Source organism: Pantoea sp. RG18 (assembly GCF_025910075.1).
Taxonomy (GTDB): domain Bacteria; phylum Pseudomonadota; class Gammaproteobacteria; order Enterobacterales; family Enterobacteriaceae; genus Pantoea; species Pantoea agglomerans.
This window is the reverse complement of record NZ_JAPCIL010000006.1, coordinates 171539-286881: the sequence shown is the minus strand read 5'-3', so window position 1 is coordinate 286881 and position 115343 is coordinate 171539. Positions and strand designations below refer to the sequence as shown.

Sequence of the window (115343 nt, the reverse complement as noted above, 5' to 3'; positions counted from 1 at the left end):
GAACTGCGGATATTCGCCTTCAATATCGAAGTCGATGGCCAGACCATCTTCGTCACGAATTGGTTTCACTTTGGCATATTTAATGGCAGAAAGTGAATCCGCAGCGACGGAGAGACCCGCGATACCACAGGCCATAGTGCGGTAGACATCCCGATCATGTAAGGCCATCAGCGCCGCTTCGTAGCTGTATTTATCATGCATGTAGTGAATGATGTTCAGCGAAGTCACATACTGTTTTGCCAGCCAGTCCATGAAGTGATCCATACGCTCCATGACGGTGTCGAAATCCAGTACGTCGTCGCTGATTTTGTCGCCTTTCGGTCCAACCTGCATTTTCAGCTTTTCATCCACGCCGCCGTTGATTGCGTAGAGCAGCGTTTTCGCCAGGTTGGCACGTGCGCCAAAGAACTGCATTTGTTTGCCGACAATCATCGGGCTCACGCAGCAGGCGATTGCGTAGTCATCATTGTCGAAATCAGCACGCATCAGGTCATCGTTCTCATACTGCAAAGATGAGGTATCGATAGAGACTTTAGCGGCATATTTTTTGAAATTAATCGGCAGTTTTTCTGACCACAGGATGGTCATGTTCGGCTCAGGTGAAGGACCCATGGTGTAGAGGGTATTCAGGAAGCGAAACGTACTTTTTGAGACCAGGGTACGGCCATCAACGCCCATACCTGCCAGGGATTCCGTTGCCCAGATTGGGTCACCTGAGAACAGCTCATCATATTCAGGTGTGCGCAGGAAGCGAACCATACGCAGTTTCATCACCAGATGGTCAATCAGTTCCTGTGCCTGCTCTTCAGTCAGTTTACCGGCTTTAAGGTCACGTTCGATGTAAACATCAAGGAAGGTTGAGACGCGGCCAAATGACATGGCAGCACCGTTTTGTGATTTAACTGCAGCCAGGTAGCCATAGTAAGTCCACTGTACTGCTTCAACCGCATTGGTAGCCGGACCGGAGATGTCATGGCCATATTTTGCTGCCATCTCTTTGATCTGGGCCAGCGCATGATGCTGGTCAGAAATCTCTTCACGCAGACGAATAGTCGCTTCCAGATTAACGCCATTCTCTAAATCTTCCTGCAGTGAGGCAAACTGAGCGAATTTATCCGCCATCAGGAAATCGATGCCGTACAGCGCCACACGACGATAGTCACCGATAATACGGCCACGGCCATAAGCATCAGGAAGGCCGGTCAGGATACCTGATTTACGGCAGCGCAAAATGTCCGGTGTATAAACATCGAACACGCCCTGGTTGTGCGTTTTGCGATATTCGGTGAAGATTTTTTTCAGTGAAGGGTCGAGTTCACGGCCATACACTTTGCATGACCCTTCGACCATTTTGATGCCGCCATAAGGAATGATGGCGCGTTTTAATGGCGCTTCGGTCTGCAGACCAACAATTTTTTCCAGTGGCTTAATGATGTAACCCGCGTCGTGCGAGGTAATGGTTGAGGCGAGATCGGTGTCGAAGTCGACTGGCGCGTGGGTGCGGTTCTCAATTTTGATGCCTTCCAGCACGCTTTCCCACAGTTTGGTGGTCGCTTCGGTGGCACCCGCCAGGAATGACTCGTCACCTTCATATGGGGTGTAGTTTTTCTGAATGAAGTCGCGCACATTGACGCTATTCTGCCATTCGCCTTCAGCAAATCCTTCCCATGCTGAAGCCAGTTTTGCATTAAGTTCGGTCATAATATACCTGCCTTATATGAGGAGACTTTACGGTCGGGCACAGCCAACTTCCTGTGCCGTCAAAAATGCGTTTAATGAACCTGGTCACCTTTACGGAGATAGATAACCCAGTAGGTCAACCCAACCAGAACGCCGCCGCCGATAATGTTTCCGATGGTCACGGGAATCAGGTTGTCGATAATAAAGTTACTGAGGGTCAGCGAGTGAAACTGTGCCGCCGTGGTGCCAGCTGCCTGCCAGAATTCAGGTGTCGCGAAGTCACGAATAGCAATGGCATAGGGTATAAGAAACATGTTGGCGATACTGTGTTCGAAACCGCTTGCGACAAACATCGCAACAGGCAGAATCATCACGACCAGCTTATCGGTCAGGGTGCGGCCTGAGTAACTCATCCAGACGGCGAGACAGACCAGCAGATTGGCCAATGTACCCAGACAAACCGCTTCTATGAAGGTGTGATGCATCTTGTGATCGGCGGTTTGCAGGACATTCAATCCCCAGGCGCCATTCGCGACCATGTGCTGTCCGGCAAACCACATCAGAGCGACAAAGAAGAGTGCACCTGCAAGGTTACCGGCGTAGACGTTAATCCAGTTGCGGGCCAGCTGTCCCCAGCTGATGCGGCCACTGGCTTTGGCGACAACGATTAATACAGTAGAGGTAAAAAGGTCGGCACCGCATACCACGACCAGCATTAAGCCGAGTGAAAAGCAGATACCTCCAATCAGTTTGGCTATGCCGTAGGGCATCGCGCCGCTACCGGTGGTCGCTGTAATATAAAAAACGAATGCGATTGAGATAAATACGCCGGCGTTTATTGCCAGAAAGAAGGTCGTAAAAGGATGTTTGGTTGCTTTATAGATACCCGCGTCTTCGGCCACTTTCGCCATCGCGGCGGGTAATAAAAGATTAAAAGGGTTGTCAGTTTTCACACTAACTTACTCCTGAAGTTGTCTGAAAAAATACTAACAAAGGAGTATAGGTCAGTAATTGATATGGATCATGTTTGCCAGGGTGGTAACCCACTGGTCGCAAATTAATGAGAAAATAATGAGTTAACTAGCTGAATATAGACAAATAAATTTATTTTAAAAATACAAAAATATTTTAATATAAAGTGATGCGCCACTTTTTTAGTTCAGCCTGTGTTATTAATTAATGGCTTATATGTTAATTAAAATGATGTGATGTAATGGGACGGAATTTTAAAGTAGCTAATGTTTCATAGAGAAAGTGGGGAAGGATGGCACCAGATAAATCCAGTGCCATGTTTAACCGTCTGCTTTCAGTCTGACGCGTCAGGGCTTACGCGTTTTTCCAGTAGTGACGTTTGGCGTTTTGCAGTTTTTCGTAGGCGGCAAGCAGCGACTGATGGGCAGGGAAGGCCTGCAGCTCATCATCAACAGCCTGAAGGCCGTTAAACGGATTCTCACCACTGATCGCGGCGGAGGCTGCTTCCATTGCGCTCTCACCATACATCCGCAGGAAAGCGTGATGATACTGCAATGGATCACGCTCATCTTCCATAGCCAGTAACAGCAGGGTCTGCAGGCAACGATAGTAGTTAGCGCGCTCTGGCGTAAAGATTGAGCTGTTAAACTCCATCGTCCATTCTGTCCAGATCAATGCCTGATCCAGATCGCCGCCCGCCAGCGCCAGCATCGCTTTTAATTCGCCAACACGCAGCGTGTACCAGCCATTGTCTTTACCGGTCGCCAGACCCAGCAGCTCACGAACGCGGGTGAAGTCGTCAAAGCCTTCATCATCAAGCTGTCCAATCAGATCCAGATACTCTTCCGGATTCCAGTTGCTGTCAGGCAGGGCCAGCAGGGTTTCACGCATGCCCGCTCCCATGCTGTTGTTCGCCAGGAACAGGTCTTCTGCCGGGTAGATATCAGACATGCCTGGCACGATGATGCGGCAGGCATAGACACCCAGATGCTCGTAGTCTGCAATATAGACTTCCTGATCTTCCGAGGCGAAGATTGCCATCAGCGTGGCGAATTCCTGTTCGGTGCTGCCCGCGAATGACCAGTCGACAAAAGGATAATCCGCAGTTTCTTTAAACAGATCCCAGGAGATCAGGCCGCTTGAATCGATGAAGTGTGTTTCAAGGTTGGCATGCTCAGCCACTTCTTCGTCATCAAAGGTCGGTGGGGTAAACACATCCAGATCTTTGAGGCTTCGGCCCTGCAGCAACTCGGTAACGGTACGCTCCAGCGCCACACCGAAATCAGGGTGAGCACCAAATGAGGCAAAACAGGTTCCGTTGGTTGGGTTAAACAGCACCACGCAGATAACCGGATATTTACCGCCGAGAGAGGCGTCATAAGCGAAAATCGGGAAGCCTTCCGCTTCAAGACGTGCAATGGCTTCGATCACCTCAGGATAACGCTGCATCACGTCATCAGGAATCGCAGGCAGGCTGATCGCTTCAGCAATAATGCGGTTTTTAATATAGCGCTCAAACACTTCAGACAGCCCCTGAACACGCGCTTCGTTCGCGGTATTACCTGCCGACATGCCGTTTGAGACATAGAGGTTGCCGATAATATTCATCGGGATATAGACAGTCTGCTGGTCGGACTGACGGGTAAAGGGCAGGGCGCAGATACCACGTTCAGTATTCCCGGACTGCAGATCAATCAGGCCGGAAGCCGTCAGGGCATTATCGGGATCGTAAAATGCGCGCAGGCGCGGATCCAGAATACCTTCAGGTAAGGACTCATCATCAGGTAACGCAAACCATTTTTCATTGGGATAGTGAACAAAATCGCCGTTAGCGATCTTTTTTCCCAGCCAGAAGTCAGCAAAAAAATAGTTAGTTGAGAGACGCTCGAAATACTCGCCCAGCGCGGAGGCCAGCGCCGCTTTTTTACTGGCGCCCTTGCCGTTAGTAAAACAGAGCGGGCAATCGCGGTCGCGGATATGCACTGACCAGACATGGGGGACAGGATTCAGCCAGGATGCTTCTTCAATGTTAAAGCCAAGATCCTGCAGCTTGTTCTGGAAACGCGCAATGGAGTCTTCCAGTGCGGCATCTTTGCCCGGGATAAATGTTTGCGTCATAGTGCCGCTCTCTCAGTTGTCATAGGGTGCGTAAAGCGCGCAATGATACGGATTTTGCTAACAGACCGCTATCAGGGCGGGACATTTTTACCGGCTTACTTTACCGGCTTAGTTTTCATCACTTTCGCTCTCAGGCCAAACGCGAATTAATGGCGCTGGATAAAGCCTCACAAAATTCCGCGCAGATTTGCATTGGTAACATAACCTCCGGCGAGCCGGATTCAGAAAATGTGACCGCTCCCTGATTTATGATTGCAGCTATCAGAATGCAGTGATAAAACCGGATGGTTATTCATAACCGTTCGATATGACAGTGGTGAGGGGAAATGACGCAAGTTTATAATTTTAGCTCTGGCCCGGCGATGCTACCGGTTGAAGTGCTTCGTCGTGCAGAACAGGAACTGACGAACTGGCGCGGTCTGGGTACCTCTGTAATGGAGATCAGTCACCGCAGTAAAGAGTTTATTCAGGTGGCTGAAGAAGCGGAGCAGGACTTCCGTGATCTGCTAAAAATACCGTCGAATTACAAAGTTTTATTCTGTCATGGTGGGGCGCGTGCGCAGTTCGCTGCCGTACCGGGAAATCTGCTGGGTAAAGCGACCAGTGCCGACTATGTTGATGGCGGTTACTGGGCGCATAGCGCAATAAAAGAAGCGGAAAAGTTTTGTTCCCCACGCACGCTGGATGTCAAAACAACGCGCGACGGTAAACGAGCCATCCTGCCGATGAGCGAATGGGAGGTGAGTGAGACGTCCGCTTACCTGCATTTCTGCCCGAATGAAACCATTGATGGCATCGCGATTGACGAACAGCCCGACTTTGGCAGTAAAACCGTTGTTGCTGATTTCTCATCCACCATTCTGTCACGCCCTATCGATGTGAGTCGTTACGGTGTGATTTATGCGGGTGCGCAGAAAAATGTGGGCCCGGCCGGATTAACGCTGGTTGTCGTTCGCGAAGATCTGCTGGGTCAGGCGCACGCCTCTGTGCCCTCAATCCTCGATTACAAAGTGCTGGCCGATAACGATTCGATGTTTAACACCCCGCCGACTTTTGCGTGGTATCTCTCAGGGCTGGTGTTTAAATGGCTGAAAGAGAAGGGCGGTGTGGCTGAAATTGATCGTATCAATCAGGCAAAATCTGACCTGCTTTATGGCGTAATCGATCACAGTGGCTTCTATCGTAATGATGTGGCAACAGAAAACCGCTCACGCATGAACATCCCTTTCCAGCTGGCCGATGCTTCACTCGATGCGCTGTTCCTGGAAGAGTCGTTTAAGGCGGGATTACACGCGCTTAAAGGCCATCGTGTAGTAGGCGGTATGCGCGCCTCTATTTATAATGCGATGCCGCTGGAAGGTGTGAAGGCCCTGACCGATTTCATGGTCGATTTTGAACGCCGTCACGGCTGATTATTAAGATATCAGCATTGATGCTGATGCCAGACCTCGTCACACGGCGAGGTCTCTGTATTTTTTGAGGATTTCGTTTCACATGCAGGACTCCCTGACTCTCCAACCGATTGCGCGCGTCAACGGCACGGTAAATCTGCCCGGCTCAAAGAGCGTTTCCAATCGTGCATTGCTGCTGGCTGCTCTGGCTAAAGGTACAACCCGTCTTACCAACCTGCTCGACAGCGACGACGTTAAGCACATGCTGAACGCGCTGACCGCGCTTGGTGTAAGCTATACGCTTTCCAGCGATCGCACCCTGTGTGAAGTGACGGGAAATGCCGGGCCACTGCACGCATCTCAACCGCTGTCACTGTTTCTGGGCAATGCCGGAACCGCAATGCGTCCGCTGGCCGCGGCGCTTTGTCTGGGCCAGCACGATATCGAACTGACCGGCGAACCCCGCATGAAAGAGCGTCCAATCGGGCATCTGGTTGACGCACTTCGTCAGGGCGGAGCAACCATTGAGTACCTGGAAAACGAAAACTACCCGCCGCTGCGTTTACGCGGTGGTTTTACCGGGGGTGAAGTCAGTGTGGATGGCAGCGTTTCCAGCCAGTTCCTGACAGCGCTGCTGATGACCGCGCCGCTGGCACAGCAGGATACCTGCATCACCATCAAAGGTGATTTGGTGTCGAAACCTTACATCGATATTACCCTTAATCTGATGCAGTGCTTTGGCGTCGAGGTTGAGAATCAGAACTATCAGCGCTTCCTGATCAAGGGACAGCAACAGTATCAGTCGCCGGGTGATTACCTGGTTGAAGGCGATGCCTCTTCCGCTTCCTATTTCCTGGCCGCTGCCGCTATAAAAGGCGGAACGGTTCGCGTCACCGGGATTGGACGCCAGAGTGTGCAGGGTGACATCCGGTTTGCTGACGTGCTGGAAAAGATGGGCGCGACGATTGAGTGGGGCGATGATTACATTGCCTGTACGGCCGGCAAACTGCAGGCCATCGATATGGACATGAACCATATTCCGGATGCTGCAATGACCATCGCGACTACGGCGCTATTTGCAGAGGGCACCACCCGGTTACGCAATATTTATAACTGGCGGGTAAAAGAGACCGATCGACTGAGCGCAATGGCCACAGAGCTGCGTAAAGTCGGGGCAGAAGTCGAAGAGGGTCATGACTACATCCGCATTACGCCGCCAGCGACGCTGATTCATGCGGATATTGGCACCTACAATGACCACCGCATGGCGATGTGTTTCTCTCTGGTTGCACTTTCTGATACCCCAGTGACCATTCTCGATCCTGGCTGTACTGCAAAAACCTTCCCGGACTATTTCGTTCAACTGGCTAAAATCAGCCAGAGCGCCTGATATCTCCCTTTCCGGTGCGGTTCGCACCGGAACTCCCCTGATTTTATCTGGCTGTAACAGGCCAGAGATCCTCTGAATTGACTAAGATTACGAACCTGATCAGTGCGAAAGGGTAACCAAGCCGTGCTATGCAGCGTATAATGCTAGTCATTAATGGTGACCGAAAGGTCAGGAAGCACGCAGCAACAGGAGGGAATAATGACAGTAACTGCCCCGGTCATAACTATTGATGGGCCAAGTGGAGCGGGAAAGGGAACCCTGTGCAAAGCGATGGCGGAATCGCTGCAGTGGCATCTGCTGGACTCCGGTGCTATTTATCGCGTGCTGGCGTTGGCCGCATTGCATCATCAGGTGGAGATTGAATCTGAAGAAGCGCTGGTGCCGATTGCTGCTCACCTGGATGTGCGCTTTGTGTCACAAAATGGTGAAATGCAGGTCATACTTGAAGGTGAAGATGTCACCGGTGAAATCCGTACTCAGGAGGTCAGCAACACCGCTTCTCGTGTTGCCGCTTTTCCCCGGGTACGCGAAGCATTATTGCGCCGCCAGCGCGGTTTCCGCGAGATGCCGGGCCTGATTGCTGATGGCCGTGATATGGGCACCGTGGTTTTTCCGGATGCGCCAGTGAAAATTTTCCTTGATGCCAGCCCGGAAGAGCGTGCTCAGCGCCGTATGCTACAGTTGCAGGATAATGGCTTTAATGTTAACTTTGACCGCCTTTTAGCCGAGATAAAAGAACGCGACGACCGCGATCGTAATCGCGCAATTGCGCCTTTAGTAGCCGCTGGCGATGCATTGGTTCTGGACTCTACCGAGATGTCTATCGACCAGGTCATTGAAAAAGCGCTACAATATGCCCGCGAGAAGCTGGGTATTACGGCTTAACTGAATCTACCACCCTGTACCATGGATCCGGTGCCGGGCATGTGAAACAACCCCATCCGACATGAAGTCAGATGGACGTTAAATTGAAGAATCCTGAAGATTATCAATATGACTGAATCTTTTGCTCAACTATTTGAAGAATCCTTAAAAACAATCGAAACCCGCCCGGGTTCTATCGTTCGTGGCATCGTCGTTTCTATCGACAAAGATGTCGTTCTGGTTGATGCGGGTCTGAAATCTGAATCTGCAATTCCTGCAGAGCAGTTCAAGAACGCAGCCGGCGAACTGGAAATCCAGGTAGGCGACGAAGTTGATGTTGCTCTGGATGCAGTGGAAGACGGCTTCGGTGAAACCCTGCTGTCCCGTGAGAAAGCTAAGCGCCATGAAGCATGGATCACGCTGGAGAAAGCTTACGAAGACGCTGAAACTGTTACCGGTGTTATCAACGGCAAAGTTAAAGGCGGCTTCACAGTTGAGCTCAACGGTATCCGTGCGTTCCTGCCAGGTTCACTGGTAGATGTGCGTCCGGTGCGCGATACGCTGCACCTGGAAGGCAAAGAGCTTGAATTCAAAGTGATCAAGCTGGATCAGAAACGCAACAACGTCGTGGTTTCACGTCGTGCGGTTATCGAATCCGAAAACAGCGCAGAGCGCGATCAGCTGCTGGAAAACCTGCAGGAAGGCATGGAAGTCAAAGGTATCGTTAAGAACCTGACTGACTACGGTGCATTCGTTGATCTGGGCGGCGTTGATGGCCTGCTGCACATCACTGACATGGCATGGAAACGCGTTAAGCATCCAAGCGAAATCGTCAACGTGGGCGACGAAATCACCGTTAAGGTGCTGAAGTTCGACCGCGAGCGTACCCGTGTTTCTCTGGGTCTGAAGCAGCTGGGCGAAGATCCATGGGTTGCTATCGCTAAACGCTATCCGGAAGGCACCCGCCTGACCGGTCGTGTTACCAACCTGACTGATTACGGCTGCTTCGTGGAAATCGAAGAAGGCGTTGAAGGTCTGGTACACGTGTCTGAAATGGACTGGACCAACAAAAACATCCATCCGTCTAAAGTTGTTAATGTAGGCGACGTGGTTGAAGTTATGGTTCTGGACATTGACGAAGAGCGTCGTCGTATCTCCCTGGGTCTGAAGCAGTGTAAATCTAACCCATGGCAGCTGTTCGCTGAGACGCACAACAAAGGCGATCGTGTTGAAGGTAAAATCAAGTCAATCACTGACTTCGGTATCTTCATCGGCCTGGATGGCGGCATCGACGGTCTGGTTCACCTGTCTGACATCTCCTGGAACGCGACTGGCGAAGAAGCCGTTCGTGAGTACAAAAAAGGCGACGAAATCGCTGCCGTTGTACTGCAGGTTGATGCAGAGCGCGAGCGTATCTCTCTGGGCGTTAAACAGCTGGCAGAAGATCCGTTCAACAACTACATCACTTTGAACAAGAAAGGTGCCATCGTCACCGGTAAAGTGACTGCAGTTGATGCTAAAGGTGCTACAGTTGAATTAGCAGACGGCGTTGAGGGTTACCTGCGCGCTTCTGAAGCTTCACTGGACCGCATTGAAGATGCAACTCTGGTTCTGAACGTTGGCGACGACGTTGAAGCTAAGTTCACCGGCGTTGATCGTAAAAACCGTGTCGTAAGCCTGTCTGTCCGTGCGAAAGACCAGGCTGATGAGAAAGAAGCTATCAATACTGTTAACACCAAACAGGAAGAAGGCAATTTCTCTAGCGCTATGGCTGAAGCGTTCAAAGCGGCTAAAGGCGAGTAATCGGCCTGAAGCACCGGGTGGGCAACCACCCGGTTTCGGTAAAAGCTGTCATACATTCCCATAGGGATAAACCGGAGGTTACATGACCAAGTCAGAACTGATCGAAAGACTGGCGGGACAGCATACTCATATACCGGCGAAAGTCGTTGAGGATGCAGTAAAAGAGATGCTTGAGCACATGGCCACTACGCTGGCACAGGGCGAACGCATCGAAATCCGGGGATTCGGCAGCTTTTCTTTGCACTATCGCGCTCCGCGTACTGGACGTAACCCGAAAACGGGTGACAAAGTGGATCTGGAAGGTAAATACGTTCCCCACTTTAAGCCAGGCAAAGAGCTGCGCGATCGCGCAAATATCTACGGCTAAGCCGATACCGAACCAGATAAACGACATCTCCGGATGTCGTTTTTTTTTGCCTGCGATTCAGGCTCAGATCTGACATCCGGATTGCTGTCATCAACACTGCAACGCCGCACTCTCTTTGTGAGAGCGCTCCAGCCTGCCTGATCATCCGCTGTTACTTTTACCTCCTTTGCCCAGAATAATCGAACTGAATCAATGGATACGATTATGCTGACATGGACCGTTCTGGCGCGACTGGCGATCGTTGCAACGTTACCGCTAATGCTGATGGCCCGGCTGCCTTCCGGTGAGGTGATGTGGGGCTTCCTCCTCACAGGACTGGCTCTGCTGCATTGCCCTTACCAACCCGTCCGTCTGGCCGGTATTACTCTGCTGTTGCTGGCATGGGCCTGTAACGACGCCCGTCTGATGGTGCGGGATATCGAAAAGTTCTCGGCGCGTCCTGCCACCTACACCCTTCAGATCAGTGAACTGCGGAAAGAGCGGAAGCAAATCCGGGTTCGTCTGTTGAAAGAGGAGGGCAGGATGATTTTTCCGCCTCGCTTTGCCTGGATCTGGTTTGATGCTGATCCGGAGGTCTACTGTCCAGGACAACGCTGGACGATGAAACTGCGTCTGCGACCGGTACATGCCCGCCTTAATGAGGGCGATTTTGATGCGCAGCGTTTCGCACTGGCTAATAATACGCCGCTTCAGGGACGAATCCTTAAGCAGGCAGCGGTAAGCGATCGCTGTGATAGCCGCTGGCGATTTATTTTATGGCATCGTGACAGGACCCGTGCAATGCCTGCACGTGCAACGCTGGAGGCACTGGCTTTTGGCATTCGGGATGAGATGAGCCAGCAGACGCGTCAGCTACTGCGGGATACCGGTACCGCGCATCTGATGGCGATATCGGGCATGCATATCGCCCTGGCCGCCAGCACCGGCTGGATGATTGCGCGTGGGGTGCAATTTATCTTGCCAGCCCGTTATATCAGCTATCTTTTCCCCCTCATCGTGAGCTGGCTGTTTGCTGCAATCTATACCTGGCTCTCCGGTGCACAGCCTCCCGCAGAGCGTTCGCTGCTTGCCCTGACGCTATGGGCAATAACACGGTTTGCGGGAGTTCAGCTGAATAGCTGGCAGGTCTGGACGTTCTGTATTGCGTTGCTGCTGGTAACCGACCCGCTGACCGTGCTCTCTGACAGCTTCTGGCTCTCGGTACTGGCTGTGGGCATGCTGCTGGTCTGGTATCACTGGTTCCCGCTGCCTGCGGCGTTCCGTCGGCAACGGCGCTGGATTCCGGTACAGTTGCTGCATTTACAGGCGGGCATGATGATTTTAATGGTGCCGTTGCAGGTGGCGATTTTCAACGGCATCAGCCTGACTGCGCTGGCGGCGAATGTTGTCGCGATTCCGGTCGTCTCGTTTATTACCATGCCTATGGTGACGCTCGCCCTGCTGCTGCCGGTGGCGAATTTATCTGGCTTCTTCTGGGGAGCGGCCGATCTCTCTTTACGTGCACTGTTTCATTGCCTGACGTTGCTGCCACCAGGCTGGTGGCCGCTGAGTGGCACAACCTGGTTTACGGTTATGGTATGGGGCGGCCTGATTCTCTGGCGTGCGCAGCTCTTCTTCTCTCTGCCACTAAGCAGCGGCGCGTTAGCGCTGGCAATGATACTGAGTCGCCAGCCAGAACAGGAGCAGGGCTGGCGCATCGATATGCTGGATATCGGGCACGGTCTGAGTCTGGTGATCAGCCAGGGCGACGAGGCCGTGATGTATGACACCGGCCCGCGCTGGCAGAACGATAATGCGGGGAGTCGGGTGATCATTCCGTGGCTGGAGCGCAGGCAGCTACGGTTAAAACAGGTCATCCTGAGTCATAAACATCTGGATCATACTGGCGGGCTGGCGGCAATTACTCAACGCTGGCCAGCGGTTGAAGTCAGAAGTGCGCTGGCTGATGAGGCACACTTACCCTGCGTACGGGGCACGCAGTGGCGCTGGCGGCAGCTCCACTTTCGGGTGATCTGGCCGCTGACGGCACCCCTGCCGGGCGGAAATAATGACTCCTGTGTGGTGATCGTCGATGATGGTCAGGTCCGGCTGATGTTAACCGGTGATATTGAAGCGAAAGCGGAACGCCAGCTGGTGGCGCTGGAGAAGCAGGGGCTGAAGGTCGATATTCTGCAGGTCCCGCACCACGGCAGCCGGACGTCGTCGACCTCATTGCTGCTGCGTAAAGCCGCAGGCCACACCGCTATCGCCTCGCTGGCACGCTACAATGCATGGCGTATGCCCGCGAAAAATGTGCTGGAAAACTATCGAACGGCCGGTTTTCACTGGCTGGATACGGGCCAGTCAGGACAAATCAGTATCAGGATAGAGCAGGGCAGAGCACAGGTTTCCACCTTGCGGGATCAATTAATGCCCCGTTGGTATCATCAGTGGTTTGGCGTCAAACGCGAATCCAGGTAGAATGGCCGGCTATTTCCAACAGCGTGAATAAATAATGCATCAAGATAAAGATCTCTCTACGTGGCAGACGTTTCGCCGACTCTGGCCGATGATCGCGCCTAATAAAGCGGGATTAATTGCGGCCTCAGTCGCCCTGATTATTAATGCTGCGGGCGACGCCTTAATGCTCTCACTGTTGAAACCGTTACTGGATGATGGTTTTGGTAAAGCTGACAGATCGGTGATGCTGTGGCTGCCGTTAGTGGTTATTGGCCTGATGCTGGTCCGCGGAGTCACCAGTTATATCTCCAGCTACTGCATCTCGTGGGTCTCTGGCAACGTCGTGATGAACATCCGCCGTCGTCTGTTCAGCCATATGATGGGCATGCCGGTTTCGTTTTTCGACCAGCAGTCAACCGGCACCCTGTTGTCACGCATTACTTACGATTCTGAGCAGGTCGCCTCCTCTTCTTCGGGCGCGCTGGTCACCGTAGTGCGCGAAGGGGCTTCCATTATTGGCCTGTTTATCATGATGTTCTACTACAGCTGGCAGCTGTCGCTGATCCTGATTGTACTGGCACCTATCGTCTCCTTTGCTATCCGCACCGTCTCTAAGCGCTTCCGCACCATCAGCAAAAGTATGCAGAACACTATGGGGCAGGTGACAACCAGCGCAGAACAGATGCTGAAAGGGCACAAAGAAGTGCTGATTTTTGGTGGACAGGACATTGAATCGGAGCGCTTTTCCCGCGTCAGTAACCGGATGCGTCAGCAGGGAATGAAACTCGTTTCAGCCTCCTCCATTTCCGATCCGATTATTCAGCTGATCGCGTCGCTGGCACTGGCTTTTGTGCTCTATGCCGCCAGCTTCCCCAGCGTCATGGATACCCTGACAGCCGGTACCATCACCGTGGTCTTCTCCTCGATGATTGCCCTGATGCGCCCGCTTAAGTCTCTGACCAACGTCAACGCCCAGTTCCAGCGTGGGATGGCGGCCTGTCAGACACTGTTCTCTATTCTGGATAGTGAGCAGGAAGTGGATAACGGTACGCGCGAAATCACCCGTGCTAAAGGGGATATTGAATTCCGTGATGTGACCTTTACCTACCCAGGTCGTGAAATTCCGGCACTGCGTAATATCAATCTGTCGCTGCCGGCAGGAAAAACGGTGGCGCTGGTGGGCCGTTCGGGTTCCGGTAAGTCTACGATGGCGAGCCTGCTGACCCGCTTTTATGATATCCAGCAGGGCGAAATCCTGCTGGACGGTCATGATCTGCGTGAGTACAGCCTGCGCTCATTGCGCAATCAGGTGGCGCTGGTGTCACAGAATGTGCACCTCTTCAACGACACCATTGCCAATAACATCGCGTATGCCCGCAGTGAGCAATACAGCCGTGAAGAGATCGAGCAGGCGGCCACCATGGCGCATGCCATGGACTTTATCAATAAAATGGATAAGGGCCTGGATACGATGATTGGCGAGAATGGCGTGCTGTTATCTGGCGGTCAGCGTCAGCGTATTGCCATTGCCCGTGCGTTATTACGTGATTGCCCGATCCTGATCCTCGATGAAGCCACCTCGGCGCTGGATACCGAGTCTGAACGCGCGATTCAGTCTGCACTGGATGAGTTGCAGAAGAACCGTACCTCGCTGGTGATTGCACACCGACTCTCTACCATCGAGAAAGCGGATGAAATCGTGGTAATTGAAGATGGCCAGATTGTTGAACGCGGTACGCATCAGGTGCTGTTAGCAGAACGCGGTGCCTATGCACAGCTGCACAAGATGCAATTCGGCCAATGATTGAACGTATCTGGAGTGGTCGCTCACCGCTATGGCTGCTGCTATGGCCATTCAGCCTGCTGTATGGTGCGATCACGGCCCTGATACGCTTCAGTTACAGGCGCGGCTGGCGTAAAAGCTGGCGTGCGCCTCTGCCGGTCGTGGTGGTAGGTAACCTGACTGCTGGCGGGAATGGAAAGACGCCGGTGGTCATCTGGCTGGTCGAGGCGTTACAGCAGCGCGGCCTGCGCGCTGGCGTGGTCTCCCGAGGATATGGCGGCAAGGCGGACCACTATCCCTTGCTGGTCACGGCGCAGACCCCCACCGAACAGGCCGGGGATGAGCCGGTATTGATCGCCCAGCGCACCGGGGCGCCGGTCGCGGTCGCCCCTCAACGGCGACGGGCGATTGAGGCGTTACTGAAACAGGGTTCGCTGGATGTGATCATCACGGATGATGGCCTGCAACATTACGCCCTGCAGCGCGATCGCGAAATCGTGGTGGTTGATGGGGTCCGTCGCTTTGGTAATGGCTGGTGGTTGCCTGCCGGTCCGATGCGTGAACGTGCCGATCGTCTGCAGCAGGTCGATGCCGTGATCATTAACGGCGGCGAAGCACAGCCCGACGAGATTGCCATGCAACTTCAGCCCGGGCTGGCCACCAATCTGCTGACCGGTGAAACCTGCCCGCCGGAGCAACTGGGTGCGGTAGTCGCCATGGCCGGTATTGGTCATCCCCCGCGTTTTTTCACCACGCTGAAACAGCAGGGTATAACGCCGGTCGCAGAGATCGCCTTTGCCGATCATCACGCCTACAGCAAAGATGAACTGACCCGATTACTCCAGGCGGGTCAGCAACTGCTGATGACCGAAAAAGACGCGGTGAAATGCCGTCACTTTGCCCAGCCTGACTGGTGGTATTTGCCGGTCGATGCCCATTTAACTGGTAATGCCGTGACGCCGTTACTGGATGACATTGAACAACTCTGCCGCCATATTTCCTGATACCCGCCCCCGTTCAGGTGAAGCCTGATAAGGAAGAGGATGAACAGTACGCATTCACTTTCGTTACAGCAAGCACGCCACCTTCATCTCGCCGCGCAGGGCCTGCTGCGAACTCCGGCAAAACGTGCTGTTTATCAGGATCTGATTGACTGCATTTCCCGCATGTCGCTGCTGCAAATCGATACCATTCATGTGGTGGCCCGTAGTCCGTATCTGGTGCTGTTCAGTCGCCTGGGGAACTATCCTCAGGCATGGCTGGAACAGGCTCTGGCACAGGGCGAACTCTTTGAGTACTGGGCGCACGAAGCCTGCTTTATTCCCCGTGCCGATTACCGACTTCTTCGTCATCGCATGCTGTCGCCGGAACGTCTGGGCTGGAAATACAATGCGCAATGGGTCGCTGAGCACCAGCAGGCCATTGCCGAATTACTTCAGCAGATCAGAGACAACGGCCCGGTACGCGCCGCCGATTTTACCCATGCCGATAACCCGAAGTCAGGCTGGTGGGCATGGAAACCGCACAAACGTCATCTGGAGAATCTCTTCAGCGCCGGTGAGCTGATGGTCACCGAACGCCGTAATTTTCAGCGCGTCTACGATCTGCGCAGCCGCGTGATGCCCGACTGGCAGGATGCGATACATGGCATCAGTGAAGCGGAGGCGACCCGTCAGATGCTGATGAATAGCGCCCGCAGCTTAGGGGTTTTCCGCGCGGCCTGGCTGGCGGATTACTATCGCCTGAAGCGGGCACCCGTGAACAACTTTATCGCTGACGCCCAGGCTGCGGGCGATCTGGTCGCCGTTAATACAGAGGGACTGGGTGAGATGTGGCTGCATCGTGACTACGTGCCGTTGCTGGAGACACCGCTGCAGGCGACGCACAGCGCGCTGCTGTCGCCGTTTGATCCGGTGGTCTGGGATCGCAAGCGTGCGCGTGAGCTGTTCAATTTTGACTACCGTATTGAGTGCTATACCCCAGAGGAAAAACGCAAATTTGGCTATTTTGTTTTGCCCATCCTCCATCGCGGCCAGATAAAAGGGCGGCTGGATGCCCGCATGCTGCGTCAGGCAAAACAGCTGGAGATTAAAAATATCTGGCTGGAGGAGAAGACCCGCGTTACGGCGCGATTTTTGCTGGATATCCGGCGTGCTATCGAACGCTTCGCGACGTGGCAGGGTGCTGAAAGTGTCGCTATCCTGCAGGCACCCGACGCGCTTAACGATCAGTGGCCAGCCCTGTGGACGCTGGATTAATCAATTTTGCGGCAGCCGCTGCGGGATGGCGTTTTACCCCATCCCGCACGCGCCGCGCTATGGTATGCTTGAATCCTTAAGCATTCGGTCCCTGATGGAGGACATATGGATCATCGTTTACTCGAAATCGTTGCCTGCCCGGTTTGCAATGGCAAACTCTATTTCAACAATGCTCAACAGGAGCTGATCTGCAAACCTGATGGCCTGGCCTTCCCGGTCCGGGACGGCATTCCGGTGCTGCTGGAAACCGAAGCCCGCACGCTGTCAGTTGAAGAGATTCATCCATGAGTTTCACCGCTATCATTCCTGCGCGTTATGCGTCAACCCGCTTACCCGGCAAGCCGCTGCTCGATATCCACGGTAAACCGATGGTCGTGCATGTAATGGAGCGGGCCCGTGAATCGGGTGCCAGCCGGGTCATTGTTGCCACCGATCATCCCGACGTGGCGCAGGCAGTGGAAGCGGCAGGCGGCGAAGTCTGCATGACGCGCGCCGATCACCAGTCTGGCACTGAGCGACTGGCGGAAGTGATCGAAAAATATCAGTTTGCCGATGATGAAATCATCGTAAACGTGCAGGGCGACGAGCCAATGATTCCGGCCGAGATTGTGCGTCAGGTGGCGACCAATCTGGCGGGGTCGGCGGCCGGGATGGCAACGCTGGCGGTGCCAATCACCGATGTGGAAGAAGCCTTTAATCCGAATGCGGTGAAAGTCGTCATGGATGTGAATGGCTACGCACTCTATTTTTCACGGGCGACTATCCCCTGGGATCGTGAACGGTACGCCGCATCGCGCGAGCAGATCGGTGATACGCTGCTGCGCCACATTGGCATCTACGCCTACCGTGCTGGTTTTATTCGCCGCTATGTCGCCTGGGCGCCTTGTCCTCTGGAACAGATTGAGCTGCTCGAGCAACTGCGTGTTTTATGGTACGGCGAAAAAATTCATGTCGCCGTCGCGAAAACCATTCCCAGTGTGGGTGTGGATACGCCAGACGATTTGCAACGCGTTCGTGATGCCATGCAGGCCTGACAAACGGGGAGCCTGTCTCCCCGTTTCAGCGCAACGTTCTTGATCCGCCGCTAAACTTATCTCCAACACTTCCTTCAGGATATTGTGATACTCATCTGAGGAGGATGCCGCATGGAACAGCTTAAATCGGAACTCACGCTGGCGCTGGGTGAAACCATCAGCCGCCTCGAAATGATCAGTGAACATCCACCCACCCGGCTTTATGCGTTATACGATCGGGACGGGCGCCCCATGCCGGTGGTGGCGAAATATTTTCGTCATCAGGGCCGGGCGGCGATGGAAGCCAGAAAGCTGGCGCTGCTGGGCCAGGCCGGACTGATCGCCGTGCCAGCGGTCTATGGTCTGGTGATGAGCCAGCAGCCGCCGGTGCATGAAATGCTCCTGCTGGCGCGACTGAATGGCGTGACGGCGGAAGCGCCTGCGCGGGATGCTCAGCGCTGGCAACAGTTTTGCGAACAGGTGGTCGAGGGAGTGCTGGCCTGGCACCGGCTCGACAGCCATGGCCTGGTCGGTACGGTGGACAGCACGCAGCAGAACAGCTGGCCCGCCTGGTATGCACAACGGGTTGAGGTGCTATGGGCGACCCTGAGCTATCTGCGTCCGCCAGCCTTTACGCTGGAAGATCGTCAGATTCTGTTTCGCTGCCGGGCACGACTGGCGCATCTGTTTCGCGGCTTCGACGATCCCTGCGTGATGGTTCACGGCAACGTTCAGCTGCAGAGCATGCTGAAAGATAGCCGCAGTGACCAGTTAATCGCGATGACACAGCCGGGCACCATCCTCTGGGCACCCCGTGAATACGATCTTATCCATCTGGATACCTCGCCTGCAGAAACGGCGCTGCTGCACAGCTACCTGCAACGGGCGCCGGTTTCAGAGGGTTTTGTCTGGCGTCGGTGGGTTTATCAACTGTGGGACTGCATTGAGCATCTGGTACAGACCGGCACGTTTAATCGTCCGCGTTTTGACCATGCACGCGCGCAATTACTTCCCTGGCTCGGCTGAGTCCGACTCCTCGCCTTTCAGCCGTTGCAATAGTGTGCCAAGCGTTTCGTAGACCGCACGTTCGCTGTGACTCAGCCAGATCGATGAGGGTATCGCCCGCTCCCATCCATTCAGCGGTGACGTAATCGCCAGCTGATTCGCGGGAGCGGCCATTGGCTTCAACCCGATCGCGTGGAAAAAGCGTATTGCGCGCGGCATATGATTCGCGGATGTGACCAGCAGAAACGGGCGATCGCCCACCACGGTTTTGACCGCCTGCGCTTCATCCGCGGTGTCGCGGGGCTGGTCGAGAATCTGAACATGTTCGCGGGGAACGCCCAGACTTTCCGCCACCTGTGCCGCTACCCAGGCGCTACTCTTTGGATTGGTGCCGCCCGCTGCGCCGGTAAAAATCAGCGTCGACTGCGGATTCCGCTGCCACTGACGAACGCCTTCTGCCACGCGCGGCAGACTGTTATTCAGCAGGTTCGAGCTGGGTGCCCACGCCGGGTTAAAGGTGTAGCCTCCACCCAGCACCACAATGAACTCCACCTTCTCTGATCCGTTCCAGGTCGGATAGCGGCTATCCAGCGGCAAAAGCAGACGATCGGCCAGCGGTTGCAGGCTCAGCAGCAGCAGTAACAGCCAGCTGACGGAGATCACGGTTTTGCCGCTTTTCTGCCAGCCAGTAAACCAAAGCAGTAAAATGCCAAGCGCCATCAGCAAAAGCAGAAACGGCAGGGGTAAAAGCAGCCCGCCGATAACTTTTTTAAGGGTAAATAACATCAAAAAAGAGTCCTGTTGTCCGAAAATAGAGCACCCGGAAGGGAAGATGGGGATGAAAGGTTCATTCTTCTGGTGCCTGTGACAAAATAGCACAAGTCTCACCGCAGCATACCGGAGCGCATGCCATGCAGGATCGTAACTTTGACGATCTCGCGGATAAATTTTCGCAAAATATTTACGGCACCACTAAAGGGAAGATACGCCAGGCCATCCTCTGGGATGAGCTGGAGAAGATACTGCCCGGTCTGTCACCGCACCCGCTGTCGGTGCTGGATGCTGGCGGCGGTGTCGGCCAGGTCTCCAGCGGGCTTGCTGCGCAGGGCCATCAGGTTCTGCTGTGCGACCTGTCCAGCGAGATGCTGCGCCGGGCCGCGGAAAATGCGGCGGCGCAGGGTGTGAGCCACAACATGCAATTCAGACAAATTAGCGCTCAGCAGGTGGGCGAACATTTGGATAAGCCGGTGGATCTGGTATTGTTCCACGCTGTGCTTGAGTGGGTCGCTGAACCGGAGAAGGTGCTGAAAGCGCTGTTCGATCTGCTGCGTCCGGGGGGCGTCATGTCGCTGATGTTTTACAATCTGCACGGCCTGACATTGCGCACCTTAACGCTGGGTAACTTCGGCTATCTGCGCACCAACCTGACCAAACGCAAAAAGCGAACGCTGTCGCCTGACTATCCGCGCGACCCCGAGCAGGTCTATCGCTGGCTGGAGGCGTGTGGCTTTGTGATTGAGCAGCGTGCCGGGATCCGGGTGTTCAGTGACTACATGAAGCCGCCGAAGGGCGAGCCAAAAAGCGACGACGAAATTATTGAGATGGAGCGGCGTTACTGCCGTCAGGAACCCTTTTTGAGCTTAGGGCGCTACATCCACGTGACCGCGCGTAAACCCGGGCAGAAGGACGAATTATGAGTGAATTTTCCCAGACGGTACCTGAACTGGTCTCCTGGGCGCGCAAAAATGACTTTTCCCTTGCGCTGCCAGTGGAACGTCTGGCCTTTTTGCTGGCTATCGCCACCCTCAACGGTGAGCGGATGGATGGCGAAATGAGCGAAGGCGATCTGATTGATGCTTTCCGTCACGTCAGTAAAGCTTTCGAACAAACCCATGAAACCGTGTTGGTTCGTGCCAACAACGCCATCAACGACATGGTGCGACAGCGCCTGCTCAACCGTTTTACCAGCGAAATCACGGAAGGCAATGCCATCTATCGCCTGACGCCGCTGGCGATCGGCATCACTGACTATTACATCCGTCAGCGTGAGTTCTCGACCCTGCGCCTGTCGATGCAGCTGTCGATTGTGGCCAATGAGCTTAAGCGGGCAGCCGATGCCGCGCAGGAAAATGGCGATGAGTTTCACTGGCACCGCAATGTTTTCGCGCCGCTGAAATATTCCGTGGCGGAGATCTTCGACAGCATCGATATGACCCAGCGTCTGATGGATGAACAGCAGCAGGCGGTGAAAAATGATATCGCCGAACTGCTGAACAAAGACTGGCGCGCGGCCATCTCCAGCTGTGAAATGCTGCTTTCTGAAACCTCAGGAACGCTGCGTGAACTGCAGGATACGCTGGAAGCCGCGGGCGATAAACTTCAGGAAAATCTGCTGCGCATTCAGGATGCCACGCTGGACAGTCCCGATCTGGGCTTCGTCGATAAGCTGGTGTTTGATCTGCAAAGCAAACTCGACCGTATTACCAGCTGGGGCCAGCAGGCGATTGACCTCTGGATCGGCTATGACCGCCACGTCCATAAATTTATTCGTACCGCCATCGACATGGATAAAAACCGCGTCTTTGCGCAGCGCCTGCGGGTATCGGTGCAGAATTACTTCGACGCGCCCTGGGCGCTGACCTATGCCAACGCCGACCGCCTGTATGACATGCGTGATGAGGCGCTGACGCTGCGTAACGACGAAGTGATGGGTGAACTGCCGCCGGAGATGGAGTACGAAGAGATCAACGAAATCCGCGAACAGCTGGCAGCGATGATTGAAGAAGCGCTGCAGGTCTACAAATCGCAACAAAAACCGCTCAACCTCGCGTCAGTGATGCGCGACTACCTGGCCCAGTATCCCCGAGCCCGCCATTTCGATCTGGCGCGTATTGTGGTGGATCAGGCGGTGCGCCTTGGCGTAGCGGAAGCTGATTTAGCCGGTTTGCCTGTGGAATGGCAAGCCATCAATGATTACGGAGCCAAGGTGCAGGCACATGTCATCGACAAATATTGAACAAGTGATGCCGGTTAAGCTGGCACAGGCACTGGCCAACCCGATTTTTCCCGCGCTGGACAGCCAGTTACGCGCCGGACGCCATATCGGTATCGAAGAGCTGGATAATCACGCTTTTCTGATGGACTACCAGTCGTTTCTCGAAGAGTTTTACAGCCGCTATAACGTTGAGTTAATCCGTGCGCCGGAAGGCTTCTTCTATCTGCGTCCGCGTTCAACCACGCTGATTCCGCGTTCCGTGCTCTCTGAGCTGGACATGATGGTCGGGAAGATTCTCTGCTATCTCTATCTCAGCCCGGAACGACTGGCCAATGAAGGTATCTTCACCCAGCAGGAGCTGTACGACGAACTGCTCTCTCTGGCCGATGAGAACCGCCTGCTGAAGCTGGTCAACCAGCGTTCAACCGGTTCGGATCTGGATCGCACCAAACTGCAGGAGAAAGTGCGCGCCTCTCTGAGCCGCCTGCGTCGCCTTGGCATGGTGTGGTTTTTCGGCAACGACAGCAGCAAGTTCCGCATCACGGAATCGGTGTTCCGCTTTGGTGCCGACGTGCGCGGCGGTGATGATGCTCGTGAAGCGCAGCTTCGTCTGATTCGTGATGGCGAGGCCATGCTACTGGAAAACGCGACAGCACCGGTCGACACCGATGAAGGTGAAGGGCAGGAAGGTGACGCGAGTGAGAACGCAGAGGAAGAACAGGCATGATTGAGCGCGGAAAGTTTCGTTCGCTTACGCTGATCAACTGGAACGGCTTTTTTGCCCGTACCTTTGATCTCGATGAATTAGTGACCACGCTGTCAGGCGGTAACGGTGCGGGTAAGTCCACCACGATGGCGGCATTTGTCACCGCGCTGATCCCAGATTTAACGCTGCTGCACTTCCGTAATACCACCGAAGCGGGCGCGACATCAGGATCCCGTGACAAGGGTCTGCATGGTAAACTGCGGGCCGGCGTCTGCTACTCCATGCTGGATGTGGTGAACTCACGCCATCAGCGTGTCGTGGTCGGTGTCCGTCTGCAACAGGTCGCCGGACGCGATAAAAAGGTCGATATCAAGCCATTCAGTATTCATGGCCTGCCCACCGACACCAACCCAACCGATATGCTGACGGAAGTGCTTAACAGCCGTCAGGCACGCGTATTACCGCTGAACGAAGTCAAAGAGCGGGTTGAGGCGCAGGAAGGGGTACAGTTCCGCGCCTATAACTCAGTCACCGATTATCACGCCATGCTGTTTGATCTTGGTGTGGTGCCGCGTCGTCTGCGCTCTGCCAGCGATCGCAGCAAGTTTTATCGTCTGATTGAAGCCTCGCTGTATGGCGGTATCTCCAGCGCCATCACCCGATCGCTGCGTGATTACCTGCTGCCAGAAAACAGTGGCGTGCGCAAAGCATTCCAGGATATGGAAGCCGCGCTGCGCGAGAACCGCATGACGCTGGAGGCGATCCGCGTTACCCAGTCTGACCGCGATCTCTTTAAGCATCTGATCTCCGAGGCGACCAGCTACGTTTCGGCTGACTATATGCGCCACGCCAACGAGCGTCGGGGACACCTCGACAGCGCGTTACAGCTGCGCAACGAGCTGTTCAGCAGCCGCAAGCAGCTCGCTACCGAGCAGTATCGTCATGTTGAGATGGCGCGCGAACTGGCCGAGCACAGTGGTGCAGAAAACGATCTTGAAGTCGATTATCAGGCCGCCAGCGATCACCTGAACCTGGTACAGACGGCGATGCGTCAGCAGGAGAAGATTGAGCGCTACGATGCGGATATCGAAGATCTGACGCTGCGGCTGGAAGAGCAGACCGAAGTGGTCGCCGAAGCGCGTGAAATTCAGGAAGAGAATGAAGCGCGGGCCGAAGCGGCTGAGCTGGAAGTGGATGAGCTGAAAAGCCAGCTGGCCGATTTCCAGCAGGCGCTCGACGTGCAGCAAACCCGCGCCATCCAGTATCAGCAGGCATTGCAGGCGCTGGAACGCGCCCGCACGCTCTGCCAGTTGCCCGATCTGAGCATTGACAATGCCGCCGAATGGCAGGAAAGCTTCCAGGCCAAAGAGGAAGAGGCGACAGAACGGTTGCTGCGCCTGGAGCAGAAGCTGAGCGTAGCGGAAGCAGCGCACAGTCAGTTTGAACAGGCGCTGGCGCTGGTGACCAGCATTGCCGGTGACGTGACCCGTCAGGACGCCTGGCAAACCGGCCGCGAACTGCTGCGTGATGCCAGCAACCAGCGTCATCACGCCGAACAGCTCTCTTCGCTGCGTCTGCGTCTCAATGAGCTGGAACAGCGTCTGCGCGAACAGCATGAGGCGGAGCGCCTGCTGGCGGAGTTCTGCAAGCGTCAGGGGCAGCATTATGAAGCGGATGCGCTGGCAGGCCTGCAGCAGGAGCTTGAAGCACAGATTGAACAGCTGAACAGCAGCGTCTCCGACGCCGGTGAGCAACGCATGATGATGCGCCAGGAGCTGGAGCAGCTGCGCGAACGCATCACCAGCCTGACGGCCCGTGCGCCACACTGGCTGGCGGCGCAGGAGATCCTGACGCAGCTCAGCGAACAGACCGGCCAGGCGCTGAACAGCAGCCAGGACGTCACCGAATATATGCAGCAGCTGCTGGAGCGTGAGCGTGAAACCACCGTCGAGCGCGACGAAGTGGCCGCTCAAAAACGTGATATCGAGCGGCAGATTGAACGTCTTAGCCAGCCAGGCGGTGCCGAAGATGCGCGCCTGACCCAGCTGGCAGAACGTTTTGGCGGCGTGTTGCTGTCAGAGATTTATGATGATGTGACGCTGGATGATGCGCCTTACTTCTCGGCGCTCTACGGTCCGTCGCGTCATGCGATTGTGGTGCCGGATCTCTCGCGCGTTCGTGAGTTGCTGGATGGTCTGGAAGAGTGTCCGGAAGATCTCTACCTGATCGAGGGTGATCCGCAGTCGTTCGATGACAGCGTCTTCAGCGTCGATGAATTGCAGAATGCGGTGGTGGTGAAGGTGGCAGAGCGTCAGTGGCGCTATTCCCGCTTCCCGAAAATACCGCTGTTTGGCCGCGCGGCGCGTGAGAATCAGCTGGAGCTGCTGCACCTTGAGCGCGATAAGCTGGCCGAACGCTACGCCACGCTGTCGTTCGACGTACAGAAAACGCAGCGTCTGCATCAGTCATTCAGCCGCTTTATCGGCAGTCATCTGGCCGTCGCCTTTGACGCCGATCCGGAAGCGCAGATCCGTCAGCTCGGCGCGCGCCGGGGTGAGCTGGAGCGCGCGCTGAATCAGCATGAGAGCAACAATCAGCAGCAGCGTCAGCAGTATGAGCTGGCCAAAGAGGGCGTATCACAGTTAAACCGGCTGCTGCCACGCGTCAATCTGCTGCTGGATGAGACGCTGGGCGATCGCTGCGAAGAGATCCGCGAGCAGGTCGATGCCGCACAGGAAGCGGCGCGCTTCCTGCATCAGCATGGCGCTAAGCTGGCGAAACTGGAACCGATTATCGCCGTGCTGCAGAGCGATCCTGAACAGCATGAGCAGTTACAGGCGGATTATCAGCAGGCGCAACAGCAGCAGCGTAATGCGCGTCAGCAGGCCTTTGCCCTGACAGAAGTGGTGCAGCGTCGCGCCCACTTCAGCTACGACGATTCGGCCAGCATGCTCAATGGCAACAACGACCTCAGCGATAAGCTGCGTCAGCGTCTGGAGCAGGCTGAGGGCGAACGCAGCCGCAGTCGTGATCGCCTGCGTGAACATCAGGCGCAGCTGACGCAATACTCCCAGGTGCTGGCCTCGCTGAAAAGCGCCTATGACGCCAAGCGCGACATGCTCAAAGAGCTGCAGCAGGAGATGCAGGATATTGGCGTCCAGGCTGACAGCAGCGCCGAAGAACGCGCGCGTATTCGCCGTGACGAGCTCTACACGGCGCTGAGTCATAACCGCGCCCGCCGCAATCAGCTGGAGAAACAGCTTACCTTCTGCGAAGCGGAGATGGATAACCTGCAGAAGCGACTGCGTCAGCTGGAGCGTCAGTATCATCAGGTGCGTGAACAGGTGGTCAGCGCCAAAGCGGGTTGGTGTAACGTACTGCGTCTGGTGAAAGAGAATGGCGTTGAGCGTCGTCTGCATCGCCGTGAACTGGCCTACCTGAGCGGCGATGAGCTGCGCTCTATGTCGGATAAAGCGCTGGGTGCGCTGCGTCTGGCGGTGGCGGACAACGAACATCTGCGCGACGTGCTGCGACTGTCGGAAGATCCAAAACGTCCGGAACGTAAAATTCAGTTCTTTATTGCGGTTTATCAGCATCTGCGCGAGCGTATTCGTCAGGATATTATTCGTACTGACGATCCGGTCGAAGCAATTGAGCAGATGGAAATCGAACTGAACCGTCTGACGGAAGAGCTGACGGCGCGTGAGCAGATGCTGGCAATCAGTTCGCGCAGTGCGGCCAACATCATCCGTAAAACGATCCAGCGTGAACAGAACCGTATCCGCCAGCTCAACCAGGGCCTGCAGACCGTCAGCTTTGGTCAGGTACGCAGCGTGCGGCTCAACGTGAACGTGCGTGAAACCCACGCCATGCTGCTGGATACGCTGTCGGAAGAGCACGAGCAGCATCAGGATCTCTTTAACAGCAATCGCCTGACCTTCTCGGAGGCGCTGGCGAAGCTCTACCAGCGTCTTAATCCGCATATCGACATGGGGCAGCGTACGCCGCAGACCATCGGTGAGGAGCTGCTGGACTACCGCAACTATCTGGAGATGGAAGTGGAAGTTAACCGTGGTTCCGATGGCTGGCTGCGCGCAGAGAGCGGGGCGCTCTCAACCGGTGAAGCGATCGGTACCGGTATGTCCATTCTGGTGATGGTGGTGCAGAGCTGGGAAGAGGAGTCCCGTCGTCTGCGCGGCAAAGATATTTCGCCATGCCGACTGCTGTTCCTTGATGAAGCGGCCCGTCTGGATGCCCGCTCCATCGCCACGCTGTTTGAACTCTGTGAGCGACTGGAGATGCAGCTGGTGATTGCAGCACCGGAGAATATCAGTCCGGAAAAAGGCACGACCTACAAACTGGTGCGTAAGGTGTTTAATAACACCGAGCATGTGCATGTGGTCGGTCTGCGTGGTTTTGCTGCCGATCCTTCGCCGGTGCGGGCGGGAAGCGACGCAGATGCGCTGCCCGATTTAACCGCTGAAAATTCGCAGGCGGAAACGTAGTCAAAAACTGAACCATTCGTTAATCTGGTTACGGCATTTGTCGCATGAGGCAAATGCCGTTTTTGTTTGTATACTCACATGATGAGTCACGGCGCGGTCGCAGTGGATACAGGGAACACTGCGAAGTTGAAAAACAAGGGGGCAGGGATGTTGCTGGTAAAAAAATTAAATCATCATCGCGTTCTATCATTGTTAGCGCTGGCGCTAACCGTTGTTCCATTTACGCTACCGCAGGCCGCTGTTATCGCCGCTTTGCCCGGGACAACGCAGGCGGTCACCTCCGTCTCCGAAAGTCAGCAACGCATCCGGCAGGCGTTTTCCAGCGCCGATCAGCCGTTTTATCTGGCACCGCTGGCGACGCTCTATGCATCCCGCCATATGCAACCGCTCTGGCAGGATCCCAAGGCGATACAAAAATTTCAGCAGCAGCTGGCTGAAGTGGCACTTTCTGGTGTTCAGCCACAGTTCACGCGCTGGATTGAGCGTCTGACAAACCCGGCGATCACCGGCTTTGCCCGGGATGTCGCGCTGTCCGATGCGATGCTGGGCTATCTGCAATTTGTTTCTAATGTGCCGACGCAGGGTGAAACCTGGCTTTACAGCAATGTTCCCTACCGGCTGACACAGCCGTCGGTGGCGGTCGTGAATCAGTGGCAGAATGCGGTCAATGCAGGATCGGGCAACACGTTTATTGCGTCACTGCAGCCGCAGCACCCGCAGTATCAGCCGATGCACGCCGCGCTGAAAACCCTGCTAGGTGATAAACAACCCTGGCCGCAGCTGAAAAGCAGTGAAACGCTGCGCCCGGGACAGGTCAGTGACGATGTGCCGGCGCTGCGTGAAATCCTGCAGCGCAGCGGCATGTTAACGGCGCAGGTTAATGCACCTGCACCGGATGACGATGCGGTGCCGGTGGCCGCCTCACCAGTGACCCACAGCGACCAGCCGGTTGCGGTTAGCCCTTCTGCCGCGCCAGTCACCGATCTGTCTGCGCCTTCACTGCAATCGCCGGGTAACGTTCAGAGTCAGACGCTGGAAGGGAACACCGCCAATGTCTATGACGAGACGCTGGTGGCGGGTGTGAAGCGTTTCCAGCAGTGGCAGGGACTGGATGGCGACGGTGCTATCGGTGCCAGAACGCGGCAGTGGCTTAACGTCTCTCCGCAGATGCGTGCTTCGTTGCTGGCGCTGAACATTCAGCGACTGCGCCTGCTGCCGGACGATATGCACAACGGCATTATGGTGAACATCGCCAACTACTCGCTGATTTATTACAACAACGGTAACAAGATCCTCTCATCACGGGTCATTGTCGGGCGTCCCGATCGCAAAACGCCGTTGATGCGCAGCGCGCTCAATAATGTGGTGCTGAACCCGCCGTGGAATGTGCCAACCACGCTGGTGCGTAAAGATATCATTCCTAAAGTGAAGCAGGATCCGACCTATCTCTATAAGCATGGCTATACCCTGCTGTCGGGCTGGAGCGCTGACGCTGAAGTGATCGACCCCAGCATGATCGACTGGCGCATGGTCACCGCTTCATCGTTCCCCTATCGGTTGATTCAGGCACCGGGTGTGGCGAATGCGCTGGGCCGCTATAAATTTAATATGCCCAGCTCAGATGCGATCTATCTGCACGACACGCCGAACCACAACCTGTTCCAGCGCGATATCCGCGCGCTCAGCTCAGGCTGCGTCCGGGTAAATAAAGCGTCGGAACTGGCAGGCTTATTACTGCAGGACGCGGGCTGGAACGATGCCCGCATCTCCAGTACGTTAAAAGAGGGTGACACCCGCTACGTGCCCATTCGGCATCGTATTCCGGTCAATCTCTATTATCTGACGGCGTGGGTCGCTGATGATGGCAAACCACAGTTCCGCACAGATATTTACAATTATGATGACACCGCGCGTTCGGGCAGCCAGGCTTTGAGTCGGGCTGAGCAATTGCTGCTCTAGTGATTGATTTTAAATCGTTAGCGGCGGGCCGGTTATTCAGAAAAATGTTATCAAATGGCGATTCCTGCAGGGATCGCCACGCAAACAGGTTGCAGATGGGTTGACGCTCTACTGAGAGAAAGTTATGGTTCGGGCTGTGCGCTTTTTGCACATTTCTATGGCTTCACTCTCAGGTAAATCGTTACATGTCTACTATTGATTCTTTTCGTCGCAAACTACTGCTGTGCGGTAGCGCCGCCGCCGGTCTGGCATTATTACCCGCTTCTGCAAGGGCCTCGCTTTCTACCTCTCGCCCGCGTGTATTGATGCTTAATAATCTTCATACCGGTGAAACCCTTAAAACTGAGTTTTTTAATGGTAAGAGTTACGACAAGGATGAGTTGTCACGATTAAATCACTTTTTCCGTGACTATCGCGCCAATAAAGTGAAAAGCATCGATCCGCACCTGTTTGATCAAATCTTCCGGCTGCAGGCGCTGCTGGGAATGCGTAAACCGATACAGCTGGTTTCGGGCTACCGTTCACTGGCAACCAACAACATGTTACGTGAGAGCGGTCCTGGGGTGGCAAAGCACAGCTATCACACCAAAGGCCAGGCAATGGATTTCCATATCGAAGGGGTTTCTCTGGCCAATGTACGCAAAGCGGCGTTATCTCTGCGTGCGGGTGGTGTAGGATATTATCCCCGCAGTAACTTTGTACATATTGATACCGGGCCGATCAGGCACTGGTAATGACACCGGCAACGCTGCGTGAGCCGGTCATGGAGCGTTATGAATTACCACATTATTCCTGTTACCGCGTTTGCCCAGAATTGTTCAGTTATCTGGTGCGAGTCTACTCGTGAAGCCGCGCTGGTTGATCCAGGCGGGGATGCCGATCTGATCAAAGAGACGCTGGAACAACGCCAGCTTAAACCTTCCCGGATTCTGCTGACCCATGGGCACCTTGATCACGTCGGGGCTGCCGTCGAGCTGGCTGCCTTCTGGCAGATTCCGATTGTCGGACCACAAAAGCGTGATGCATTCTGGCTGGAGGCGCTGCCTACCCAGAGCCGGATGTTCGGACTTGATGAGTGCGCGCCTTTTACCCCAGATCGCTGGCTGGAAGAGGGGGAGAGCGTACAGGTAGGGCTGACCACGCTGGAAGTGCTGCATTGTCCGGGCCATTCGCCTGGCCACGTGGTGTTCTTCGATCGGCCAGGACGGTTACTGATTTCAGGTGACGCGATTTTTAATGGTGGTGTGGGACGCACAGACTTCCCGCAGGGCGATCATCAGCAGTTAATCAATGCTATCCGCACGAAACTGCTGCCGCTGGGCGATGATGTCACTTTTCTGCCCGGTCACGGCCCGATTTCTACGCTGGGGCATGAACGCATCAGTAATCCTTTCCTGCAATAAAAAATGGGCCAGCAGGCCCATTTTTCAATTCGGTCATCCTGCTTACAGCACGGCGACAATCGCTTCGCACAGCGCCGACATATTGTCTGGCGTCATGCCCGCCACATTCACCCGCCCTGAGTTCACCGCGTAGACGCCAAACTCTTCACGCAGGCGAATGACCTGCTCTTTGGTTAAGCCACTGAACGAGAACATGCCGTTCTGCTTAATAATAAAGCTGAAGTCGCGCTGTGCGCCTTTCTCCGCCAGCGTGTTTACGAAGAGCTGGCGCATGCGCTGAATGCGCTGACGCATGTCCGACAGCTCCTGCTCCCAGATGGTACGCAGGGTATCGTTGCCCAGAATTGTGGCGACGATGGCGGCGCCATGTGCCGGCGGATTGGAGTAGTTGGCGCGAATGGTGTACTTCACCTGACTGAACGCGGTATCTGCCACGCTCGCTTCGGCGGCAACCAGCGTGATGGCACCGACACGCTCGTTATACAGGCCAAAATTCTTGGAGTAAGAGCTGGCGACGATCAGTTCCTGATGCGAGGCGGCAAAAATACGCAAGCCTTCTGCATCTTCCTCCAGACCACGGGCAAAACCCTGGTAAGCGAAGTCGAACAACGGCAGCCAGCCATTGGCCTGTGACAGCTGCGCCAGCTGTTGCCACTGCTCGGCGGTCGGGTCGATACCGGTCGGGTTATGGCAGCAGCCGTGGAACAGCACCACGTCGCCTGGCTGAACCTGTTTCAGTGACGCCAGCATACCATCGAAATCGAGCGTATGGTTTGCAGCGTCATAATAGTGGTATTCACAGACTTCAAGACCGGCAGCATTGAACACATTGTTGTGATTCGGCCAACTCGGATTGCTGATCCAGACCCGCTTCACCGAGGTTTGCGTGGCGAGGAAATCGGCTGCAACGCGTAGCGCACCGGTACCACCCGGTGTCTGAGCCGTGCGAGCGCGGCCAGCGGTGATTAGCGGACTCTGGTTGCCGAACAGCAGGGCCTGCGTGCAGCGGGCGAAATCAGCCAGACCATCAATGCTGAGATAGTTTTTGGTGGTTTCATTTTCCAGCAGATATTGCTCAGCTTTTTTAACACTGGTCAGCACCGGGGTCTTGCCGGTTTCGTCTTTATAGACGCCGATACCCAGATTGATTTTTTCCGGGCGGTCGTCAGCACGAAACAGATCGGCCAGCCCAAGAATAGGATCGGCGGGTGCAGCAGAGATCGATTCAAACATGTGTCAGGTCCATTAGCGTGAACTTTAGCGAAAAGAGCTCTCAGGTTAGCGTCCGGCCAGTCAAATGCCAACCGTTTGCGAGACAAATTCATACATTTTGTAGTGTGGATTGCGTGACGGGGAAAGGTAGTGATTAAAGCGGGGTAACGGCGCGAGGGAAAACGCACCTGTCGGGAATAGCAGCCATAAAAAAACGGGGCCGTAGCCCCGTTTTTCAACATGTTTTAAGCAGTATTAGAACTGGTAAACCAGGCCAACCGCTACAGTGTCATCAGTGTTCAGATTCAGACGGTTGTTGTCATCCAGCTGGTTGATCTGATAGTCCACATAGGTAGACATGTTTTTGTTGAAGTAGTAGGTCGCGCCGATATCAATATATTTGATCAGGTCAGCATCGCCCACACCTTCGATATCCTTGCCTTTAGACTGAACATAAGCAATGGATGGGCGCAGGCCGAAGTCGAACTGATACTGTGCTACCAGCTCAATGTTCTGTGCTTTGTTTGCAAAGCCAGTGGTAGAGAACGCGTTGCCGTTAGCCAGAGTACCGGTAGCAGTAACTGGTGTTGAGTTGCGAGTTTCACCGTACATTGCAGCCAGGTAAACGTTGTTTGCATCGTACTTGATAGCCGTTGCCCAGTTTTCAGCACGTTTACCAGCACCCTGGCCGGTGACAGTGGTAGTTGCATCACCGCCGCCATTAGCTTCGCTAGGTGTAACAGTTGTCTGTGCGCCTGCTGCCTGAGCATTAGTACGGTCGCTGCTGCTATAAGCACCTACGATACCCAGACCGATTGGTGAGGTATAAGAGGTTGACACACCGTAGCCGTCGCCGTTGGAGCGACGCAGGCCGTCGGTACCGGTGCGCTCGTTTTTACCCTGATACTGAACTGCGAAGTCCCAGCCATCAACCAGGCCGAAGAAGTTGGTGTTGCGGTAGGTCAGCAGGCCGGTGCTACGGCCGTTCATGAAGTTATCGGAATATCCTGAATCACCACCGAACTCTGGCAGCATATCGGTCCAGCCGATTGCATCATAAACCACACCGTAGTTACGGCCGTAGTCGATTGAGCCAGCATCACCGAATTTCAGACCGGCGAAGCCCAGACGGGTTTTGTTGCCGTCTTGTGCGTCAGAACCTTCAGAGTTGTTCGCCTGAACGTTGTATTCCCACTGGCCGTAACCGGTCAGCTGGTCGTTAATCTGAGTTTCACCCTTGAAGCCGAAGCGAACGTAAGTATTGTCGCCATCGTTGCCGTCGTTATCAGAGAAGTAATGCAGGCCAACAGCTTTACCGTACAGGTCCAGTTTGTTGCCGTCTTTGTTATAGATTTCTGCAGCGTTTGCTGCGCCGGCGGCTAACAGAGCAGGGATAACCACTGCAAGAATATTGCGCTTCATCATTATTCATTACCCTCATTGGAGTTATTTGTACACCTGCCACTGCCGTCAAGAAACCTTTACGGGAACCCTGAACGAAGTTTGGTGTCTTCCTGTGTCTGCACGCATCTTTCCATCCCACCCGCCGTAATTCTAGCGCTTAAATGCTACTAAACTCGTAATCTTGTTTCAGTAAGAAAATATGTATTACAAGATGTAAAAAACACGGAACTTTGTGAGAGAACTCAAAATTTACAAAAATAAAAAAAGGCCGGCAGTGCCGACCTCGTTATATATATGAATTTCTTATATTTAATGCCGAATATCAGAAACTCGCGTTGCGTGGGGTGCGCGGGAAGGGGATTACGTCCCTGACATTTTGTACGCCGGTGACATAGGCGATTAAACGTTCAAAGCCTAATCCAAAGCCAGAATGTGGCACGGTACCGTAGCGACGCAGGTCACGATACCACCAGTAGTCTTCTTTATTCAGACCCATCTCTTCCAGACGCGCATCCAGGACATCCAGACGTTCTTCACGCTGTGAACCGCCAATGATCTCACCAATGCCTGGCGCCAGAACATCCATCGCCGCCACGGTTTTGCCATCGTCATTCAGGCGCATATAGAACGCTTTAATGTCTTTCGGATAGTTTTTCACCACCACCGGCGCTTTAAAATGTTTCTCGGCCAGGTAACGCTCATGCTCAGAGGAGAGGTCAATACCCCAGGAAACCGGGTTTTCGAAGGTCTGACCGCAGTTCATCAGGATCTCAACCGCATCGGTGTAATCCACCTGCGCGAAATCGGTGGTGATGAAACGCTGCAGGCGTTCAACCGCCTCTTTATCTACCCGCTCAGCAAAGAAGGCCATGTCATCGGCACGCTCTTCCAGCACCGCGTTGAAGACATACTTCAGCATTGATTCGGCCAGTGCAGCGGCATCATCCAGTGAGGCAAAGGCGATTTCCGGCTCCAGCATCCAGAATTCCGCCAGATGGCGGCTGGTGTTGGAGTTCTCTGCGCGGAACGTCGGACCAAAGGTGTAGATCTTCGACAGGGCGCTGGCATAGGTTTCGCCATTCAGCTGACCTGAAACGGTCAGGAAAGCCTCTTTACCAAAGAAATCTTCGCTGAAGTCAACTTTGCCCTGATCGTTACGCGGCAGGTTTTCCATATCCAGCGTAGAGACACGGAACATTTCGCCGGCACCTTCGGTATCGGAGGCGGTAATCAGCGGCGTCGAGACCCAGAAATAGCCATTTTCATGGAAGAAGCGATGCAGCGCCTGCGCCAGGGTGTGGCGAACGCGGGCCACCGCGCCAATCAGGTTGGTGCGCGGACGCAGGTGAGCCACTTCGCGCAGATACTCGATACTGTGGCGTTTCGCCGCCATCGGGTAGCTGTCGGGATCTTCCACCCAGCCCACGACTTCCAGGCTGGTCGCCTGAATCTCAAACGCCTGGCCCTGACCCGGCGAGGCCACCACTTTACCGGTGACGATAACGGAACAGCCCGTGGTCAGACGCAGCACTTCATCCTGATAATTATTCAGAGAATTATTGACGACAGCCTGAACGGGATTAAAGCAGGAGCCGTCATAGACAGCGATGAAGGAAAGACCGGCTTTGGAATCTCTTCGGGTACGCACCCAACCACGTACGGTGACTTCACTGTCAACCGCGACGCGACCGTGCAGTACGTCCGCTACAGGCACTACGCTCATAAATATCTCTCTATATAGAAGAAGTGAGTAAAAAAGTTGCCCCATCCGGGGTTTTGCTATGTTACTTGCGAGTCTTCAGGAAACAAGCAAAATTCAGGGGGAAAGCAGATTTATTACAGCAGAGGCGGGGCGTATCAACGCCCCGATAAGAAGAGGATTAACTCGCTTTTTTCACCAGCGGCAGATCAAAAGCTTTACGCAGGGCCCTGACAAAGGCTTTATCCTGGCAGATGGTTTTTCCCGGGCTGTCTGAGAGTTTCGCCACCGGCTTGCCATTGCACTGCACCAGTTTGATAACGATGTTCAGTGGCGTCACGCCCGGAATATCGCAGGTGAGGCGGGTTCCGATGCCGAACACCACGTTCGTCCGCTGGCCAAAGTGGCGGTAAAGCGCCAGCGCTTTGTCGAGATTCAGGTTGTCAGAAAAGACCAGGTGTTTGCTTTGCGGATCGATACCCAGCTTCTGGTAGTGGGCGAGGGCTTTCTCGCCCCATTCGACCGGATCGCCGGAGTCGTGGCGCAGTCCCTGGTAGCGGCGGGCAAACACCGGACCGAAATCGCGCAGGAATGCGTCCATAGCGATGCAATCGGTCAGGGCGATGCCCAGCTTATCGTCATACTCATCCAGCCACGCCTGTAACGCCGCGCGCTGGCTGTTGGCCAGTACCGGACTGATCTGCTGGAAGGCCTGGAACCACTCATGCGCCTGTGTTCCCACCGGCGTCAGTGACAAACGGCGCGCCAGATCATAGTTACTGGTGCCAATCAGCCACGGAAATTCCTGTTTCAGCGTTGAGACGATCGACTGCTGCACATCCTGCGAATAGCGACGACGGGTGCCGAAATCCATCAGGCGGAAGCGTGACATATCAAGGTCAGCCACCTGGGCTTTAAAGTCGCCGAGTTTCTGATGTAAATGGTCAAGTGCCTGCTGAGTGGTGACCTGTGGCGTGCGATGACGATGCACAATCTCACTGATCAGCGCCAGCAGCGGCACCTCCCACATGATCACTTCGCGCCACGGCCCCTGAATACGGAGTTCCAGCTTGCCATGGTGATTGCGCACCTCAACCTGATCCGGGTTATAGCGGAACTGGCGTAACCAGCTGAGGTAATCCTGCCGGAAGAAGGGAAGGTGAGACAACCAGGTCGCTTCATCATCAGTCAGCGCCAGGTGTTGCATTGCGGTTATCGCGTCACGAATTTCGTCAGCGTAGAGACCCAGCAGTTCGTCGCCGCGGCAGCGAAACTCCGCCGCCACCGTTATGTCATGATAGCGGTGGAAAACGGCCTGCTGCATATGGAGCTTATAGGCGTCCGTATCCAGCAGCGAGGTCAGTATCGGGGAAGCATGTCCTGTCATGGCGCGTTTCAGCATCCTGTTCGGTGGCGCAGAGCCCGGTGTTGTACACAGTCATAAAGACGCAAAAGTATAATTCACTATCTGAAGCCGATCACAGCATATTTCAGACGGGCGGGTCGAGGCCAATCTGTGCCATTGTTAACAAAGTGTAGCCATTTCACCCTTTAGGTGCATTGTGCGTGGCAAGCTTGTAGTAACAAGCTTAGACTTTGCCGGTAAACTTATAACAACGCGAGACGCAATATGACGCAACAGCCCCAAATCAAGTATCGCCACGACTACCGTGCGCCTGAGTACACCATCACCGATATCGATTTAACTTTTGAACTGGATGCGTCCACCACCCGCGTAACGGCCATCAGCCAGGTTAAACGGCTGGGCGACAGCCAGGCTGAGCTGCGACTGGACGGCGAAGCGTTAACGCTGATTGCGCTGGAGGTCGACGGGCAAGCCTGGACGGCCTTCCGTGAAGAAGAGGGCGCACTGGTCATCAGCCAGCTGCCGGAAAGCTTCACCCTGAAAATTATTAACGATATTCATCCGGACCAGAACACCGCGCTGGAAGGGCTGTATAAATCGGGCGAGGCGCTCTGCACCCAATGTGAGGCTGAAGGCTTCCGTCATATTACCTGGTATCTCGATCGCCCCGACGTGCTGGCGCGCTTTACCACCACCATCTATGCCGACGGTGAGCGTTATCCATTCCTGCTCTCCAACGGTAACCGCATTGACAGCGGCCGGGATGAGCAGGGTCGCAGCTGGGTGAAGTGGCAGGATCCGTTCCCGAAACCCTGCTACCTGTTTGCGCTGGTGGCGGGCGATTTCGACGTGCTACGCGACAGCTTCACCACCCGTTCAGGACGTGATGTGGCGCTGGAGATCTTCGTCGATCGCGGTAACCTCGACCGTGCCGACTGGGCGATGACCTCGCTGAAAAACAGCATGAAGTGGGATGAAGAGCGTTTCGGTCTGGAGTATGACCTCGACATCTTTATGATCGTGGCGGTGGACTTCTTCAACATGGGCGCCATGGAGAACAAAGGCCTTAACGTCTTCAATGCCAAATATGTGCTGGCTAAAGCGGAAACGGCGACGGACAAAGATTACCTGGGCATTGAAGCGGTTATCGGTCACGAATATTTCCACAACTGGACCGGTAACCGCGTGACCTGCCGCGACTGGTTCCAGCTCAGCCTGAAAGAGGGACTGACGGTGTTCCGCGATCAGGAGTTCAGCTCTGATCTGGGTTCACGCGCGGTGAACCGCATTGATAACGTGCGTATCGTACGCGGTGCGCAGTTCGCCGAAGATGCCAGCCCGATGGCACACCCGATTCGTCCGGATCAGGTCATCGAGATGAACAACTTCTATACCCTGACGGTGTATGAAAAAGGGTCAGAAGTGATCCGTATGATGCACACCCTGCTGGGTGAAGAGAATTTCCAGAAGGGCATGAAGCTCTATTTTGATCGCCACGACGGCAGCGCCGCCACCTGTGATGATTTTGTTCAGGCGATGGAAGATGCCTCGAATGTTGACCTGTCGCAGTTCCGCCGCTGGTACAGCCAGTCCGGTACGCCAGTGCTGACGGTACGCGACGATTACAACCCGGAGCTGGAGCAGTATACGCTGCACGTCACGCAGCACACGCCTGCGACTGCCGATCAGAAAGAGAAGCTGCCGCTGCATATCCCGCTGGATATTGAACTCTATGATGGCGAAGGCAAGGTGATCCCGCTGCAGAATAATGGTCATCCGGTACATCATGTGCTGAATGTCACCGAGGAGTTCCAGACCTTTATTTTCGATAATGTCTACTTCCAGCCAGTGCCGTCGCTGCTGCGCGAATTCTCTGCTCCGGTGAAGCTTGATTACAAATGGAGTGATGCTCAGCTCACCTTCCTGATGCGTCATGCACGCAACGACTTCTCCCGCTGGGATGCGGCTCAGAGCCTGCTGGCGACCTATATCCGTCTGAATGTCGCCCGCTATCAGCAGGGCCAGCATCTGTCACTGCCGCTGCATGTGGCCGATGCCTTCCGTGCGGTGCTGCTGGATACCGACTGCGACCCGGCACTGACCGCGCTGATTCTGACGCTGCCGTCGGAAAATGAGATTGCCGAGCTGTTTGATACTATCGATCCGCAGGCGATTGCGCTGGTGCGTGACGCGCTGCAACGCACGCTGGCACGCGAACTGGCCGATGAGTTTTTTGCGATCTACAACGCCAATCAGCAGCCTGAATACCGCGTGGAGCATGACGCGATAGGTCAGCGCAGCCTGAAAAATATCTGCCTGACCTATCTCGCCTTCAGCGATGCGCAGCTGGCGGATAAACTGGTGCAGACGCAGTATCACCAGGCGACCAACATGACCGATGCGCTGGCGGCGCTTTCTGCTGCTGTTGCGGCACAGTTACCGTGCCGTGATGCGCTGCTGGCAGCTTACGATGAGCGCTGGCATCAGGATGGTCTGGTGATGGACAAATGGTTTGTGCTGCAGGCGACCAGTCCGGCCGCTAACGTGATGCGCAATGTGCGTCAGCTTCTGAATCATCGCTCCTTCACCATGAGTAATCCGAACCGTGTTCGCTCGCTGGTGGGTGCCTTTGCCTCGGCTAACCCGGCCGCCTTCCATGCTAAAGATGGCAGCGGGTACAAGTTCCTGGTGGAGATGCTTACCGACCTTAACACCCGCAATCCGCAGGTTGCGGCGCGGATGGTGGAGCCGCTGATTCGCCTGAAACGTTATGACGAAGGCCGTCAGGCGATGATGCGCCAGGCGCTGGAGCAGCTGCTGGAGCTGGATAAACTCTCTGGCGACCTCTACGAGAAAATTACCCGGGCACTGAACGCCTGATAATTAAAAAGGGGAGTGTCTGAGACACTCCCCTTTTTTCAGCGCTGCTGCGCGTAACGAACCGGCTGCGGTCGTTCCGTACGCTGCATGACCCGATCCAGTACCTCCGCTTCCAGCTCGGCCAGCCGCGCCGATCCGCGACGGCGGGGACGGGGCAGATCCACCAGCAGATCCAGCCCGATCTGACCCTCTTCGATCAACAGCACGCGATCTGCCATCACCACCGCTTCACTGACATCATGCGTGACCAGCAGCACGGTAAAGTGATGCTGCTGCCACAGTGACTCAATCAATCCCTGCATCTCAATGCGGGTCAGGGCATCCAGCGCCCCCAGCGGTTCATCCAGCAGCAGTAAACCGGGCCGGTGGATCAGCGCTCTGGCCAGTGCGACGCGCTGTTTCTGGCCGCCGGAGAGGGCGGCTGGCCACTCATCAGCCCGATCGGCGAGGCCTACCGCCGCCAGTGCATCCAGCGCCGCGCTGCGCCATTCGCGTCCGCGCAGACCCAGCCCGACGTTATCGATCACTTTTTTCCACGGCAGCAGTCGCGCATCCTGAAACATCAGGCGGGTATCTTCACGAGCCGACTGCAGCGGCGCATTGCCTGCCAGCAGTTCACCGCTGGAGCTCTGTTCGAGACCGGCCAGCAGGCGCAGCAGCGTGCTTTTACCACAGCCGCTGCGGCCCACCACCGCCACAAACTGACCTGAGGGAATATGCAGGTCAATCTTATTGAGAATGGTGCGGCTGCCATACTGTTTGCTGACGCCGTTAACGCCAACCGGGGTGCCGGTGTTGAGGCGCGCCGGTGAGAGAGTCTGGCTCATGCGTTCTCCTCCTTCAGTTGATAAGCGGGATGCCAGCGCAGCCAGACACGTTCAAGCAACAACGCGGCGACATCCGCCAGTTTGCCGAGCAGGGCGTAAAGAATAATGGCGACCACCACCACATCGGTCTGCAGGAATTCACGCGCGTTCATGGCCAGATAGCCGATACCCGCGTTGGCAGAGATGGTCTCTGCGACAATCAGCGTCAGCCACATCAGGCCCAGCGCGAAACGCACGCCGACCATGATATTGGGCAGCGCGCCGGGCAGGATCACCTGAATAAACAGGCTCCAGCCGGAAAGGCCATAGCTGCGCGCCATCTCAACCAGCCCGCGATCGATGTTGCGGATGCCGTGATAGGTATTGAGGTAGATCGGGAACAGCGTCCCCAGCGCCACCAGAAAGATCTTGGCAGACTCATCAATACCGAACCAGAGGATCACCAGCGGGATCAGCGCCAGATGCGGCACATTGCGCAGCATCTGTACCGAGGTATCCAGCAGTCGTTCACCGGTTCTGGAGGTGCCGGTAATCAGCCCGAGCAGCAGGCCGATAGAACCGCCGATACTGAAGCCGATCAGCGCCCGCCAGCTACTGATCGCCAGGTGCTGCCAGAGTTCACCACTGGCGGTCAGCTGCCAGAAGGTGGTCACAATTTTCTCCGGTGCGGGCAGAATACGGGTCGACAACCAGCCGGTTTGCGAGGCAATCTGCCACACCACCACCAGCAGCGTTGGCAGCAGCCAGGGCACCAGCGTATCAGCAAGGCGTTTTCGGGTTCTGGTCATCATGCTCTCCTCAGCCCCGGGCGACTTTTTTCTCAGGGGTAAAATCGTTGGCTACCGCTTCACCGTGTGCCTGAACCACGCGCGGCTGGGGCACCAGTGGAATCTGCAGATCAAGATGCGGGAACAGCAGTTCGCCGACGCGATAAGCCTCTTCAAGGTGCGGATAACCCGACAGGATAAAGGTCTCAATGCCCAGCGCTTCATACTCTTTGATGCGTGCGGCCACGGTCGGGCCATCGCCGACCAGCGCGGTCCCGGCTCCGCTGCGCACCAGGCCGACGCCTGCCCACAGGTTAGGGCTGATTTCGAGCTTGTCGCGGCGACCGCCATGCAGTGCGGCCATCCGGCGCTGCCCCACAGAGTCTGCCCGCTGGAACGCCGCCTGCGCTTTCGCGATGGTGGCGTCATCCACATTGGCAATCAGTTTGTCTGCGGCCTGCCAGGCCTCTTCATTGGTTTCACGCACGATCACATGCAGACGGATGCCGAACCGGACGGTGCGTCCCTGGGCAGCCGCTTTCGCACGCACCTGATCAATCTTCTCTTTAACCTGCGCAGGGGGTTCGCCCCAGGTGAGGTAGACATCGACCTGTTCGGCCGCCAGTTCCTGGGCGGGTTCAGAAGAGCCACCAAACCACAGCGGGGGACGAGGCTGCTGCACCGGTTTAAACATCAGACGCGCACCGCGAACCTTCACGTGCTTGCCTTCATAATCGACGGTTTCGCCTTCCAGCACCCGACGCCAGACGCGGGTAAACTCGGCGGATTCCGCGTAGCGCTCGCGGTGATCGAGAAACACGCCGTCGCCCGCCAGCTCTTCCGGATCGCCACCGGTCACCAGATTAAACAGCGCACGTCCGTTAGAAAGACGGTCCAGCGTGGCGGCCTGACGTGCTGCCTGGGTCGGTGAAATCACCCCAGGACGCAGTGCGACCAGAAACCGCAGGCGCTGCGTCACCGGAATCAGCGAGGCGGCAACCAGCCAGGCATCTTCACAGGAGCGGCCGGTCGGGATCAGTACGCCGCCAAAGCCAAGGCGGTCAGCGGCCTGCGCCACCTGTTGCAGATAGGCGTGATCAACCGGTCGCGCCCCTTCGGCAGTACCAAGATAGTGGCCGTCGCCATGCGTCGGCAGGAACCAGAAAATGGATACGCTCATTGTTGCTCCTTATTGCGTCACGGTATGCGGATGCCAGATGCGATCCTGAATCGTCACTTTTACTGGCAAGAGATGATTGGCATAGAACAGGTCAGCGGTGCGCTGCTGGGCGGCCGCGGTTTCGGCACTGACGGGCGAAATGCGGGTTGGCGGCCGATGGCTGAGGTAGCTGGCGATGACCGGTTCGGGCAAGCCCATTGCCTGTGCCAGTAACGTGGTGCTCTGCTGACGCTGGCTGATTGTCAGCGCGTCAGCAGAGCTGAAGGTGTCGAGCACCTGCTGAATAAACGCGCCATGGGCTTCGGCATAGCTGCGGGTCGCTAAATAGAAGGAGCCGGTAAGATTAAGGGAGCTGCCATCAATCAGCAGGCGCGAATTTCCCTGCAGCAGCACCGATGAATAGTAGGGGTCCCAGATTGCCCAGGCATCAACGTCACCCTGCTGGAAGGCGGCACGCGCATCGGCGGGAGTGAGATAGACCGGCGTGATGTCTTTAAAGGTCAGACCCGCCTGCTGTAAGGCACGCAGCAATAAATTATGTGAGCTGGAGCCTTTCTGGAAAGCGACTTTTTTCCCTTTCAGGTCCGCGACCTGTTTCAGGGGGCTGCTTTTTGGCACCAGAATCACTTCTGCTTTGGGTTTTGGCGGCTCCGCGCCAACATAGAGCAGATCCGCGCCCGCGGCCTGGGCAAACAGCGGGGGAAGATCACCGGTACTGCCCAGGTCGATACTGTTGATATTCAGCGCTTCCAGCATTTGCGGACCTGCAGGGAACTCGATCCACTTAATCCGGGTATGGGGAAATCGTTTTTCCAGTAACTGATGTGACTTCGCCAGCACCATGCTGACCGAACCTTTCTGATAGCCGATGCGAATCTCAGACGGATCGGATTCGGCGGCCTGTACCTGGAGGCCGGCCAGCAGAAGTCCGGCCACCAGCCACTTTCCTAATCTCTGTTTCATCGATCTCTTCCTTATACCGCTTGCGCAACGGGATGGTGGTGACGGGTCAGTGCCAGCCAGAAGGCGGAGACGGCCTCATCCAGGCGCTGTGACAGTGAATCCTGCAGTTCGGGCTGACGGTCGTAATGACTGATCTGATGATCCTCGGCATAAACACCATGCAGGATCTCCTGCGCCTTTAAGGCGTTGAGCACCGGCTTCAGGGCGTAGTCCAGCGCCAGCATATGACCGGCACTGCCGCCGCTGGCCAGCGGTAACACGACTTTGTGTTCCAGTGCGCGTTCAGGCAGCAGATCGAGCAGCGTCTTCAGCGCACCCGAAAACGACGCTTTATAGATAGGTGTCGCAATAATCAGTCCATCAGCCGAAGCCAGATCGTCACGCAGGGCGAGAAGCGCAGGCGCATCAAAACGCGCATTGATCAGATCGTCAGGCTGAAAGTTGTGAATATTCCAGGGGATGACTTCAATGCCACGCGCCTCCAGCTTGTGCTGACACAGCGTCAGCAGTGAGGTTGAGCGGGAGGGGAATCGTGGGCTGCCTGCCAGCGTAATAACTCGCATCATCACTCCTTATAACTAAAAGTTATTGATTATCAAATGTTGAGAACTTATGTCTTCATACTGTCAGAGCAGGAGAGTGGGCTTAAATGATTTATCCGGCAAAGTAAGGGTGAAATCTGCAAATAGAAGCGGTAGTGGCAGGTGTCAGCATCGCCGCTTCCGATAATTCTTAAATTATGTGTCGGCAGCAGAACAATTCATTAAGAGGGATGATACGAGATCGTCAAAATGAGACGGTTCAGCAGAAAAAATAGCTTTCGTCTGATTGCTTAATCATTTTCCCTGAGAGTGGCGCGGCAATAAAGCGAAACGGCTGACAAAAGAGCGCTGCGAAGCAGCACAGAATCAGCTTATCTGCGGCAAGCATCTTTCAGGGATTAGGATTAGTTGCAGAAAGAAGACTGTAATAAAAATGAAGGAATGCTGAACTTATTCATCGTTTCAGATGTTCGCTTACAGATTCCTGAATCTGGTTACGTCTGCTTCACAGGGCTATTTTAAATCGATCATCAACGGTTTTAACATTAACGCAGGCTATAGATGCACTTTCGTTAACAGTGATGCTCACATGAAACATTAAGATGATTTTTACGGCTGGTCTTTTTTCGCATTACAGGTTTAAGATAATCGGGCTCAATGAAAGCAATCATAATAATCGCGCCTTACTCTTTTCGACGTTTCGCCTCTGGTCAGAACCTGCATCAGGCAGGTGAATCGTATTGTCATTTTCTAACAGCAGAGAATTGCATATGTCTGACATCCTGTTATCCGTTATTATTCCAACCTACAATGTTGAGAAATATATTGTAGAGTGCGTCGATTCGTTATTACGCCAGGTTAAAGCGCCCAATGAAATAATCATTGTGAATGATGGATCTACTGATGGAACATTAGCCTTAATTGAACAGAATTATGCACACCTTTCTCAGGTGAAAGTGATCACCATTGAAAATGGCGGCCTCGGCAATGCACGGGACACCGGCATTGCACTGGCAAAGGGTCAGTTTCTCTTTTTCTGTGATCCGGATGATGTCGTGGTTGATGGCCTCGTGACTGAGCTGGCAATGGTGGCGGAGAAGCATCCTGAAACGGATCTTTTCTGTTTTAACTCCTGCGTCTATGAAGATGGCCACATTGATATCACCTCGCCAAAAGTGAAGCATGACCAGTTTGGCCAGCAGAAACCACAGGAGGTCTTTCTGCGCCTGCTGCGTAATGGCAGATATACCTCTGCCGTCTGGAATTACGTCTTAAGAAAAAGCGTCATTGAACAGCATAAGTTGCGCTTTGTACGTCGGGTTCATGAAGACCACAACTTTACGCTCTCCGTGTTTATGAAATGCCAGCACGCATGGGTCAGCCGTCAGGTCTATTATAAGCAGCGCATCCGCAGTGGTTCACTGACCAACAGTACCAAAGGCAATGAGTTTTTCTATCAGCGCTATGACGCTTTTATGCATGCTTATAATACGTTAACCAGTTCGCTCCCTAAATCAGCCTGGCGTAGTTCGCTGGAAAAGTCTTATTTACTTCATTCGTTCCGTCTGATGATCTATTTGTCTCTCTATAATAAAACGCCGGTGCCGGAATATGTCTGTAATGCCATTCGCTTTATGGGTCGTAATGTAAAATCAGAAAATCTTAAAGAGTGGTTGTTGTTTAATCGCCCGGAGCTCTTTATTGCGCTGCAGCACTACAAGGTTAAAAAAGAGCTCAAGCGCGCAGCCTGATTCTGAAAAATTTGAAGCGATATTGTTTATGCCTTAGCGAAATGAGAAGGTGAGACATGCAATGTGTATAAGGTTGTTGCGTCATGGCAAAAGTACTCGATAAAAGTCTGGTTATTAATATTTTCTCGCTGCTGGCTTACCGTGGCGCATCGTTTCTGTTTCCGCTGGCCACGCTGCCCTATCTTGCCCGCGTTCTGGGCGTAGAGCAGATGGGTACGCTGGCGCTGGCGATTGCCTGCGTCCTCTATTGCAGCACTATCTCCGACTGGGGATTCAATGTCTTTACCACCAAAGATATTGCTCACCATCGTGATGACAAAGAACGCGTCAGCCAGCTCTTCTGGTCAACATTCAACGCCAAGCTGATGCTGCTGGTGGTCACCAGCGGCACGCTGCTGACTGCGACCTGGTTCAATCCCTCCTGGCACCCTCTGTTCTTCATCATTCTGGCGAACTGCACCACGCTGGTCGGCTCGCTGTTTTCATTCGGCTGGCTGATGCAGGGCTTTGAGAAGCTGGGTAAGACGGCGATGATCGCCACCTTCGGTAACTTCTGTGCGATTCCGCTGACCTTTTTGCTGGTGAAATCTCCGCAGGATACCTGGCTGGCTGCCCTGATCCCTGGCGCGGTCTCCATTATCAGCGCGGCGATTACGCTGAAGTTTGTGCTGGAGATGAAAGTCATAGGCCGCTACCGCTTTGAACCGCGCGAAATCAAACAGCGCATCACCGACAGCATGGATGTGTTTATCGCCATCGCCGGTGCTAACCTTTTCAACAGCGTCAACGTGGTGATTCTCGCCACCTTTGCTTCGACTTATATGGTCGGGATCTACAACGGCGCCGATCGCCTGCGTAAAGCGGCCAACTCGGTACCGGAGCAGATTGGCAGCGCCTTCTTCCCGCGCGTCAGCCACCTGTTTGGCCGGGATAAACGCGCCGCGATTGCCGCGACACGCAAAAGCCTGCTGCTGTCGTTTTCCCTGAGTCTGTCGATTGTGATCTTCACCTGGTTTTTTGCTGACCTGGTGGTCTCAATATTGCTGGGTAAAGACTTTATCCAGTCAGCGGATGTGCTGCGCGTCTTTGTGCTCTGCTTCCTGTTTGGCAACATTGCCTACCCGGCTGGATTACAGATTCTGATCCCACATGGTCTGGCCCGCCAGCGTATGTGGGTGATGATGGCCGCTGGTGTGGTTAACGTGCCGCTCTGCTGTTTCCTGGCGTGGAAGTTTGGCGCAATCGGTGCCGCATGGTCGATGGTCGGGGCTGAAGCGTTCGTCTGTCTCGGTATTTTTGGCATCATGCAACGTCACGGCATCCTGCGGGAATATCTGTTTCCCTCTGAGGTGAAAAATCAACCCGTAAACGATTCCGCCGCGTAAGATCAAAGCATTTTCAGATAGTTTTATGCATCCCCGCTGTTCGATTTACTTTTGCGCCAGAGCACTTTACCATTCTGGCGCACATTTTCCCGTGCACCGACTTCCACGATCGCTTCCGTCCTTCAGGAGAGTGCATGTTTTATCCTATCGTCCGACCGGCGCTGTTTAAACTTGATCCCGAACGCGCACACGAACTCACCTTTCAGCAACTGCGTTTTATGAACGGCACCCCACTGGAGATGTTTTATCGCCAGAATCTGCCGTCGCGTCCGGTCACCTGTATGGGACTGACCTTTAAGAATGCCCTGGGCCTGGCGGCGGGTCTGGATAAGAACGCAGAGTGTATTGATGCGTTTGCGGCGATGGGCTTTGGCTTTGTTGAAGTCGGCACCGTCACGCCGCGCGCCCAGGCGGGGAACGATAAGCCACGCATGTTTCGTCTGGTGGAAGCGGGCGGAATTATCAATCGGATGGGGTTTAATAATCTGGGTGTTGATCACCTGGTTGAAAACGTGAAGAAAGCGCGCTTTAACGGCGTGCTGGGGATCAATATCGGTAAAAATAAAGATACGCCGGTCGAGCAGGGCAAAGATGATTATCTCATCTGCATGGAAAAGGTTTATGCCCACGCCGGTTATATCGCCATCAATATTTCCTCACCTAACACCCCAGGTTTACGTTCGCTGCAATATGGCGAGGCGCTGGATGATCTGCTTTCTTCCATCAAACAGAAACAAAAAGAGCTGGAACAGCGTCATCTGAAATATGTTCCGCTGGCCGTAAAAATTGCGCCCGATCTCTCTGAAGAAGAGTTAATTCAGGTCGCGGACAGTTTAATTCGTCATCAGATTGATGGCGTGATTGCCAGCAATACCACGCTCGATCGTTCGCTGGTGAGCGGTCTTAAGCATGCTGAGGAAGCGGGTGGGTTAAGTGGACGGCCAGTGCAGTCGCGCAGCACGGCGGTGATCCAGCGTCTCTCTCAGGAACTGCAGGGACGGTTGCCGATTATTGGCGTAGGCGGGATCGATTCTCTGACGGCAGCGCGTGAAAAAATCGCCGCCGGGGCAACACTGGTTCAGATTTATTCAGGCTTTATTTATCAGGGGCCAGGCTTAATTAAAGATATCGTCACCCATCTCTAAGACAATTCTCACAATCATTGGCCGGGGGGTTTATTTATCCCCTCGGCTCGTTTATATTTTGTCCTGTTGCACGCTTTTTCAGCTTTTCCTTATGTTTCTTTTTTCGCTGAATTCTGCGTGATTTTTGGCGCAGCGGTAAATACAGGGCACACGATGAAAATTAAACCCGATGATAACTGGCGTTGGTATTTTGACAGCAGCCACGACCGAATGATGCTCGACCTGGCAGACGGTATGCTTTTCCGTTCCCGTTATTCCCGCAAGATGCTCACGCCGGATGCCTTCACTGAATCGGGTTTTTGTGTCGATGACGCCGCCCTTTATTACACCTTTGAAGAGACCTGCCGTCAGTGCAAACTCAGTGGCAGCCATCGCGCTGAACTGGTGTTAAATGCGCTGGTCGCTGCACGTTTCCTCAAGCCACTGATGCCGAAAAGCTGGCATTTCGCCTCTTATGCTCCGGCAATGCAGCCCCGTCCCGGTGAAATGGTACAGGTTACGCTGGCAGAAGAGGGAACGCAGGCACGACTGCTGGTGGTTGAGAGTGGCGATAACGCGGCACTCTGCCTGCTGGCGCAGCCGGGATTGACGCTGGCCGGAAAAAACATGGTGCTCGGCGATGCCATCAAGGTGATGAACGATCGCCTGCAGCCCCTGTATCAGGATGTCGCGCCGCGCTACGCCCGCGCAGTCTGACTACCTTAGTTCTACATCGCCAGCCGGAATACAGCTGCAGCTCAACAGCGTGCCGTCCTGACGCAGGGCGCTCTGTTTCAGCGCCTTAACCTCACCCGCGACCAGACTCAGCTTGCAACTGCCGCACAGTCCCGCCCGACAGGAGTAGGGGATCCGGAAGCCCTGCATCTCCAGCTGATCCAGTAATACCTGCTGATTATCCCCGGTGAACGTCTGACCCTGAAACGTGATAGCCACGGCATCTGGCGCCTGCTGCTTTGGTTTCAGTGTTTCGACCACTTCACCGGCACCATAGCTGCGCGGTGCATGACGTTTCAGGACAATCATCTCATCACCGGCGCGCACCACCCCACTGTTGCGCGCCACTAAGTTCAGACCGAAATCAATATCCCCGCTGCCATCCAGGGCGGTGCGGAACGTCTGCAGCGTGGCCAGTGGATGACCGGCAGGATGCTTAACGCCGGTCTCGGTGCTGACAGTGGTGAGCACGCAGCGACTGCATGGCTTAGGCACCTCGAATATCACGTCGCCAATCTGAATCTCCGCCCAGCTGTCTTCATCCCATGCGGCAGCGCCGCTGACGACCAGATTCGGACGAAACTGTTCGGCACGGACGCTGGCCGGGCAGCGCTGTTGCAGATCATGCAGCGACGCGTTGTTGATCAGCAAAAACGGAAAGCCGTCGGCAAAGCTCAGCGGAATATGATTAAACGCTTTTACCCGGCGGCTGGGTTGTGGCCCGACCCAGCGCAACTGAACCTCACGCGGGAAGAACTGGCTCAGCCATTGGTTAATCGCAGGCGGCGCTATGCGCGCGGTGAAATGATTTCCCCAGACTTCGGTGGGGTGATCCTGCTCATCGAAATCGCTGAAGCGGATCAGGGAGTGACTGCCATCCGGGGCCGTCAGCAGCAGGCCATCCGGTAAAATCGCGGGCGTGAAGCGCACCATCTCCGGATGCTGACGCGCGGTAATAAAGGTGCCATCAGGTTCGGTCACCATAAACAGACGATCAAATGCCAGTCCGCTGTCAGTGACCAGCGCGTGTGACAGCGCTAATCCCCGCATCGACTTCACAGGATGAATAAATAAGCGGGAAAGCGTGATCATGGTGTTCTCCTTGAACCCGACGCGCAGCACAAAAGAAGCTAACTTTATGACATAGGTCTCCGATTCGCTATAATGCGCGACAATTTTCTCAAGAGTTAAAAAGTGACGATATGAATTCTCTGTTTGCCAGCACGGCGCGTGGGCTCGAAGAGCTGTTAAAAAGTGAGCTGGACGCGCTGGGCGCGCAGGATTTGCAAGTGGTGCAGGGAGGCGTTCACTACGAAGCCGACGATCGCACTATGTACCAAAGCCTGATGTGGAGTCGTTTAGCATCACGCATCCTGTTGCCGCTGGGAGAGTTTGGCGTCTACAGCGATCTGGATCTCTATCTGGGCGTGCAGAGCGTGGACTGGCCGACGATGTTCGGCAGTGACAAAACCTTTGTTGTGCATTTCAGCGGTACCAACGATTCGATTCGTAACAGCCAGTTTGGTGCGCTGAAAGTTAAAGATGCCATCGTGGACAGCTTTACCCGTCAGAATCTCGAACGACCTAACGTCGATCGTGAACAGGCAGATATCCGTGTCAACGTCTGGCTGAATGACGATCGCGCCAGCATTGCACTGGATCTCAGCGGCAGCTCGCTGCATCAGCGTGGTTATCGCCAGCAGACCGGTCAGGCGCCGTTAAAAGAGACCCTGGCGGCGGCCATCGTGCTGCGTTCTGGCTGGGAGCCGACGACACCGCTGATCGATCCGATGTGTGGTTCCGGTACGCTGCTGATTGAAGCCGCACTGATTGCCTGCGATCGTGCGCCTGGCCTGCTGCGCAAGCACTGGGGCTTCACCGCCTGGAGCCAGTTTAACGCTGCGTTGTGGCAGGAGGTTAAAACTGAGGCGCAGAACCGTGCCCGCACTGGTACGGCTGCCACTCAGGCGCGCTTCTTTGGCTACGACAATAATGGTCGGGTGCTGGAGTGGGCGCAGGCGAATGCCCGCCGCGCTGGCGTCTTTGAACTTTTCACCTTCGGCCAGCAGGATCTGCTGAAGCTGACTAATCCGGTTGACCCGGCGGTTCACGGTACGGTGCTGAGTAATCCTCCTTACGGTGAACGTCTGGAGAGCGAGCCAGCCCTGATTGCGCTGCACAGCCAGCTCGGACGTCTGATGAAGCAGCATTTTGGCGGCTGGAACCTATCGCTGTTCAGCGCCTCGCCAGAACTGCTGAGCTGCCTGCAGCTGCGTGCCGATCGCCAGTTTAAAGCGAAGAACGGTCCGCTGGATTGCGTGCAGAAAAACTATAAGCTGGCAGTTAACAGTCATGAAAGCGCCGGACAGATTGCGGAAGATTACGCTAACCGCCTGCGTAAAAACGTGAAGAAACTGGAGAAGTGGGCGCGTCAGGAAGGCATTGAATGCTACCGTATTTATGATGCCGATCTGCCAGACTACAACGTTGCTGTCGATCGCTATGGCGACTGGGTGATTATCCAGGAGTACGCGCCACCGAAAACCATCGATCCTGATAAAGCGCGTCAGCGTCTGTTCGATGTCATCAGCGCAACGCTGAGCGTGCTGCAACTGCCTGCCGACCGTCTGATTATGAAAACGCGTGAACGCCAGAAAGGCAAAGCGCAGTATCAGAAGCTCAGCGAGAAGGGCGACTATTTCGAAGTTAAAGAGTTTAATGCGCGTTTCTGGGTGAATCTGACCGACTATCTCGATACCGGCCTGTTCCTCGATCACCGCATTGCCCGTAAAATGCTGGGCCAGATGAGTCAGGGCAAAGATTTCCTGAACCTGTTTGCCTATACCGGTACCGCCAGTGTGCATGCCGGTCTGGGTGGCGCGCGTTCAACCACTACGGTAGATATGTCGCGTACCTATCTGGAGTGGGCGGAGCGCAACCTGCGTCTCAACGGACTGACCGGGCGTCAGCATCGTCTGATGCAGGCGGACTGCCTGAGCTGGCTGAATGAGAGTGACGAGAACTTTGACCTGATCTTTATCGATCCGCCAACGTTCTCCAACTCAAAACGTATGGAAGAGAGCTTCGACGTTCAGCGCGATCATATGATGCTGATGCGTAACCTGAAGCGCCTGCTGCGTCGCGGCGGCACCATCATGTTCTCCAATAACAAACGCGGTTTCAAAATGGACATGGATGGCCTGAAATCACTGGGCCTGCAGGCGCAGGATATTACCCAGAAAACGCAGTCGCAGGACTTCGCGCGTAACCGTCAAATTCACAACTGCTGGCTGATCACTCACGCCGGTAAGGAATAAGCTTACATGTCATTAATCAGTATCCACGGCGCTTATCTCTCCTTCAGCGATGCGCCGCTGTTAGACAATACCGAACTGCACATCGAAGAGAACGAACGCGTCTGTCTGGTGGGCCGTAACGGTGCGGGTAAATCCACGCTGATGAAAATCATCAATGGCGAACAGCCACTGGATGATGGCCGCATTATTTATGAAACCGATCTGGTCGTGGCGCGTCTGCAACAGGATCCGCCGCGCAATATTACCGGTTCGGTGTATGACTTCGTGGCCGAGGGCGTTGAAGAGCAGGCTGAGCATCTGAAAGCCTATCACGCCATTTCCCATGTGGTGATGGAAGACCCCAGCGATAAAAACCTCAATGAGATGGCGCGTCTGCAGAGCATTCTCGACCACCAGAATCTGTGGCAGCTGGAGAGCCGCATCCATGACGTGCTGGAGCAGATTGGTCTGCAGCCCGATACCGAGCTGTCGTCGCTCTCGGGCGGCTGGCTGCGTAAAGCGGCGCTGGGCCGTGCGCTGGTGAGTAACCCGCGCGTCCTGATGCTGGATGAGCCAACCAACCACCTCGATATCGAAACCATCGACTGGCTGGAAACGTTCCTGAAGAACTTCACCGGCAGCATCATCTTTATTTCCCATGACCGTTCGTTTATCCGCAACATGGCGACGCGCATTGTCGATCTGGACCGTGGCAAGCTGGTCTCCTGGCCAGGCAACTACGATCTCTATCTGGAAGGCAAAGAGGAAGCGTTGCGCGTTGAAGAGATGCAGAACGCCGAATTCGACCGCAAACTGGCGCAGGAAGAGGTGTGGATCCGTCAGGGCATCAAAGCTCGTCGTACCCGCAACGAAGGCCGTGTGCGTGCGCTGAAAGCGCTGCGTCGTGAACATTCAGAACGCCGCGAAGTGATGGGCAAAGCCAACATGCAGGTGGGCGAAGCGTCCCGTTCCGGCAAGATTGTCTTTGAGCTGGAAAATGTCGACTACGCGGTCGATGGCAAAGTGCTGGTGAAGGACTTCTCAACCCAGGTGCAGCGTGGCGACAAAATTGCGCTGATCGGACCAAATGGCTGCGGGAAAACTACCTTACTACGCCTGATGCTGCAGCAGCTGAAAGCTGACCATGGTCGTGTGCATTCCGGCACCAAGCTGGAAGTCGCCTACTTTGACCAGCATCGCGCTGAACTGGATCCGGATCGCACCGTGATGGACAACCTGGCCGAAGGCAAGCAGGAAGTACTGGTCAACGGCAAACCGCGCCACGTACTGGGCTATCTGCAGGACTTCCTGTTTCATCCAAAACGTGCCATGACGCCGGTGCGTGCCCTTTCGGGCGGTGAACGTAACCGTCTGCTGCTGGCGCGCCTGTTCCTGCGTCCCAGCAACCTGATGATTCTGGATGAACCGACTAACGACCTCGACGTCGAAACGCTGGAACTGCTGGAAGAGCTGATTGATGGTTATCAGGGCACCGTGTTACTGGTGAGCCACGATCGTCAGTTCGTCGATAATACTGTTACCGAGTGCTGGATTTTTGAAGGCAACGGTGAGATTGGCACCTTTGTTGGCGGTTATCACGATGCTCAGCAGCAGCGCGCCGCCTACCGGCAGCACAAGGCAGCAGCACCGGCGAAAGCGACGGGCAACGCCTCTAAGCCTGCAGCCGAGAAGGGTGATGCGAAGCGTAGCGTGAATAAACTCAGCTACAATCTGGCGCGTGAGCTGGAACAGCTGCCGCAAAAACTGGAGCAGTTGGAAGCGCGTATCGGAGAACTGCAGGCGAAGATGAGTCATCCCGACTTCTTCAGCCAGGCACACGATCAGACGCAACCGGTGCTGGATAATCTGGCTCAGACTGAGCAGGAGCTGGAAACCGCTTTTGCGCGCTGGGAAGAGCTAGAGTCACTGAAAAACGGCGCGTAGGGCAGGGTTAACGGATGTGTTCAGCAGTGAAAAGTAACGCGTGGATGCTCTGTCCACAATGCGATTTAATGATTAAGCTGCCGGACATTCCCGTTGGCAGCCGTGCGTCATGCCCGCGCTGCCACACCTCCCTGACGGCCAACTGGCACGAACCGCGTAAACGGCCAACGGGCTATGCGCTGGCAGCGCTGTTTATGCTGCTGCTGGCGAATCTGTTTCCTTTTGTCTCAATGAAGGTGGCAGGGCTGACCAGCCAGATCACGCTGGCGCAGATACCTCAGGTGATGGTGACGGAAGATTACAGCAGTCTGGCGACGCTGTTCCTTCTCTTCGTGCAGGCGGTTCCGGCCTTCTGCATGATCACCATTATCCTGCTGGTCAATCGGGTCCCGTTGCCGACTGGACTCAAAACTGGTCTGGCACGTATTCTGTTTCAGCTACGTAACTGGGGCATGGCAGAAATCTTTATGGCGGGCGTGCTGGTCAGTTTCGTCAAGCTGATGGCCTATGGCGAGATCGGCCTTGAGACCAGTTTCTGGCCGTGGGTTCTGTTCTGTCTGCTGCAGTTGCGGGCCTTTCAGTGCGTTGATCGACGCGGCTTGTGGGACAGTCTGTCACCCCGACCTGCGCTGCCCCATCCGCCCGAAGTGGGCATCAGTGGTTTAGAGCAGGGTCTGCGCTCCTGTCCCTGCTGTACGGCCATTCTGCCGGAAGCAGAGCATAAGTGTCCCCGCTGCGGCGTCACGGCCGAGGCACGGCGTAAGCACAGCCTGCAGTGGACGCTGGCGCTGTTGTTCACCTCAATACTGCTTTATATCCCGGCCAACCTGTTGCCGATCATGGTGACGGAAACCCTCGGCACTGCCTATCCCTCCAATATCATGGCGGGGGTGATTGTGCTGTGGGGTGATGGCTCCTATCCGGTGGCGTTGGTGATCTTTATCGCCAGTATCATGGTGCCTACGCTGAAAATGCTGGCGATTGGCTGGCTTTGCTGGGATGCCAGCGGACGCGGACAGCGTGACAGCCACAGGATGCACAAAATTTATGAAGTGGTCGAATTTGTAGGCCGCTGGTCAATGATCGACGTGTTTGTTATTGCCGTGCTCTCTGCGCTGGTGCGCATGGGGCAATTAATGAATGTTTATCCGGCGTGGGGGGCAGTATTGTTTGCAATGGTGGTGATTATCACCATGATTGCTGCCATGACCTTTGACCCGCGATTAACCTGGGATCGTGTACGCGAAAACAATATGAAGGAGTCGCGCCTTGACGGAAACTAATCACGGCCATGCAAAGGTGGAACAGATTAAGCGCTGGTCGCCGGTCTGGATTGTCCCCATCGTTACGCTGTTAATCGGCGGATGGATCCTCTTTTATCACTTCAGCCATCAGGGGCCGGAAGTCACCCTCATCACCGAAAACGCCGAAGGCATTGTTGCGGGTAAAACCACGATTAAAAGCCGCAGTGTGGATGTCGGTGTGGTGGAAAGCGCGGTGTTAAGCGACGATCTTCACCATGTGGAAATCAAAGCGCGCCTGAATTCAGGCATGGAAAAACTGCTGCACAGCGACAGCGTTTTCTGGGTGGTGAAACCGCAGGTGGGTCGCGAAGGGATCAGCGGTCTCGGTACTCTGTTATCCGGTGCCTATATCGAATTACAGCCGGGCACTAAAAGCCAGGCACCCGAGCAGTTTAAGCTGCTGGATGCGCCGCCGTTAGCGCCACCGGATGCCAAAGGGATTCGCATCGTGCTGGACAGCAAGAAAGCGGGCCAGCTCAATCCGGGGGATCCGGTGCTGTTCCGTGGCTATCGCGTCGGTACGGTCGAGACCAGTGCTTTTGATACCGAAAAACGCATGATGACCTATCAGCTGTTTGTCGCTGCGCCTTACGATCGCCTGATTACAACCAACGTTCGCTTCTGGAAGGATAGCGGCATCGCCGTGGATATGTCCGCTTCAGGAATGCGGGTGGAAATGGGATCGCTGACCACGCTGTTCAGCGGCGGCGTCAGTTTTGACGTGCCGGATGGCTGGGAGCTGGGTCAGCCTGCGCAGAATAAGTCTGACTATCATCTGTTTGACGATCAGCGCAGCATTCAGGACTCGCTCTACACCAACCATATTGATTACCTGATGTTCTTCACCGACTCCATCCGTGGTCTGCAGGCGGGGGCGCCGGTTGAGTTCCGCGGCATTCGCCTGGGTACCGTCTCAGAAGCGCCATTGATGAAAGCCGGTCTGGACCAGGCGCTGAACAATGATTACCGTGTGCCGGTGCTGATTCGCATTGAGCCGGATCGCTTTATCAGCCGACTGGGTGAGAACTTCGATCTGCAACAGCATCTGCAGGATGGTAAAAAACGTGGCCTGCGTGCGACGCTGAAAACCGGCAGTCTGTTGTCGGGTGCGCTCTATGTCGATCTCGACTTCTATGACAATGCACCGCCTTACAAAGGTCCGCAGAAAGTCTCTGGCTATGAAGTTATCCCAACGGTCAGCGGTGGCCTGAGCCAGATTCAGCAGAAGCTGATGGCGGCGCTGGATAAGATCAACAGTCTGCCACTGAACGGTATGGTCAATGAAGCGACAGGCACGCTGAAAGAGAGCCAGAAAACGATGCGTGATCTGCAGCGCACCATCGACAACATCAACAAAGTCACCGCCAGTCCGGCTATGAAAACCCTGCCGGAAGACCTGCAGCAGACATTGCGCGAGCTGAACCGCAGCATGAAAGGCCTGCAGCCAGGTTCACCAGCCTACAGCAAGCTGGTGGGGGATATGCAGCGCCTGGATAAGGTTCTGCGTGAACTCCAGCCGGTGTTAAGAACGCTTAACACCAAGAGCAATGCGCTGGTATTTGAGGCAAAACCGGGACAGGATCCCCAGCCGAAGAGGGCGAAACAGTGAATAAAGGATTGATACTTTGTGCCGCGCTGGTGTTGAGTGCGTGCAGTAGCAGCGTTGACAATACCTGGTATCAGCTGCCCTCCGGGGCAGCTTCCATGCAGGTCAGCAGCAGCCAGCTGAATGAAGCGCAACCGATGTTATGGGTGCAGCAGGTGACGGTGCCGGACTATCTGGCAGGCAACGGACTGGTTTATCAGACCAGCGATGTCAAATACGTTATCGCCGCGAATAATCTCTGGGCCAGCCCGCTCGATCAGCAGTTGCAGCAGACATTGATCACTAACCTGAGCAAGGCGCTGCCAGGCCGGCTGGTCGCAGGTTCACCTTTAGGCGCGCAGCACGATACGCTGAATGTGACCGTAACAGGCTTCCAGGGGCGCTATGATGGCAAAGCAGTCGTCAGTGGCGAATGGACGCTGGAACATCAGGGCCGGCTGACCAAGCAGGCGTTTAACCTGGTACTGCCGCAGACCGAAGATGGCTACGATGCGATGGTCAGAACCCTGGCGGCGGGCTGGCAACAGACAGCACAGAAGATTGCCAATAGTGTGGTTGCGTTAAATTAAGATTGATGTGAATAAATAAGCTAAGCCCCTGACCGATTGTCGTGCTTTCCCGACAGGGATCAGGGGCTTTTTTATTAGCTTAATCAGAAAGATAGTGTTGTTGCATGCATCACAGAACGTCATTATTTTTACCGATTAAGGTCACATTTATGACACTGGCATGAAGATTGGGCATTGATCTTTGGGTGCGCAGGAGGTAGAACATAAGGGTGGTTGAACATTAATTCACCACTTTTCTTTCCACCAGATTCCACAGACCTTACATGAGGGACACGGAGTATGAAGAGACAGAAACGAGACCGCCTCGAACGCGCCCATTCACGTGGTTATCAGGCAGGCATTACTGGACGCTCAAAAGAGATGTGTCCGTATCAGTTGATTGACGCTAAGTCTCACTGGTTGGGAGGTTGGCGACAAGCCATGGAGGACAGGTCGGTAGCTGCATAACCGGATGTCACTGAAAAGGGAATATAACCTCCGCCATGCGCGGAGGTTTTTGTTTCCGGGGGAAACACTTAGAAAGCGGCGGTATCTTTAAACAGGCCGACTTTAAGATCGCTGGCGGTATAGATCAGATTACCGTCAACCAGCACTTCACCATCTGCCACGCCCATAACCAGTTTGCGGTTAATAACGCGTTTGAAGTGAATGCGGTAAGTCACTTTCTTCGCATCTGGCAGGACCTGACCGGTGAATTTCACTTCACCCACGCCCAGCGCACGACCTTTACCTTCGCCGCCCAGCCAGCCCAGATAGAAACCAACCAGCTGCCACATGGCATCAAGGCCCAGACAACCCGGCATCACCGGATCGCCAATAAAGTGACAGCCGAAGAACCAGAGATCAGGATTGATATCCAGCTCCGCTTCAACAAAGCCTTTGTCATATTTGCCGCCGTCTTCGGTCATTTTGACCACGCGGTCCATCATCAGCATGTTGCCGGATGGAAGCGGCGGACCATTTTCGCCAAACAGTTCACCACGACCTGACAGAATCAGATCTTCTTTGGTATAGGATTCGCGTTTATCTACCATGTTTTCAATAAGCCTTGTTTTAGTGAATCACGAATATTAGCGAACAGTTGTACGCTGAGCAAATCGGATTAACGGTGGTTGAACCAGTTAAGCCAGCGCAGCGCCCAGGGACGTTGCGGACCGTCCGGCTGGTTGAACAGGCTAATGCGTTCCTGGATGGTATTCAGCAGGCAATCGCCCAGGCCATCCTCGGTACTCCAGATTTTACCGGTCAGCAGCGGTAGCGCTTCATCGGCACGGTCAATTGCCCAGATATGGAAATGACCCTGTTCAACCGCACTGACAACCGTCTGGCTGAGGCTGAGATGACGGACATTGCTGGCGGGAATAATCACGCCCTGCTGACCTGTCAGTTCTCGCTGATGGCAGATATCAAAGAAGCCTTCGATTTTCTCATTCAGTCCGCCCACCGGTTGTACGTTGCCGAACTGATCAACCGAGCCGGTCACCGCAATTTGCTGATTGATGGGCTGATTAGCCAGCGCGCTGATTAAGGCACAGAGTTCAGCCAGTGAAGCACTGTCACCATCCACCTCGGAGTAAGATTGCTCAAAGACCATTGAGGCCGAGAAGGGCAGTTGCTGATCGAGTTCCAGTTCGGCAATCAGGTAAGCCTGCATAATCATCATGCCTTTGGCATGAATATTACCGCCCAGCTCCGCTTTACGCTCGATATCCATGAATTCACCATCGCCGGGATGTACCACGCAGGTAATACGCGAGGGATCGCCCCAGGCACGGGGATGGCCAGGATATTCAACGACCGACAGGCCATTAATCTGACCAACCACTTCGCCTTCGGTTTCAATCAGAATCTGTCGCAGCAGGATCTCGTCACGCATCCGCTCATTGAGATAATTCTCGCGCCACAAACGCGCTTCCAGCGCATCACGCAGCGCTTCAGCGTTCAGTTCATCGCCCATCAGGGCCGATTCGCGCATCTGGCGTTGTAGCCAGCGGGGGCAGAGTGGCAGCGTCTCCTGATCGCCGCTGTAGCGGACGCCTTCTTTAATCAGTTCTGGCCAGAAGTCCGCTTCCGGCTGGGGCAGCCCCGCCTGTTGCGCCAGTTCGATGTTCCAGCGACACCAGGCAAGCATGTCATCTTCATCCAGAATCTGAATATTCTCTTCAAATTCAGTATAGATGGCCATTTCGTGAGCTTCGGGATCCAGCTCCTGAAATTCTGCCAGCGCTTCCCGATCGCCACACAGGACCAGTTTCAGATTGAGGGGCAAGGGAGGAATCGAGACTGGCAGCGGCCGGCGTTCATCCTGAGATGTCCACTCAACATAGCCCTGCTCAATACACTTTTTCAGGCGTAACCAGAGAATCGGTTGCGTCATCAGGCTACGCAGTGAAAGCAGCAGCGTGCCGCCATTAGCACGATGGATCAGGCCCGGTTCCAGCTGGATGCGATCTTTATACTGGCGCACGCAGCCAAACAACTGCTCCATCTCAGTCCATTCAGCAAAGTGAATACCACCCTGACTGGTGAATGGGCGTTGAGGATCGGAGGGGGGCTGGAGCGTGACGTTGTCGGCCATGATATGGTAATCACCGCCGAATAGAGTGGTACTGTCGGCCATAACCCGCTCTGCGGCCTGGGCAATGAATGTCAGATAATCGCGATTCTCCTGGCTACGAACCAGCAGTAACGGGAAACCCTGCGTCTGATGGTGTAAATGCGCCAGTGCATTCAGCAACCGGGGCTGTACCGTTGCCAGAGCATCAGTTTCTTCATCAGCAATTCGGGAGAAAACGGATTGGTATTGCGCGCTATCTGGCTGTAAGGTCTGCCACGTAAGTTGAGTGCTGGTCAAAATAATCGCATTTGTCTGTTTTAAGAAAAGCGAGATTATACAGGATTCACCCTTGTTAAGCACTGCAGACTTCCTGTTGAAGATGTGATGGTGACAGCATGTTTTTCGTTGCTGCATCCGGGAAAAAAGCTGTTATTCTTAGTTCGTTACGTGATCACGATGAGATTCCGATGAAATACCAGCAACTCGAAAATCTTGAATGTGGATGGAAGTGGAAATACCTGGTGAAAAAACATCGGGAAGGTGAACTGATCACGCGTCACCTTGAGTTAAGCGCGGCGCAGGCAGCAGTGGATAAGCTGCTGGCAATGGAAAATAATCCGGTTACAGTGAATGAATGGATCGCAGAACATATTCACGCTGATCTGGATAACCGACTGAAGCAGACCATCCGTGCCCGACGAAAACGCCATTTCAACGCTGAACATCAGCATACGCGAAAAAAATCGATAGACCTGGAATATCTGGTCTGGCAGCGACTGGCAGGTCTGGCACAGCGGCGCGGCTGCACGCTCTCTGAAACGATTGTTCAGCTGATAGAAGATGCAGAACGTAAAGAGAAATATGCCACTCAGATGTCGAGCCTGAAGCAGGATTTGCAGGCGATTCTGGGTAACTCCGGTTCAGAGAGCGAATAATCGGGCAGGGCAATCAGAGCCTTCATCTCTCAGTCCGGTTTTATTACCGGCATAAAAAAACCCCGCCTTAGCGGGGTTTTTTATTACGTATAAACTTAAGCCTGTGGCTGAGTTACAACGTCTTTGATACCTTTAACGTCGATTTCTACACGACGGTCCGGCGCCAGGCAGTCGATCAGGGCATTACGGCCTTTCACGCTGTCACAGGTGTTGCCGGTAACTGGGTTAGATTCACCCATGCCACGTGCAGAGATCTTGTTAGAAGGAATACCTTTAGATACCAGGTAATCTACGACTGACTGAGCACGTTTCTCAGACAGTTTCTGGTTGTACTGCTCTGAACCGATGCGATCGGTGAAGCCCAGTACGACAACGGAACCATCTTTAGGATCCATTGAGCTCAGCTGGCTGTACAGCTGATCCAGAGCCTGCTGGCCTTCTGGCTTCAGGGTAGATTTGTTGAAGGTGAACAGAACGTCAGACTTCAGAGTGAAACGCTTGGTTTCAACAACTGGAGCTGGTGCTGGAGCCGGAGCTGGCGCCGGAGCAGCGACGTCATCCTGACCGAAGCGGTATGAAACGCCTACGCTCAGCATGCCGTTGTCTGGACGAGTACCAACGGTCTGTGCATCACCGATGTTGTTAACCCACTGGTAATCCAGACGGGTAGCCCAGTTTTTGGTCAGCGCATATTCAACACCAACAGCAGCCAGCGGAGATACGCCGGTGTCGTGGTCGCTGATGCGGCCAGTAGTTGGGTTAGTCTGCGTTGAGTCTGCACGCCATACCATGCCGCCCAGACGAGTATACACGTCCAGATCGTCATAGATTGGGTAGCTCAGTTTAGCAGCCAGCTGAACGCCCTGTGCTTTGAATGCGCCGTTAGTCACGTTGCCTTTGTTAGGCATGCGACCCAGCCAGTCATAGCCCAGCTCGAAGCCCAGGTATGGATTTGCCTGGTAACCAACGAATGCACCTGCACCCAGCTGGCTTTCATGAGTTGGACCGTCATTGTTTTCGTAACCGTTACCGTAGTAACCAGTGTCGTGATACTGAGACCAGCCCAGTTTAGCACCGGTGTACCAGGTGTCATCTTTCGGAGCGGCCTGCGCTACGGTAGCGAAGCCAGCCAGTGCCACTGCAATTGCGATAGCTGTCTTTTTCATTTTGCGCCTCGTTATCATCCAAATAGGCAATGAGCAAAAAGGTTGCTCTTGGTTTAAATCCTTCGCCGGGTCAAAACGCTCGCTTATGACTCTACCGCAAAAAACGGAGGTTATTGAGCACCCTGGCGAGCTAAAGTCTACAACGAGATTGGAAACTTACAAGTATGATGTGAGGCGCTTATGTAAAAAAACAGCGATTTATACACAATTTCTAACAATTAGGCTGGTCTTATTGCCGCGGCAAAAAGCCCTAAAAACTTGCTAAACCATTGTCAACGCTCGAACTAACAGAATCAGTGGTTTAGCTGCGACAGATAAGAAAAATAGCTTGGGAAACTTCTGATTTTTACTTAATGAAACAAATCCGACTGAATTTTTATCGCAGTTTGCGGTCTGAGAGGCGCTTCTGATGTCCCGCTTGCACGCAAAATCAATCCTAACGCTTCACCCTCTGCCGCCGCATTTTCAAGTTGACGTCGTTCATCTTCGTCAAGATCGTAAGGAATCCATGCCAGAACGACACTGTAATTTCCTGTACGCAATGCTTTAACCATCGCTTCAACCGCATTCAGACGTTCAGAATCGGCGATATGCATACTTTTATCCAGTGGTAATCCTGATTCCTGCAGCCAGGTGCGATTCAGTTTATATGCCGGTGTTAACCACAACTGCCAGCGTGATTGCTGACTCAGCTGCTGCAATAAAGGCAACAGCAACATCTGCATCATACCGGGCTGTTCGCTGTAGCGTAACTCAGTAATTCCACCGCCCTGAGAGGCCGGAACGGAAGAGGACGCATAATGATGAGCATAGCGTGAATTATCAGGATGTTGTGTTCGCATAAGTTAATCACCAGCAGTGGACTGTATGAATATACAGTACTGTCATCCTGGATAAAGATCAACCCAAATTTCTGAAAACGCCTCGCAAAATCGCGACAAGATTAGTTGAAACGCTATTTATTCATTGAACCCGTTGACGCTTTTTTTTATCTTCTAATTACCTGATACCCAAGGTAATTTACGATATATTTCTTACATGGAGGTGGTGCAATGAAAAAGGTGAATCCGGTTGTAGAGCGCTCCAGAGCGCGCCTGGCCCCATTAGGAACAATAGAGTCGCGCACCCAGTTCGGAGGCTATGCCCTGGCTGTAGAAAGTGTGGTTTTTGCCTTAATTAATAAAGACGAACTCTATCTGCGTGCCAGTGAACCTTTGCGGAAATACCTTACAGATCGTCCGCTGCAACCCCTGATTTTTCGCAAGCGGGGCAAGCTGGTGAGTCTCAATTACTTTCGGGTCGATGAGGCGTTGTGGCGCGACCCTGACCATCTGCTGGCGCTCTCTGCTGCCTCTTTAGAAACGGCGCAGCTGGAGTTGCAGGACCGACAATCCTCACCGCGGTTAAAAGATCTGCCAAATCTCAGCGTACGTATGGAGATGATGCTGTACGAGGCGGGCGTCATGAGCGTCAATCATCTCTACCAGATGGGGGCTAAACAGTGCTGGCTGAAGCTTAAAGCGATCAACCAGCACGTTGGGTTCCAGACATTACTTGCGCTGCAGGGGGCGATCACGGGCCACCATGCCGCTGCGCTGCCGCAGGCGACACGGGCGGAGCTGAATGCGTGGTTCCAGCGCACGCTTTTATCAAACCCCAATCTCAGAAACGGCGAAGGCTAATCAGTGATTAGCGTGCGGCGCAGGCGAGCCACATCGGGCATTAATGCCACCAGCAGACCGAGTTGCTGGAGCACCAGCGGCGCACGCGTATCCGCATCTGCGGCCAGCTGGCTGATTCGCTGAGCCAGTTGATGGCGCATCGTTTCTACGTGCTCATCGCTGACAACTTCCGTCTGCAGCACATCCTCCACATAGCAAACCGTATCATCCAGCAATGTCAGCAGTTCGGGTGCGGTAATTTTATCGCGGTGAGCGCCCAGCGCAGAAATGTAACTCAGAAACGAATGGTTGGAGCAAAGCAGCTGAAAAGCCGAATCGCGCAGCTTCTGGCTGGTGCGACTTTCACTGCTCATGTTTGAGACCACTGACGCCAGTTCAGCATCCGCGTTATGCGCATCACGCCGTGCAATGCGATAGGCGAGACGGTTATCTTTGCCCTGATGATATTGCTCCATGATCGCGTCCAGATAGCGGCAATTCGCTTTCAGCGTTCGTTCTGCCACGGCAGGTAACTGACGAAAGCGCCAGTCAGGCCAGATAAACGCGACAGCCAGCCAGGCCAGGCCACAGCCCAGTAAGGTATCCACTACCCGCGGCAGGGCAACCTCAAACCCTTCGCCCAGCAGGTTAAAGCAGAGCAGCACCAGCAGAGTGATAAACAGCGTGGCCTGTGCATACTGCACCTGCCTGAAAGCGAAGAACAGGACGCCGGTAATCACTATCAGGATTAACTGACCTTCAATCGAAGGCACCAACCATAAAACGGGCAGACCAATCGCAATCCCCGCCAGTGTTCCGCCGATGCGCAAGGCCAGTCGTCGCTGCGTTGCATTGTAGTTAGGCTGGCAGACAAACAGGCTGGTCAGCAAAATCCAGTATCCCCGCTCCAGTCCGGTTACCTGAATAAAACCATATCCAATACAGAGCACCACAGACATCCGAACCGCATGCCGGAACAGCGCCGATGCGGGCGAGAGGTGGCGGCTGAAGCGCAGCCGGATATCACTCCAGCCACTCAATCCTTCGCGTGACAGCAGATTGTCACTGTGCTGAGGATCTTCACCGGCCAGCGTCTGTTCTGATTCGATCGAAGCAAGCTGTGCGTCGATGGCGCGCAGGTTGCGCAGCAGCCAGAAAAGAGCACGGGTATGCGTAGCGTCAGGATCATGCTGCTCCAGACGTTCTATCGCTTTCTGTAATCGTTCAAATGCACGCTCAAAACGGCTGTCATGCACCCACCTTTGACGCATCAGAATGCAATGTGCCAGCTGGCGACAGGCCTGAGCCTGCATATTCAGCAGGCGCTGAAAGCGAAACAGAATTTCGTTGTAGCGCCAGTCGCCCCGCAGCAGATGATATTGCAGATGGGAAGAGCTGGCCCGTTCATGAATATCCTGCGCCACAAAGTAGTAGTGCAGACTACGGCGGGTGCCGCGCGACCCGCGATCGCCGCGCAGGCGACTCTGCAGTGTGGTCTTGGTCAGATTAAGTTGCGCCACTAACTGGCTGTTGACCATCGCCGCATCGATAAACGCGGCATCATCCTGATCGCCCGCGTCGGGATCAAAAAGATTCGCTTTGGCATCAAGGTAACGCGCCAGTTGTGAAAAACTCCCGGCCAGTTGCTCCTGCACCGGCCGGACCGGAAACATCAGATGGCCCAGTAATGTCAGCAGGTTGTACCACAGCGCGCCGACCAGCAGCAGCATCGGCTGCATATACCACTGGCTGAACAGTCCGATGCCGAGCATGGTATAGACCGCAATCAGCAGAGCACCAAAGGCGATAGTCGCATAGCGCTGGCCAAGAGCGCCCAGCAGAATAAAGCCCCAGGTCGAGATTGCCAGCCCGATAATAAAGGCGAATGGATAGGGAAACAGTAACTCGACTGAAACCGAGGCGATGCAGAAGCAGAGCAGGGTAATCAGCAGATTCTTCAGGCGACCGGCCAGGCGATCATCGAGATCGGCCAGCGCAGCAGCGACCACGCCCAGGGTCAGAGGGATCGTCCACTCAATCTGATGCAGCCACCAGGGAATGGCGGCGCAGCCACTCAGTGCAAACAGGATCCGCAGCAGATAGCGCCACGTACTGTTAAACAGATATTTGCGCCAGCCTGGCACGGCATCCGACATCATATTAATAGCGGCGGGCATTGGCTTCGCGCGCGGCGCGCGCCTCTTCCACTGATACCACCCTGCGGCCAACCGGCCAGAGCGCGATAGCGGCGATCTTAAAGTTCGCAATCCCTACCGGAATACCGATGATACTGATGCACTGCACAATCCCCACGGAGATGTGCGAAAGGCAGAGCCACCAGCCAAAGAAAATCAGCCAGAAGATATTCAGAAAGGTGCCGCCGGTATTCAGAATATGACTCTTACTTTCCGGACGCAGCACATCAACATGCACCGCCTCGTTGCCAAATGGCAGCAGCGAGAGTTTGGTGATTTCCCAGCAGGAGCGGGTCAGCGGCAGGGTAAAAATCAGCACGATGCTGATTAACGTGGCAAACAGCCAGCTCAGGGTGGTGAAAAAACCGCCCAGAACAAAATTAAGAATATTTAAAACGGTGCGCATGATCTTCTTTTCCTTTTGCATTCCGCAAGATGTGACGCCAAGTTTAGCCTGTTTTAAGGCTGGAGCGCTAAGGGTCTGACAGGTAAACTCCCCCTAATCCTATTCTCTGACGTTGGTGTCGGCGTGGAACTGAAAGCAACCTCGATGGGCAAACGGCTTGCCCAGCATCCTTATAATCGTGTCCGTTTGATGGCGGCAGGCGTCGAAGTCAGCGGCGATAAGCATGAGTATCTGATCCCCTTTAACCAGTTACTGGATATCGCCTGCAAGCGCGGGCTGGTGTGGGGCGAGCTGGAGTTTTTGCTGGCCGATGAAAAAGTGGTCCGCCTGCATGGCACGGAATGGCAGGAAACGCAGCGCTTTCACCACTATCTGCTGCAGGCCTGGCAGAGCTGGAGTCTGGAGATGAGCGCAGTGTGCCGCGAGGTGCTGCAGGCGCTACGCGACGAAATCGAGGCGTTTGGCGCACAGGATCGCTGGCTGAACCGCCACGAGTTGCAGGCGCTGAAAACCAACATCCTCAAACAGTTCGATGCGTTGCCGATGCCGCTCTCACGATTAAAAGATTTTGCTGACTGCCGGGACAACTGGCAATTCTGTCAGCGCTGGCTGGAGCAGGGCGAAACGGCGTTGCGGCAGCGAAACCGTGACTGGACGGCAGCCATGCTCACCCGCTATCAGGATTTCTTTGCAAGCGTCGAGAGCACGCCACTCAATCAGTCGCAATGTGAGGCGGTGGTTAATGGCGAGAATTCTCTGCTGGTGCTGGCAGGCGCGGGCAGCGGTAAAACCTCGGTGCTGGTGGCCCGCGCAGGCTGGTTAATGCAGCGCAAGCTGGCCAGCGCCGATCAAATCCTGTTACTGGCATTTGGCCGCCAGGCGGCTGAAGAGATGAACGCACGTATCCAGTCGCGGCTCTCCGCCGCTGACATCCAGGCGCGGACCTTCCATTCTCTGGCGCTGCATATTATTCGTGAAGGCAGTAATAAGCAGCCGGTTATCAGCAAACTTGAGAGCGATGCCGATGCGCGTCGCACGCTGCTGATCCAGCAGTGGCGGCAGCAGTGCCATGAGAAGAAGGCGCAGGCAAACGGCTGGCGTCAGTGGCTGCGTGATGAACTGGAGTGGGAGTTACCCGAGGGGCCATTCTGGGAGGACGACCGGCTGGCAAACCGGCTGGCAAACCGGCTGGCGTCACGGCTGGAGCGCTGGCTTGGTCTGATGCGCATGCATGGCGGTGCGCAGGCAGCGATGATCGCCGACGTACCTGAAGAGATCCGGGATCTCTTCAGTAAGCGCATCAAACTGATGGCACCGTTGATGAAAGCGTGGAAGAGCGCATTAAAAGAGGAGGGCGCGGTCGATTTTTCGGGTCTGATTCACCAGGCGATTGCCATTCTGGAAAAAGGACGGTTTATCAGTCCGTGGAAACACATTCTGGTAGATGAATTCCAGGATATCTCGCCTCAGCGTGCCGCGTTGCTGAGCGCATTACGCCAGCAGAATAAGCGTACTGCACTGTTTGCTGTTGGCGATGACTGGCAGGCTATCTACCGATTTAGTGGGGCGGAGATGACGCTGACGACGGCATTCCATCACTATTTTGGTGAAGGAGACCGCTGCGTACTGGACACAACCTACCGTTTCAACGACCGCATTGGCGACATTGCCAACCGGTTTATACAACAGAACCCGCAGCAGCTGGCAAAACCGCTGAACAGCGTCACCAAAGGCAATAAAAAGTCGATTTCGCTGCTGGCGCAGGATCAGCTGGAAGCCTTGCTGAACAAACTCAGCGGTTACGCGAAGCCTGATGAGCGAATTCTGCTGCTGGCGCGTTATCACTATCTGCGGCCGGATTTACTGGATAAAGCCAGAACCCGCTGGCCAAAGCTCAATCTGGAATTTATGACGATTCATGCCAGCAAAGGTCAGCAGGCGGATTACGTCATTTTGCTGGGATTACAGCAGGGTAAAGAGGGCTTCCCGGCAGAGGCGCGCGAATCGATTATTGAACAGGGCTTATTACCGCAGCCAGAAGCGTTCCCTGATGCAGAAGAGCGCCGTCTGGCCTATGTGGCACTGACGCGCGCGCGTCAGCAGGTTTTTCTGATGTTCGATAAGGCAGCGCCGTCACCGTTTGTCGATCACTTCCGCGAGCTGGGTGTGCCGGTGCTGCGTAAAGCCTGAGTTACTTCAGACGATCGGCCAGATAGCGCTGATAGTCGGGGATCATAATCTCTACACTTTGCGCAAACAGTGGCGACTGAATGATAAAGTCAGCCGTGGAGCGGTTAGTGGCTACCGGGATATTCCATACGGTAGCCAGACGCAGCAGCGCTTTGACATCCGGATCGTGCGGCACTGCGTTGAGTGGATCCCAGAAAAAAATCAGTGCATCGATCTTTCCTTCCGAAATCAGCGCACCCACCTGCTGATCGCCGCCCATCGGGCCGCTCAGCATGGCTGTCACATTCAGGCCCGTATCGCGATTGATCAGATTCCCGGTAGTGCCGGTAGCATAGAGGATGTGCGATTCCAGCGCGGGCTGGTTTTGTTTCACCCAGTCAAGCAGGGCAGCTTTGCAGTGGTCGTGGGCGACCAGCGCGATATGTTTTGTGGTGCCGAGGGTACGAACAGTCTGTTCCATAAAGGCGTCCTGGTAAGGCCCATGCGCAAGAAGAGAGAGCATGAGTGTACCTCTGGCCTTTCGACTCTATCAACTCGTACGTAGCATTTTGACCAGCGTCAGAAGCTGCTGACGCGTGGCTTCATCGAAGCGGTGAAACCAGCGGTGCAGCGAGGGCAGTTCGGCCTGAGTAGTCCAGTCCAGATCGGCGGTAAGCCGGACGGAAGAGGGCGTTGCAGAAGGGGTATTTGCAAACCGCGGCACAGAGGCAATCTGGCGGGTGCGATTATAATTCAGCATCGCTTTTTCCATATCTGCGGATGTAGTGACCGGCAGGTGGTCGCGCACGCTGGTAATCTCCATGCCTTTTTCATCCACCAGCTGAAAGTTCAGGCTGCGGTCAAAATGATAACGCTCGCGTTTTGTCTCCAGCGCAGGCAACTGAATGGTAATGGTTTTGGCAACCGCGGTGAACGTGACGATCATCGGTACCGACTGATAAGCGATGACGTTCTCATTCTGACCTTTGCGCTGCTGCTCTACCCGAAACAGAAACTGATGCTGACCGCGGTCCAGCTCCAGGCTGTCTGCGCCTTTGAGGAGGGAGCCTGAAATTTTTCGACCATCCAGCACCAGCAAATCGATCTGAGGATCGAGCTTTAATGTGATGGCAGAACAGGACGCCGAAACGAGGAGGGTAATTAACCCCGTTACAGCCAGCGACAGCTTCATTTCAACTCCGGTAACTGAAGACACAAAGGATGGTGTGTAGCAAATTCTTACATTATGGCAGTTAATTTACATTTAAACATATTTATTCGTGCGCGGGTTCAATTAATTTCGCTGAGGACTTACCCGCTAAAGGGCACGCCAATCTACACTCAACACTGGCCTGAAAGGAGTTAAACATGAACGATCAGACAATTCGTGAGGTGCTGACGCGCACCCAACGTATCGCCTTAGTCGGAGCAAGCGATCGCCCCGAACGTCCCAGTTACGGTGTGATGAAATATCTGCTCGACCAGGGATATGAGGTGATCCCGGTCAGCCCGAAACTGGCAGGGAAAACGCTGCTGGGGCAGCAGGGGTATGCCAGCCTGGCGGATGTACCGGGCAAGATTGATATGGTGGATGTCTTTCGCAATTCTGAAGCCGCGTGGGGCGTGGCGCAGGAGGCTATCGCCGTGGGGGCAAAAACATTATGGCTGCAGCTGGGTGTGATTAATGAGCAGGCGGCGGTACTGGCACAGGATGCGGGCATGACGGTGATTATGGATCGCTGCCCGAAGATTGAAATTCCGCGTCTGGGAATAACGCGTCAGAAATGATGAGTGTGGCGGCAGAGCGTGCCGCCACAGATTAATGTCGCAGATGAGGTGCCTGTAATTGCTGACGTACCGATGCTGCCAGCTCATCCATTGAAGGCTGCTCAGGGTGTTCAATGCTGGTTTCGCCGGAAAGCTGAATCTCAGCAACATAGGTATGTACCTGATCGCCTTCCTCATCTTCCATCACCACATGATACCAGGGCGCGGTGCGCATTTTCTCTTCCGCGCCAACATCTTCAATTTTAGGCTCATCTAACGAGTATTCAGGATCGACATCGACGATAACGCCCAGTACGCCGGACAAACGATGACGAACCTGCTGACCAATACCAAATTTACTGGCAATCATTGTGACCTCCCAAAAAAAAGCTCTCTTACCAATATGGGGGCAGGAGCCGTTTTTTCAAGTCACATTACGCGGCAGGCGAAACCTTTCAGGTAGAGACCTTCCGGATAGCTGGCGATCACCGGATGATCCGCGGCCTGGCGGAACTGTTCGATAAACTGTACTTCACGGCCCGCATCCAGCGCGGCATCAGCGATGATCTTCTGGAACAGATCGGTGGCCATCAGACCGGAGCAGGAGAAGGTCATTAATACGCCGCCCGGATTCAGTAACTGAATGGCAAGCATATTGATGTCTTTATAGCCGCGACAGGCGCCCATCAACTGGCTTTTGTTTTCAACGAACTTTGGCGGATCCATAATAATCAGATCAAATTTCTCGCCACTGTCCCGGTAACGGCGCAGCAGTTTGAAAACATCATCACGCTCAAATTGCGCGCGTGAGAGATCCAGCTCATTGAGTTCAACGTTCTGACGGGCAACGTCCAGCGCCTCCTGTGAAGTATCCACGCTGATCACTTCTTTACAGCCACCCATCAGCGCAGAAACCGCGAATCCACCGGTGTAAGAGAAGCAGTTAAGGACGCGGGCATCCTGCGCGTAACGACGCGTGGCGAGACGGCTATCACGCTGATCAAGGTAATAGCCGGTTTTGTGACCGCCCTGGATATCCACCAGCAGCTTCATGCCATGTTCGGTAATCGGCAGCAGCGGCGGCGGCAGTTCACCGGTAACGGTGCCCTGCGTCAGCGCCAGCCCCTCTTTCTTACGAACGGCGACGTCAGAACGGTCATAGATGGCGCAGCCAGGGAAACAGTGCTGCAGGGCGGTGATGATCGCTGCACGCTGATATTCTGCGCCTGCTGAGAGCAGCTGCATCACTAAAAAGTTGCCAAAGCGGTCAATGGTGACGCCCGGTAAACCATCAGATTCACCGGCGATCAGGCGATAGCTGTCCAGACCATCGCGGGCCGCCAGCCATTCGCGCCACTGCTGTGCCTGTTCAAAACGGCGGACAAAGAAGGCGATATCGATGGATTCATCGGCCTGCCAGCTCCAGACGCGGGCGCGGATCTGCGACTCGGGTGAATAAGCGGCGCGAGCCAGCCATTTACCGTTGCTGTCACAAACGTCAATGGTTTCACCCAGTTGCGCTTTACCTTCCAGACGCGCAACGGCACCTGAAAAGACCCATGGATGGCGACGGAGCAGGGACTTTTCACGTCCCTTTGCGAGAATCAATCTGACTGTCATAGTTTGCTATGCTTACCTGAAAAAATGAGGCGCCATTGTCCGGTGGATAACGGGAAATTGCAACGAACAGCAGCAGGAGAGAATAATGTCAGCAGCCTGTTTTAAAGCATGGGTTCATGGCCGCGTCCAGGGCGTCGGGTTTCGTTACAGTACTCAGGCAGAAGCCAGGATGCTGGGCGTACTGGGCTATGCGCGAAATCTGGATGACGGCAGTGTCGAGGTGCTGGCCTGGGGTGAGGCGGAGCAGGTCGATGCGCTGATCGCCTGGCTTAAAGCGGGCGGGCCACGCAGCGCGCGCGTTGAAAAGGTGCTGGTGGAGCCGCACCAGCCCGCAGAGCCGCCCCGCGATTTTACGACCGGTTAATTACAGACATTTCGCCGGTTTAGGCAGGCCGGCGATTTTCGTCGCCTGTTTAGCCGGCCCTTCAGGGAACAGGCGAAACAGATAGCGGCTATTGCCTTTCTCTTCCCCATATTTCTGCGCCATCGCCTTCACCAGCATTCGCACGGCAGGGGAGGTGTTATATTCCAGATAAAAGGCGCGCACAAAATGGACCACTTCCCAGTGTGCTTCGGTCAGGGTCAGGCCTTCCTGCTCAGCGATGTGGACAGCCAGTGCTTCACTCCAGTCGCCGGGATGCTTCAGATAGCCTTCGGCATCGACGGCGATTTCGTTACCGTTAAAATTCACGTGACATCCTCTTAGTAAATGACGGCGCAGTTTATCAAACCTGGCGGGCAGTAAAAGCAAAAACCCCGCCGAAGCGGGGTTTTACAGGCTACTGTCACTGCGGATTAGTTACTGCGGGCAAACCCCAGCAGGCTCAGCAGGCTGACAAAGATGTTATAGAGCGAAACATAGAGGCTGACCGTCGCCCGGATGTAGTTGGTTTCGCCACCGTGAATGATGTTGCTGGTTTCCCACAAAATCGCACCGGCTGAAAACAGAATGAACAGGGCGCTGATGGCCAGATGCAATGCAGGCAGCTGCAGGAAGATGTTGGCTACCACAGCAACCAGCAACACAACGAAACCTGCCATCATCATGCCGCCGAGGAAGGACATATCACGACGGGTGGTCAGCACGTAGGCCGAACAGCAGAAGAACACCAGCGCCGTGCCGCCCAGCGCCAGCGCTATCACGTCACCCATGCCTGCGGTTAAGAATGAGCTCAGGATAGGCCCCAGGCAATAACCCAGGAAGCCGGTAAAGGCAAAAGCGGCCAGGATGCCCATCGGGCTGTTAGCCAGACGGTAGGTTAAAAACATTAAGCCATAGAAGCCAACCAGCATCAGGATTAAACCCGGCGCAGGCAGGGCCAGCAGGGTGCTGGCGGTAGCCGTAACGGCCGAGAAGGCCAGGGTCAGTCCGAGAAGAAAATAGGTATTGCGCAGAACTCTGTGCGTAGACAGCAGTGAGGACTGCGATGAGGTGACAATTCTTTCCATGTTGCGCTCCTTTAAGCAGAACACCAAATATGTGCCGAGAATACGCAGGCCATTAAAGAGGGAAAAGGCGTTTTACCCTTCTTTACGCGCTAAACTGCTAATTGTTTGAGCAGAGTGGCGATTTTGACACCGAAAAATCACAATCTGGCTGTTTTTCAGGCGAATAGACAGATAGGTGCTTTACATCCCTAAACGGGGTGTTTATAGTGCGCGTCATTGCGGAGGGGTGGCCGAGCGGCTTAAGGCAGCGGTCTTGAAAACCGCCGATGGGAAACCATCCGAGAGTTCGAATCTCTCCTCCTCCGCCACTTTATCTGCCCTGGGCGATAAAGCGGCAAAAATAGATGTTTTGCCAATGCAGTACAGTTTCAAAACGGAGGGGTGGCCGAGCGGCTTAAGGCAGCGGTCTTGAAAACCGCCGATGGGAAACCATCCGAGAGTTCGAATCTCTCCTCCTCCGCCACATTTTACAGGCCAGCACGCAGTGCTGGCCTGTTTCGTTTCTGCTCTCTCTGTAACTTCTTCCTGTCTGAAAAAAGCATGCCACTCTCTGTGACGCGTGGCTGCGCATTCATCTCTCCGGTGCATCTCTGCTATAGTCCACTCACCGTTTTTGCAAACATCTGGCGCTTTTCTGAGGCGAGCTGAGTTACACTGTTGATTACATCGCTCTGAGGCGAGCTAATGGGTTGATAGCCAGAGTGTTTCTTTACTGAATGAATGGAATAGGCACAATGATCAAGAAACTGAGTCTTTGCGCATTGTCAGTGCTCGCTGCATTGCCGGTCGGAACGGTAGCATTTGCTGCTGAGGGTGATATGCAGCTGCAACAGGTGCTGATGTTAAGTCGTCACAATCTGCGTGCACCGCTGGCTGATAATGGCAGCGTGCTGGCGCAGTCGACCAAAAAGAGCTGGCCGCAGTGGGATGTTCCCGGCGGACAGCTGACCACGAAAGGTGGTGTGCTGGAAGTCTACATGGGTAACTACACCCGTCAGTGGCTGGCACAGCAGGGCCTGGTAAAGAACGGCAGCTGTCCTGACAGCAATAACGTCTTTGTTTACGCCAACAGCCTGCAGCGCACTGTGGCCACCGCCCAGTTCTTTGTTAATGGCGCCTTCCCGGGCTGTGACGTCGCGGTCTCTCATCAGGATGAAATGGGTTCCATGGATCCTATCTTCAATCCGGTTATCACAGATGGCAGTGAAGCATTCAATAAGAAAGCGCTGGCTGAGATGGCCGCTGCAAATGAAAAACTGTCGCTGAAGCCTGCCTTCCAGCGCCTGGAAAAGATTGTCGACTACAAAGCATCGCCGGCCTGCAACAATAAAAAGCAGTGCGATCTCAGCAGTGGTCAGAACACCTTCAGCGCTGAAAATGGTAAAGAACCGAATGTCAGTGGCCCGCTGAAAACGGGGAATTCCCTGATGGATGCGTTCACGCTGCAATATTACGAAGGTTTCCCGCTGGATCAGGTTGCTTGGGGCCAGATCAAAACGCCTGAGCAGTGGAAAGAGCTGTCAGCGATTAAAAATGGTTACCAGGATGCGCTGTTTACCAGCCCGGACATTTCCCGTGAAGTGGCGGCACCGCTGGTGGACTACATCCGCAGTCAGTTAGTGGACCAGGACAAAGCCAACGCGCCAAAAATTACGCTGATGGTAGGCCATGACTCAAACATCGCCTCGCTGCTGAGCGCGTTGCAGGTCAAGCCTTATGAACTGCCTGATACCTTCGAAAAAACGCCGATTGGCGGTCAGGTTGTTTTCGAACGCTGGCATGATGCCAAAAATGATAAAGACCTGCTCAAAGTTGAGTATGTCTATCAGAGCGCCGATCAGTTGCGCAACGCAGACGTGCTGAGCCTGAAGAACCCACCGAAGCGCGTTACGCTGCAGCTGGCGGGTTGTGAGACCGATGCAAACGGCTATTGCAGCTGGGATCAGTTCTCTCAGGTGCTGAATGCTGCGTTGCAGGGCACGCCAATGCAGCCAGCGGCGGCACCACAACCGGCAGCCCAGTCTGACGACGACAGTGCGAAAGCAGCAGCGACCAATGACGCTGCTGCTGATAAGGCTGAAGCGGATAAAGCGACCGCGGCGAAAGAGAAGGCTGACGCCGATAAAGCTGCCGCTGAGAAGTCTGAAGCGGATAAAGCCGCCGCTGAAAAAGCAAAAGCGGACAAGGCAGCAGCCGATAAAGCTGCGGCTGAGAAGGCAAAAGCGGACAAGGCAGCAGCGGATAAAGCTGCGGCTGAGAAGGCAAAAGCGGACAAGGCAGCAGCGGATAAAGCCGCCGCTGAGAAGGCAAAAGCAGACAAGGCAGCAGTGGATAAAGCCGCCGCTGAGAAAGCGAAAGCGGACAACGCGGCAGCGAAATCAGCCAGTGCCGATAAAGGTGCGGCTGACCAGGCTAACGCCTCGAACACGCCTGCAACAGCGCACAACGACGACTCAAAGTCAGCAGCTGTGGCAACACAGTAATCGCGCTATCCGGCTGATAATAAAAAACCCCGTCAAGACGGGGTTTTTTTATGGCTGCAAGGCGATTAACCCGCCACGACCACCAGTTTCTGGTTAGCAAACTCTTTGATACCCAGATCAGACAACTCACGGCCATAACCTGAACGTTTCACGCCACCAAAGGGCAGTTCCGCTGAGGTGTCGCTCTGAGAGTTGATAAACACCATGCCGGTTTCAATGGCAGAGGCCAGTTTACGACCCCGTGCAATATCGCGTGTCCAGACCGAGCCGCCAAGACCATAGTGAGAGTCGTTCGCCAGCGCCACAGCCGCCTGATCGTCACCTATGACATAAACCTGCGCGACCGGACCGAAGAACTCCTGATAATAGGCGGGATTATCCGGGGTAATGCCAGTGAGAATGGTTGGCTGATAATAGCAACCTGCACCTTCGACGGCTTTGCCGCCTGTAACCAGTTTTGCGCCATTGGCGACGGCTTCGTCTACCTGTTTCACCAGGCGATCACGCGCGTCAGCGGAGGAGAGCGGGCCAAGCGTGGTCTTTTCATCCAGCGGATCGCCCAGCGTGGCAGAACTCAGCGCGGCGCTGAACTGGCTGATAAAGCGATCGGCAATCTTCTCATGCAGAATAAAACGTTTTGCGGCGGTACAGACCTGGCCGCAGTTGCTGAGGCGAGCCTGCACACCCTGACGTACCGCTTCGTCGAGATCGGCATCATCCAGCACCACAAACACGTCATTGCCACCCAGCTCCAGCGTCGATTTCTTAAGATGCTTACCGGCCTGCTCAGCCACGGCGCTGCCCGCGCGCTCAGATCCGGTCAGGGCGACACCCTGCACCCGGTCGTCAGCAATCAGATCGGCGACCTGATCGGTGGAGATGAACAGGTTAGTCCAGGCCCCTTCAGGTGCACCCGCTTCACGAACCAGCTTCTCAAAGACATCGGCACAGTGCGGCACGATATTGGCATGTTTTGCCAGCACCGGGTTACCCAGCGCCAGGTTAGGTGCCAGCACGCGCATCAGCTGATAGTAAGGGAAGTTCCACGGCTCGACGGCGACTAAAACGCCAATCGGGTGATACTCAACCCAGGCTTCGCCCAGATCGCTGGGATAGGACTGCGGCTGCAGAATACGTTCCGCATTCTCTGCGTAGTAGCGGGCAATCTGCGAGCAGATTTTCACTTCTCCGCGGCTCTGACCAATCAGTTTACCCATCTCTTTACTGGCGATGGTGGCCAGTTCTTCCGCGCGGCTATCAATCAGGTCAGCCAGTTTTTTCAGTACCTGCAGACGCGGCTGAATATCACCTTTGCTCCATGAAGAATGGAAAAGGCGATCGGCCACTTCGAGGGCATGGCTGACGGCGGCTTCATCGTGTGACGGCCAGCTTTTCAGCAACTGGTTGTTTGCGGGATTAATGCTTTGATAGGAAGACATAGCGTACTCCTTGGTGAGCTAAAAATTGAGGGCGGGAAAGTCCCGCCCCTGAATCAGACGTTCTTACGTTCTACGGGCTTGTCATCCCAGGTCAGGAGATCTTTATCGGTTTTTTCAAAGGCGCGAATCAGCACGTCATCACTGCCTTGCTGACGCCAGATCTCTTCTGCCAGTTTTTCATCGTAGTTAGCCACTTCGAAAATGGCCTCGGCAATTTCAGGGGAGGTATGACGCAGACTTGCCCATTCGCCAACGTGATGTGCTTTCGATTGTTCAGTAGACATACTTTTCTCCTTTGATTAAATCAGTCCTGCAGTTTGACGGTCAGTCCGGCAACATGTTCGCCCTGAAAACGGGCGATATTCAGTTCCGCTTCGGTAGGCTGACGCGAACCATCGCCGCCCGCCAGGGTGGTGGCTCCATAAGGCGTTCCACCGCGAACCTGTGAAATATCGAACAACTCTTTGGTTCCGTAGCCGATTGGCACAATCACCATGCCGTGATGCGCCAGGGTGGTCCAGACAGACGTGATGGTCTGTTCCTGACCGCCGCCGGTGCCGGTTGAGGTAAAGACGCTGGCAACCTTGCCAAACAGCGCGCCTGACGCCCAGAGTCCGCCGGTGCGATCCCAGAATGTCCGCATCTGTCCGGCCATGTTGCCGAAGCGGGTCGGAGTACCGACGATAATCGCGTCATAGTGCGGCAGCACCTCAGGCGTGGCTTCTGCCGCCTGCTGATCGGTTTTGCCACCCACCTGTGCAAAGCGATCGGCCTCCATCGTTTCTGGTACCCGCAGGATATCCACTTCCGCGCCGGGAACCCGACGAGCGCCTTCTGCAACCGCGTTCGCCATTGTTTCGATATGTCCGTACATCGAATAGTAGAGCACCAGAATCTTAGCCATTGATCTCTCCAGATGGTTTTGACGTCCAGAAAAAGTATAGAAGAGCTTTCGTTTTACGCAGGCGATGCCGAAGCCGGAACGGAGGAGTCGGGCAATAAATCAGCAGCTAATCGGTTGTAAGTCGGCAGAGTGTTTGTTGTTTAGCCAAATTTCTGGTGATTACTCTGTTGCTAAATGTGACTGGCGGACGAGTGAAAGGATAATCTGGCTATTATTTAAACATGGGCTGAGCTCGCGTTTCGGGCCGTCAGCCCTCTGTTTTTAATTCTTAATTATCGCACTACGCGACAGGAGCAAATCATGACAACACATCGTGGGGGTTCTGGAAATTTTGCTGAAAACCGTGAACGTGCCGCAGAAGCGGGACGTAAAGGGGGAAAAAACAGCGGCGGTAATTTTAAAAACGATCCGCAGCGCGCCGCGCGCGCCGGGGAGAAAGGGGGACGCAGCAGCCCTAAAAAACCGGACGCATAACCCCACACTGCCGCCGGTTGAGACCGGCGGTTAACGTCGTTGCTTTTCCCCCTCGCTCTCCCCACAATATTGTCCGGACTCATCATCAGGTGAATTATGTCGGACACACTCCGCGGTTTAACCCTGCGCCTGACGCGGCAGGAGCTGGTATTACTTTTCATCACCATGATCTGGGGCGGCACCTTTCTGGTGGTGCATCGTGCGATGCAGCACTCCGGCCCGTTTTTCTTTGTCGGCCTGCGTTTTGCCACCGCCGCGCTGCTGCTGGCGCTCTTTTTCCGCCGCTATCTGGCAGGCATGACCTGGCTGGAGGTGAAAGCGGGTGCGCTGATTGGCCTGTCGATCGCCGGGGGCTATGGTCTTCAGACGTGGGGAATGCAGACCATCTCCAGCAGTCAGTCCGCCTTTCTCACCGCGCTCTATGTCCCTGTCGTGCCGTTGCTGCAATGGCTGTTTCTGCGCCGTCCGCCGGGATTGATGTCGTGGCTGGGGATTGTACTGGCGTTTACCGGCCTGCTGCTGGTGGCCGGGCCGCAGGATGGTCGAATCACTCTGAATGCGGGTGAAATAGCGACGCTGATCAGTACCCTGGCGATCGCTGCCGAGATCATCTTAATCAGCCGCTATGCCGGTAAGGTCGATGTGCGCCGTGTGACCCTGATCCAGCTGGCGGTGGCGTCGCTGTGCGCCTTTGGTCTGATGATCCCCAATGGGGAAACGGTGCCTGCCATCTCAACGCCGCTGCTGCTCAGCGCGCTGGGGCTGGGTGCGGCCAGCGCCCTGATTCAGGTCACCATGAACTGGGCGCAACGCAGCGTTTCGCCGACCCGCGCTACGGTGATTTATGCCGGGGAACCAGTCTGGGCTGGCGTCGTGGGGCGTATTGCGGGTGAGCGCCTGCCTGCGCTGGCGTTGCTGGGCGGCGCGCTGATCGTCTGCGGGGTGATCGTCAGTGATCTGCGGCTGAAACGAAAAAAAGCGGTGCAGCCTGCTGCCACACCGCTGGAGTAGGTCGTTAACCCTGCTGTCGCGCCAGTGGCTTGTCCTGCTTTGCCGCACTGCGTCGGCGCAGAATCGCATTGAGGATAATCGCGCCAAAGGTGGCGGTACCGATACCCCCCAGCGTGAAAGAACCGATTTTCAGCGCGAAATCACCGGCACCGAGCACCAGTGTGGTCGCCACCATGATCAGGTTACTGTTCTGGCCTAAATCAACATGGTTCTGTACCCAGATGCGGGCACCCGCTACCGCAATCAGCCCGAACACCACAATGGATGCGCCGCCAATCACCGGTGCCGGAATAGTGTGGATCAGCGCACCAAACTTCGGCGAGAAACCGGCGAGGATGGCGATGACCGCCGCGGCGACAAATGCCAGCGTAGAATAGACTTTGGTCACCGCCATCACCCCGATATTTTCGGCATAGGTGGTGACGCCACTGCCGCCGATCGAGCCGGAGAGCATGGTGGCCAGGCCATCGCCAACAAAAGCGCGTCCCATGTAAGGATCGAGATTGCGTCCGGTCATACCCGCCACCGCTTTCAGATGCCCGAGGTTTTCAGCAACCAGAATGATCGCCACCGGGGCGATAAGCACCATCGCCTGCAGATCAAAGGTGGGTGCAGTGGTGTGCGGCAGACCAAACCAGGCAGCCTGTGACAGCAGCGTAAAATCGACCGGCTTACCCAGCCCCAGACCGTTGGTCAGCAGTGCATAGATCGCCCAGGCCAGAATCAGGCCGACCAGAATCAGTAGTCGCTGAATCATCCCGTGGGTAAATACCGCTACCAGACCAATGCAGAGTACGGTCATCACCGCAACCCAGCTGTCGAATGACGAGGCGGAGACGCTGTGAACCGCAATCGGGGCCAGATTCAGCCCGATAGCCATCACCACTGCACCGGTCACGACCGGCGGCATCAGATTTTCAATCCAGCGCGTGCCGGACTTCATCACCACCAGACCAATCAGCGTGTAGAGCAGGCCGCAGGCGATCACGCCGCCCAGCGCCACGCTGAGATTGGGATTCAGCCCCTGACCACTGAAGCCGGTTACCGCAATGACCACGCCGACAAAGGCAGCGCTCGACCCAAGATAGCTGGGCACCCGACCGCCGGTGATAAAGAAGAACAGCAGCGTGCCTATACCCGAGACCAGAATGGCCAGATTGGGATCCAGCCCCATCAGCAGGGGCATCAGCACCGTTGCGCCAAACATCGCTACCGCATGCTGTAAACCCAGCACCAGCGTCTGCCCCAGAGGCAGGGTCTCATCCGGGGCGATAATACCGTTTTCTGTTAATGCCGACTTCTTTTGCCATTGCGGAAACCAGGATCGTGCCATCGTCTACTCCAGAGCGTTATGAATGCCGGTGGGATTCAGGGAAGTGTTAACAGGCATCCTGCCGCAACAGGGGATGGTATCCCCGGTCAAACCACGCCAGACCGTGGGTGTCGTCATTGCGCACTAATCCCACGACTTCGCAGAACAGCGTGTCATGCGTACCGACGCTGACAATCTGAGTGATGCGGCAGTCAAAGGACGCGACGGCGCCGCTCAGCACTGGCGAGCCGGTCACGGCCGTTGACCACTCAGCGGCAATAAAACGATCAGCCATTGGTGTTTTGCCGCCGAACAGATTGGAGAGCGTTTCATGGCCCGCCGCCAGCGTATTGACGCAGAGCTGCATATTTTCGCGGAACACCGGGTAAACCGAGGCAGAGCGGTTAAGGCAGACCAGCAGCGTCGGCGGCGAATCCGTGACGCTGCACACCGCCGAGGCCGTAAAGCCTGCGCGTCCGGCCGGGCCTTCAGTGGTGATGATGTTGACCGCAGCACCCAGCCGCGACATCGCATTACGAAACTCAGTTTTCTCAACGGCAGGGGTAAGGGTATCCAGGCTCATCGTGTTCTCCGCGAAAAGGTTATCCGACGACGCGCTGCAGCGGCTGCACGTCATCAGTCTGATCCAGCCACTGCAGCAGCAGGGCATTAAAGTTTTCGGGGGCGGTGACGCTCATGGCGTGGCCGCCCCAGGCCATCATCTGTTCAGTCGCATTGGGCAGGGCCGCGGCCAGCTCAGTGGAGCAGCTCCACGGCACCAGCAGATCGTCCTGGCTGGCGATCACCAGTACCGGTTGTGGAATGGCAGCAGCCCGCGCGCTGAAGTCGGCGCTCATCAGGGCGTGCAGCCGCCGCATCAGATTTTCCATCCCCTGAAAATGTGCGACGTGATGGCTATCTTCCTGATCCAGCCGTGTCTGATGCTGTGCCATCCACTCCGCAGGATAGAGAAACAGCGGCTGAGCGCGGACAAATGCCTCGACGCCGACGTTGAGCAGCAGGTCCTGACGTACCTGAAAGCAACGACGGGTATGGGGATGCAGCGTCAGCCAGCCATTGATCACCGCGATCCGTTCGATCCGTTCCGGATAATCCAGCGCCAGCTGCATCCCCACCAGACCGCCCAGCGCGTGACCGATCAGGCTGAAGCGCAGGATGCCGTGCTGCGCCAGCGCGGCGGCCAGTTCCGCCGCCATCATCGTCATGCTGTAGCCTTCCGGCAGGCTGTCAGCGCTGCGACCGGTGCCGCGCTGGTCATAGGTCACCACGCGATAGCGTGCCGTTAGCGCGGCCAGCTGCGGCTGCCAGAAACCCGCCACGCCGCCCAGACCGGATGAGAGCACCAGCGTCGGTGCATCGGGATTTTGCAGACCCAGAATATCCAGCTGCATCAGACCTCCGCTTTGCCGATGTGCGCCACGCTGGCGATCTCAATCAGCGCATCAGGCTTGACCAGACCGCACAGAATACAGAAGCGCGCCGGTTTTTCGCCGGGAAAGTACTCGGCATAAACCTGATTCACCGCGGCGTAGTTCGACCAGTCGGTGATAAAAATCGAATTAAACGTCACATCGGTCATGCTGCCACCGGCGGTCTCGATCACCTTTTTAATGGTTTCCAGCACGTGGCGGGTCTGCGCTGCGGCATCACCCACATGCACCACGTTGTTGTCAGCATCAAACGGCAGCGTACCCGAGACATAGACCACGCCATCCGCCAGCGTGCCGGGAACGAACGGGGCGATGGGGGTGGAGGTGCCTGGCGGAACAATAATACTTTTCGGCATAGCGTCGTCCTTATCGTGGATTAGCGGGCATTCAGGCTTTCGCAGAAGGTATCGACATCCGATACCCAGCCAAAAAAGGTTTCGATATTGAACAGGGCAGCCTGCTGAGCAAAGGGCGGGCCGGCCTGATAAGTGGCGTCTTCCAGCACCACGCCGAAGTACTCCAGAAAGAAGCCGTCGCGCAGCGTCGATTCAACGCAGACGTTGGTCGCGATGCCGGTAAATATCAGATGACGGATCCCGCGGCTGCGCAGCATGCTGTCGAGCGGGGTGTTATAGAAGCCGCTGTAACGTGATTTCGGCAGCACGATGTCACCGGGTTGTGGCACCAGTTCATCGACCAGCGCGTAATCCCAGCCGCCTTTCGACAGCAGCGACCCCTGCAGTTCAGGCCGTTTACGCATGGTTTTCAGGGCATTCGATTTGTGGAAATTGGGGGAACCGGCGTCGCCCGCTTCTACATAGTCACTGTCCCAGCCGTTCTGGAACCAGATGATCTGAACGCCTGCCGCACGGGCCGCCGTCACCGCCTGATGGATTTTCGCAATCACCGGCTTGGTGGCGGAAACATCGAAGCCCGCCAGATCGAGATAGCCGCCTTCAGTGGCGTAGGCGTTCTGCATATCCACGACAATCAGCGCGGTCTGGCCAGGCGGAAAGGCGATCGGCTCTGGCCGCGCCGGCAGTTCAACCTGGGGAACATCCGGCGTGTGAGCACAATAAACGGTAGCCATCATGCCACCTCCTGCTGTGCGTCGAGCAGGGCGCTGCGACAGGCCATCAGCGGCTGAATGTGCTGCCCGAAGTTCTCGATACCCTGCAGGAAGTCATCAAACGTCAGCAGCACGCCGTGGGTGCCTTCGACCTGCGCAACCTCATCCAGCATCCGCGCCACGCTGGCATACGACCCCACCAGGGTGCCCATATTGATATTGACTGCCGAGGTCGGATCCGCCATCTGGCGCACATTGGTGTCGCTGCCCGATTTGGTGTCCTGCTGACTCTGAGTGGTGAGCCAGGAGAGCGCCTCTTCATCCGCACCGGCTTTGTAGTGTTCCCACTTCGCCCGCGCTTCTTCGTCCGTTTCAGCAGCGATGATCATAAACAGCACATAGGAGCCGACATCGCGGCCCGCTTTTTCAGCGGCCTGCTTCATGCGAATCGAGGTAGAGCTGAACGCGGCAGGCGTGTTAACACCTTTACCAAAGCAGAAGTTGTAATCGGCGTGCTGAGCAGAGAAGGCCATACCGGCATCGCTCTGTCCGGCGCAGATCACCTTCATCGGGCGCTGCGGCTGCGGACTCACCCGGCAGTCGTTCATGGTGAAGAACTCACCTTTAAAGTCCGATTTTCCGGTGCCCCACAGGTCGCGCAGCACGGTAACGTATTCGGTCAGATAAGCGTAGCGGCTGCTGAAGTACTCATCGCCAGGCCACATTCCCATCTGTTCATATTCCGGTTTCTGCCAGCCGGTCACCAGGTTGACGCCAAAGCGACCGCCTGAAATGGAATCGATGGTGGAGGCCATGCGCGCCACAATCGCCGGAGGCAGCGTCAGGGTGGCGGCGGTGGCGTAGATCTCAATGCGTGATGTCACGGCGGCCAGGCCAGCCATCAGGGTGAACGACTCGAGATTATGATCCCAGAACTCGGTTTTTCCGCCGAAGCCGCGCAGTTTGATCATCGAGAGCGCAAAATCGAAATGGTAATGCTCTGCTTTCAGCACGATCGCTTTGTTCAGTTCAAAGGTCGGCATGTACTGCGGCGCATTGGACGAAATCAGCCAGCCATTGTTACCAATCGGAATAAAGACGCCTATCTTCATGTGAAACCTCGTTGCGATGGGGGAAAGGTGTTTCACGCGCTGCGCTGCATCCTGCATCGTCCGTGTGGGCCGCGCTCAGTCACAATTCTGCAAACTGTGTGCCACTTTTTTTATTTTTTTAAATAACAGTGAGTTAAAATCAACCCGAAAGAGGTAAGTGGAGTAACTGGTCCATTTCAGACCGTCTGGTCAAAATTCGCTGCACGTTTTCCATGCAGGCTGAGCAAAAAAGGTGCAGAGCGCGGATTGGGCAGCGATGAATCCCTTTGCTATGATGCGCTGACACCAGAAGGATGAGGTAAACGTGTGAATACCGATGAAAAAAAGCCAACGCGACGTTCGCGTGCGGTCGCAGCGAAGCGGGCCGCCATACTGGAAGCGGCATTGACCTTCTTCTCACAGTTTGGCATTCACGGCACCAGCCTCGATAAGGTGGCCGAGCTGGCCGATGTCTCTAAAACCAATCTGCTCTACTATTTTCCCTCTAAAGAAGTGCTGTATGTGGCAGTGCTTAAGCAGATTCTGGATGTCTGGCTGGCACCGTTGCGCGCGCTGGCGCACGATCAGGATCCACTGGTCGCGATTCGGCGCTACATCCGGCTGAAGCTGGAAGTGTCGCGCGATCATCCTCAGGCTTCCCGGCTCTTCTGTCTGGAGATGCTGCAGGGTGCTCCGCTTCTGAAAGGGGAGCTGGCAGGCGATCTTAAGCAGCTGGTGGATGACAAAGCGGCAATTATTGAACGCTGGATTGATGAAGGACGACTGGCAGGCGTACAGCCGCAGCATCTGATCTTTATGCTGTGGGCCACTACGCAGCATTACGCCGATTTTGCCACTCAGGTTGAGGCCGTTACCGGCCAGACGCTCAGCGATCCGGCGTTTTTCGATCAGGCTGTTGATAACGTGCAGCGCATGATCATCGAAGGGATTCGCGTACGCTAATTCAGGATACATCCACGGTTCAGGTACGGAGTTAATCAATGGATTCTGTTTCGCAACTGGTGCTGGGTGCCTCAGTCAGTGTCGCAGTGATGGGACGTCGGGTGCCGGTCTGGCAGGCCGCGCTGGTGGGCGGCGTCTGCGGCACCTTACCCGATCTCGATGTCTTTCTTGATCATGGCGATGCGATACGCAACATGACCCTGCATCGCACGGAAACGCATGCGCTGCTCTGGCTCACGCTGCTCTCGCCACTGATTGCATGGCTGGTGGCGGGGCTGTTTCGCCAGCGGGTGAAGTGGGCAGCATGGTGGCCTGCCATCTGGCTGGCGCTGATTACCCATCCGCTGCTCGATTTGATGACGGTGTATGGCACCCAGCTTGGCCTGCCGATCACCGATTATCCTTATGCCATCGGCAGTATCTACATCGTCGATCCACTCTATACCCTGCCGCTGCTGGCAGGCCTGGGCGTCGCGCTCTGGCGGCGCAGTGATAAAGGGCTGCGCGGAAACCGGCTCGGGCTGATGCTGAGTACCCTTTATCTGGTCTGGAGTGTGGTGATTCAGGGCGTCGCAGGCTGGCAGATCAGAGCGTCGCTGGCGGAGCAGGGTATTCCGGACAATAAAGTGCTGGTGACGCCCACGGCCTTTAATACGCTGGTATGGCGCAGCGTGATTATGACGCCGGATCGCTATGGCGAAGTTTACTGGTCGCTGTTGTCGCCCTCACGGCCACTGCAGGTGGCATGGTATCCGCGTCATCCTGAACTGTTCGACGCTTTTCGGGGCAGCTGGTATGCAGAACGTGTCGCCTGGTTCAGCCACGGCTTCTACGCGCTGCGGGAGCAGGACGGGCAGACGACGATTGCCGACCTGCGCATGGGCGAAGGCGATAAGTATACCTTCACCTTTGGTCTGGGCACGCCTCAGCAGCCCGATCCCCGGCCGCAGCGCTTACCTTATGAACGCCCCTCTTTATCCGCCATTTTCTCTGCGCTGGGCGATCACCTGTAAAAAAAAAGCCCGGTCATCTGACCGGGCTTTTTTCATGATATTACCGATTAGCGGCTACGACGATTACGCAGCATCCAGCCGACACCCAGCATGGCAAACCAGAGTGGCGTAACCATCAGCGCCTGGCGCGTATCTTCCTGCAGCGTCAGCAGCACCAGCACAAATGCGAAGAATGCCATGCAGACCCAGCACATGAATTTGCCCAGCGGCATCTTAAATGCCGACTCCGCATGGCGCTGCGGATGCTTTTTACGGTAGGCCAGATAGCTGCACAGAATGATGGTCCAGACGAACATAAACAGAATGGCCGAGACGGTGGTCACCAGCGTGAAGACCTTCATCACATCCGGGATCAGGTAGATCAACGCCACACCAATCAGCAGGCACAGGCAGGAGAAAAACAGGCCGGTAGTCGGCACCGCACGGGCAGAGAGTCGGCCAAAGGCGCGGCTGGCCACACCCTGCTGCGACAGGCCATAGAGCATACGGCTGGTGGAGAAGATGCCGCTGTTGGCTGAGGAGGCGGCAGAAGTCAGCACCACAAAGTTAACGATACTCGCAGCAGCAGGCAGACCAATCAGAACGAACATCTCAACAAACGGACTGCGATCGGCCATCACCTGGGTCCAGGGCGTTACCGCCATAATCACCATCAGCGCCAGCACGTAAAACATAATGACCCGCAACGGAATCGCATTAATCGCGCGCGGTAACACTTTATGCGGATTGTGGGTTTCAGCCGCTGCCGTGCCCACCAGTTCAATGCCGACAAAGGCAAACACCGCAATCTGGAAGCCAGCAAAGAAGCCGCTGAGGCCTTTCGGGAACATGCCGCCGTGATCCCAGATGTTGCTGAGTGACGCTGTGCCGCCGCCCGGTGAGGGGTAGTGAATCGATACCAGCACAATCCCGGTTACGATCAGCGCCACAATGGCGACAATTTTAATGATCGCGAACCAGAACTCCATCTCGCCAAACAGCTTGACGGTGGCAATGTTGAGCGCCAGAAAAACCACCACGCAAAGCAGGGCGCTCATCCAGATCGAGAAGCCCGGAAACCAGAGCTGGAAATAGGCGCTGATTGCCACCACGTCGGCAATGCCGGTTACCACCCAACAGAACCAGTAGGTCCAGCCGGTAAAGTAGCCGGCCCACGGGCCAAGCAGATCAGCGGCAAAATCGCTAAAGGATTTGTACTCAAGGTTGGAGAGCAGCAGCTCCCCCATGGCGCGCATCACAAAGAACAGCATAAAACCGATGATCATATAGACGAAAATGATCGAGGGGCCAGCCAGGCTGATGGTTTTACCGGAACCCATAAACAGGCCGGTACCGATAGCGCCACCAATGGCGATCAGCTGGATGTGACGATTGTGCAGATTGCGCTGGAGTTTATCGGGCGTTTCGTGGGTGCTTGCGGTTTCTTTAGATTGATCAACCATAGAATTGTCTTTCCTGTCGTGATGTTGTGTTCAGCTCTGCTGGCTGTTAGTCAAGGCGTCTGCCTGAGGGCAAGTCGGCATAAGATAGAGGAAGAGAGCCGGAATCGGGTAACGCTTTTTTACCAATTGTGATGCCTGCCGTCCCGGAAGCAGCAATAAAGCGCGGTTTTGTTCAAACCTTCGTCAGTCTGGGTAATTATTCATCACGTTATGTCAGTCAGGCGGCGTAAAGGGCGATGGGCTTCTACACTTTTTGTTTGCTAATCATCAACCTGCGAGAGGGACTATGCGCACGCTTATCCTGTTTTTGCTGTTGCTTGCGCTGGGATGGGTCAGCTTACCCTGGCTTAAGCAGCATCTGCCGCCGCAGTTTAATCCCTTTACGCCACTCTCTGTTACCGATCCGCCGGGCTGGATGACGCAGATTAAGATGAAAAGGCTGGCCAGCGATCCCGACGCATGTCTGGCGGTGATGCGCCGCGCTCAACAGGCGGGCTGGGTCAGCTTCAGCGAGCGTCCGGACGTCACGGGTCACTGTCCGCTCAGTCATCCGCTACGGGTTCAGAAATTTGGCCCGGTCAGCCTCAGCAGCAGCTTTCTGGCCAGCTGTCCTATGGCCGTCGCCAGCACCATGTATGCTCTGCGCAGTCGTGAACAGACCGCCAGAGAGATGCACAGTCCACTGGTACGAATTACCCATGTCGGCAGTTACGCCTGCCGTAATATTTATCATCGTGCTCAGGGGCGGCTCAGTGAACATGCCACCGCCGATGCCTGGGATGTGACAGGCTTTCAGCTGGCTGATGGCCAGCGGCTTGAGGTCAGTCGTCACTGGCAACAGCCGGAAGAAAAAGCGGCAATGCTTCATACGCTGTGGCGTGGCGGCTGTGAGGTATTCGGCAATGCGCTGGGGCCGGACTATAACGCCGCTCACGCCTCACATTTTCATCTGGGTATGCGAGGTGCAGGCTACTGCCGATAAATCATCAGACAGGATTAATACCGTGTTTGATTAAGAAATGTTCTTATGGTGCCAGTAAAACCCATCCAGTTATCATTGCTGAACCTGATCCCTTACTGAAATAGTCTGACAACAGGTCTGGATGCTCCTAAAAAAACCGATTTCAGGGCCATTTGTAAGAATAAAACGATGCCTGCGGGATAAAACCCTTGTGCAGATTCTCAGCGTCATTTGCTCAGCGCTTGTTGGCGGCATGATGAAATTATTTCATGATTGCGCTGGCAGAAATAAGGGAAAGGTATCGCATAAATAAAAAAGTGCGTGATTAAGAAAAGAACGGATTTTACCTGCAAATTTATTTTCAGATGATTTAGTTGCGTGACTATCGGGAAAGTGATTTAACTGATTAAAATAGAGTCAGTGCTGAGCATTACGCCGTAAATAGTGATCTCCGCCACGTATTGCGGTCAGACAGCAGAGTAAGTAAAGGCGACTTTTACGGACACGCTGTCCTGGATCAGGTATTTGCAGTCAGATAAGTCGATAAACCACAGCAGGATGTGAATCGACGGGCACAGAGCACGGTCGGGCAGGGGAGACCCGAAAAGGTTTATTAAACAGCACATCGTTATGCTTACAGGGCTGCCACGGAAAACCGGGACAGGTCTTTCACCGGCAAGCGCGTGGCGCGGTCAGCAAGCCGGTTAGCTGCCTCAGCAGACGCCACAGGGGCTGCGGGGACGTCTGACGAAACCGGTCCTGATGCTGCAAAGAGAGAGCCGGGCTTATTTCCTGACGAAAAATATGTCAGAAATTTGCCACTGCCGCTTCGCTTATAATGGAGTAATTAACGCCTTGTTTACTCGTTATTTACCCAACAATCAGCATCGCGATTCAATATTTTCAGCAGACTTTTCAAGTCTGAAAAAAAATTGCACTGGAGGTCAGGGATTGAAATCCCATCAGAAAAATCTTATTCTTCTGGGGTGATTGAAATTGCTGTGATCGGCCTCACCTTGTAAAGGCAGGAACACTTTTTCACTCCGCTCCAACGGTGAAAGGTTAAATGCGCTGTAGATCGGGACAGGTTCGTCCTGCACGATAAATTAGTTTTCTTCTGCAAATTTATTTTATCCGATGAATCTGAATGAATATTACCGGAAGGGCGAGTGAAATTAACGCTGAGGCAATATGAGTACTGAAAATTATTTCGCCTGGCGAGCTGAGGCGAAAGAACAATTTCAGGCATTAACGGTTTCTTCTGAATTGAAGCCGTTATTGCAACAATTTATTGAATCATTAGGCTTCGATTATTTTGCCTTTTTGATTCAGCACCCGGTGCCTTTTACCCGACCGCGTATTCATTTACATAGCACCTATCCCAGATTATGGGTTAAACGCTATGAGAAGCAGAATTATTACGCTGTCGATCCGGTGCTCAGGTTGTGTCAGCGACCGGGCAGAGGCATGGCGTGGACGGAGGAACTGTTCGCTGACGCCGGCAATTTGTGGCGTGAGGCGAGAGAATATGGGCTGCAGAGCGGATTTTCTTGCTCTGCAATGGCACCAAATCGCGTCATTGGTATATTATCTATATCGTCGCAACAGCCCATTTCTGTCCAGCTCTGCCATGCTGAGCTGGAGGTGAAACTACACCTTTTAGCGGAACTAAGTCTGGATACGCTGGAACGCTTTAGCGATGATGCAATGATGGTACTAAAAAAAGAGTTTAGTCAGCGCGAGCTGGAAATTTTGAAATGGACAGCCGAAGGAAAAACGGCGGTCGAAATTTCACTTATTTTATCCATCTCTGAACATACCGTTAACTTTCACCAAAAAAATATGCAAAAGCGTTTCAATGTTTCCAATAAAACGCAGATTGCCTGCTATGCAGCGGCAATCGGACTGATCTGAACATTAAGCAACGGCTACATTTAGCTGTTCCTTTGCACAGGTCTGTTGTCTATTCTGCGCCGGGACTTTGCCAGGCTGGCGCAAAGAAATCATTGCAAACATGGGGATGTCAGAGGCGCATGATGAAAATAGTGCAAACGCAATTAAAGGATATGCCATCCTCTTTGCTTGCCGAACTCGGCAGCTACCGATACAGCGTCTTTGCGCGCGGCGAAGGGTGGTCAATTCCGCCACGTCTGAGCACGCCAGGACAGGAATATGATCGCTACGATCGTTCAGATGTCACCTGGCTGATCGCATGGAATGCGCGGGAGGGCATCAGCGGCTGTGCGCGTCTGATGCCCTGGTTCGAACCTGAACTGAGTGAAGGCATCGTACTGCCTTTCAGCCATGAGAAAGTGTGGGAAATGTCGCGCTTCTCGGCACGGCTGGATGTGGACGCTGAACTGCCACTGAATATTCTCTGGCACGCCGTGCAGCTGGCAGAATTGAACGGTATGGAATACATCATCAGTTCGGCAACGCCGATGCTGGAGAAGATGTTTGAAGAGCATCAGGTGGTGTATGAGCCGCTGACGCCGGGACTTATTCTGTCAGAAGATAATCTGTTTGCGATCCGTATTCCGGTGGTTCAGCCAGCGCTGGCTGAAAAGTATCGGGGAACGCGGCGCTTTAGTCCGGAAGAGGTGCTGCCTACGCTGGGCGTTTCGGTTAACTGGCAGGCGCACAGTTAATTAATTTGCCCCCGCGGCTGTGGGGGCAAGCAAGCTTACTGACGGTAGGCTGTTTTGATCTGCTTAATGGTATTGCTGAATACTTCCGCCTGAGGCTTGTCGCCCAGCGTCTGTACATAGCGTTCCATGTTGATAATCACTTTGCCGGCATCAGCCTGGCCCATACCTTTCAGGATCAGGGTGATCATCATCTTCAGACCCGCGATTTCATCCGCTAATTTCCGGGCTTCCTGCGAAGTTGCAAAATCTTCATCGCTCATGCGTTTCTCCTTGGTGAATGACAATGTGTCGGCAATCTGTCCGAACAGCAGTGCGTGAGTATATCACAGGGTCAGTAAGTTGCTGGAGCAGCCGGTTCGCTTCGCTATAAACAGCTGGTTTGTCCAGTACAACTAATCAATCGCTGAAAGTAATTACAGGTGTTGCCGGGCCAGATATCACAAGGGCCTGCAGCGATAAGGCACAGCAAAGTCTGGTGTTAATACCATGAAATAGTAAGAGTTTAAGGATTATTCAGTACGCCTGTCGGTTGTAAGAAATCTCTGTTATTGCTGGCTGCACGGGGCTGGAAATCGTTATGCGAAGCGTCGACTGTTTTGCTTTGTTGATGTGCTTTTGAGGTAAAAGCGGGTATGATTATCGCCTGTATTCGTTAATTGATTCCTCTTTTTTTAGCCTCTGGAGTTTCCCCGTTGATCAGTGTGCTTCTTGTTGATGACCATGAACTTGTCCGTGCCGGAATCCGTCGCATCCTTGAGGATGTCAAAGGTCTGGCCGTGGTCGGAGAGGTCAACTGTGGCGAGGATGCCGCTAAGTGGTGCCGTGCCAATCAGGTTGATGTGATCCTCATGGATATGAACATGCCGGGCATCGGTGGACTGGAGGCGACGCGCAAAATCGTGCGTTACAATCCCGATATCAAAATCATCATGCTGACCATTCACACGGAAAATCCGCTGCCTGCGAAAGTGATGCAGGCGGGGGCTGCAGGCTACCTCAGTAAAGGGGCTGCGCCGCAGGAGGTGATCAATGCGATTCGCTCGGTCAATGCCGGACAGCGCTACATCGCTTCAGATATCGCTCAGCAGATGGCGCTGAGCCAGATTGAGCCACAAAAAGCGGAATCCCCCTTCAGCTGTTTGTCGGAAAGGGAATTGCAGATTATGCTGATGATCACCCGTGGACAAAAGGTGACGGAAATTTCCGAGCAGTTAAATCTCAGTCCTAAAACCGTTAACAGTTACCGCTACCGGATGTTCAGCAAGCTGAATATCAGTGGCGATGTAGAGTTAACGCATCTGGCCATTCGACATGGCCTCTATAATGCGGAGCCGTTAATCAGTAGTGAATGACGTTTTTGATTCCAAAGCCTTTCTGAGTACGGTAACCAGCAAGCCCGGTGTTTACCGCATGTATGACGCCTCAGGCACCGTCATCTATGTGGGCAAAGCCAAAGACCTGAAGAAGCGTCTGACCAGCTACTTCCGCACTCAGGTCGGCAGCCGCAAAACCGAAGCGCTGGTTAGTAATATCCAGCACATCGATGTCACCGTAACCCACACCGAAACCGAAGCGCTGCTGCTTGAGCATAACTACATCAAGCTCTACCAGCCGCGCTACAACGTGCTGCTGCGCGACGATAAATCTTACCCCTACATCTTTCTTAGCAGCGATACTCATCCGCGACTGGCGATGCACCGTGGTGCAAAGCATGCCAAAGGCGAATACTTTGGCCCGTTCCCCAACGGCTATGCGGTGCGTGAAACGCTGGGACTGCTGCAAAAAGTTTTCCCTATCCGCCAGTGCGAAAACAGTGTCTACCGCAATCGCTCCCGGCCCTGTCTGCAATATCAGATTGGCCGCTGTCTGGGTCCCTGTGTCGCGGGACTGGTCAGTGAGGAGGAGTATGCACAGCAGACCGATTACGTGCGCCTGTTCCTGGCGGGTAAAGACGATCAGGTTCTTAACCAACTGGTCAAACGGATGGAAGAGGCGAGCACGGGCCTGCGCTTTGAAGAGGCGGCACGCCTGCGCGATCAGATTCAGGCTGTGCGACGGATCACCGAAAAGCAGTTTGTCTCGAATCAGGGTGATGACCTTGATGTGATGGGTGTGGCTTATGAAGCGGGCATGGCCTGTCTCCACGTGCTGTTTATCCGTCAGGGCAAAGTGTTAGGCAGCCGCAGCTACTTCCCGAAAGTGCCCGTCGATACCGATCTGGCTGAGGTCGTTCAGACCTTTGTCGGGCAGTTCTACCTGCAGGGGAGTGAGGCACGTACGCTGCCTGGCGATATTCTGCTGGACTTTACCTTGCCAGAGCGTGAACTGCTGGCAGAGTCGCTCAGTGAGCTGGCCGGACGTCGGGTGAGTATCCAGAGCAAGCCGCGCGGGGATCGCGCCCGTTATCTCAAACTGGCGCGCACCAACGCCGCGACGGCGTTAACCACGCGTCTGTCACAGCACTCCACAATTCATCAGCGGCTGATGGCGCTGGCGGAGTTTCTTGAGCTGGACAAAATTAAACGTATGGAGTGTTTCGATATCAGTCATACCATGGGTGAGCAGACCATCGCCTCCTGCGTGGTGTTCGACCAGAATGGTCCGCTGCGTGCCGATTATCGTCGCTACAACATCAGCGGCATTACGCCGGGTGATGACTACGCCGCCATGAATCAGGTGCTACGCCGCCGTTATGGTAAAGCGATTGAAGAAGATAAGATCCCGGATGTAATTCTGATCGATGGCGGTAAGGGCCAGCTGTCTCAGGCGAAGCAGGTCTTCGCGGAACTGGATGTGCCCTGGGACAAAAGCCGGCCGATTTTACTCGGCGTAGCGAAAGGCAGCGATCGTAAAGCCGGACTGGAGACGCTGTTCTTTGAAGCGGAAGGTGAGGGCGTTTCGCTGCCACCCGATGCGCCAGCGCTGCATGTGATCCAGCATATTCGTGATGACGCTCACAATCATGCCATTTCAGGCCACCGTAAAAAACGGGCCAAAGTAAAGAACACCAGCGCACTGGAAAGCATCGAAGGGGTGGGGCCGAAACGGCGTCAGCAACTGCTTAAGTACATGGGGGGCCTGCAACCGCTGATGAACGCGTCGGTGGAGGAGATCGCCAATGTACCCGGTATCTCACATGCTCTGGCAGAAAAAATATACTACTCGTTGAAACACTAGCATTGAAACGGGGGGGGCAATGTAGGAACATAGGCTAAATTCTACCTATATCCAGACAGTTACCGGCATATGCAATTAAACATTCCGACGTGTCTCACCCTGTTTCGAGTCGTGCTCATCCCGTTCTTTGTGCTGGCTTTCTATCTGCCGTTCACCTGGGCGCCGCTGGCGACTGCACTGATTTTTGTTTTTGCTGCCATCACCGACTGGTTTGATGGCTTTCTGGCGCGCCGCTGGAAGCAGACAACACGCTTTGGTGCGTTTCTCGATCCGGTAGCGGATAAAGTGATGGTGGCCATTGCGCTGGTGCTGGTGGCGGAATATTTCCACGCCTGGTGGATTACGCTTCCCGCTGCCACCATGATTGCACGCGAGATCATTATCTCTGCGCTGCGTGAATGGATGGCGGAGATTGGTAAACGCAGCAGCGTGTCGGTTTCCTGGATTGGTAAAGTGAAAACCACTGCCCAGATGTTCTCACTGTTTGCCTTGCTGTGGCGTCCCGATGCTACCGTCGTGGCGATTGGTGTGGTGGCGTTATACATTGCTGCCGTGCTGACTTTCTGGTCTATGTTCCAGTATTTAAGCGCCGCGCGCGGTGATCTGCTCGAACCGTGATCGATACGATTTAAAAAGCAGCAAACGGACGCGCTGTGAGGATAATTTTATTGACTCATTGCGTCATCTAAGTAGAATGCATCGCATCGAACGGCAGCCAGGCTGCCAGAAGATAAATAAAATCAGCAGGTTCGACGAAATTGCTGAATTGCGGGAATAGCTCAGTTGGTAGAGCACGACCTTGCCAAGGTCGGGGTCGCGAGTTCGAGTCTCGTTTCCCGCTCCAGATTCGCAGGTCAGGTTAACCTGACGGCACATCAGTTTAAGGCGCGTTGGCAGAGTGGCTATGCAGCGGATTGCAAATCCGTGTACCTCGGTTCGACTCCGGGACGCGCCTCCAGTTACACCCTGCCCGGGTGGTGAAATCGGTAGACACAAGGGATTTAAAATCCCTCGGCTGTAAGGCTGTGCGGGTTCAAGTCCCGCCCCGGGCACCATATTTCTGCCGAAGAAAATCTAATAAAATAAAAGCAATATGCAGTAATGTCGTAACCGCCCAAGGGCGGTTTTTTTGTGCCTGCTATCTGGCGGATACGGCGACTGCAACCTCCGTTTAGCGGTATAAGCCGGCATCAGCCCCGGGAGCTGAATACCAGCTCATCATCAGTGTCACTCACCAGCACCATCCGTTGCGCCTCACCACTGGAAGAGACAAAGGTCACTTCATGGCCGATGCTGATATCATCAAAGGCGTCGGTTGGCTGTGACTGCTTCCGGATCTCCAGTACCATCCGCGAGGGATAGGGTTTATCATTGACCGTATCAATATGATAATTGGCGGTAAAATTCAGTTCGGGTTGATCAACCACATAAAATTGTCCTGACGGCATAGTCTTGACCTCTGCAAAATGTTGGCCATAAGTCCCGGTCGGAACAGGCTGCCTGAAACTTAAGGTTAGCTGAATAATCAATGCCTACAGGCAGCAGCACCTCTTTTTTGATTTCATACGACGGTTGCAAAAATACCTGCCGCTTGCGCTTGCCTGGTCAGAAAGTCGTACTACGCTTCTTGTTCACATAGCGCGGCTTTTCCAGGCACGCCATTCGGGCATGGTATAAAGGTATTACTGCAACTCTTAACGGGTTGACGATGCGGGTTCAACTCCTGCTGCCCGGTCCCTCTCCTGCATCTACGTTAACGCCAGCCTTATCCCTTTTGGGTTTCTGCCGATCTATTCCAATTACATCCGATTTCACTCATTTTTGCGGCCTGTGTCGAACTCTGTAACCTGTTGAAACGTTGTGGTTTACCGTATTGTGGTGACTATTGTTTGCCGTCGCAGAGAATTAATGCCAATGATTACACCTTTCACACCTGACTTAACTGAACCGGCGGCCCCTCCGGTTATCGGTGTTGTCGCCAGCCAGTTGCTTAATCCGTATCAACAAAAAATGCTGGACGAAGTGATGCGCCAGCTTAACGCGCGCGGTGTTATCTCGGTGCTAATGAGTGCCGAAACCGACGTCACACTGACCGCACTCATCCGGCAGGCTACACCACTCGGGCTGCGTGGTTTGCTGTTACTCCCCGGTAACCGCGTTACTGATGCCTGCCATTTGCCGGTGCTTCAGATTGACGCTGAGCCTGAACTGCAGGCGGATGCACTGCGGGCGGGTGAGGTGACAGCGGAATTATTGCTTAAACAGGGGCATCAGCGGTTTGGCTTTATGCAGGGCCAGCCAGGCGAACTGGCGCAAAAACAGGGCTATCGCGCCTCTCTGCTGGCGGCAGGTATGGCGCTGAACGCCGAACTGACTGTGGGGAGTGATGATCGCGACTGCGCTTATCAGGCGATGATGTCTTACCTGAAAAAGACACGTGCTGCTGAGCGTATCCAGGCACTCTTCTGTGAAAGCGATCTGATGGCCTTTGGTGCAATGCAGGCGATTCGGGATTTTGGTCAGGGTATCCATCTGGCAGTGGCAGGTTTTGGTGATAGTGAGGAAGCCCGTAGCTCAACCTGGCATCTTACCAGCTGGTCACCTGACATCCGGCAGATCGCTGGCCGCGCGCTGGATCGCTGGCTGGGACAGCAGGCAGGCAACAGCAGTGCTGAAGAGCAGGGGCAATTACAGCGGCGTCACTCTCACGCAGGCAAAGTGCTGCCGGGTGAGATGTCAGCCTGCGGCTGCGCCTTCCGGCATTAACCAGCCCGCAACGCAGGCTGGCAGAATAATGTCAGGCCTGCGGTTGTCCTGCCGGGCCGCTGCCGCCGGGTGCGCCCACCGGCTGCTGCCCGCCAGGTGGTGGCGGGGCATCTCTGCCCGGTTGCGGCGGTGCACAGGCCGTAAGCGTGGCGAGGATAGCCAGTGTGGATAACAGATAAGCAGTACGTTTCATCGTAATTCCCCGATCAGGTAAGCGGAACGTTGAGTATAGAGAATTGCAACAAAACCGCCCGGACAGGGCTAAATCATCAACACGCATGGCAAATTGTCGACGATTATTTGAGACGCCTCGCAACTCGTGCATGCTGGCAATGCGTTTCAGGCCGGAGCGCGCTAAGGTAGCGCTTCATTTAAGAGGAGTCGTTATGAATGGCATGATGAAGTTCGTCCGCGGGTGGCTGGTGTTCTCTGTACTGTGGGGCGTATTCATGTGGTTTATGTCATGGCAGCAGCAGGGCAAAGAGCCTGGTCTGGCGATTCTGACAAGTCTCTACGCCGGTTTAATCTACCAGGCGCTGATTACCATGGTTGGCCGCTACCGCGCGCGGCGGCAACAGGCTGAGTGAGTTCTGCTGCCGGAGAGGCAGCAGAAAGGCGTCTTTAGCCGAAATTACCGGTCAGGCGCTGATGGAAGTCCGTGCTGCGTGGGTCCAGCCCCTCAATGGTCACCTCTGCACCATAACGCTGATAGCGATACTCAATGCCATCCAGCGCCGCGACGCTGGACGCATCCCAGATCTGCGCGTGCGTTAAATCGATAGTGACCTTTTTAGGGTCATGGGCATAATCGAAATGCTCAAACAAATCGTTGCTGCTGGCGAAAAACAGCGGGCCGCGCACCACATAGCGCACCGACTCGCCATCTTCGCTCAGCTGACGCTCCGCATGAATAACGTGCGCAATACGGCGGGCAAACAGCAGCATAGCCAGGATTACCCCAGCCAGAACGCCCAGTGCCAGATTACCTGTCCAGACAGTCACCGCTACCGTCAGCACCATAATCAGCGTCTCTGACCACGGCATACGTTTCAGGGTAGCGGGTTGCAGGCTATGCCAGTTAACGGTTTTCACGGCCACCACCATCATGATCCCGGCCAGTACCACCATCGGGATTTGCGCCATAATCCGGCTCAGTCCGGTCACCAGTAACAGCAGCACCAGACCGGCGGCCACGGTGGAAACCCGGCTGCGCGCCCGGCCCAGCTCAACATTGACGATGGTCTGACCTATCATCGCGCACCCGGCGATACCGCCATAAAAACCCGCCAGAATATTCGCCACGCCCAGGCCCCAGGATTCACGACGCTTACTGGAGGGAGTATCGGTCAGGTCATCGACCAGTTTGGCGGTCAGCAGTGACTCCATCAGCCCGACAAAGGCGATGCTCAGGGCCGTGGGCCAGATAATCTGCAGGGTCTGCAGGTTAAGTGGTACCAGCAGGCTGTTAAAACCGGGCAGACCGGGACTCATCGGCCCTTCATCGCCCACGTTCGGCATGCGATAGCCCATTAGCAGCGCGACGGCAGTCACTACCACAATGGCAACCAGCGGTGAAGGAACACTTTTTATCAGACGCGGCAACAACAGCACGATAGCCAGTGTGACGGTAAAGAAGATCCACACCAGTGATGACTGTCCCCAGACGTGCGGCACCTGAGCAAAGAAAATCAGCACCCCGAGCGCATTCACAAATCCCAGCATCACCGAACGGGGAATATAACGCATCATGCGCGCCAGACCGGCCACACCAAACAGAATCTGAATGACGCCGCCCATCACCACCGCAGGCAGAATATATTCAACGCCGTGCAGATGGACCATCGGCCCGATAACCAGCGCCACTGAACCCGCAGCCGCTGTTACCATCGCCGGACGTCCGCCCAGTATCGACAGGGTCAGGCAGAGCACCACGGAGGCGACGAGGCTGACTTTAGGGTCTACACCGGCAATAACGGAAAAGGAGATCACTTCAGGGATCAGCGCCAGCGCGGTAATCACCCCGGCCAGGCATTCGCGGGTCAGCAGCGCAGGCGAACGCAGAACGCGCCCTACACTGATATCGCCCGCCACAACGTCGGTTGCGGCAATATCATTGGTTTGAGTCATAAAAGATTGCAGGCTCTTTAGTTATTTTGCTCCCGCGCGAGGGGCGGGAAGATCAGGATAAACAGTGAGGGGCAGATAGTACCGGGCGACTGGCGAAGATACCAGAAAAAGGCGGATGACTCCCTCCGTGGAGTCGATGCTACAGTGAAAAATCGTCCGGGGTTTTATGGACCACCAGTTCAAGCAGCTGTCGGTAGATATCCAGTAATTCCCTGTCGCTTTCCAGCTCCAGCCGATGAATAAGCTTTGAGATAATCGCTTTATTGTTCACTGGCATGCCTGACTGCAAAATTTCTGCAACCAGGATACCCAGCATCTCCATCTCGCTGGCGGGTTTATTGGCGGCAGGATTAAAATAATCAGCAATTTCCTGATTGGTCCGGGGAAGAATATATTGCATGTGTAAGCCCTTCAGAACAGCACGATTCCGGTTCGGATGTCAGGACAAAAGCGATCAAAAAAACCACCGCATGGACAGATGCGATGGTACCAGTGTCACAAATTGAACAGAAAAAATAACCTCTGAAGGTGGAAATCCACTGACACCTTCAGAGGCGACGCAAGTGCATCATTCGTTACAGAGTCGCATGACAACTCGTGGCAGTAAACTTATACAATGAAGCCCAATCTGTACAATCGGATTCTTTAACAAAGTGTGCTATTTGATACTTATCAGCAGCTTATAAGGACTATTCCGAAACGAAAGCTGTACAAGTAACCTGTACAAACGGCGGGGCCGAGGGGCGGGAGGGGAAAAACAGGAAGCCATGACCAGCTTCCCGCAAAAAGATTAGCTGAATAGCGCCAGTTTTGCCGTCAGCTTTCGCAGGGCTTTTTTATCGCCGACGATGGCGACGCCCAGCAGGCGCCACTGCTGACGCGGTTGCTGTCGCAGGACGGCGCTCAGCGCCTGATAATCGGTAGTGGTCTGGCCCTCTTCCGGAAACAGCACCAGATCGTATTCAGCCTGTTCGCACTGTTCCCGCAATGCACTGAGCTGCTCGTCAGTCGCGGCCAGCACCGGAATGCCGGTGGTGATCAAACCGGGAGAAGGGCGCCTGTCAGCATCCTCCAGGGTGTCGCCAACCAGCGCCGGATGTCGCTGTCCCAGGGTTAATGCCATCACGGCGGCAGCATTGGTGGCTTTGCCAGGCGGCAGAGCGGCATTGAGTATCATTACACAGCGTGGGTCTTGCATTGCGCTTCTCCTGACTAAAAAAACGCATTGTGGCAAGTGGCTTAACCCAGGTCTGGAAGATTTGTGCAGGCGTGCTGATAACGGGAAGGGGTAAGCTGGCAGGCGCGTTTGAACCAGCGGCCCAGGTGACTCTGATCGGCGAAACCCAGCGCAGCTGCCACATCGGCGACGGGCTGGCCCTGCGCCAGCTGACGACGCGCCTGGCTCAGCCGCCACTGCACCAGCCAGGCGTGGGGCGGTAAACCCCAGTGAGTCTGGAACAGACGCGATAACCGGAAGCGATCCACCTGCAGGTGCTGCGCCATCTGCTCCAGGCCGGGATTATCCGCATGATGGGCAATCAGCCAGTCACGCGCCTGCAGTGCCAGCCGGGCATCTTTATCCGGGGGCTGAGCGGGCAGTGACGACTGCCGGTGCGGGATGAGCTGCCCAAACATCCGGTCCAGCGCCGCCTCTTTGATGATGGCGGGATGGTTGTGCCACAGCGCATCAAACGCATGCCAGACGGCATAAGCCAGTGGACGCTCGTCGCGCAGCGTGGCGGCAAAACGTAGCTCACGCAGTGAGGGTTTATCAGCCAGCATCGGAGCCAGGTGCTGCGCAATCTGCTGCGGCGAAAGATAGAGCATCCGGTAGGTAAAACCGCTGTCGTTGATGGCATCACCGTCATGCAGCTCCTCCGGCTCCAGCATAAAGACCGTGCCTGGTCGGCTCTGATGCTGTTTGCGCCGCGAATGAAACTGCTGTACACCTTGCTCGGTCACGCCAATCAGATAACTGTCGTGCCAGTGAGGATCATAGGCGTGTCCGATAAAATGGGCGCGCAGTGCCTCGATACCGCTGACGGCGTCACGGCGCAGATCGACCCAGTTTGCTGATGCCTGTTTCATGTTATCCGGCTCCCGGTTGCGGCCTCTGGACATTCTGCCGCGATCCACTAATTTTTAACAGACCGGACGCTTTTCATTGGCGTTTCGCTTTGCGTATAATAACGCCACCACTCAATTAGAACTCTTACTATTAGGCTGCTAACATTTGTCTCAGCACACGCGTACCTTTACCCACTTATTGCATCTGACCGCACATGCCTGGCGCCTGGCGGTGGATCGGCACCTTAAAGATAGCGGCTTAAGCATGAGCAGCTGGATGGCCATCGGGCTGATTGCCAGTGAGCCGCAACGCATGACCCAGACCGAGCTGGCACAGCTGCTGGGGCTGGAAGATGCCAGCATGGTACCGCTGGTGGATCGGCTGGTGAAACAGTCACTGCTGATGCGGGTACAGCCGCCAGAAGATCGACGTAAGCGTCACCTGGTGCTGACTGATAAGGGTAACGAAGCGTTCGCCAAAGTGAAAACCGAGGCTGACGCACTCCGTACTGAAATGCTGGCCGATATTGACCCTCAGGATCTGGCCGTGACCGAGCGCGTATTGCAACAACTCCTGAGCCGCATGGGAAGTATGTAGCAGTGGCAAAGCGAAATCCCTACGCTGCACGCGAGTGGTTGCCGCACGAAAAACCGATGCTGCCGGGATCGCCCTCGACGCCGCTGCATCCGATGCCAAAACGCCTGGCGTTTGGCCTGATCGGTTTACTTATTTCGCTGACCGGTGCGCTGAGTAACGCGCTGGTCACGGCGAATCTGGTCAACCTGCAGGGGACTTTTGGTGCCTGGTCGAATGAGATTGCCTGGCTGCCTGCGGTCTACGTGATGGGCAACATCTCTATTAACCTGCTGCTGGTGAAATTCCGCCAGCAGTTTGGCCTGCGTGTCTTTACCGAGGCGTTTCTGGTGCTGTATGTACTGGTGGCGTTTTTCCATCTCTTCGCCAACGATCTCAGTTCGGCAATCATTGTGCGCACCGCTCACGGTATGGTGGCGGCGGCGCTCAGCTCTCTGGGCATCTACTATCAGGTACAGGCCTGGCCTGCGAAACATCGCCTGAAAGCGCTGGTGATTGGCCTGACGGTATCGCAACTGGCTATCCCGCTGGCCCGCTTATTCTCTTCGGAATTACTGCAGCTCAACGAGTGGCGCGGCCTCTATCTGTTTGAACTCGGCCTGGCGCTGATTGCGCTGGGCGGGGTACTGCTGGTGAAACTGCCACCGGGCGATCGCATCAAAACCTTTGAAAAGATGGATTTCGTCACCTTTATCCTGCTGGCACCCGGTATGGCGCTGCTGTGCGGCGTACTGACGCTGGGCCGTATTGAGTGGTGGTTTACCACGCCCTGGCTCGGTATCTGTACCGCGATCGCCCTGACGCTGATTGTCGCTGCGATCGTCATTGAGCATAACCGGCGCAACCCGCTGATCAATACCCGCTGGCTCAGCAGCGGCATGATGGTGCGGCTGGGCATTGTGATGATCATGATCCGTATCGTACTGGCGGAACAGAACACCGGTGCAATCGGCTTTCTGCAGCAGATTGGCTTGCAGAACGATCAGATGCGCGGTCTGGCGCTGGCGATCATGGCCGGGGTTATTGCGGGCATCGCCGCCAGTGCGCTGACCATCAAGCCCAATCATCTTAACTGGCCGATTGTCACCTCGCTGGTGGTGATGATTATCGCCTCGCTGATGGATGCGCAATCCAGTCCGCTGACCCGCGCCAGCAATATGTATTTCAGTCAGTTTCTGCTGGGCTTCAGCAGCGCCTTTTTCATGGCACCCGCGATGCTGATGGGCATTGGCAGCGTGGTGACTCAGCCGAAAAATCTGGTGAGCTTTGTGGTGCTGTTTGGCATGAGTCAGAACCTCGGCGGGCTGATCGGCTCGGCTATTCTTGGCACGTTTCAGGTCTGGCGGGAAAAATATCACTCCAGCCTGCTGGGCGATCAGCTCTCACTGCTCGATCCCAACGTCTCCGAACGGCTCAGTCAGTATAATGCGCTGTTTAATTCGCTGGTGGGTGACGACGTTCTGCGCGGCGCGCAGAGCACCAGCCAGTTACAGGTAATCGCCACGCTGCAGGCCAACGTGCTCGCTTATAACGACACCTACCTGTTAACCGCTGCGCTGGCACTGGTCACCCTGATGTGGGTGATCTGGCGTTTGACCCGTCGTCGTTATCTTGACTGGCGTCAGGCGCAATTTAACCTGCGTGAGCAGCAACAGCTGGCCGCATTACAGGAATCAACGGAGAAACAATGAGTCAGCAGGATGAGCTTCAGGCGGCGGAACGCGAACGCGCGAATCGCCGCCGTATTCTTTCTATCGCCGCAGGCAGCGGCATTGTGGTGATTGGTGTACTGGTTATTCTTTATGCCTGGCAACTCTGGCCCTTCACCAGCGCAATACAAAGCACCGAGAATGCCTATGTGCGCGGTCAGGTGACCTTTATCAGCCCGCAGGTTAATGGCTATCTCACCTCAGTCGAAGTGATCGATCTGCAGCCGGTGAAAAAAGGGCAGTTGCTGATGACGATTGACGACCGTATCTATCGCCAGCGGGTGCATCAGGCGCAGGCGCAGCTGGCGATGAAGCAGGCGGCGCTGAACAATAACCTGCAGCAGCGTCGCAGCGCAGAAGCGACCATCCAGAGCAATAAAGCGGCACTGGAGAATGCCAAAGCACAGGCGCTGAAAAGCGGCTTCGATCTGAAGCGTGTCGAAAATCTCACGGCGGATGGATCCCTGTCGGTGCGCGAGCGCGATGCCGCCCGGGCCGCAGACGCCCAGGCGCAGGCGCAGGTACGTCAGGCTGCGGCGCAGATCGCCGTCGCCCAGCAGAATCTGCAAACCGTCATCGTTAACCGTGACGCGCTGAAAGGCGATGTCGACAGCGCCCGCGCCGCGCTGGAGCTGGCGGAGATCGATCTGGCGAATACCCGGATTACCGCGCCCGATGATGGCCAGCTCGGCCAGCTGGCGGTCCGCACCGGCGCCTATGTCACGGCAGGTACGCGCCTGACCTCGGTGGTGCCTAATCACAAATGGATTATCGCGAATCTGAAAGAGACCCAGCTGGCAAATATTCGTCCTGGCCTGCCGGTGACGATTCGGGTCGATGCGCTGGATGGCAAACGCTTTACGGGTCAGGTTGAATTTATCTCTCCGGCCGCAGGCTCAGAGTTCAGCGCGATTTCGCCCGACAACGCCACCGGTAACTTCGTGAAAATTGCGCAGCGCATTCCGGTTCGCATCCGCATCAATGACCAGGATATGCATCAGTTACGCCCGGGTATGTCGGTCGAAGTAAACATCGACACCGCCGCACAACCCGCCGGTGAGGGCGCGCCATGATGCGGCGCGGCTTAATGGTAAGCGCACTGGCACTCCTTCTGACCGGCTGCGCCACGCAGGTTGAAAAGGCACCGGCCTCTCTGCCGATCCCCGACGCCTGGCGCAATAGTGTCGGGCCATCTGCTGCGCCGGAGGCGGAGTGGTGGCGCGCTTTTCATGATGAAAATCTCAACCGGCTGGTGACGCAGGCGCTGCGCAATAACCCCGATATCCTCACGGCGCGATCCCGGGTTGACCAGTATCGCGCCCAGCTGCGCGCCACGCAGGGCGATAACTTTCCGACCCTGAGCGCCGGTGTGGCCGCGACCCGGGAGCGTACGCTCTCGTCAGTGACGGGCCAGCCCTATGAAACCGATATTTTTCAGGGCTTATTACAGGCGAACTACGAGGTCGATCTCTGGGGAGCACGCAGCAGCAGCATCACCGCATCGCAGGCGAGTTTAGCGGCGCAGCAGGCCGCTGCGTCTGCCGCCGAGCTGACCATCGCCAGTTCGGTGGCGTCAGGTTATCTCAACCTGTGCGCGCTGGATGAGCAGTTGCGGGTCACGGAGGCGACGCTGGCGACCCGCAACAATTCGCTGAAGCTGGCACAGCGTCAGTTTGAAACCGGCTACACCTCCAGGCTGGAGTGGATGCAGGCCGCCTCGGAATATCAGTCGGCCAAAGCGCAGATGCCCCAGTTGCAGCACCAGATCACTCAGCAGGAGAATGCGCTGAGCCTTCTGGTGGGTATGAACCCGCGCAGCATCGCCCGTCGTCAGCAGTTTGACCAGATTTCACCGCAGCGGATGCCTTCGCTGCTGCCATCAGAGCTGCTCAATCGCCGTCCGGATATTGTGCAGGCTCAGCGTCAGTTACTGGCCGCAGATGCCAGCCTGGCATCGTCGCGCGCTAAGCTGCTGCCTGGGCTTAACCTCACCGCGACCGGCACCCTGCAGAGTTCGGTGCTGCACCAGTTAGCGGATGATCCGTTCCGGCTCTGGAGCGTGGGCGGCAGCATCCTGGCACCGCTGCTGAACCGTGAAGCGCTGACGGCGCAGGTGGATGTCTCAATGGCGACGCGAAATCAGGCACTTTATGGCTATGAAAAAGTGGTGCGCAACGCCTTCTCGGAAGTTAACGATGCAATAGACGCTATCAGGCAGCGTGAGGCACAACTTCAGGAGCTGCAAAAGCAGGAAGCCTATGTAACGGAGGCGCTGCGCGTTGCCCGCAATCGCTATCAGAACGGCTATGCCTCCTATCTGGATGAACTGGATGCGCAGAGAACCCTGTTTTCAACGCAGCTGAATCGGGTGACTGTCAAAAATAACCTGCTGCTGGCGCAGATCGATCTCTACCGCGCGCTGGGCGGTGGCTGGACACCCGCCTCCACCCAGTAATCCTCAGACCGATCCAGTCGCAGCCAGAGTTTCTGCGGCAGGGATCGGCCTCTGCGCTGTCGCGGCGACTGCGTATATTCCCCGCTTTAATCCCCCAAATAACCCATGCATACTTCTGCTTACCTGTCTTTACATTCGGTGGTATCATGCGCGGGTTTTAAGCCAGTCAGACGGAAAAGCGCACTGAAAGCTTAGCCTGCGCGAGACGGATTATCCGTTTAACTTACTGATATAAAAATAAAAGAAGGGATTCATCATGAATAAAAAAACTATTTGCACGCTGGCCGTGGTCGCTGCGTTATTAACCGGCTGCGGCGCACTGCGCCGATTCATAACGTGAATCAAACGCTCACTCAGCGTTACAGCGACAACCAGATGAAACTGGCGATCATTGAAGCGGGTATTGGCCGGAAATGGGTGATGACTCCCGTTTCGCCTGGCGTGATCAATGGTCGTCTGGCCCAGCGTGATTTCGTGGCGACTATTCGCATCACGTATACCAGCCAGAACTACCGCATCGATTATGTCAGCAGTGAGAACCTGAAAGCGGAGCAGGGCGAGATCCACAATAACTACAACCGCTGGATTGCCAATCTCGATCAGGATATTCAGTTACGACTCTCTGCTCTTGCCGCTCAGTAATGCGTGCGCTGTCGCAATGATGTGTCGACAGACGATCAAAGCATAAAGATCTCCGGCAGCCGGCCGACAAATCAGATGAGCTGCTATTGCTGAACCACTGAGTAACCCTCTACCGTGAAGGCCTGATGCGGAATCGGCAGAGGGTTTCCCGGACGCACTTTTTTTGCAGAGGGCCGGGATAACGCCCCGATAAACGCCGATGCCACACATATGACAAAAAGAGTGTTGAGATGAGACTCGCTTACTCACTGGTCGACTGGCAGGCTCTGGCTCCGGGATTACACGGGGGCGAGGGCTGGCAGCACTGGGCGCAACAGGGCACCGTCATAGACCCTAAAGAGGCGATGGCAAAGCCGCAATTTTTACCGATGATGACAGCACGTCGTCTGAGCGGCGGCAGTCGTGCGGCGGTAGAGTGTGGGCTGGCGCTGCTCGCGCGTCAGCAGGTTGACGCTATCGTGTTCACCAGTCGTCACGGTGAACTGGAACGTAATCTGCGTATCCTCACTACGCTGGCCGATCAGCAGTCAATGTCACCTACGGATTTTGCCATGTCGGTTCACAATTCGGCGGTCGGCAGCCTGACCATTGCAGCCAAAGCACCACTGGTCTCCACCTCAATCGCCGCCGGAGTCGACTCGTTTCAGCAGGGATTGATCGAAGTCAGCGCGCTGCATCAGGCGGGTTATCAGCAGGTACTGCTGGCCGATTTCGACGGCATCGTGCCTGACTACTATCTGCCGTGGCTGCCGGAACAGCGTGTGAACTTTCCCTATGCGGTGGCGCTGCTGCTGCGCCCGGGCGACCAGCTGCACTGCACTGGCCGTGCTGGCAGAGAGGAGAGGGCAGAAACAGGGTTACCGCAAAGCCTGCGCTTTCTGCAGCATTGGCTGGCGGAATCGCCCACCTTCAGCCTGCCGGGCGAACGCCTGACATGGCACTGGGAGAGACATCATGGCTGATTGTTCACAACCGGCGCACTACACCGGCAGCCGCATGAACTATTGCTGGCGGCTGGTGATGACGGCGGTGAGTTTTACGCTGTTTGGCATAGGCGGACTGCTGCTGTCGCTGATTGGCTTCAACCTGCTGCTGCTGGTACAGCACGATTCGCTGCGCCGCCGCCTGCTGGCCCGACGCGCTATCGCCTTTAGCTTCCGTTGCTTTCTGCGATTCTGCCGGATGACCGGGGTCTATGACTACCGGATTGAAGGCGCAGAGCTGCTGCAACAGGATCGCGGATGCCTGATTGTCGCCAATCATCCATCATTGATCGACTACGTGATGATCGCTTCGGTACTGCCAGAGATGGATTGTCTGGTTAAAGCCGATCTGCAAAAGAACCCCTTTATGCGTGGGGTGATCCGCGCCGCGGACTATCTGATCAACAGTGAAGCGGAGACGCTGTTGCCGGACAGCCAGCAGCGACTGGCGCGCGGCGACAATATCCTGATCTTTCCGGAGGGCACCCGCACCCGCTACGGTCATCCACTGACTCTGCAGCGCGGGGCAGCCAATATTGCGGTGCGCGCCGGATGCGATCTGCGTGTGGTTCACATCACCTGTAGCCAGCGTATGCTCGATAAACAGAGCCGCTGGTATCAGATTCCGCCGGTTAAACCGCTGTTTACCGTGCGTGTACAAACGCGAATCGACAGTCAGTCGTTTTGTGAAAGCAATCCCGACGCGCAGCCGCTGGCCGCGCGTCGCCTGACCCGCCATTTACAGCAGGCGCTGGTCCCCCAGAACAGGTAAGACGAAAACCGGTATGGATTCATTAATTAACGATATCAAACAGATGATTATCGACACGCTGAACCTTGAAGATCTCAGTCCCGATGATATAGAGACCGACGCTGCACTGTTTGGCGACGGACTGGGGCTGGACTCTATTGATGCACTGGAACTTGGCCTGGCAGTGAAAAATCGCTACGGCGTGGCGCTGTCCGCTGAGAGTGAAACCCTGCGCGCCCACTTTTTCTCTGTTGCGACGCTGGCTGCGTTCGTCAACCAACAGCGCGGCTGAAAGCGGAGACAACCTTATGATGAACAAAGAACAGATCTATCAGGAAGTGGCTTCGCTGCTGACCAGCCTGTTTGAAATTGCGCCTGAGGATATCCATCCCGAGGCACGTCTGTATGAAGATCTCGAACTCGACAGCATTGATGCTGTCGATATGGTGGTTCATCTGCAAAAACGTACCGGCCGTAAAATTAAACCGGAAACCTTCCGCGCAGTGCGCACCGTGCAGGATGTGGTGGATGCCGTGGAACAACTGATGCGCGAAGACGCCTGATCCCGCCGTGCCTGCTGCTACGCTTCGCCTGCTGAATCTGCTTACGCTACTGGCCTGGCCACTGCTGGTCTGGCTGGCGCTGACCCAGCCGCACTGGCAGGGGCTTTTCTGGCTGCTGGCACTGCTGTTTGGCCTGCGCTGGCTGCAGCTGCGTCGTCAGCAAAACGCCATGGGCGCGGTCATGGGCTGGCTGGCGCTGCTCGGTGCACTGCTCTGTGTCAGCAGCCAGCTATTACGCACTCAGCATCTGCTGCTGTGGTATCCGGTGGCGGTCAATCTGGCGATGCTGCTGGTGTTTGGCGCCTCACTCTGGAGTGCGATGCCGCTGGTGGAACGCATCGCCCGGCTGCGTGAGCCCGTGCTTCCCCCTGCGGCAGTGCGCTATACCCGCCGCGTCACCCATATCTGGTGCCTGTTTTTTATCGGCAACGGCAGCATGGCGATCTATACCTGTTTGCTGGGCGATCTGCGGCTCTGGACGCTGTGGAATGGCGGCATAAGTTATCTGTTAATCGCAGCGTTGATGAGTGCTGAATGGCTGGTACGTCAGCGCGTGAGGCGAAAAGCATGAGAGTGGCCGACTGGCTGACGGGAGACGATCGCGAGGTCGCCTGGCGCGGCGATCAACGTTTGATGCTCAGCGCGATGCATCGTCAGGTCGTGGCGCTCCGCCAGCGCTTGGCAGCACAACCGGGCAGCCAATGGGCGCTCTGTTTTGATGACAGTTACCGTTTTTGTGTGGCGCTGCTGGCATGCTGGTATGCCGGCAAAACGCCGGTGATGCCGGGTCACTGCCGCGCCGCGCTGCTGGATGAGAGGCAGGATCGGCTGGATGGCGTGCTGTGCGACATGCCGCTGGCGGTCAGCCTGCCGCTGCTGGCGTGGGACGACGCAGAAACGCAGGGGCCGCTGCCGCCGCTGCCGGAGAGTGCAGAACTGGTGCTCTTCACCTCGGGATCCACCGGCGCACCGCGTCAGGTAGTGAAGACGCTGGCGGTGATGGAGCAGGAGAGTCGCTGGCTCAGCAGCCTGTGGGCCGAACCGTTGCGGGGGTGCCGGGTCATCGCCTCGGTCAGCCATCAGCATCTCTACGGTTTATCGTTTCGACTTTTCCTGCCGATGATGCTCAGGCTGCCGTTTGCCGCCCAGCCGCTGTTTTACGGCGAACAGCTGGCCCAGCTTCCGCGCGACGTTCGCTATGCCTTTATCAGCAGCCCGGCCTTTTTATCGCGGCTGGACAGCACGCTGAAAGCGCCCGCCTGTGAACTGATTGTCTCGGCCGGTGGCGCACTGCGCGACTCTGATGCGGAGCAGGTCTGGCAGCGCTTTGGCTGTCAGGTCAGTGAAATCTACGGCAGCACCGAAACCGGCATTCTGGCCTGGCGTCAGTGCGATCGGGCGGAGGCGCCGTGGCGCCGCTTCCCGCAGGTCAGGCTGGAGCAGGTGACGCCCGATCGCTGGCAGGTCTGGTCGCCGCTGATTGCCGGTGACAGCGGGCTGCAGCTCGACGATCGACTGACTATGCAGCCGGACGGCGGATTTCAGCTTGCAGGACGCCACGATCGCATCGTAAAAATCGGTGACAAGCGCATCTCATTAAGCGAGATAGAGCGCCGTCTGACCGACCTGCCGGAAATCGAGGATGCCGTGGCGCTGGTGGTCACGCGTCATGAGCGTCAGGCGATTGGTGTCGTGCTGGCGCTGAACAGCGCGCTGGATGAGGCGGCTCTGCATCAGCGCAGGCAGCAGTGGAAACGCCAGCTGCAGCGCTGGCTGGAACCGCTGGCGATGCCGCGCTACTGGCGGATTGTGGCCACTATTCCGGTGACCACCCAAAGCAAACGCGCCTGGCCGCAAATAGAGGAACTTTTTCATGTTGCCGATTGAACGCAGCCGGGAGCTGCGGGCTGACAGCGTCACGCTGACCCTGCAGATAGATGCCGGACTCTTCTGGTTTCAGGGCCACTTTCCGCATCTGCCCATTCTGCCGGGTGTGGCTCAGCTCGACTGGGTGATGCACTACGGCGTATCACTGCTTGCGCCCGGTAAACAGTTTGCCGCCGTTGATAACATTAAATTTCAGCAGCCGGTATTACCCGACTCGCTATTGCAACTGCATCTGGACTGGGACGCTGAAAAATCCCGCCTGAGTTTCCGTTACAGCCTGCTGAAGAACGACGGCGAGCAGATCGCCAGCAGCGGGAAGATCGCGCTGTGTTAAGCGCCCCGTTTTCACCCTGCGTGGTGATCCCCTGCTACAACCACGGCGCGATGATGGCGTCAGTGCTGGCACGGCTGGCACCCTTTAATCTGCCGGTAATCGTGGTGGATGATGGCAGCGATGCGGCCACACAGCTTCAGCTGGCGACGCTGCACGCCCCGCAGCTCAGCCTGCTGCGACTCGACAGCAATCAGGGTAAAGGCGCGGCGGTGATCCACGGACTGCGGGCCGCGGCGGCACGCGGCTTCACCCATGCGGTGCAGCTTGACGCGGACGGCCAGCATCAGGCGGAAGATCTGCCGCTGATGCTGGCGGAAGCGGAGCGTTATCCCGACGCGCTGATCTCCGGTCAGCCGCTCTATGACGACTCGATCCCCAAATCACGCCTTTATGGTCGCTACATCACCCACTTCTGGGTCTGGATTGAAACGCTGTCGCTGTCGATCCGCGACAGCATGTGTGGCTTCCGCGTCTATCCCCTGGCCGCGACGCTGGCGCTGTGCGATCGCCGGGCCATCGGTCAGCGCATGGATTTTGACACCGAGATCATGGTGCGGCTCTACTGGCAGGGAACCCGCAGTCGCTTTATCCCGACCCGCGTCACCTATCCGGCCAGCGGGCTGTCACACTTCGATGCGCTCTACGACAACCTGCGCATCTCCTGGATGCATACCCGGCTGTTTTTCGGCATGCTGCCGCGCATTCCTCGTCTGCTGGCGATGCGTAAACCGTCGACGCACTGGTCTGCGGAAACGGAGCGGCGCGGACAGTGGGGATTACGTTTTATGCTGGCGGTCTATCGCTACGGCGGGCGGCTGCCCTTTACGCTGCTACTCTGGCCGGTAGTGGCGGTCTACTGGCTGAGCGGTCAGCGCGCGCGACGCGCTTCCCGGCAGTGGCTGGCGCAGGTCACTACCGCCGCGCAGCAGCAGCAGATTGCGTTACCGCCACGGCTTAACAGCTACCGCCATTTCCTGCGGTTCGCCGGGGCAATGCTGGATAAAGTGGCCAGCTGGCGCGGCGATCTGCGCTGGGGACGTGACATCGATTTTGCGCCAGGCGCAGAAGCGGTGATCCGCACACCCACGCCGCAGGGCAAGCTGATTCTCGCTTCCCATCTTGGTGACATTGAAGCCTGTCGCGCGATGGCGCAGCAGGTCAGCGGGCTGGTGATTAATGCGCTGGTGTTTACCGACAACGCCCGGCGTTTTCGGGCGGTGCTGGAAACCATCGCCCCGCAGGCGGGGGTGAATCTGATGCCGGTGAGCGATATCGGGCCGGAGACCGCTATCCTGCTGCAACAGAAGCTGGATGCGGGCGAATGGGTGGCGATTGTCGGGGATCGCACCGCGGTCAATCCGCAGCGCGGCGGCGAGCGGCGGGTGATCTGGAGCGACTTTCTGGGCCGCGCCGCGCCCTTTCCACAGGGGCCGTTTGTACTGGCGGCCGCGTTGCGCTGTCCGGTGCTGCTGATGTTCGCCCTGCAGCAACAGGGTAAACTGCGTATTCACTGTGAGCCCTTCGCCGATCCGCTGCTGCTGCCGCGTGCGCAACGTCAGCAGGCACTGCAACAGGCGGTCGATCGTTACGCAGCGCGGCTGGCCCATTACGCACTGCTGGCGCCGCTCGACTGGTTTAACTTTTTCGATTTCTGGACGCTGCCTGATCAACAGGCGCACCACAAGGAGTCTGACCATGACTGAACATCATGCTGAAGTCGTGCTGACCGTCTCATTCCACGACTGCGATCCCATGGGCGTGGTCTGGCACGGCAACTATTTTCGCTTTTTCGAAGTGGCGCGTGAAGCCCTGCTGCGCAGCATTAACTACAGCTATGGCGAGATGGCCGCCAGCGGCTACGTCTGGCCGGTGGTCGATACCCGGGTCAAATACCGCCAGCCACTGCGCTGCGAAGAGACGATCCGCGTCAGCGCCCGGATTACGGAATATGAGAACCGTCTGCGCATCGACTATGAAGTGCGAAATGCTGCCGGCCAGATCACCACCAAAGCGCATACTCTGCAGGTGGCGGTGGAGCAGGAGAGTCAGGCGTTGTGCTTTGTTTCACCCGATATTTTACTGGAACGTTTAGGAGTGAAAGGATGCTGAAAATTGTGCTTACCAGCCTGCTGCTGTGGGCCAGTGCCGCCAGCGCGATTACGCTGGATCAGCTGCAGCAGCGTTTTGCCAGCCAGCCTGTGATTCGGGCAGACTTTATCCAGACGCGTACCATTTCAGGCATGCGTCAGCCACTGGTCTCGCACGGGCAGATGCTGATCGCTCGCGAGCAGGGCTTATGGTGGCATCAGCAGACACCCTTTGTGATGACGCTGCTGCTGGATGATAAACGTATGGTGCAGAGCCTCAGCGGCCAGAAGCCTCAGGTGATCACCGCCGACAGTAACCCGCAGATGTTCCAGTTCAACCATCTCTTGCGGGCGCTGTTCCAGGCCGACCAGAAAGTGCTGAACGAGAACTTCAGCGTGGCCTTCAGCGATCGCGGCAACGGAGCCTGGACGCTGGAGCTGACGCCCAAAGCGGCGCCGCTCAACAAAATCTTCAACCGTATCTCGCTGGCGGGCAGCGCCTACCTGGACAGCATCAACCTGGATGATAAGCAGGGCGATAAAACGCAAATAGAGCTCAGCAACACCCGAATTGAACCGCCGCAGTTAAGCGACGAGGAGCAGGCGCGTTTTGCCGGGCCGTAACGATCGGCTGCTGGCCCTCCTGTGGCTGGCCCTCTGTCTGCTGCTGGCGGCTGCGCTCTCTTTTTTGCTGCCGCGCAGTCAGCTCAACAGCAGTGTGCTGGCGCTACTGCCGCAGCAGAATCTGGGGGCGGCACCGCCTGCGCTGCAGCAGGGCTTTATGCAGCGGCTGGATCGCCAGCTGGTGTGGCTGGTTTCACCCGGTGAGCAGGACGATCCCCAGGTCGCCGCCTGGTGGCTGGCCCAGCTGCGCGCGCTGCCTGACCTGAAACAGGTGCAGGGTGATCTCGACGGGCAACAGCAGCAGCAGTGGGGCCGCTTTGCCTGGCAACACCGTAACGGCCTGATCGATGAGGTGACGCGCGACCGCTTGCAGAACGGCGGCGAGGCGCAGGCTGACTGGCTGCTGGCGCAGCTCTTTTCGGCCTTCTCTGGCGTCAGCAGCAAAGAGTTGCAGGGCGATCCCCTGATGCTGGTGCGGGGTTCGCAGCTGGCGCTGGCACAAAACGCCGGGCGCATGACGCTGCATGATGGCTGGCTGACAGTAAAAGATGCACAGGGTCAGCAGTGGTATTTTCTGCATGGCGAACTGGCGAACAACGCCTTCAGTATGCAGCAAAGTCATGCGCTGGTTACCCGACTCAGCGCGCTGGAGCAACAGCTTAAAAGCCGCTGGCCGCAGGCGAAACTGCTCACGCGTGGCACGGTGCTGTTCAGCCACAACGCCAGCCAGCGTGCGCAGCATGACGTTAAAACGCTGGGCAGTGTGACGCTGGGTGGCGTTGTCCTGCTGGTGCTGCTGGTCTTCCGCTCACTGCGCCCGCTGTTGCTGACGGTCACGTCTGTGGCCATCGGCGCGATGGCGGGCACGGTGATGACGCTGCTTTGCTTCGGTGAACTGCATCTGATGACGCTGGTGATGAGCCTGAGTATTGTCGGCATCTCTGCGGATTACACGCTCTATTATCTCACCGAGCGCATGGTTCACGGCGATCAGCAGACGCCGTGGCAGAGCCTGCGAAAAGTCCGCGGCACGCTGCTGCTGGCGCTCGGGACCACCGCCATCGCCTGGCTGCTGATGCTGCTGGCACCGTTCCCGGGGCTGCGGCAGCTGGCGGTGTTTGCCGCCAGCGGATTAACGGCCTCCTGTCTGACGGTGATTCTCATCTATCCGTGGCTGGTACGCGG

At 55.4% G+C, this 115343-nt stretch carries 106 protein-coding genes, 6 tRNA genes and 1 pseudogene (2 of these 113 running past the window's edge); 70 read left to right on the top strand and 43 right to left on the bottom strand.

The window, feature by feature from the left end; all coding sequences use genetic code 11:
* The 3 genes from pflB to ycaO all read right to left on the bottom strand — a co-directional run.
* Nucleotides 1–1701: the 5' portion of a formate C-acetyltransferase gene (gene pflB / locus OK409_RS08030; protein WP_064704727.1), read on the bottom strand. Its footprint begins 582 nt before the window's first position; 1701 of the gene's 2283 nt are visible here — the first part of the coding sequence; it begins with the start codon at nt 1699–1701; its stop codon lies beyond the left edge, outside the window.
* Between the two features lie 71 nt (nt 1702–1772).
* Nucleotides 1773–2633 carry a formate transporter FocA gene (gene focA, locus OK409_RS08025; protein WP_010254939.1) on the bottom strand — a complete coding sequence of 287 codons (861 nt, stop codon included), beginning with the start codon at nt 2631–2633 and terminating at the stop codon, nt 1773–1775.
* 373 nt (nt 2634–3006) lie between these two features.
* Nucleotides 3007–4770, bottom strand: a complete 1764-nt coding sequence (ycaO, locus tag OK409_RS08020; protein ID WP_010254940.1) for a 30S ribosomal protein S12 methylthiotransferase accessory factor YcaO — start codon at nt 4768–4770, stop codon at nt 3007–3009.
* 326 nt (nt 4771–5096) lie between these two features.
* On the opposite strand from ycaO, the gene serC reads away from it, so the two are divergent.
* From serC to OK409_RS07960, 12 genes are all read left to right on the top strand, one after another.
* Entirely contained in the window at nt 5097–6182 is a 1086-nt protein-coding gene (gene serC / locus OK409_RS08015; protein ID WP_033757140.1) for a 3-phosphoserine/phosphohydroxythreonine transaminase, read from the top strand.
* 82 nt (nt 6183–6264) lie between these two features.
* Nucleotides 6265–7551 carry a 3-phosphoshikimate 1-carboxyvinyltransferase gene (gene aroA, locus OK409_RS08010; protein ID WP_010254943.1) on the top strand — a complete coding sequence of 429 codons (1287 nt, stop codon included), beginning with the start codon at nt 6265–6267 and terminating at the stop codon, nt 7549–7551.
* 198 nt (nt 7552–7749) lie between these two features.
* On the top strand, nt 7750–8436 hold the full coding sequence (gene cmk / locus OK409_RS08005; protein ID WP_010254946.1) for a (d)CMP kinase: 687 nt from the start codon (nt 7750–7752) through the stop codon (nt 8434–8436).
* A gap of 108 nt (nt 8437–8544) precedes the next feature.
* Nucleotides 8545–10218, top strand: coding sequence for a 30S ribosomal protein S1 (rpsA, locus tag OK409_RS08000; protein ID WP_003849352.1), 1674 nt, complete (start codon nt 8545–8547; stop codon nt 10216–10218).
* An 82-nt stretch (nt 10219–10300) separates the two neighbouring features.
* Nucleotides 10301–10585 (top strand): integration host factor subunit beta, encoded by a 285-nt coding sequence (gene ihfB / locus OK409_RS07995; RefSeq protein ID WP_003849360.1) that lies wholly within the window; start codon nt 10301–10303, stop codon nt 10583–10585.
* A gap of 204 nt (nt 10586–10789) precedes the next feature.
* Nucleotides 10790–13045: a DNA internalization-related competence protein ComEC/Rec2 gene (locus tag OK409_RS07990; protein WP_264366948.1), complete on the top strand. Its 2256-nt coding sequence runs from the start codon at nt 10790–10792 to the stop codon at nt 13043–13045.
* Between the two features lie 34 nt (nt 13046–13079).
* Nucleotides 13080–14828, top strand: coding sequence for a lipid A ABC transporter ATP-binding protein/permease MsbA (gene msbA / locus OK409_RS07985; RefSeq protein ID WP_010669759.1), 1749 nt, complete (start codon nt 13080–13082; stop codon nt 14826–14828).
* Nucleotides 14825–15811: a tetraacyldisaccharide 4'-kinase gene (gene lpxK, locus OK409_RS07980; protein ID WP_010254951.1), complete on the top strand. Its 987-nt coding sequence runs from the start codon at nt 14825–14827 to the stop codon at nt 15809–15811. Before msbA ends, lpxK begins: the two co-directional genes overlap by 4 nt.
* A 39-nt stretch (nt 15812–15850) precedes the next feature.
* A complete protein-coding gene (locus tag OK409_RS07975; protein WP_010669761.1) occupies nt 15851–17065 on the top strand; it encodes a winged helix-turn-helix domain-containing protein in 1215 nt (404 codons plus the stop codon).
* 105 nt (nt 17066–17170) lie between these two features.
* Nucleotides 17171–17353 carry a Trm112 family protein gene (locus OK409_RS07970; protein ID WP_003849374.1) on the top strand — a complete coding sequence of 61 codons (183 nt, stop codon included), beginning with the start codon at nt 17171–17173 and terminating at the stop codon, nt 17351–17353.
* The gene (gene kdsB / locus OK409_RS07965; RefSeq protein ID WP_010254955.1) at nt 17350–18099 is read left to right on the top strand and encodes a 3-deoxy-manno-octulosonate cytidylyltransferase; all 750 of its coding nucleotides are present in this window, start codon (nt 17350–17352) and stop codon (nt 18097–18099) included. Before OK409_RS07970 ends, kdsB begins: the two co-directional genes overlap by 4 nt.
* Nucleotides 18100–18210: 111 nt before the next feature.
* On the top strand, nt 18211–19104 hold the full coding sequence (locus tag OK409_RS07960) for a fructosamine kinase family protein (RefSeq protein WP_033771276.1): 894 nt from the start codon (nt 18211–18213) through the stop codon (nt 19102–19104).
* Here OK409_RS07960 and elyC read toward each other — a convergent pair.
* Nucleotides 19084–19869: an envelope biogenesis factor ElyC gene (gene elyC, locus OK409_RS07955; protein WP_033785535.1), complete on the bottom strand. Its 786-nt coding sequence runs from the start codon at nt 19867–19869 to the stop codon at nt 19084–19086. The two genes, OK409_RS07960 and elyC, sit on opposite strands and share 21 nt — an antisense overlap.
* 125 nt (nt 19870–19994) lie before the next feature.
* Between elyC and cmoM the strand changes: the two genes are divergently transcribed.
* From cmoM to OK409_RS07920, 7 genes are all read left to right on the top strand, one after another.
* Nucleotides 19995–20780 (top strand): tRNA uridine 5-oxyacetic acid(34) methyltransferase CmoM, encoded by a 786-nt coding sequence (gene cmoM / locus OK409_RS07950; RefSeq protein ID WP_010669764.1) that lies wholly within the window; start codon nt 19995–19997, stop codon nt 20778–20780.
* Nucleotides 20777–22099 carry a chromosome partition protein MukF gene (gene mukF, locus OK409_RS07945; RefSeq protein ID WP_010254963.1) on the top strand — a complete coding sequence of 441 codons (1323 nt, stop codon included), beginning with the start codon at nt 20777–20779 and terminating at the stop codon, nt 22097–22099. The genes cmoM and mukF overlap by 4 nt, the downstream gene beginning before the upstream one ends.
* The gene (mukE, locus tag OK409_RS07940) at nt 22080–22805 is read left to right on the top strand and encodes a chromosome partition protein MukE (RefSeq protein ID WP_022625940.1); all 726 of its coding nucleotides are present in this window, start codon (nt 22080–22082) and stop codon (nt 22803–22805) included. The genes mukF and mukE overlap by 20 nt, the downstream gene beginning before the upstream one ends.
* Nucleotides 22802–27289 (top strand): chromosome partition protein MukB, encoded by a 4488-nt coding sequence (gene mukB, locus OK409_RS07935; RefSeq protein WP_264366947.1) that lies wholly within the window; start codon nt 22802–22804, stop codon nt 27287–27289. The genes mukE and mukB overlap by 4 nt, the downstream gene beginning before the upstream one ends.
* 147 nt (nt 27290–27436) lie before the next feature.
* Entirely contained in the window at nt 27437–29248 is a 1812-nt protein-coding gene (ldtD, locus tag OK409_RS07930; RefSeq protein WP_264366946.1) for a L,D-transpeptidase, read from the top strand.
* Nucleotides 29249–29433: 185 nt separating this feature from the next.
* Entirely contained in the window at nt 29434–29982 is a 549-nt protein-coding gene (locus tag OK409_RS07925; protein ID WP_010254972.1) for a YcbK family protein, read from the top strand.
* A 39-nt stretch (nt 29983–30021) separates the two neighbouring features.
* Nucleotides 30022–30651: an MBL fold metallo-hydrolase gene (locus OK409_RS07920; protein ID WP_264366945.1), complete on the top strand. Its 630-nt coding sequence runs from the start codon at nt 30022–30024 to the stop codon at nt 30649–30651.
* A 42-nt stretch (nt 30652–30693) separates the two neighbouring features.
* On the opposite strand, the gene OK409_RS07915 is transcribed toward OK409_RS07920, so the two are convergent.
* From OK409_RS07915 to pncB, 4 genes are all read right to left on the bottom strand, one after another.
* Nucleotides 30694–31884: an amino acid aminotransferase gene (locus OK409_RS07915; RefSeq protein WP_083068540.1), complete on the bottom strand. Its 1191-nt coding sequence runs from the start codon at nt 31882–31884 to the stop codon at nt 30694–30696.
* Nucleotides 31885–32118: 234 nt separating this feature from the next.
* Nucleotides 32119–33288 (bottom strand): porin OmpF, encoded by a 1170-nt coding sequence (gene ompF / locus OK409_RS07910; protein ID WP_277950772.1) that lies wholly within the window; start codon nt 33286–33288, stop codon nt 32119–32121.
* 301 nt (nt 33289–33589) lie between these two features.
* Nucleotides 33590–34990 (bottom strand): asparagine--tRNA ligase, encoded by a 1401-nt coding sequence (asnS, locus tag OK409_RS07905; RefSeq protein ID WP_010254981.1) that lies wholly within the window; start codon nt 34988–34990, stop codon nt 33590–33592.
* 157 nt (nt 34991–35147) lie between these two features.
* Nucleotides 35148–36353 (bottom strand): nicotinate phosphoribosyltransferase, encoded by a 1206-nt coding sequence (gene pncB, locus OK409_RS07900; RefSeq protein ID WP_010669771.1) that lies wholly within the window; start codon nt 36351–36353, stop codon nt 35148–35150.
* A 243-nt stretch (nt 36354–36596) separates the two neighbouring features.
* Here pncB and pepN point away from each other — a divergent pair, with 243 nt between their 5' ends.
* Nucleotides 36597–39212 carry an aminopeptidase N gene (gene pepN, locus OK409_RS07895; RefSeq protein ID WP_033766848.1) on the top strand — a complete coding sequence of 872 codons (2616 nt, stop codon included), beginning with the start codon at nt 36597–36599 and terminating at the stop codon, nt 39210–39212.
* A gap of 38 nt (nt 39213–39250) precedes the next feature.
* On the opposite strand, the gene ssuB is transcribed toward pepN, so the two are convergent.
* The 5 genes from ssuB to ssuE are packed head-to-tail and all read right to left on the bottom strand — an operon-like array spanning nt 39251 to nt 43512.
* Nucleotides 39251–40039 (bottom strand): aliphatic sulfonates ABC transporter ATP-binding protein, encoded by a 789-nt coding sequence (gene ssuB / locus OK409_RS07890; protein WP_010254985.1) that lies wholly within the window; start codon nt 40037–40039, stop codon nt 39251–39253.
* Nucleotides 40036–40827 (bottom strand): aliphatic sulfonate ABC transporter permease SsuC, encoded by a 792-nt coding sequence (ssuC, locus tag OK409_RS07885; protein WP_010254987.1) that lies wholly within the window; start codon nt 40825–40827, stop codon nt 40036–40038. The genes ssuB and ssuC overlap by 4 nt, the downstream gene beginning before the upstream one ends.
* A 10-nt stretch (nt 40828–40837) precedes the next feature.
* Nucleotides 40838–41986 (bottom strand): FMNH2-dependent alkanesulfonate monooxygenase, encoded by a 1149-nt coding sequence (gene ssuD / locus OK409_RS07880; protein WP_033757171.1) that lies wholly within the window; start codon nt 41984–41986, stop codon nt 40838–40840.
* Between the two features lie 9 nt (nt 41987–41995).
* On the bottom strand, nt 41996–42949 hold the full coding sequence (locus OK409_RS07875) for a sulfonate ABC transporter substrate-binding protein (protein ID WP_050679506.1): 954 nt from the start codon (nt 42947–42949) through the stop codon (nt 41996–41998).
* An 11-nt stretch (nt 42950–42960) separates the two neighbouring features.
* Nucleotides 42961–43512 (bottom strand): NADPH-dependent FMN reductase, encoded by a 552-nt coding sequence (ssuE, locus tag OK409_RS07870; protein WP_010254991.1) that lies wholly within the window; start codon nt 43510–43512, stop codon nt 42961–42963.
* Nucleotides 43513–44261: 749 nt separating this feature from the next.
* Between ssuE and OK409_RS07865 the strand changes: the two genes are divergently transcribed.
* The 4 genes from OK409_RS07865 (at nt 44262) to OK409_RS07850 (ending at nt 48468) form a co-directional block, all read left to right on the top strand.
* The gene (locus OK409_RS07865; RefSeq protein ID WP_010254993.1) at nt 44262–45242 is read left to right on the top strand and encodes a glycosyltransferase family 2 protein; all 981 of its coding nucleotides are present in this window, start codon (nt 44262–44264) and stop codon (nt 45240–45242) included.
* Between the two features lie 83 nt (nt 45243–45325).
* Nucleotides 45326–46627 (top strand): flippase, encoded by a 1302-nt coding sequence (locus OK409_RS07860; RefSeq protein WP_010254996.1) that lies wholly within the window; start codon nt 45326–45328, stop codon nt 46625–46627.
* A 134-nt stretch (nt 46628–46761) separates the two neighbouring features.
* Nucleotides 46762–47772 carry a quinone-dependent dihydroorotate dehydrogenase gene (pyrD, locus tag OK409_RS07855; RefSeq protein ID WP_010255000.1) on the top strand — a complete coding sequence of 337 codons (1011 nt, stop codon included), beginning with the start codon at nt 46762–46764 and terminating at the stop codon, nt 47770–47772.
* Nucleotides 47773–47925: 153 nt separating this feature from the next.
* Nucleotides 47926–48468, top strand: a complete 543-nt coding sequence (locus OK409_RS07850; RefSeq protein WP_033757182.1) for a cell division protein ZapC — start codon at nt 47926–47928, stop codon at nt 48466–48468.
* On the opposite strand, the gene OK409_RS07845 is transcribed toward OK409_RS07850, so the two are convergent.
* Nucleotides 48469–49578, bottom strand: a complete 1110-nt coding sequence (locus OK409_RS07845; RefSeq protein ID WP_010255007.1) for a YcbX family protein — start codon at nt 49576–49578, stop codon at nt 48469–48471.
* A gap of 110 nt (nt 49579–49688) precedes the next feature.
* On the opposite strand from OK409_RS07845, the gene rlmKL reads away from it, so the two are divergent.
* The 6 genes from rlmKL (at nt 49689) to rmf (ending at nt 57652) form a co-directional block, all read left to right on the top strand.
* Complete coding sequence (rlmKL, locus tag OK409_RS07840; RefSeq protein ID WP_010669780.1) at nt 49689–51803, top strand: bifunctional 23S rRNA (guanine(2069)-N(7))-methyltransferase RlmK/23S rRNA (guanine(2445)-N(2))-methyltransferase RlmL; 2115 nt, start codon at nt 49689–49691, stop codon at nt 51801–51803.
* A gap of 6 nt (nt 51804–51809) precedes the next feature.
* Nucleotides 51810–53726, top strand: a complete 1917-nt coding sequence (locus OK409_RS07835) for an ABC transporter ATP-binding protein (protein ID WP_031592840.1) — start codon at nt 51810–51812, stop codon at nt 53724–53726.
* A gap of 14 nt (nt 53727–53740) precedes the next feature.
* Nucleotides 53741–55009: a membrane integrity-associated transporter subunit PqiA gene (gene pqiA, locus OK409_RS07830; RefSeq protein ID WP_010669781.1), complete on the top strand. Its 1269-nt coding sequence runs from the start codon at nt 53741–53743 to the stop codon at nt 55007–55009.
* Complete coding sequence (gene pqiB, locus OK409_RS07825) at nt 54996–56639, top strand: intermembrane transport protein PqiB (RefSeq protein ID WP_010255015.1); 1644 nt, start codon at nt 54996–54998, stop codon at nt 56637–56639. The genes pqiA and pqiB overlap by 14 nt, the downstream gene beginning before the upstream one ends.
* Nucleotides 56636–57205: a membrane integrity-associated transporter subunit PqiC gene (gene pqiC, locus OK409_RS07820; protein WP_022625928.1), complete on the top strand. Its 570-nt coding sequence runs from the start codon at nt 56636–56638 to the stop codon at nt 57203–57205. Before pqiB ends, pqiC begins: the two co-directional genes overlap by 4 nt.
* Nucleotides 57206–57484: 279 nt before the next feature.
* Complete coding sequence (gene rmf / locus OK409_RS07815; RefSeq protein WP_008925875.1) at nt 57485–57652, top strand: ribosome modulation factor; 168 nt, start codon at nt 57485–57487, stop codon at nt 57650–57652.
* Between the two features lie 68 nt (nt 57653–57720).
* Here rmf and fabA read toward each other — a convergent pair whose 3' ends face one another.
* Both fabA and OK409_RS07805 read right to left on the bottom strand, forming a co-directional pair.
* Nucleotides 57721–58239 carry a bifunctional 3-hydroxydecanoyl-ACP dehydratase/trans-2-decenoyl-ACP isomerase gene (gene fabA / locus OK409_RS07810; protein WP_009091047.1) on the bottom strand — a complete coding sequence of 173 codons (519 nt, stop codon included), beginning with the start codon at nt 58237–58239 and terminating at the stop codon, nt 57721–57723.
* Between the two features lie 68 nt (nt 58240–58307).
* Entirely contained in the window at nt 58308–60176 is a 1869-nt protein-coding gene (locus OK409_RS07805; protein ID WP_264366944.1) for a Lon protease family protein, read from the bottom strand.
* A 53-nt stretch (nt 60177–60229) separates the two neighbouring features.
* Between OK409_RS07805 and matP the strand changes: the two genes are divergently transcribed.
* On the top strand, nt 60230–60697 hold the full coding sequence (matP, locus tag OK409_RS07800; RefSeq protein WP_138919647.1) for a macrodomain Ter protein MatP: 468 nt from the start codon (nt 60230–60232) through the stop codon (nt 60695–60697).
* Nucleotides 60698–60792: 95 nt separating this feature from the next.
* On the opposite strand, the gene ompA is transcribed toward matP, so the two are convergent.
* Complete coding sequence (ompA, locus tag OK409_RS07795) at nt 60793–61863, bottom strand: porin OmpA (RefSeq protein ID WP_010255028.1); 1071 nt, start codon at nt 61861–61863, stop codon at nt 60793–60795.
* Between the two features lie 350 nt (nt 61864–62213).
* Nucleotides 62214–62705 (bottom strand): SOS-induced cell division inhibitor SulA, encoded by a 492-nt coding sequence (gene sulA / locus OK409_RS07790; RefSeq protein WP_031592832.1) that lies wholly within the window; start codon nt 62703–62705, stop codon nt 62214–62216.
* Between the two features lie 210 nt (nt 62706–62915).
* On the opposite strand from sulA, the gene OK409_RS07785 reads away from it, so the two are divergent.
* Nucleotides 62916–63545 (top strand): TfoX/Sxy family DNA transformation protein, encoded by a 630-nt coding sequence (locus tag OK409_RS07785; RefSeq protein WP_264366943.1) that lies wholly within the window; start codon nt 62916–62918, stop codon nt 63543–63545.
* Here OK409_RS07785 and yccS read toward each other — a convergent pair.
* A complete protein-coding gene (yccS, locus tag OK409_RS07780) occupies nt 63542–65701 on the bottom strand; it encodes a YccS family putative transporter (RefSeq protein WP_031592830.1) in 2160 nt (719 codons plus the stop codon). The two genes, OK409_RS07785 and yccS, sit on opposite strands and share 4 nt — an antisense overlap.
* Nucleotides 65685–66125, bottom strand: coding sequence for a YccF domain-containing protein (locus OK409_RS07775; RefSeq protein WP_010669786.1), 441 nt, complete (start codon nt 66123–66125; stop codon nt 65685–65687). Before OK409_RS07775 ends, yccS begins: the two co-directional genes overlap by 17 nt.
* A gap of 123 nt (nt 66126–66248) precedes the next feature.
* On the opposite strand from OK409_RS07775, the gene helD reads away from it, so the two are divergent.
* Entirely contained in the window at nt 66249–68315 is a 2067-nt protein-coding gene (gene helD / locus OK409_RS07770) for a DNA helicase IV (protein WP_264366942.1), read from the top strand.
* A gap of 1 nt (nt 68316) precedes the next feature.
* Here the strand turns inward: helD and mgsA are convergent, their stop codons facing one another.
* Together mgsA and OK409_RS07760 are read right to left on the bottom strand one after the other, a co-directional pair.
* A complete protein-coding gene (gene mgsA, locus OK409_RS07765) occupies nt 68317–68775 on the bottom strand; it encodes a methylglyoxal synthase (protein ID WP_010246657.1) in 459 nt (152 codons plus the stop codon).
* 69 nt (nt 68776–68844) lie between these two features.
* Entirely contained in the window at nt 68845–69486 is a 642-nt protein-coding gene (locus OK409_RS07760) for a DUF2057 family protein (protein ID WP_010246655.1), read from the bottom strand.
* Between the two features lie 176 nt (nt 69487–69662).
* Between OK409_RS07760 and OK409_RS07755 the strand changes: the two genes are divergently transcribed.
* Complete coding sequence (locus tag OK409_RS07755; RefSeq protein WP_010669789.1) at nt 69663–70082, top strand: CoA-binding protein; 420 nt, start codon at nt 69663–69665, stop codon at nt 70080–70082.
* Between the two features lie 31 nt (nt 70083–70113).
* On the opposite strand, the gene hspQ is transcribed toward OK409_RS07755, so the two are convergent.
* Both hspQ and rlmI read right to left on the bottom strand, forming a co-directional pair.
* On the bottom strand, nt 70114–70431 hold the full coding sequence (gene hspQ, locus OK409_RS07750; RefSeq protein WP_010246651.1) for a heat shock protein HspQ: 318 nt from the start codon (nt 70429–70431) through the stop codon (nt 70114–70116).
* Between the two features lie 59 nt (nt 70432–70490).
* A complete protein-coding gene (gene rlmI, locus OK409_RS07745; RefSeq protein ID WP_022625919.1) occupies nt 70491–71681 on the bottom strand; it encodes a 23S rRNA (cytosine(1962)-C(5))-methyltransferase RlmI in 1191 nt (396 codons plus the stop codon).
* An 85-nt stretch (nt 71682–71766) separates the two neighbouring features.
* Here rlmI and yccX point away from each other — a divergent pair, with 85 nt between their 5' ends.
* Nucleotides 71767–72045, top strand: coding sequence for an acylphosphatase (gene yccX / locus OK409_RS07740; RefSeq protein WP_157351821.1), 279 nt, complete (start codon nt 71767–71769; stop codon nt 72043–72045).
* Here the strand turns inward: yccX and OK409_RS07735 are convergent, their stop codons facing one another.
* Together OK409_RS07735 and yccA are read right to left on the bottom strand one after the other, a co-directional pair.
* Entirely contained in the window at nt 72046–72372 is a 327-nt protein-coding gene (locus OK409_RS07735; protein ID WP_010669791.1) for a TusE/DsrC/DsvC family sulfur relay protein, read from the bottom strand.
* Between the two features lie 104 nt (nt 72373–72476).
* Entirely contained in the window at nt 72477–73130 is a 654-nt protein-coding gene (gene yccA, locus OK409_RS07730; protein WP_003850014.1) for an FtsH protease modulator YccA, read from the bottom strand.
* Between the two features lie 220 nt (nt 73131–73350).
* Here yccA and OK409_RS07725 point away from each other — a divergent pair.
* The 3 genes from OK409_RS07725 to agp all read left to right on the top strand — a co-directional run bounded on the left by OK409_RS07725 (nt 73351) and on the right by agp (nt 75613).
* Nucleotides 73351–73438 (top strand) — tRNA-Ser (locus OK409_RS07725).
* A gap of 67 nt (nt 73439–73505) precedes the next feature.
* Nucleotides 73506–73593: transfer RNA gene (locus tag OK409_RS07720), tRNA-Ser, on the top strand.
* A gap of 271 nt (nt 73594–73864) precedes the next feature.
* On the top strand, nt 73865–75613 hold the full coding sequence (agp, locus tag OK409_RS07715) for a bifunctional glucose-1-phosphatase/inositol phosphatase (RefSeq protein ID WP_264366941.1): 1749 nt from the start codon (nt 73865–73867) through the stop codon (nt 75611–75613).
* A gap of 65 nt (nt 75614–75678) precedes the next feature.
* Here the strand turns inward: agp and OK409_RS07710 are convergent, their stop codons facing one another.
* The 3 genes from OK409_RS07710 to wrbA are packed head-to-tail and all read right to left on the bottom strand — an operon-like array spanning nt 75679 to nt 77956.
* The gene (locus tag OK409_RS07710) at nt 75679–77052 is read right to left on the bottom strand and encodes an NAD-dependent succinate-semialdehyde dehydrogenase (RefSeq protein WP_033771306.1); all 1374 of its coding nucleotides are present in this window, start codon (nt 77050–77052) and stop codon (nt 75679–75681) included.
* Between the two features lie 53 nt (nt 77053–77105).
* Nucleotides 77106–77336, bottom strand: a complete 231-nt coding sequence (locus OK409_RS07705) for a YccJ family protein (RefSeq protein WP_010669794.1) — start codon at nt 77334–77336, stop codon at nt 77106–77108.
* A gap of 20 nt (nt 77337–77356) precedes the next feature.
* Nucleotides 77357–77956, bottom strand: coding sequence for an NAD(P)H:quinone oxidoreductase (wrbA, locus tag OK409_RS07700; RefSeq protein ID WP_022625914.1), 600 nt, complete (start codon nt 77954–77956; stop codon nt 77357–77359).
* Between the two features lie 300 nt (nt 77957–78256).
* On the opposite strand from wrbA, the gene OK409_RS07695 reads away from it, so the two are divergent.
* Together OK409_RS07695 and OK409_RS07690 are read left to right on the top strand one after the other, a co-directional pair.
* The gene (locus tag OK409_RS07695; protein ID WP_010246636.1) at nt 78257–78430 is read left to right on the top strand and encodes a general stress protein; all 174 of its coding nucleotides are present in this window, start codon (nt 78257–78259) and stop codon (nt 78428–78430) included.
* Nucleotides 78431–78526: 96 nt separating this feature from the next.
* Entirely contained in the window at nt 78527–79441 is a 915-nt protein-coding gene (locus OK409_RS07690) for a DMT family transporter (RefSeq protein WP_264366940.1), read from the top strand.
* 4 nt (nt 79442–79445) lie between these two features.
* On the opposite strand, the gene rutG is transcribed toward OK409_RS07690, so the two are convergent.
* From rutG to rutA, 6 genes are read right to left on the bottom strand one after another with little or no spacing between them, the layout of a single operon-like run.
* On the bottom strand, nt 79446–80774 hold the full coding sequence (rutG, locus tag OK409_RS07685; protein WP_010669797.1) for a pyrimidine utilization transport protein G: 1329 nt from the start codon (nt 80772–80774) through the stop codon (nt 79446–79448).
* A gap of 46 nt (nt 80775–80820) precedes the next feature.
* On the bottom strand, nt 80821–81336 hold the full coding sequence (rutF, locus tag OK409_RS07680; RefSeq protein WP_029518970.1) for an NADH-dependent FMN reductase RutF: 516 nt from the start codon (nt 81334–81336) through the stop codon (nt 80821–80823).
* A gap of 19 nt (nt 81337–81355) precedes the next feature.
* The gene (rutD, locus tag OK409_RS07675) at nt 81356–82165 is read right to left on the bottom strand and encodes a pyrimidine utilization protein D (protein WP_245116731.1); all 810 of its coding nucleotides are present in this window, start codon (nt 82163–82165) and stop codon (nt 81356–81358) included.
* Complete coding sequence (gene rutC, locus OK409_RS07670) at nt 82165–82560, bottom strand: pyrimidine utilization protein C (RefSeq protein WP_264366939.1); 396 nt, start codon at nt 82558–82560, stop codon at nt 82165–82167. The genes rutD and rutC overlap by 1 nt, the downstream gene beginning before the upstream one ends.
* Before the next feature lie 20 nt (nt 82561–82580).
* A complete protein-coding gene (rutB, locus tag OK409_RS07665) occupies nt 82581–83294 on the bottom strand; it encodes a pyrimidine utilization protein B (RefSeq protein ID WP_045140663.1) in 714 nt (237 codons plus the stop codon).
* Nucleotides 83294–84385, bottom strand: coding sequence for a pyrimidine utilization protein A (gene rutA, locus OK409_RS07660; RefSeq protein WP_010669800.1), 1092 nt, complete (start codon nt 84383–84385; stop codon nt 83294–83296). Before rutA ends, rutB begins: the two co-directional genes overlap by 1 nt.
* A gap of 306 nt (nt 84386–84691) precedes the next feature.
* On the opposite strand from rutA, the gene rutR reads away from it, so the two are divergent.
* The gene (rutR, locus tag OK409_RS07655; RefSeq protein ID WP_003849991.1) at nt 84692–85327 is read left to right on the top strand and encodes an HTH-type transcriptional regulator RutR; all 636 of its coding nucleotides are present in this window, start codon (nt 84692–84694) and stop codon (nt 85325–85327) included.
* A 38-nt stretch (nt 85328–85365) separates the two neighbouring features.
* Complete coding sequence (locus OK409_RS07650; protein WP_245116729.1) at nt 85366–86340, top strand: metal-dependent hydrolase; 975 nt, start codon at nt 85366–85368, stop codon at nt 86338–86340.
* A gap of 47 nt (nt 86341–86387) precedes the next feature.
* Here the strand turns inward: OK409_RS07650 and cycA are convergent, their stop codons facing one another.
* Nucleotides 86388–87782: a D-serine/D-alanine/glycine transporter gene (cycA, locus tag OK409_RS07645; RefSeq protein ID WP_010246617.1), complete on the bottom strand. Its 1395-nt coding sequence runs from the start codon at nt 87780–87782 to the stop codon at nt 86388–86390.
* 286 nt (nt 87783–88068) lie between these two features.
* Here cycA and OK409_RS07640 point away from each other — a divergent pair, with 286 nt between their 5' ends.
* The 3 genes from OK409_RS07640 (at nt 88069) to OK409_RS07630 (ending at nt 91391) form a co-directional block, all read left to right on the top strand.
* Nucleotides 88069–88764, top strand: a complete 696-nt coding sequence (locus OK409_RS07640) for an extensin family protein (RefSeq protein WP_010669801.1) — start codon at nt 88069–88071, stop codon at nt 88762–88764.
* Between the two features lie 1170 nt (nt 88765–89934).
* Nucleotides 89935–90657: a transcriptional regulator SdiA gene (gene sdiA, locus OK409_RS07635; RefSeq protein WP_158149419.1), complete on the top strand. Its 723-nt coding sequence runs from the start codon at nt 89935–89937 to the stop codon at nt 90655–90657.
* A 122-nt stretch (nt 90658–90779) separates the two neighbouring features.
* The gene (locus tag OK409_RS07630; RefSeq protein ID WP_029518973.1) at nt 90780–91391 is read left to right on the top strand and encodes an acyl-homoserine-lactone synthase; all 612 of its coding nucleotides are present in this window, start codon (nt 90780–90782) and stop codon (nt 91389–91391) included.
* 35 nt (nt 91392–91426) lie between these two features.
* On the opposite strand, the gene OK409_RS07625 is transcribed toward OK409_RS07630, so the two are convergent.
* Nucleotides 91427–91651 carry a DUF2594 family protein gene (locus OK409_RS07625; protein ID WP_003849983.1) on the bottom strand — a complete coding sequence of 75 codons (225 nt, stop codon included), beginning with the start codon at nt 91649–91651 and terminating at the stop codon, nt 91427–91429.
* Between the two features lie 432 nt (nt 91652–92083).
* On the opposite strand from OK409_RS07625, the gene uvrY reads away from it, so the two are divergent.
* From uvrY to OK409_RS07595, 6 genes are all read left to right on the top strand, one after another.
* A complete protein-coding gene (gene uvrY, locus OK409_RS07620) occupies nt 92084–92743 on the top strand; it encodes a UvrY/SirA/GacA family response regulator transcription factor (protein WP_010246608.1) in 660 nt (219 codons plus the stop codon).
* Complete coding sequence (gene uvrC / locus OK409_RS07615; RefSeq protein ID WP_010246606.1) at nt 92736–94568, top strand: excinuclease ABC subunit UvrC; 1833 nt, start codon at nt 92736–92738, stop codon at nt 94566–94568. The genes uvrY and uvrC overlap by 8 nt, the downstream gene beginning before the upstream one ends.
* A 69-nt stretch (nt 94569–94637) precedes the next feature.
* The gene (pgsA, locus tag OK409_RS07610; protein WP_010246604.1) at nt 94638–95186 is read left to right on the top strand and encodes a CDP-diacylglycerol--glycerol-3-phosphate 3-phosphatidyltransferase; all 549 of its coding nucleotides are present in this window, start codon (nt 94638–94640) and stop codon (nt 95184–95186) included.
* A gap of 150 nt (nt 95187–95336) precedes the next feature.
* Nucleotides 95337–95412: transfer RNA gene (locus OK409_RS07605), tRNA-Gly, on the top strand.
* Nucleotides 95413–95452: 40 nt separating this feature from the next.
* A tRNA-Cys gene (locus tag OK409_RS07600) sits at nt 95453–95526 on the top strand.
* A gap of 10 nt (nt 95527–95536) precedes the next feature.
* A tRNA-Leu gene (locus OK409_RS07595) sits at nt 95537–95623 on the top strand.
* Nucleotides 95624–95758: 135 nt separating this feature from the next.
* On the opposite strand, the gene OK409_RS07590 is transcribed toward OK409_RS07595, so the two are convergent.
* On the bottom strand, nt 95759–95995 hold the full coding sequence (locus OK409_RS07590; RefSeq protein ID WP_223565690.1) for a hypothetical protein: 237 nt from the start codon (nt 95993–95995) through the stop codon (nt 95759–95761).
* Between the two features lie 235 nt (nt 95996–96230).
* Between OK409_RS07590 and OK409_RS07585 the strand changes: the two genes are divergently transcribed.
* Both OK409_RS07585 and OK409_RS07580 read left to right on the top strand, forming a co-directional pair.
* Nucleotides 96231–96303 (top strand) — tRNA-OTHER (locus OK409_RS07585).
* Between the two features lie 179 nt (nt 96304–96482).
* Nucleotides 96483–97334, top strand: coding sequence for a substrate-binding domain-containing protein (locus OK409_RS07580; protein WP_167432694.1), 852 nt, complete (start codon nt 96483–96485; stop codon nt 97332–97334).
* 31 nt (nt 97335–97365) lie between these two features.
* Here OK409_RS07580 and OK409_RS07575 read toward each other — a convergent pair whose 3' ends face one another.
* Nucleotides 97366–97527 (bottom strand): hypothetical protein, encoded by a 162-nt coding sequence (locus tag OK409_RS07575; protein ID WP_164973015.1) that lies wholly within the window; start codon nt 97525–97527, stop codon nt 97366–97368.
* A gap of 193 nt (nt 97528–97720) precedes the next feature.
* Here OK409_RS07575 and OK409_RS07570 point away from each other — a divergent pair, with 193 nt between their 5' ends.
* A complete protein-coding gene (locus OK409_RS07570; protein ID WP_010246478.1) occupies nt 97721–97921 on the top strand; it encodes a DUF6404 family protein in 201 nt (66 codons plus the stop codon).
* A gap of 34 nt (nt 97922–97955) precedes the next feature.
* On the opposite strand, the gene OK409_RS07565 is transcribed toward OK409_RS07570, so the two are convergent.
* From OK409_RS07565 to OK409_RS07550, 4 genes are all read right to left on the bottom strand, one after another.
* Entirely contained in the window at nt 97956–99461 is a 1506-nt protein-coding gene (locus OK409_RS07565; protein ID WP_264366938.1) for a SulP family inorganic anion transporter, read from the bottom strand.
* A 139-nt stretch (nt 99462–99600) separates the two neighbouring features.
* Nucleotides 99601–99861, bottom strand: coding sequence for a biofilm/acid-resistance regulator YmgB/AriR (locus tag OK409_RS07560; protein ID WP_010246474.1), 261 nt, complete (start codon nt 99859–99861; stop codon nt 99601–99603).
* Between the two features lie 390 nt (nt 99862–100251).
* Nucleotides 100252–100659, bottom strand: coding sequence for a DUF2000 domain-containing protein (locus OK409_RS07555; protein ID WP_010669809.1), 408 nt, complete (start codon nt 100657–100659; stop codon nt 100252–100254).
* Between the two features lie 41 nt (nt 100660–100700).
* Nucleotides 100701–101549: an AraC family transcriptional regulator gene (locus OK409_RS07550; RefSeq protein ID WP_264366937.1), complete on the bottom strand. Its 849-nt coding sequence runs from the start codon at nt 101547–101549 to the stop codon at nt 100701–100703.
* 145 nt (nt 101550–101694) lie between these two features.
* On the opposite strand from OK409_RS07550, the gene OK409_RS07545 reads away from it, so the two are divergent.
* The 16 genes and pseudogenes from OK409_RS07545 to OK409_RS07470 all read left to right on the top strand — a co-directional run.
* On the top strand, nt 101695–102126 hold the full coding sequence (locus OK409_RS07545) for a MarR family winged helix-turn-helix transcriptional regulator (protein WP_010669811.1): 432 nt from the start codon (nt 101695–101697) through the stop codon (nt 102124–102126).
* A 2-nt stretch (nt 102127–102128) separates the two neighbouring features.
* The gene (locus OK409_RS07540; RefSeq protein ID WP_264366936.1) at nt 102129–103814 is read left to right on the top strand and encodes an MFS transporter; all 1686 of its coding nucleotides are present in this window, start codon (nt 102129–102131) and stop codon (nt 103812–103814) included.
* Nucleotides 103811–104905 carry an HlyD family secretion protein gene (locus OK409_RS07535; protein ID WP_010669812.1) on the top strand — a complete coding sequence of 365 codons (1095 nt, stop codon included), beginning with the start codon at nt 103811–103813 and terminating at the stop codon, nt 104903–104905. The genes OK409_RS07540 and OK409_RS07535 overlap by 4 nt, the downstream gene beginning before the upstream one ends.
* The gene (locus tag OK409_RS07530) at nt 104902–106287 is read left to right on the top strand and encodes an efflux transporter outer membrane subunit (RefSeq protein ID WP_413629554.1); all 1386 of its coding nucleotides are present in this window, start codon (nt 104902–104904) and stop codon (nt 106285–106287) included. The genes OK409_RS07535 and OK409_RS07530 overlap by 4 nt, the downstream gene beginning before the upstream one ends.
* 256 nt (nt 106288–106543) lie before the next feature.
* Nucleotides 106544–106929 (top strand): annotated as a pseudogene (locus OK409_RS07525) (hypothetical protein).
* 230 nt (nt 106930–107159) lie between these two features.
* Nucleotides 107160–107891, top strand: a complete 732-nt coding sequence (locus OK409_RS07520) for a beta-ketoacyl synthase chain length factor (protein ID WP_264366935.1) — start codon at nt 107160–107162, stop codon at nt 107889–107891.
* Entirely contained in the window at nt 107884–108684 is an 801-nt protein-coding gene (locus tag OK409_RS07515) for a lysophospholipid acyltransferase family protein (protein ID WP_228312211.1), read from the top strand. The genes OK409_RS07520 and OK409_RS07515 overlap by 8 nt, the downstream gene beginning before the upstream one ends.
* A 13-nt stretch (nt 108685–108697) precedes the next feature.
* Nucleotides 108698–108955, top strand: coding sequence for a phosphopantetheine-binding protein (locus OK409_RS07510; protein ID WP_010669816.1), 258 nt, complete (start codon nt 108698–108700; stop codon nt 108953–108955).
* Between the two features lie 16 nt (nt 108956–108971).
* The gene (locus tag OK409_RS07505) at nt 108972–109226 is read left to right on the top strand and encodes an acyl carrier protein (RefSeq protein WP_010246453.1); all 255 of its coding nucleotides are present in this window, start codon (nt 108972–108974) and stop codon (nt 109224–109226) included.
* A gap of 7 nt (nt 109227–109233) precedes the next feature.
* Nucleotides 109234–109797: a hypothetical protein gene (locus tag OK409_RS07500; RefSeq protein WP_264366934.1), complete on the top strand. Its 564-nt coding sequence runs from the start codon at nt 109234–109236 to the stop codon at nt 109795–109797.
* Nucleotides 109794–111113: an AMP-binding protein gene (locus OK409_RS07495; protein ID WP_319633919.1), complete on the top strand. Its 1320-nt coding sequence runs from the start codon at nt 109794–109796 to the stop codon at nt 111111–111113. Before OK409_RS07500 ends, OK409_RS07495 begins: the two co-directional genes overlap by 4 nt.
* Complete coding sequence (locus OK409_RS07490) at nt 111100–111447, top strand: 3-hydroxyacyl-ACP dehydratase FabZ family protein (RefSeq protein ID WP_033786574.1); 348 nt, start codon at nt 111100–111102, stop codon at nt 111445–111447. Before OK409_RS07495 ends, OK409_RS07490 begins: the two co-directional genes overlap by 14 nt.
* A complete protein-coding gene (locus tag OK409_RS07485) occupies nt 111441–113150 on the top strand; it encodes a glycosyltransferase family 2 protein (protein ID WP_187495685.1) in 1710 nt (569 codons plus the stop codon). The genes OK409_RS07490 and OK409_RS07485 overlap by 7 nt, the downstream gene beginning before the upstream one ends.
* Nucleotides 113143–113556, top strand: a complete 414-nt coding sequence (locus tag OK409_RS07480; protein ID WP_010246444.1) for an acyl-CoA thioesterase — start codon at nt 113143–113145, stop codon at nt 113554–113556. Before OK409_RS07485 ends, OK409_RS07480 begins: the two co-directional genes overlap by 8 nt.
* A complete protein-coding gene (locus OK409_RS07475) occupies nt 113550–114158 on the top strand; it encodes an outer membrane lipoprotein carrier protein LolA (protein WP_045140526.1) in 609 nt (202 codons plus the stop codon). The genes OK409_RS07480 and OK409_RS07475 overlap by 7 nt, the downstream gene beginning before the upstream one ends.
* Nucleotides 114145–115343, top strand: partial view of an MMPL family transporter gene (locus tag OK409_RS07470; RefSeq protein WP_264366932.1) — the 5' portion only. It continues 1108 nt past the right edge of the window; 1199 of the gene's 2307 nt are visible here — the first part of the coding sequence; the start codon lies at nt 114145–114147; its stop codon lies beyond the right edge, outside the window. The genes OK409_RS07475 and OK409_RS07470 overlap by 14 nt, the downstream gene beginning before the upstream one ends.

Coding starts and splice junctions, on each gene's coding strand:
- ycaO (WP_010254940.1), bottom strand. CDS start 4,770: ATGACGCAAACATTTATCCCGGGCAAAGATGCCGCACTGGAAGACTCC.
- serC (WP_033757140.1), top strand. CDS start 5,097: ATGACGCAAGTTTATAATTTTAGCTCTGGCCCGGCGATGCTACCGGTT.
- aroA (WP_010254943.1), top strand. CDS start 6,265: ATGCAGGACTCCCTGACTCTCCAACCGATTGCGCGCGTCAACGGCACG.
- cmk (WP_010254946.1), top strand. CDS start 7,750: ATGACAGTAACTGCCCCGGTCATAACTATTGATGGGCCAAGTGGAGCG.
- rpsA (WP_003849352.1), top strand. CDS start 8,545: ATGACTGAATCTTTTGCTCAACTATTTGAAGAATCCTTAAAAACAATC.
- ihfB (WP_003849360.1), top strand. CDS start 10,301: ATGACCAAGTCAGAACTGATCGAAAGACTGGCGGGACAGCATACTCAT.
- OK409_RS07990 (WP_264366948.1), top strand. CDS start 10,790: ATGCTGACATGGACCGTTCTGGCGCGACTGGCGATCGTTGCAACGTTA.
- msbA (WP_010669759.1), top strand. CDS start 13,080: ATGCATCAAGATAAAGATCTCTCTACGTGGCAGACGTTTCGCCGACTC.
- lpxK (WP_010254951.1), top strand. CDS start 14,825: ATGATTGAACGTATCTGGAGTGGTCGCTCACCGCTATGGCTGCTGCTA.
- OK409_RS07975 (WP_010669761.1), top strand. CDS start 15,851: ATGAACAGTACGCATTCACTTTCGTTACAGCAAGCACGCCACCTTCAT.
- OK409_RS07970 (WP_003849374.1), top strand. CDS start 17,171: ATGGATCATCGTTTACTCGAAATCGTTGCCTGCCCGGTTTGCAATGGC.
- kdsB (WP_010254955.1), top strand. CDS start 17,350: ATGAGTTTCACCGCTATCATTCCTGCGCGTTATGCGTCAACCCGCTTA.
- OK409_RS07960 (WP_033771276.1), top strand. CDS start 18,211: ATGGAACAGCTTAAATCGGAACTCACGCTGGCGCTGGGTGAAACCATC.
- elyC (WP_033785535.1), bottom strand. CDS start 19,869: ATGTTATTTACCCTTAAAAAAGTTATCGGCGGGCTGCTTTTACCCCTG.
- cmoM (WP_010669764.1), top strand. CDS start 19,995: ATGCAGGATCGTAACTTTGACGATCTCGCGGATAAATTTTCGCAAAAT.
- mukF (WP_010254963.1), top strand. CDS start 20,777: ATGAGTGAATTTTCCCAGACGGTACCTGAACTGGTCTCCTGGGCGCGC.
- mukE (WP_022625940.1), top strand. CDS start 22,080: ATGTCATCGACAAATATTGAACAAGTGATGCCGGTTAAGCTGGCACAG.
- mukB (WP_264366947.1), top strand. CDS start 22,802: ATGATTGAGCGCGGAAAGTTTCGTTCGCTTACGCTGATCAACTGGAAC.
- ldtD (WP_264366946.1), top strand. CDS start 27,437: ATGTTGCTGGTAAAAAAATTAAATCATCATCGCGTTCTATCATTGTTA.
- OK409_RS07925 (WP_010254972.1), top strand. CDS start 29,434: ATGTCTACTATTGATTCTTTTCGTCGCAAACTACTGCTGTGCGGTAGC.
- OK409_RS07920 (WP_264366945.1), top strand. CDS start 30,022: ATGAATTACCACATTATTCCTGTTACCGCGTTTGCCCAGAATTGTTCA.
- OK409_RS07915 (WP_083068540.1), bottom strand. CDS start 31,884: ATGTTTGAATCGATCTCTGCTGCACCCGCCGATCCTATTCTTGGGCTG.
- ompF (WP_277950772.1), bottom strand. CDS start 33,288: ATGATGAAGCGCAATATTCTTGCAGTGGTTATCCCTGCTCTGTTAGCC.
- asnS (WP_010254981.1), bottom strand. CDS start 34,990: ATGAGCGTAGTGCCTGTAGCGGACGTACTGCACGGTCGCGTCGCGGTT.
- pncB (WP_010669771.1), bottom strand. CDS start 36,353: ATGACAGGACATGCTTCCCCGATACTGACCTCGCTGCTGGATACGGAC.
- pepN (WP_033766848.1), top strand. CDS start 36,597: ATGACGCAACAGCCCCAAATCAAGTATCGCCACGACTACCGTGCGCCT.
- ssuB (WP_010254985.1), bottom strand. CDS start 40,039: ATGAGCCAGACTCTCTCACCGGCGCGCCTCAACACCGGCACCCCGGTT.
- ssuC (WP_010254987.1), bottom strand. CDS start 40,827: ATGACCAGAACCCGAAAACGCCTTGCTGATACGCTGGTGCCCTGGCTG.
- ssuD (WP_033757171.1), bottom strand. CDS start 41,986: ATGAGCGTATCCATTTTCTGGTTCCTGCCGACGCATGGCGACGGCCAC.
- OK409_RS07875 (WP_050679506.1), bottom strand. CDS start 42,949: ATGAAACAGAGATTAGGAAAGTGGCTGGTGGCCGGACTTCTGCTGGCC.
- ssuE (WP_010254991.1), bottom strand. CDS start 43,512: ATGCGAGTTATTACGCTGGCAGGCAGCCCACGATTCCCCTCCCGCTCA.
- OK409_RS07865 (WP_010254993.1), top strand. CDS start 44,262: ATGTCTGACATCCTGTTATCCGTTATTATTCCAACCTACAATGTTGAG.
- OK409_RS07860 (WP_010254996.1), top strand. CDS start 45,326: ATGGCAAAAGTACTCGATAAAAGTCTGGTTATTAATATTTTCTCGCTG.
- pyrD (WP_010255000.1), top strand. CDS start 46,762: ATGTTTTATCCTATCGTCCGACCGGCGCTGTTTAAACTTGATCCCGAA.
- OK409_RS07850 (WP_033757182.1), top strand. CDS start 47,926: ATGAAAATTAAACCCGATGATAACTGGCGTTGGTATTTTGACAGCAGC.
- OK409_RS07845 (WP_010255007.1), bottom strand. CDS start 49,578: ATGATCACGCTTTCCCGCTTATTTATTCATCCTGTGAAGTCGATGCGG.
- rlmKL (WP_010669780.1), top strand. CDS start 49,689: ATGAATTCTCTGTTTGCCAGCACGGCGCGTGGGCTCGAAGAGCTGTTA.
- OK409_RS07835 (WP_031592840.1), top strand. CDS start 51,810: ATGTCATTAATCAGTATCCACGGCGCTTATCTCTCCTTCAGCGATGCG.
- pqiA (WP_010669781.1), top strand. CDS start 53,741: ATGTGTTCAGCAGTGAAAAGTAACGCGTGGATGCTCTGTCCACAATGC.
- rmf (WP_008925875.1), top strand. CDS start 57,485: ATGAAGAGACAGAAACGAGACCGCCTCGAACGCGCCCATTCACGTGGT.
- fabA (WP_009091047.1), bottom strand. CDS start 58,239: ATGGTAGATAAACGCGAATCCTATACCAAAGAAGATCTGATTCTGTCA.
- OK409_RS07805 (WP_264366944.1), bottom strand. CDS start 60,176: ATGCAGCAACGAAAAACATGCTGTCACCATCACATCTTCAACAGGAAG.
- matP (WP_138919647.1), top strand. CDS start 60,230: ATGAAATACCAGCAACTCGAAAATCTTGAATGTGGATGGAAGTGGAAA.
- ompA (WP_010255028.1), bottom strand. CDS start 61,863: ATGAAAAAGACAGCTATCGCAATTGCAGTGGCACTGGCTGGCTTCGCT.
- sulA (WP_031592832.1), bottom strand. CDS start 62,705: ATGCGAACACAACATCCTGATAATTCACGCTATGCTCATCATTATGCG.
- OK409_RS07785 (WP_264366943.1), top strand. CDS start 62,916: ATGAAAAAGGTGAATCCGGTTGTAGAGCGCTCCAGAGCGCGCCTGGCC.
- yccS (WP_031592830.1), bottom strand. CDS start 65,701: ATGCCCGCCGCTATTAATATGATGTCGGATGCCGTGCCAGGCTGGCGC.
- OK409_RS07775 (WP_010669786.1), bottom strand. CDS start 66,125: ATGCGCACCGTTTTAAATATTCTTAATTTTGTTCTGGGCGGTTTTTTC.
- mgsA (WP_010246657.1), bottom strand. CDS start 68,775: ATGGAACAGACTGTTCGTACCCTCGGCACCACAAAACATATCGCGCTG.
- OK409_RS07760 (WP_010246655.1), bottom strand. CDS start 69,486: ATGAAGCTGTCGCTGGCTGTAACGGGGTTAATTACCCTCCTCGTTTCG.
- OK409_RS07755 (WP_010669789.1), top strand. CDS start 69,663: ATGAACGATCAGACAATTCGTGAGGTGCTGACGCGCACCCAACGTATC.
- hspQ (WP_010246651.1), bottom strand. CDS start 70,431: ATGATTGCCAGTAAATTTGGTATTGGTCAGCAGGTTCGTCATCGTTTG.
- rlmI (WP_022625919.1), bottom strand. CDS start 71,681: ATGACAGTCAGATTGATTCTCGCAAAGGGACGTGAAAAGTCCCTGCTC.
- yccX (WP_157351821.1), top strand. CDS start 71,767: ATGTCAGCAGCCTGTTTTAAAGCATGGGTTCATGGCCGCGTCCAGGGC.
- yccA (WP_003850014.1), bottom strand. CDS start 73,130: ATGGAAAGAATTGTCACCTCATCGCAGTCCTCACTGCTGTCTACGCAC.
- agp (WP_264366941.1), top strand. CDS start 73,865: ATGATCAAGAAACTGAGTCTTTGCGCATTGTCAGTGCTCGCTGCATTG.
- OK409_RS07710 (WP_033771306.1), bottom strand. CDS start 77,052: ATGTCTTCCTATCAAAGCATTAATCCCGCAAACAACCAGTTGCTGAAA.
- OK409_RS07705 (WP_010669794.1), bottom strand. CDS start 77,336: ATGTCTACTGAACAATCGAAAGCACATCACGTTGGCGAATGGGCAAGT.
- wrbA (WP_022625914.1), bottom strand. CDS start 77,956: ATGGCTAAGATTCTGGTGCTCTACTATTCGATGTACGGACATATCGAA.
- OK409_RS07695 (WP_010246636.1), top strand. CDS start 78,257: ATGACAACACATCGTGGGGGTTCTGGAAATTTTGCTGAAAACCGTGAA.
- OK409_RS07690 (WP_264366940.1), top strand. CDS start 78,527: ATGTCGGACACACTCCGCGGTTTAACCCTGCGCCTGACGCGGCAGGAG.
- rutG (WP_010669797.1), bottom strand. CDS start 80,774: ATGGCACGATCCTGGTTTCCGCAATGGCAAAAGAAGTCGGCATTAACA.
- rutF (WP_029518970.1), bottom strand. CDS start 81,336: ATGAGCCTGGATACCCTTACCCCTGCCGTTGAGAAAACTGAGTTTCGT.
- rutD (WP_245116731.1), bottom strand. CDS start 82,165: ATGCAGCTGGATATTCTGGGTCTGCAAAATCCCGATGCACCGACGCTG.
- rutC (WP_264366939.1), bottom strand. CDS start 82,560: ATGCCGAAAAGTATTATTGTTCCGCCAGGCACCTCCACCCCCATCGCC.
- rutB (WP_045140663.1), bottom strand. CDS start 83,294: ATGGCTACCGTTTATTGTGCTCACACGCCGGATGTTCCCCAGGTTGAA.
- rutA (WP_010669800.1), bottom strand. CDS start 84,385: ATGAAGATAGGCGTCTTTATTCCGATTGGTAACAATGGCTGGCTGATT.
- OK409_RS07650 (WP_245116729.1), top strand. CDS start 85,366: ATGGATTCTGTTTCGCAACTGGTGCTGGGTGCCTCAGTCAGTGTCGCA.
- cycA (WP_010246617.1), bottom strand. CDS start 87,782: ATGGTTGATCAATCTAAAGAAACCGCAAGCACCCACGAAACGCCCGAT.
- OK409_RS07640 (WP_010669801.1), top strand. CDS start 88,069: ATGCGCACGCTTATCCTGTTTTTGCTGTTGCTTGCGCTGGGATGGGTC.
- sdiA (WP_158149419.1), top strand. CDS start 89,935: ATGAGTACTGAAAATTATTTCGCCTGGCGAGCTGAGGCGAAAGAACAA.
- OK409_RS07630 (WP_029518973.1), top strand. CDS start 90,780: ATGAAAATAGTGCAAACGCAATTAAAGGATATGCCATCCTCTTTGCTT.
- OK409_RS07625 (WP_003849983.1), bottom strand. CDS start 91,651: ATGAGCGATGAAGATTTTGCAACTTCGCAGGAAGCCCGGAAATTAGCG.
- pgsA (WP_010246604.1), top strand. CDS start 94,638: ATGCAATTAAACATTCCGACGTGTCTCACCCTGTTTCGAGTCGTGCTC.
- OK409_RS07580 (WP_167432694.1), top strand. CDS start 96,483: ATGATTACACCTTTCACACCTGACTTAACTGAACCGGCGGCCCCTCCG.
- OK409_RS07575 (WP_164973015.1), bottom strand. CDS start 97,527: ATGAAACGTACTGCTTATCTGTTATCCACACTGGCTATCCTCGCCACG.
- OK409_RS07570 (WP_010246478.1), top strand. CDS start 97,721: ATGAATGGCATGATGAAGTTCGTCCGCGGGTGGCTGGTGTTCTCTGTA.
- OK409_RS07565 (WP_264366938.1), bottom strand. CDS start 99,461: ATGACTCAAACCAATGATATTGCCGCAACCGACGTTGTGGCGGGCGAT.
- OK409_RS07560 (WP_010246474.1), bottom strand. CDS start 99,861: ATGCAATATATTCTTCCCCGGACCAATCAGGAAATTGCTGATTATTTT.
- OK409_RS07555 (WP_010669809.1), bottom strand. CDS start 100,659: ATGCAAGACCCACGCTGTGTAATGATACTCAATGCCGCTCTGCCGCCT.
- OK409_RS07550 (WP_264366937.1), bottom strand. CDS start 101,549: ATGAAACAGGCATCAGCAAACTGGGTCGATCTGCGCCGTGACGCCGTC.
- OK409_RS07535 (WP_010669812.1), top strand. CDS start 103,811: ATGAGTCAGCAGGATGAGCTTCAGGCGGCGGAACGCGAACGCGCGAAT.
- OK409_RS07530 (WP_413629554.1), top strand. CDS start 104,902: ATGATGCGGCGCGGCTTAATGGTAAGCGCACTGGCACTCCTTCTGACC.
- OK409_RS07520 (WP_264366935.1), top strand. CDS start 107,160: ATGAGACTCGCTTACTCACTGGTCGACTGGCAGGCTCTGGCTCCGGGA.
- OK409_RS07515 (WP_228312211.1), top strand. CDS start 107,884: ATGGCTGATTGTTCACAACCGGCGCACTACACCGGCAGCCGCATGAAC.
- OK409_RS07510 (WP_010669816.1), top strand. CDS start 108,698: ATGGATTCATTAATTAACGATATCAAACAGATGATTATCGACACGCTG.
- OK409_RS07505 (WP_010246453.1), top strand. CDS start 108,972: ATGATGAACAAAGAACAGATCTATCAGGAAGTGGCTTCGCTGCTGACC.
- OK409_RS07495 (WP_319633919.1), top strand. CDS start 109,794: ATGAGAGTGGCCGACTGGCTGACGGGAGACGATCGCGAGGTCGCCTGG.
- OK409_RS07490 (WP_033786574.1), top strand. CDS start 111,100: ATGTTGCCGATTGAACGCAGCCGGGAGCTGCGGGCTGACAGCGTCACG.
- OK409_RS07480 (WP_010246444.1), top strand. CDS start 113,143: ATGACTGAACATCATGCTGAAGTCGTGCTGACCGTCTCATTCCACGAC.
- OK409_RS07475 (WP_045140526.1), top strand. CDS start 113,550: ATGCTGAAAATTGTGCTTACCAGCCTGCTGCTGTGGGCCAGTGCCGCC.